Here is an 85,682-nt window from a genome sequence, read left to right on the forward strand (position 1 = left end):
TAAAGGACTTCAAAGATTAGAATATCGTGGCTACGATAGTGCTGGTATTGCATTATATGACGGCAATGCTATTAAGCTTTCTAAAACCAAAGGAAAAGTTTCTGACCTTAAAAATAAAATGGAAAGTGAAATTTCTACTGATGGAACTTTAGGTATTGGTCATACACGTTGGGCAACACATGGTGTGCCAAATGATGTAAATTCTCATCCACATTACTCTAATTCTGGAAATTTAGTTATAATCCATAACGGAATTATTGAAAATTACGATTCATTAAAAAAAGAATTAATAAAACGTGGTTATACGTTTCAATCAGATACAGATACAGAAGTATTAGTTAATCTTATTGAAGATGTACAAAAAAGCGAAAATCTTAAACTTGGTAAAGCGGTTCAAATAGCCTTAAACCAAGCCGTAGGAGCATATGCTATTGCTGTTTTTGACAAAAACAAGCCTAATGAAATTGTTGTAGCCAAACTTGGTAGCCCATTGGCTATAGGTATTGGTGATGATGAGTTTTTCATAGCAAGTGACGCCTCTCCATTTATAGAATATACCAAAAATGCTATTTATCTTGAAGATGAAGAAATGGCAATTATCAGAAGAGGTAAAAATATAAAAGTTAGAAAAATTAAAAATGATGCTCTCGTAGACCCTTACATACAAGAACTTCAGCTTAATCTAGAGCAAATAGAAAAAGGTGGTTATGACCACTTTATGCTTAAGGAAATTTATGAGCAACCAAGCGCTATTTTAGACACCTTTAGAGGTCGCCTATTAAGCAACGAGGCTATTATTAAAATGGCAGGTGTAGAAGATAATATGAAAAAGTTCTTAGCAGCTGACCGTATTATAATTGTTGCCTGTGGTACATCTTGGCACGCTGGTTTAGTTGCAGAATATATTTTTGAAGATTTAGCCAGAATACCTGTAGAAGTAGAATACGCTTCAGAGTTCAGATACAGAAACCCTGTAATAACTGAAAAAGATATTGTTATTGCTATTTCTCAATCTGGTGAAACAGCAGATACGCTAGCAGCCATAAAATTAGCAAAATCTAAAGGTGCATTTGTTTTTGGTGTTTGTAATGTTGTAGGCTCTACAATCGCAAGAGAAACAGACGCAGGAGCATATACACATGCTGGCCCAGAAATTGGAGTGGCATCTACAAAAGCATTTACAACTCAAATTACAGTATTAACTTTAATAGCATTGCGTTTAGCAAGAGCCAAAGGGACAATGTCTAGTTCAGAATTTAGACAACACCTTATTGAGCTAGAAACTATTCCAAGCAAAGTTGAAGAAGCTTTAAAATCTGACGCTTATGTACAAACTGTAGCTGAAATTTATAAAGACTCTAAAAACTGTTTGTATTTAGGTCGTGGATATAATTTCCCAGTGGCTTTAGAAGGCGCTTTAAAATTAAAAGAAATTTCCTATATACACGCAGAAGGCTATCCTGCGGCAGAAATGAAACATGGACCAATTGCTTTAATAGATGAACAAATGCCTGTATTTGTTATTGCAACCAAAATGGGACATTATGAAAAGGTAGTTAGCAACATCCAAGAAATTAAATCTAGAAAAGGTAAAATTATTGGTATCGTTACAAAAGGAGATAAAAGTGTCAAGGAATTAGCAGATCACGTTATCGAAGTTCCAGAAACATTAGAGTGTCTTACACCTTTATTAACAACCATACCATTACAATTATTATCTTATCATATTGCTGTAATGTTAGACAAAAACGTCGATCAGCCTAGAAACTTAGCGAAATCCGTTACTGTAGAGTAACCAAATCGATTATTAATATATAATTTATAAAGCCTAAAATTGAGAATTTTTCAATTTTTAGGCTTTATTTTTTTCAAAATATGCTATGCGCGCATAATTTTATGAGAATTTCTTATTGAATTTTCATATATTTAGTTAAATTGCTCATCTAACAAATTAACTAATTCTCTAAAATGAAGACAATCTTAAAGCTTTTCACGATGCTTTTTTGCGTAGTATCCTTTGCACAAACCACAGTTAAAGGTAAAATTATTGACAATACAGGACTTCCCTTACCTGGCGCAAATATTGTTATAGTAGGTACTAGTTCTGGTACAGTTTCCGATTTTGACGGTAACTATACTTTATCTGTAGATCAAGAACCTCCGTTTTCAATCCGTATAAGTTATACTGGCTTTGAAACAAAAACTATTGAAGTAACAACAAAAAACCAAACCGTAGATGTTACATTAAATGAAGGTAACTCACTTGATGAAGTAGTTATCTCTGCATCTCGTACTCCGGAAAGAATTTTTGAATCTCCTGTTACTGTAGAACGTTTTGGATTAAAAGAAATTAAAAACACGGCTTCTGCTGATTTTTATGGTGGTTTAGAAAACCTTAAAGGTGTAGACGTTAATACAAATAGTTTAACCTTTAAATCTGTTAACACCAGAGGTTTTGCAACATTTGCAAATACGAGATTTGTACAACTTGTTGATGGTATGGATAACTCTGCACCTGCTCTAAACTTTCCATTAGGAAACTTGTTAGGTATGACCGAAACAGATGTCTTAAGTGTGGAGCTTTTACCTGGTGCATCTTCTGCACTATATGGTGCCAATGCTTTTAACGGTATCTTATTTATGAGAAGTAAAAGCCCTTTTGATCACCAAGGAATTAGTGGCTATATAAAAAGAGGTATCACTTCTCAAGAAGCTGCTGGCGATAATGAATACACTGATTTAGGTATTAGAATGGCATACAAGTTTAGCGATAAATTTGCTGCTAAAGTAAACTTTGGGTATTTAAAAGGTACCGATTGGTATGCTACGAATTACGACGACAAAAACATGAATGGCGGAACACGAGAATCTAACGTAAATTATGATGGAGTTAATGTATATGGAGACAACGTAACAATTAACATAAAAGATGCAGCACCTGCAAGTATTCAAGGAATTATACCAGATGTTAACGTAAGTAGAACAGGATATAAAGAAGTCGATTTAACCGATTATAATGCAGAAAGCATAAAAGCAGATTGGGGATTATACTTCCGTCCGTGGGAAAATGATTTTGAAATTCAGTATGTAGGTAAAATAGGATCAGGATCTACAATCTACCAAGGTGCACAACGCTACAGAATAGACAACTTCTTTTTACAACAACACAAATTAGAAATTAAAAATGATGATTTCTTTGTAAGAGGTTATATAACGGCAGATAAAGCAGGTGACACTTATGTTATGGATGTTGCTGGTCCAAATTTATTACAAGCTTGGAAATCTCATCAAGATTGGTTTGGACAATATATTCAAACGTTTGCAGGCGCTACTCTTGGAGGTGCTACCGAAGCAGAAGCTCACGCTGCAGCAAGACAAGTGGCAGAAACAGGTCGATTAGTTCCTGGTACTCCAGAATTCCAAAACGCTTTTGATCAAGTAACAAGTGAAACCAATTTTTTAACTGGATCTGCATTTAAAGATGAATCTAAAATTTATCATGCTGATGCAAATTATAACTTCGGAGAAAAAATAAAGTTTGCTGAGATACAAATTGGTGGTTCGCATAGAACCTACCGATTAAATTCTTTTGGAACCATTTATGCAGATGCTAATGATCCTATTACATATTCTGAATTAGGTATTTATACACAATTACAAAAATCTGTAGCATTAAATGAAGATTTAGAATTAAAACTAACAGGTTCTGTTCGTTACGATAAATCTGAATTATTTGATGGGTTTTTATCACCAAGAATCTCTGCTGGTTTAACTGTTAACGAAAACCACAACTTTAGAGCTTCTTTTCAATCTGGATTTAGAAACCCAGACACACAATCATTATACATTGGTTTACAAACTGGATTAGGAACACTTGTTGGTGGTGCATCTGATATTGGAGATCGCTACCAAAGAGATCATGCTGTAAGTTCTTTTGCACAAAACAACTTAGGGCAACCTTCAACAATAACTCAAACTGCCGATGCTGCATATAGCAATTCTTTATTTGCTTCTATTGCTGGAGATTTATCTAATCACGATTCAAGTTCTAATGGAAGTAACTATGTCGCTAATTCTAATTATGTAAAACCAGAACAAGTAAGCTCATTTGAAGTAGGCTATAGAGGTAAGTTTAATCATTTTATTATTGATGCTTCAGCTTACTACAGTTCTTATAAAGATTTCTTAGCAAATGAAAACGTGGCAGCACCTCTATACGGAGATATATCAAACTTTGATTTAACAGGTTATGACCCAAGCAACCCAGCATCTGTTGCTGGATTAAACTCAGATACACAGCAAATTCTTGCCGCTTTAAACAATGGTGATTATGTTGGATACCAGACATACACCAACTCAGAAGAAAAAGTAAACTCTTATGGTGCAGCTGTTCAAGTTTCAACCAAAGTGTTTAACGGTTTTGATCTAAGCGCAAATTACACCTATGCTAAAATGGATTTTGATGTTAAAGGAAACCCTGATTTCAGAACTAACTTTAATACACCTGAACACAAGGTAAAAGCAACTTTTGGTAAAACAGAATTGTTTAAAAACTTTGGCTTTAACGTTTCTTGGAGATGGAGCGACAACTATTTCTGGGAAGCCTCTTTTGGAGATGGAGAAGTACCTGCATTTCATGTACTTGATGCACAAATTAATTATAGAGTTACAAGCTTAAAATCTACGTTTAAATTAGGTGCTACTAACCTATTACAAGACGAGTACTTCACAGCATTTGGTACTGGATTTATAGGATCTCAGTATTATGTGTCTTGGACCATTAACAATTTATAATAACGGAAAAAGAAAATAAAAATGAGAAAAATTAAATATATAGCGCTTTCATTACTAACATTAGGTATGCTAGCCTGCGAGAATGATCTCGTTCAAGACTTAAGAGATACAAAAAACAACAATGAAGAACCATTACCTGAATTAGTAGCAGGCACTGCAGACTTTTCAAAATATGTAGCTGTTGGCGCATCGTTTACTGCTGGATTTTCAGATAATGCTTTATTTATAGCAACACAAGAAAATTCCTTTCCTAACCTATTATCAATGAAATTTGCAATGTTAGGAAGCGGAAACTTTACACAACCTTTAATGGAAGATAATATAGGTGGCCTTCTGTTTAACGGTGCCCCAGATCCTTCTGGAGCATTTGGACCAAGATTGTTTTTTGATGGTTCAGGACCTGCAGGTTTACCAGCAACACAAACAACTGAAGCGACAACAGTTTTAAGTGGTCCTTTTAATAATATAGGTGTTCCTGGCGCAAAAAGCATACATTTAGGTGTTAATGGTTACGGATTCGGAAATCCTTATTTTGGAAGGATGGCTTCTAATCCAATGGCTTCTATGCTAGAAGATGCCGTTGCACAAAACCCAACGTTTTTTACGCTTTCAGAAATAGGAGGAAATGATGTATTATCTTATGCAACTTCAGGAGGAAGTGGTGTAGATCAAACTGGAAACTATGATCCTACAACTTATGGGAATAATGATATTACTGACCCAGTAGTGTTTGCTAGTGCTTTTGGCGCCTCTGTTGATGCCTTGGTCGCAAATGGTGCAAAAGGTGTGGTAACTAACGTACCATATATTACAAGCTTAGCACACTTTACGACAGTGCCTCATAACCCACTAGATCCAACTAATCCCGATTTTGGACCTCAAATTCCTTTATTAAATTCAATTTTTGGAGCCTTAAACCCAATTTTTGAAGCTGTAGATCCTAATAGAACTATTGTTTTTTCTGAAACTGAAGCTAGTGCTGTTGTTATAAGAGATGAAACTTTAGCAAATATTTCAACAACAATTATAGACGCTTTAAATGCTAGTCCTACATTCCCTGCTTTTATTGCTCAATTTGGATTACCTGAAACAGCAGCGCCTTTAGTCGCTAATTTATTAGGAAATACTTATGGACAAACAAGACAAGCAAACGCGAACGATTTATTTGTATTACCTAGTAGCTCAATTATTGGAACTGTAAATGAAGCTTATGCTAACGCTTTAGAAGCACAACAATTACCTGCTGCACTTGCTGCTCAATTTGCAACAGAAGGTATTACACTACCATTAGAAGACAAATGGGTATTACTTCCTAGCGAACAAACGGCAATAAGAAATGCTACAGACGCATACAACCTTACAATAGAATCTATTGCTACTGAAAATGGTTTAGCATTGGTTAATTTTAAAGATATTCTTATAGAAGCAGCTACAACTGGACTTACTTCAGGAAACTTTACTCTAAATACAAATTTAGTAACAGGAGGATTAATAAGTTTGGATGGAGTACATCTTACCTCTAGAGGATATGCAGTTATGGCTAACGAAATGATGAGAGCTATAGATGAAACCTACGGTTCAAACTTTGAAGCTTCAGGTAATTTTTACGATTGTGGAAACTATCCAACAAATTATCCTGTTACACTTCAATAAAATAGATTAAAACACACTTAAAAAACACCTTCATAATGAAGGTGTTTTTTTATGCTCAAAAACCTTAAAAAATAGATTCCGTATTTAAAATAAAACTATATCTTTGCAGCGCGAAAAACGCAGGTACTCAACTTGTTTGAAAAAACTGTTTTTTTTAGATTTAAATTATTGCAAAACAAAAATATATAAGTAATGTCAAAAGTTACAGGTAAAGTTGCACAGATTGTAGGCCCAGTTATCGATGTTGAATTCGCTGCTGGTTCAGAGCTTCCAAAGATTTATGATTCATTAGAAATCAACAAAAAAGATGGTTCAAAATTAGTATTAGAGGTACAATCTCACATTGGTGAAGATACCGTACGTACTATTGCTATGGACTCATCAGATGGTTTAAGTAGAGGAACAGAAGTTCACGCAACTGGTGCTCCAATCCAAATGCCAATAGGCGAAGATGTTTACGGACGTCTTTTTAACGTTATTGGTGATGCTATTGATGGATTAGGAAATTTACCTAAAGCTGGTGATGCTGGTTTACCTATTCACAGACAAGCTCCAAAATTCGAAGATTTATCAACATCTACGGAAGTTTTATTTACTGGTATTAAAGTAATCGATTTAATTGAGCCTTACGCAAAGGGTGGTAAAATTGGTTTATTTGGTGGTGCTGGTGTTGGTAAAACAGTATTAATCCAAGAGTTGATTAACAATATTGCAAAAGGTCACGGTGGACTTTCTGTATTCGCAGGTGTTGGTGAAAGAACACGTGAAGGAAACGATTTACTTCGTGAGATGTTAGAGTCAGGTATTATCAAATATGGTGATGACTTTATGCATTCTATGGAAGAAGGAGGATGGGATTTATCTAAAGTTGATAAATCTGGAATGAAAGAATCTAAAGCGACTTTCGTATTCGGACAAATGAATGAGCCTCCTGGAGCTCGTGCTCGTGTAGCACTTTCAGGATTAACTATAGCAGAATATTTCCGTGATGGTGCTGGTGAAGGACAAGGAAAAGATGTATTATTTTTCGTAGATAACATCTTCCGTTTTACACAAGCGGGTTCTGAGGTATCTGCATTATTAGGTCGTATGCCTTCTGCGGTAGGTTACCAACCAACATTAGCAACCGAAATGGGTGCGATGCAAGAACGTATTACATCAACAAAAAGAGGATCTATTACATCTGTACAAGCGGTTTACGTACCTGCAGATGATTTAACGGATCCAGCTCCAGCAACAACCTTTGCACACTTAGATGCAACAACAGTATTATCTCGTAAAATTGCAGAGTTAGGTATTTATCCTGCAGTAGATCCATTAGATTCTACGTCAAGAATTTTAACGGCTGATATTTTAGGTGATGAACACTATGCTTGTGCTCAACGTGTAAAAGAGTTATTACAACGTTATAAAGAATTACAAGATATTATTGCCATCTTAGGTATGGAAGAATTATCTGAAGAAGATAAAATGGCTGTAGGTAGAGCTAGACGTGTACAACGTTTCTTATCACAACCGTTCCACGTAGCTGAGCAATTTACAGGTATTCCTGGTGTATTAGTAGACATTAAAGAAACTATTAAAGGGTTTAACCTAATTATGGATGGTGAATTAGATCACTTACCTGAAGCGGCATTTAACCTTAAAGGTTCTATTGAAGAAGCTATTGAAGCAGGAGAGAAAATGTTAGCTGAAGCATAAATTAGTAAGCAGTACTCAGTGCGCAGTCCTAAATATGACTGCAAACTGCCAACTGCCTATTGCAAACTAAAAGAATATGTACTTAGAAATTGTATCACCAGAAGCCACATTATTTAGCGGAGAAGTTACTTCAGTAACAGTTCCCGGAGTAAATGGTGAGTTTGAAATGTTAACCAATCACGCACCTATTGTTTCTATTCTTAAAGAAGGACATGTAAAAGTTGCTGGTAACGTTCAATTAGAAGAAGAAGTTGAAGCAAAATTCACTAAATCTGATAAAGGCGTTTGGTTAGCAATCAATTCTGGAACACTTGAAATGAAAGATAATAAGCTAATTATTTTAGCAGATTAATCCAATCATTATATAAATAAAAAGCGCGAAATGAAACATTTCGCGCTTTTTTTTATGTCTAATCCGTAAAATATCACATACGTTTTACAGCTTCCAACTCTACTTTCAATTCTTGAAAGAGCATCATAATACTGCTTAATTTCAATTCTTTTTCATCGTATTCTTGAGTATTAATGCAACAGGTAAATTCCCAAATCTCTAAAATATTTTCACGTGCAATCAAATAAGGTTGATACGTTTTATTATCTGAGCTTAATAATAAATTTGAAGCATCACCTTCTGGAATATAAACTCGCTTATACACCAAACCATCATCCTTAGTTAATATAATATACGTGCGTCCGCTTTTAACATCCATAATATCGTCCACAAACTTTGCCACTATAAACGCACCATCTTTTACAGGTAACATAGAATCTCCTTTAATAGGAAATGCACGATGTGTCCCTGTTGGCAAAAATGGTAACTTAATTTTTTGAAGCTGCTCTATATATTCTGGATCATCATAACCAGACAAATAACCTGCAGATGCTTTTGCTGGTATAATCTCAATTAAATCCTCATTATCTTCGTTTACAGTTACAGGAAATAATACACGCTTGTTCCCAACTTCAATAAACGATGTGTCTTTTGCTTTACGCAAATCGTTTTTAACCAAAATATCAATAGGAATATCAAAGAAGTTAGACAGGTCTATTAAACGGTCTATTGGCGGCTCAGAGCGCCCTTCTTCATAAGACCCCACAACAGAGCGTGTCCAGTTAAGTTCGTCCGCAAAACGTTCCTGAGACAGCTTCTTTAGCGTGCGCAAATGTTTTATATTGGCCTGAATGGGCTTCATTAATTTTTAGTTTTAATATTAATTACTACAAAAATAAGCAATAAAAACTACATATAATAGCCAATTTTAAAAACCAATACAACATCTTAGCAATACAGTTAAAACCGCAATGCTTTACATATAAAACTAAAGTTAAAGGATTGAGGGATTATTAATAAACCTTTTTTATTACGTTGGTTACTATTCCCCAAATCACAAAATTATTATCTTCTGTGATTTTTATAATAGGATAGTTTGGATTTTCGGGCTGCAACCACACCTCTCCGTTAGAAACTCTAAGGCGTTTTACAGTAAATTCACCATCTAGAAAACATACTGCTATTTTATTATTTGCAGGTTCTAGGCTCCTGTCTATAACTAATAAATCATTATCATCTAAACCTGCACCAATCATAGATTGCCCACTTACTTTAGCGTAAAATGTAGCTTCCTTATTTTTAACTAACTCATCATCTAAAGACAAACGTTGCTCTTTAAAATCTTCTGCTGGAGATGGAAAACCTGCAGAAATTCCTGTATCAAAAAAATTAGTACCAGCTCCTTCAATGGCTTCTGGCATAAAAAACGTTAGATGTTGTGACTTATACGTTATCATATTTTAATTTTATTTGTCTTTATAAGAAACTTTTAAATGTGGTCTTAACCTTTTAGATTTTACTTCGCTAATAGCTATACATAAGACTACTTAACAACAATTATATCATTAATATTAGTAGTATATCTTGGAGATAATCGTTCTTGACGCATTTTCCAAGTACGTTCTAAATCTTGATTTCCTAATTTTATTTTATTGCCTTTATACTTCCTATTTATAACATCTATTGCAGACATTAAAGGTTTATGCTTAGGATCTTCTTTATGAAACAAATCTAACTGAAAATTATCTGTAGGCACCAAACCGGTAACAATAACTCCTGCTCTTTTGTATTTTATCCCCTTTTTATAAATCGATTTTACTGCATTTACAGCTTGTGTGCTAATTAACAAGGAAGAATCTGTAGGAAACGGAAAACTAACCATTGTACTAACCTTATGCTGTTCTAAATCTTTTTTATGCCTATCACTACTTAGCATAACAATAATCATGTGGCAACTAGAGTTTTGCTTACGTAATTTCTCTGCGCAACTTGTTGCAAAGGTAGAAATTCGTTCTTTTATATTATCGATATCAGAATAGGTATATTCAAAACTTCGTGTGGTAGCAATAGCGCGTTTTGTGGTTGGCTCATCTAAAGTAATTTTAGAAACCCCTTCTAAGTCCTTTTTAAGTTTCCACTCGGTAATAGAAAATGTTTGTCGGACCCAATCATCAGATAACTGTGTAAAATCATAAGCTGTATGGCATCCTTTTGCTTTTAAGCGTTTTTGCAAACCACGACCTATTCCCCAAACGTCTTCAATCTTAATCCATTTTAAGGCTTTAATTCGAGATGCTTCGGATGCTATAACATAAACGCCTTTAGTTTCTTTAGGAAACTTACGTGCAATTTTATTGGCAACTTTACTTAATGCTTTTGTAGGAGCAACACCTACACAAGTAGGAATACCGGTCCACTTTAAAATCCGTGTTCTTATTTGACCGCCGTAAGCTTCTAAATTATAATTTTCAAAACCTTTAAACTGAAGAAAAGCCTCGTCTATACTATAGATTTCAACATCTGGAGTAAACTGCTCTAGTATGCGCATTACACGACTACTCATATCGCCATATAACGGATAATTAGATGAAAACACTTTAATATTATGAGCTTTACAAAAGCTTTCCCATTTAAAAATTGGAGCTCCCATAGGCAAACCAACAGCCTTAGCTTCATCACTGCGCGCAATAACACAACCATCATTATTACTTAAAATAGCAATAGGTTGATGACGCAAATTAGGGTTAAAAACCCGCTCACAAGAGGCATAAAAATTATTACAATCTACTAAGGCATACATAATGTAAAAATACAAAAAGACCTTACAGGTTTTTAAAATCTGTAAGGTCTAGTTTAAAATTTATTATAAAATATTATTTAAACGCCTTTAAATACTTGTCATTTTCCTTTGATCTTCTTTCTTCTGCTTAACCAAATAAGACGTCGCTAGAATTACTTAGCACCCAACCAAGCGTCACGATTTGCTTTAGCCGCTTCAGATAAATCATCTAAACTTGAAATAGCATAAGACGTATCGGCATCTAAAGTTAGTTTTACAGTGCGTTGTTTTCCGAAACGCTCATAAACCACATCAACAGTTTGATTCGGTTTTACTGTACCTAAAATTTTATTTAAGTCTGATGTTTCATTGATATCAACACCATCTATTTTAAGCAATTTATCTCCTTTTTCAAGTCCTGCGTTATAAGCTCCAGAACCGACCATTGTATTACTCGTTATCACTTGGTTTTTTAAACGCAATCCAAAAGCAGGCTGCTCCGTGTTTTGTTTTAATTGCACACCAACCGTTTTAAACAAGCTTTCAAAATCGGGCATGTCGCTTTTGTAGATATAATTGTTGAAAAAAGCATCACCAAAGTCAGCACCTGCATAAGCCTTTAACGTTTGCTGTAAATCAGCAATGGTATAATAGGTTTCCGTTTTTCCGTAGGTGTTCCAAACCAATGCCATATAATCGTCTAGATTCAGGTTTTCTGCCCTAAGCGATAAATCTAAAGCCAAACCTAGCATACTGCCATACGAATAATAGGAAATAAAAGTATTGCCACGATTGATATCATCTACAGAACGTGCCGCATCTACAAACGGAGCTTGATAGCTCATCTCAATAGGATTAAAAAACTGTCGTCCTGGTGAATTCCAAACGTAATTAAACGTTCCTGTCAGCCCTTTTATATAATCTTCCTGTGCTATAAGTCCGGCTCTAGTTAAAGTTAAATCGTCATAATAACTGGTAAACCCTTCAGCAAACCAAAGCTCGCCACTCATGTTAGCGGCTTCAAAATTAAAAGGCTCTAAACTTTGTGGTCGTATACGTTCTACATTCCAGCAATGAAAAAATTCATGACTAACAGTACCAATATTACGATCTGCTCCATCGGCTAGACTTCGTGTACTGGTGACAATGGTAGAGTTTCGATGTTCCATACCATCACCTGTGGCATTAGGAATATAACAGCCTAAAAACGTATATTCTCCGTAATCAAAAGTTGGTAATTCGCCAAAAACAGCTTTCTGTTGTAAGATTGTTTTTTTGACCTTTTCAAAATAATCATCAAATTCCGCTACGGTTCCATTATGGTGCAATGCAAAATTGATCTTCTGACCATCTACCTCAAACGAACGTAACATATGATCACTAATTTCCGTTGGACTATCCATAAAATACTGTAAGTTTTCAGCGGAATACCTGTTGCCTTCTACGAGCTTTAACTGCGTTGCAATTTTCCAGTTTAAGTCTTTGCGAGGTTTAAATTCAATGTTGAAGGTGTCGTTTTCCAAACTCGGAGCATACATAAAGGTCGCTGGCATATTAAGATGGGCATGCGTTTCATCAACTTGTGCGTAGGTGCCATCTCCATGATTGGCGTATAAAGTATAATTGACTATGATAGTGCCATCATGATTATTCACAGTCCAAGAATACGGATCGGGACGTGTTGTTTCTAAAACATTACCCTTCCCATCTGTAACCTTTACGTTATAAACATTCTTAGCAAATTCGTGAATAGCATAACGTCCTGGTGAGCTTCTAGACATTCTAAATTCAGCTTCACCTGATTTTAAACCTTTAAAAGTGGCCGTGATTTCAGCTTCATGATGTGCTGCATTTTCAAACGAAATGGTATAGCTTGAACTTCCTGTAGTTGTTAATTCTGTTACCGGATTTTTGTCTTCCTTGCAATTCACTAAACATAAAAAAGACAGTAATAAAATTAGGCTTCGCATCTATTCAATTTTTTAGACACCCAAGATACTAATTTTTAAAACCTTTTAATCTTCTACGTATTCTAGAATGTCACTAGGCTGACAATCCAAAGCTTTACAAATCGCTTCTAAAGTTGAAAATCGAATAGCCTTTGCTTTTCCTGTTTTTAAAATGGATAGGTTTGCGGTTGTAATCCCAACAAGTTCAGCAAGTTCATTACTCTTCATGCCGCGTTTGGCTAATATGAGGTCTAGGTTGACTATTATAGGCATGATTATATGGTTAGATCGTTTTCTGCTCTCAAATTCTCACCTTCTTTAAAAATCTCTGCCATTACAAAGGCCAAAAGCATATAAATTACTGGAGTTAATGATAGATGTGCAATAGTTTGACTTCCACTTTCAAATCGAAGTACCGTATAACTTATCAGAATTGTAACCACAATAATATAGATTCCAATCTTCCTAAACAGTTTTGCATTACGACTACTAAAGGTATGTAATGTTTTTACAGACAACATAATTTTTTCGAATGTTCTAAGTATTAGAAATAGTAACACGGCAACAATAATGACTTTAAAATAATTGATATATAAGGATACTGTTTTTAGTTTTCCAAAAGTATAAGGTTTTGAATCATATTTGGCATCCTCAGTATCATCCTTCCAAACATCAGAAACTATCGTATAAACACCAAGATAACCTGGATTAGCCTTTAACATAATCTCTTCTTCTGCAAACCTGTCTTTATCAATTTGAGCATATACAAATAAGCTCGTAATACCTATTGCAGCAATTACTAATATGATTTTTAATAGCCTCGTTACCCAAACAGCGGTATTTAAAAGTGTGTTTTTAGTCATAATTATATCGTTAAATCGTTTTCTTGTTGAATTTGGTTTCCTTTCTTAAGAACAGCAGAAAAAAGTCTAAAGAATAATCCTAAAATCATAAGCAGAATATACAAGCCTTTTGAGTCTATATTAAGATAAATCTGATTATGAATATCACCATAGTTCATCATAAAAAATATGGAAATAAGCGAAATCACAATGCCAATTATTCCGGAGAATAAAAATAGAGATCCTGCTTTATGATAAGTAGTTACTAATTTCGAATTAAAAAAATCACCTGTTGCAAATATTTTTAAGTTTGAAATTAGCGTGAATACACCATACACAAAAATTAGCAAAGCCAAGGCTTTAGCTACAAATACACCTTGTGTTGCTAGAGAAGGTTTACCTTGTTGCAAATGCAAAATATAAGTATCAAAAAATAACGCCAATGTTGAAATCGTCAAATTACCAACAATTGAAACAACAAGCGCTAAAAACAATAATATTATAGAGTACCTTATTTTTTTCATAATCAAACCGTTAAATCGTTTTCTTCCTTAGCGTATTTCGCTACCTTAAATACTTCACTCAATACCATAAAAAACAGCCCTAAACAAATGAGCATGATATAAGGACTTAAACCTAAATTAATTTTAAATACTCCTTTAAAAACCAATTGACCTATAAAAATTAATACTGAAGCAATAATACCAACACCAGTAAGCAAATAACCAATCTTATAAAAATGGGCTATAACATCAGCATGAAAAGGTTTTACCTTCTGAAAATAGCGCAAAGTTTTTCTAAACAAGTACACACAATAGATTGTTACTAGAGCTAAAGCAATAAATACCAAACCAAACAGCTGAACAGATAATACTGAAGTTTCAATGATAGAATCGTCTGCATCAAGAAACAGGTTTAGAGACTCAGGCGCTACAAACATATAAACCGCTAAAAATAAGCATATCAAAATTCCGGGAATACAAGTTAGTATCCACACAAAATCGATTAAACTTTTTAAGATGATTAATTTTCGCATTTTAAATAATTATCGTTTTACGATAACAAATATATAAAAATTATTGATAAACGATAATTATTTATTAAAAATGATAATTTTCCCAAGACCTAGCAGGTTTTAAAAACCTAGCAGGTCTTTTTCCTATATTTGAAACATGATATCCAACACCATCATTTCAGAAAGTGCGAGACCTATTTGGCAAATACCCATTGCTGCTTTGTTTTTTACTATGGCTTTCGGGATTATGGGCTACAAAATATTTCTTTGGGCTACTACAAATCGTCCACTCGGTATACGAATCATAGATTTTGAAGGTGTTATTTATTTCACGGGTATTGGAGCCAGTTTTTGTTCTAGAAAACGAATTCATATCGATATTTCAAATTCTAGATTTAGACCAACCATAGAGGTTGGACCTTTAAAAATAGGATCATGGCAAACCATTAAAAACTACCAATATGTTTCTGTATTTCATCAACCCACAGTAGATGGTGATTATATATTTGAAGTAAATCTATGGTACGACAATAACAAACATTTTGAGCTGTACGAAGAAGATAATTACAAAGAAGCCTTTCTCATCGGTTTTGAACTTTCGGAACAATTAAATATCGATTTATTAGACGCCACAGTACCTAACGACTTTAAATGGATTGATAAAGACGAATGGAAAGCCAAAATAGCCTCTGGAAAAATTGATTAACTTTCCTCTAGACCTGACAGGTTTTAAAAACCTGACAGGTCTACACAAGAATAATTATCTTTACCACATGCAAGACACCTTCGTTACCATAGCCCGATTCCCCTATTCTACAGAAGCACAAATAGCCAAAGGACGATTAGAAGCCGATGGTATCGAAGTCTTTTTAAGAGATAATCTTACCATAGACACAGATCCTTTAGTGAGCCAAGCCATTGGAGGTGTAAAATTAAAGGTACTTGCCAAGGACGAAGAACGAGCTCGAGAAATTTTAAAATCAATTAAAGCCTATTCTGTAGACAACGAAGGGCATCCTATTGTTTGTCCCAATTGTAAAGGCGAACATATTGAAATGTACACCTCCATTAATAATTTTAAATCCTTAATGTCTTTTCTAATTGGCCTCCTGTTCTTTACACTACCTTTTAGTGCACGTTACCAATATAAATGTGAAGATTGCAAAACTGAATTTCCCATTAAAAATTAAGCACCTTATCATAAGCACGTTTCAGCTTTTTAATCACAATTTCGAGTTCGTCTTCATTTAAATGTCCAAATCCAAAACGAATTGCACAAGTCGTTTTATCTTGATATAAAATCGTTTTTGGAAGAAACAAATCTATACGCGCTGCTTCTTCGGCAAGCTTCACTAACGACAAAGGATGCTTAAATTGTAACCAAATAGCCAAACCTCCAGAGGGTTGTTCATAGCTTATAATGCCATTAAAGTATTGCTGCAAGTATCTACACAAGCAATCACGGCGTTGTTTATAGGTCACAATATTCTTTTTCACTAGCCTATAAATTTCACCTTCAGATATAAGCTCAGACAACATTTGCTCTTGTATTAAATCACCTTGCTCATCAAGTAAACTTAAATAGTTGTGAGCTTCGGCAATTAAATTATCTGGCGCAACCACAAAACCCGTTTGAAAACTAGGAAACAATGATTGGCCCATTTTACCCAAATAAATTACCATACCGTTGGCATCTGCGCTTGCCATAGGTAACATAGCAGATCCTTCAAACTGAAAATCGTAATCATAATCATCCTCAATAATAGCAAATCCATAAGTTTTTGCTAATTGCAAAAGTTGTAATCGCCTTTGAGCACTTAATGTTTTGGTCGTTGGATACTGTCTATGTGCACAGACATAAACACACCTAATGCTGTGTTTTATAAAATGCTTTTTTATATAATCTACATCTAAGCCTTCGTCATCTACAGGAATAGCTTTTAACGCTGCTCCAGCTTCTTGAAAAATTGTATTTGAGGCATAATGACTTAATTGCCCAACCAACACCACATCATCTTTCTTAATTAATAGTTGCGATACAATGTACAAACTCATCTCTGTGCTGCGCGTACTTATGACATTGTTCGGATTAATACGAAAGCCACGTGTCGCATTTAAATAATTACACAATTGTGTTTTAAACACCGAAGGCGTTGCTACCGATGCTCTATTCCATTTATTAATTAAGGGTTTGCGTTTCATAGCAGCACTATACCATCTCGAAAACTGATGTACTGGATGCAAACGTAAATCGGGCTGACCATCATTAATTATATATTTAGCCGACGTTTCTTGAAGTGTAGATGCCAAATGAAACGATTTTTGAAATGGAAAACCAGCGACTTTAGGATAATTATAAGCACGATCTATACGCTCTGCTGTAGCTTTTATTTTTGCAGTAGCCTGCTCTGGCACCAAAACAAAAGTCCCTCTATTTGGTATAATATCTACCCAACCTTGAGAAGCTAATTCTTCATAAATAGCCACAGCGGTATTACGATGTATATTTAACAACTCACTAAAGACACGAGTACCTGGCAATTTGCTCCCTTTAGATAAATAACCACGTTGTATACCATTAATTATTTGCTGTGCTACTTGTATATATACAGGTTGCACCGAAGCTTTGTCAAAACTAACAAGCTGTTTTATAAGATCACTAACCGGACTATTCATTGTTTTAAAACTGGACTATCTTAATCGTCCGGAAAGTTACGACTTTTGCCTCGTTAAAACTTAGAACACAATGACAAATAAATACATACACCTTGCTTTTATAATGCTTTTCATATCTCAAATAAACGCACAAGAGCAAACCATAAAAACCGATTCTTTAAACGAAGTAATCATCACTTCAACACGTATTGATTTACCCTTCAAGGACAATTCCAGAACCATAAATATTATGACCTCAGCAGATATTAAAAGTAGTGCTGCTCTAACCATTTCAGATGTATTACAGCAAATCGCAGGTGTCGATATTAGACGTCGTGGCACCGGAGGAAGTCAGGCCGATTTATTTATTAGAGGTGGTGGTTTCGATCAAACATTGTTATTAATAGATGGCATTAAAATGGACGATGCACAAACAGGACATCACACCTTAAATGCGGCGCTTCCGCTTGAAGTCATTGAACGTATCGAAGTGATAAAAGGACCTGCGGCACGTGTTTTTGGACAAAATGCCTTTACGGGAGCTATTAATATTGTCACAAAATCGAGTTTAGATAATACCGTGTCTGCAAATCTTGAAACGGGGTCTTTTGGTCAACTTAACGCTTCGGTAACCGTAGGTTCTGAATTAGAAAACTCATCACACATTCTTCATATAGGAAAAATGACCTCTGAAGGCTACCGGAACAATTCAGATTATGACAATTCTAACTATGTCTTAAAAAGTGTCTTCAACAAAAAAGATCAACCTATTGAAATGATTGCCACATTTTCCGAACGTAAGTTTGGTGCCGAAAATTTTTACACCACCAATCCTGCTTATAATGAATATGAAGAAACACAAAACAGCTTAATCGCCTTCACCACGAAATTTCAATCTGAAAAACTAAAAATTCAACCGCGTATCTATTGGAAACGCAACCAAGATATGTTCCTTCTAAAACGTTTTGAACCTGCATTCTTCAGAAATTTCCACCTGTCTAACAAAATTGGTACCGAAGCCAACGCGGCATACACCTCTAAATTAGGAGTTACAGGCTTTGGGATAAACCTCTCTAAAACCTATTTACGTAGTAATAACTTAGGTAATCGCAACCGTTTTATGGCAACGGCTTTTTTAGAACACCGTTTTCAATTTATCAATAACCGTTTAGATATTACACCTGGTGTTGCTGTAACCTATTTTTCGGATTTTAAATTTAACGGATTCCCTGGATTAGATATCGGATTTGATATCACCAACAACCTTAAAGCCTACGGAAACATTGGATTTACCTATAGAATCCCTACCTACACCGATCTATATTACAGCGATCCAAGAACCAACGGCAACCAAAATTTAGAACCCGAAGAAGCCTTTGCGCAAGAAATTGGTATTAAATACAATTCCCAAAGGATTAGAGCGAGTCTATCCGTTTTTAATCGCGATGCCAAAAACCTGATCGATTTTATAAGACCAAACACCATTGAAGAAATTTTTACTGCAACCAACATTGCAGAAGTCAATACCAAAGGGCTCGAAATTGATGTGGCTTATAATTTTGAAATAAATAGCTTCAACCAAACCCTAGCTTTTGGCTATGCCTATTTAGAAGATGATATTTTAGAGCAAAACGAAGAACTATCGCGTTATGCCTTAAACACCTTAAAACACCATTACACCACTAGACTAAGCACGCAATTGTTTAAAAACATTAGTCAAAGTATCGTTTACAAATATGCCGAACGCACCACAGGACAAACCTATAATGTTTGGGACGCTTCAATAATTATGAAATTGAACCAGATGGAATTATCCGTAACAGCAAGCAACATTTTTGATGCCGATTATATTGAATCTGGCTTTACACCAATGCCACCAAGTAATGTCTTATTTGGTCTGCGTTATACGTTTAAATAATAAAAAAGATTTTTTTTGAATATAAAAAACACCCCTAAAGTCCCCTCAAGGGGACAGTCTCACTGTTGCGAATAAAAAAATCTAAAAGATTTATTAATTTTCTCCTTAAGGATTATTGAAATAAAAGTGGACTTTCATTGAAAATACCCTACATAGCTCATTTAAAGTCTGTCCAAAAACCTACCAACAAAAACAGCTTTTCTATTCCAAAATGTTTTATCTGTAGATTGTCCCCTTGAGGGGACTTTAGGGGTGTAAATAAGCTATAAAATATAGAATACCTACAAAGGTTTTGAAACCTTGCAGGATGCAAATCAATTATAGACTCCTACTTCCAAAGAAAATATTTTTCAAAAAAATTGTAACAAAACACCGTCAATCACTACCTATATATCGAAAGTGGTCTAAATCTCAAAACTATATTGAGACCCCAAAGTATAAAAACGACCGTACTTGCAATAACCATCAAAATTACAATTGACATTCCAAATTTGAATCCATTAGTATTCAAACTAAATTTCATTAAGAACTAAAAGATTTCAAAATCTTTAATGGTGGTTATAGTGAGACCGATTTACTTTCAAAATAAGATTGTATAATCTCACAATGGTCGTATATTTATTAACTCATTTCTAAACTAAATCTTATGGCTGAATGGTTTTCAAATTTAGAATTTCTATCCAAAATGTATTGGTTAGTGGCTATCATTGGCTCACTCATTTTCTCTATAGTTATGATTATGGCTTTTACAGGAGGAGATGCCGATGATATTGGCGACCTAGACTCCGATATTGATGCTGATGGAGCTGGTTTTCAATTTATATCTTTTAAAAACCTTGTGGGCTTTTTTACCATATTTGGCTGGAGTGGCATTGCATGTATAGATGCCGGACTTTCTACACCACTAACTATAATTGTTTCGGTGATTTGTGGACTGTTAATGATGGTAATTATGGCTTCACTATTTTATTTTATTAGCAAACTTTCAGATAGTGGTACTTTAAATTATAAAAATGCACTCGATGCCGTTGGCGAAGTCTATCTAACTATTGGAGCAGAGCGCTCTAAAATGGGAAAAGTTACCGTAAGTGTACAAGGCACCATGCGCGAATTAGATGCGCTTACCGATGCATTAACCGAACTAAAATCTGGGACCATCATAAAGGTGGTCGATGTTACTTCTAACGGAATTCTCATTGTTGACCAAACACGGAAACCTATTGAACCCTCAAAACACATAAAAGACCCCTTATTGAGTAATGCTACTCAAAAGAAAATTTCAAAATAAAACTAATTCTTCAAATTTATAAACTATGTATTTACTAACCATTCAAGAAAATTTTAACCCCGAAAGTCTTGGCGGACCAATGCTTCTCATTTTTGTAGCACTATTTATAGTGGTAACCTTAATTATTTTAATAAAACGCTACAAACGCTGTCCTTCAGATAGAATTTTAGTGGTTTACGGAAAAGTTGGAGGTGGCCAATCGGCAAAATGTATTCATGGTGGAGCGGCTTTTATCATTCCTGTCATTCAAGATTATGAATTTTTAGAATTAACACCTATTTCTATCGAAGTAAATTTAGTAAACGCCTTATCTAAACAAAACATTAGAGTTAATGTACCATCGCGTTTTACTATTGGTGTATCTACCGAACCAGGTATTATGCAAAACGCAGCAGAGCGTTTATTAGGCTTAGGACAAAATGAAATTCAAGAATTGGCTCAAGAGATTATTTTTGGCCAGTTACGTTTAGTGGTTGCTTCAATGGATATTGAGGAAATTAATAATGACAGAGACAAATTCTTAACTAACATTTCTCAGTCAGTAGAATCAGAATTAAAGAAGGTTGGTTTAAAACTCATCAACGTAAACATTACAGATATCGTTGACGAATCGGGTTATATTGAAGCCCTTGGTAAAGAAGCTGCTGCTCACGCTATTAACGCCGCTCGTAAATCGGTTGCAGAGAAAACCAGAGATGGATCTATTGGTGAAGCTAATGCAGTACAAGACGAAAGAACTCAAGTTGCTGCGGCTAACGCACAAGCCGTAGAAGGTGAAAACACCGCAAAAATTGCCGTTGCTAATTCAGATTCGTTACGTCGTCAACGTGAAGCAGAAGCAGAACGTGTAGCAATCGCCTCAGAAAAAGTACAAAGTGCAAAGGCCTTACAAGAGTCTTATGCCGCTGAGCAAGAAGCAGAAACAGCGAGAGCAGAGCGTGAGCGTTCTTCTCAAATGGCAGATGTTATTGTACCTGCTGAAATTGATAAACGCAAAGTTGAAATTGATGCTGAAGCCGAAGCAGAACGCATTAGAAGACGCGCAAAAGGTGAAGCCGATGCTATACTCTTTAAAGCACAAGCCGAAGCACAAGGTCAGTTTGAAATCTTAACTAAACAAGCTGCTGGTATGGAGCAAATTGTAAAAGCTGCTGGCAATAATAGTAGAGATGCTGTATTATTATTAATTGCAGATAAATTGCCAGAACTTGTAAAAACACAAGCCGATGCGATCAAAAATATTAAAATAGACAAAGTAACTGTTTGGGACAATGGCAGCAGTGGTGAAGACGGAAAATCATCAACCGCAAACTTCCTGTCTGGCATGTACAAATCAGTACCGCCATTACAAGAAATGTTTAATATGGCTGGTATGGATTTACCTGAATATCTAAAAGGAAAAGACAAAAAGGAGATTGAAGCAGATGATGCTAAAATTGAACCTTCTAGCAAAAAATAAACACTCATTATTTTGAATAATATGGTTCATAAAAGACCAGTACCTACTGCAAAGTTAATTTATGGTACTGGTCTTATTTTAATTGGAGGCTTTACTGCTATAACCGGAAATATTATAGGTATTATAGGCATTGCATTAGGGATCTACTTCCTTAAATCTGATGGTATCGAAATTGATTTAAAAAATAAGAAATACCGCAACATAATCAGTCTCTTTGGTGTATCATACGGACAATGGAAAGCATTCCCTGAAATAGAATATGTGTCGGTTTTTAAAACAACTCAAACCACAAGAGTTTGGGTGTCTACCGCAAGTACAAATGTTACAAATACTGTTGTAAAAGTCAATTTGTTTTACAATACCAACAAGAAGATCGAAGTGTATGTTTGCGATAATACAGATGACGCGTTTATAATTGCTAAACAAATGGCAAATGCCTTAAATATTGATGTTTTAGATGCCACCTCACGCGAAACAAAATGGTTGTAAATTACATTGTTAAAGATTCACTTGCACTCTAAAAAACCATTAAAAACACCAATCGTTTCATATAATTTTCTGACATAAATAGAATTCTATTTGTATCTTTGCCCAGATTTTTAAAATTTATAAAATGAAAAATATTTTATTAGTAGTCGCTTTATTAGCTATAAGCTTTGGTAATGCACAAGCTTTTGAAGGTAAAGGAGATACTAAATTTCAAGTTGGTGCTAACTTTCAAGAATATGCTACAGGCATTAATGTAAGTTACGATTATGGTTTAGGTGAAAATATGTCTGTTGGACTTTCCTCTACTTATGCCTTAGGAATATCTGATGGTTTAGATGCCGATTTTGGAGATCGCTTTGATTTAAAAGCAAGATTTAATGCTAACTTAGGTAATGTAATTAATATAGATGAAAATTTTGATTTTTACCCTGGATTAAGCTTAAGCCTTAAAAACTTTGGTGGTCATGTTGGAGCACGTTATTTCTTTTCTCAAGGTTTTGGAGTCTATTCAGAAGCTTCATTTCCTTTAGCAAAATACAGCAACGATAAATCTAAAGTTGGCTACTACATTCACAACCAATTTGCTTTTAATATTGGAGCTGTTTTTAACCTGTAGGTAAAACAAAACATAAACCGCAGCGCAGTTAGCCCTAAGCACATCGCTTAAATTTTAACCACGCTACATAAAATACAAGGCCTTTTCACTCGATACCCATTCGGATGTTAAGGCTTTTTTTATGACACTAAATGATATGGGCTGTCGGTAAAAACCTAATACCACACACCTAATACCTAATCCCTAATAACACCTAATCCCTAAAACCTAACACCTAACCCCTAACCCCTAATACCTAATACCTAATACCTAAAACCTAATCCCTAACACCTAATACCTAGCATTCCATCACCCATTCAAAGCCTCATTCAAGCGTTCATAAATCAAATGCGATTCCCAACCACGATACAATAAATAATCTGCCACTTTTTTCTTTTTCTTATAGTCATTAGGTGCTTTAACCTGTGCGATACGTTTTTGCACCAATGCATCTAATGTTGCATAATAATCCTCTAAATCAATCTCATTTAAAGCAGCATCAATAGTGTATTTAGAAATTTCCCTAAATTTTAATTCCCTACGCAATCGGTTTTTTCCCCATTTTTTAATTCTAAATTTTCCACGGACAAAAGCTTTAGCAAAACGCTCTTCATTTAAAAAATTATGCCGAATTAAATGTACGATAATAAGATCTATAGCTTCAGGAATCATATTCATATCACGCAGCTTCTGCCGCACTTCTTTATGGCAACGTTCTTGGTAAGCACAATAGTGTTCTAGCTTAGCTTGCGCTTCGTCTACAGTATAAGTTTTGTGTGAATTCATTGCCTCAAAAATACAATAGATTACGCACAATTACAGCGATATTAAAACTCAAAAACTAGCACTTATACCCTAGAAACAACACTGTAAAGATTGCATTTCATCGAAAAATGGCTTTATTTTATAGTAAAATACGTATAAAACTTAACAATTTGTTAATAAATACGTACCTTACAAGACACTGAAATACAGTGATTTTGATATATCTTTGTACAGTTAATCCCTTATTTATCCCTATGACTAAGAACTACCTTTTATCGTTTTTATTATTTTGTTGTGCCTTTGTTTCTTTTGGGCAAACAACTATTGCTATACAAGATTTTGAGTCTACACCTGCGACTCCAACAATGACTTATACTGGTGGTAATGTTGCCACTGGGACAGGCCCTTTTCCAAGTGGAGAAAACAACTTTGTAAGTGGCTCTCAAGGTCGAAAAGTTACAAATGGCACTGAGACCATTGAATTTAGCAATGTGAATACATCATTATATACAAATGTTGAATTTTCTGTTAAACTAGCCTCTTTTGGAGGTTCAAGCGGAAATGGCGCAGATAGCAGTGACTATGTTATAGTAGACGTTAGTGATGATGGAGGAGGCACTTGGATGCAACAAGCAGAGGTAAATGGTTGGAGTATGGATAATGCCTTATGGCATTTTGGTCAAGGCTCTACAGAAACTAATACCTACAACCCAAGCGGTTACACTACCGCTGTTGCAGGAGGCGATGGTACTTCAGGAATAAACGAAATTATTATTACAGATTTACCAAGTGTTGCTAACCTTAGAATAAGAATACGCTTTGAAAATAACGCAGCTAATGAAACTTGGATCATAGATGATGCTAAAATTGAAGGGATTTTAGCCTCTACAGATACCACACTAAACTTTACATCAGCCACATATTCTGAAACCGAAAATGGTACGTCTGTAAATCTATGTGTAGATATAATAAATGAAAGTGCATCCTCAGCTACTACGGCACAAGTAGTACTAACATCTGGTACTGCTCCACACTTATCTTACACAACCCAAAATATTACGTTTCCCGCCAATAGTAGTATACAACAATGTGTTACGGTTAACATTGCAGACAACACCAATTGTGCTGATAGTACAAATTACACGTTTCAGATACAAAATGTTGCAGGTGGTGATTCAGCAACTGCTGGATCTCAAAGTGATACTACTTTAGAGATAACAGATGATGATGGGTTTGTTGGTGCTTTTAAAACCTTATCTTTTGAAGGATCTGATAACTTTACATATACAGGTGGAGGCACTGTAACCTCTACACCTAATAAATATTTTGGTACGTCTTCATATAGAATTACAGGAAGCAACAACCTAACAACTGAAAATATTGATATAAGTGCCATTTCTAACGTAACTTTAAGTGTAGCATTCGCAGCATACGGCCCCGACAGTGGAGAAGACTTGTTTTTAGATATTTCTTATGACAATGGAACAACTTGGACTGGTACAGGCTCTATAAAATTAGTAGATGGGTATAGTAACACCCCCATTAATATGGGTGATACAAATGCTTCTAATCCTACAACAGTAGCATCTAATCCATGGTTAGTTAATATAGCTGATACCGAAACACAAATAAGGGTTAGACTTAGAACCGTTGGAGTAGATGGTGGTGAATATTATTATGTAGATGATATTATACTAAGCGGTGATTCTTGCTCATCTGTTGTTTCAGATACCATTGTTGCATTTACATCTACAACTTCAACTATAACAGAAGATGGAGCATTTATTGATGTCTGTGCTTCTATAGCAAATGAGTCGGCAATCATTGCCACAACCGTAGAAGTCTCATTAGATGGAGTTAGTACAGCTACAAATGGCACTGATTATGATGATGGAGCGGGAACTCCTGCTGCCATTAGTTTCCCACAAACACTTACATTTCCTGCAGGTAGTACTGCAGATCAATGTATAACTATATTTATCAGTAATGATGATAGCGTTATAGAGTCTGATGAAACAGTCGTTCTAAACCTTATCAACCCATCCGGAGGTAATGCTGCAATTTTAGGTACAAATACCACACACACGCTAACCATAACCGATAACGATTTTTACGATGATTGTTCAACCTCTATAACTATACCTGTAAATAGTTCATGTATTAACCAATCCTTTACCAACGTTGGAGCAACCGATAGCGGTATTGCAGACCCAAATTGTGGCGCCTATTCAGGTGGAGATGTTTGGTTTAACTTAGTAGTACCTGCAAGTGGATCTGTAACAGTTGAAACCTCAGAAAATGGTGGTATTACAGATTCTGGTATGGCATTATACACAGGTACTTGTGGCGCATTAACACTAGTAACATGTGATGATGATTCTGGCACAGGAAATATGTCTATGATTAGCGCTAGTGGCTTAACACCTGGTTCAACGCTTTACGTAAGAGTTTGGGAGTATAACAATAATGATTTTAGCACATTTAATCTGTGTGCCTACTCGGCTAACGAAATAGATGTAGAGCGTAATACGTTTGCTTCTATAGCCAATGGAAATGCTGCGAATACAGGTAATAATACCGTTTTTGGAGCTACTGAAGTTGGAGCTACAGCCACAGCAAAAAACTATTATATTAGAAATGAGGGTTCTGCCGATTTAAGTATTACGAGTATAGTATCTTCTAATCCTACTGAATTTGTAATTTCAACTAATCCTGCACCTATTGTAATAGCGGCAGGTGGTATTGTTGGTTTTGATATTGAATTTTCACCTTCAGCTCTTGGCACAAGAACAGGTACTATTACTATTGTTAATGATGATAGCGACGAAAACCCATATACGTTTGGAGTGAGTGGAACAGGTACATGTGCAGCTGGAAGTATAACTATTAGTCCTGAATCAGGACCTGTAGACACTGTAGTAACAGTAATTGGCACTAATTTACTCACTGCAACAGCGGCTTTTAACGGTTTAGCTGCAACAGTGACTAATATATCTGCAACAGAAATGGAAGTTGTGGTACCTGCTGGTGCTACAAGTGGTAGTTTAGAAATTACAGACAGCCTTGGTTGCCCTACCTCTACACCATTTACGGTCATAGACTCACAAATTACGAGCTGCGAAGGAAATTCAGGTGTGGTTCCAACCGATTTATTTATTAGCGAAATTACCGATGCCACCTATGGCGGACTTAGCTATGTAGAAATATTCAATGGTACTGGTACTGCAATCAATATAGATAACTACTCTCTTGAAGTCATTGCGAATGGAGATGCAACAGCAGCAGCAATTAATATTTTTGATTTAGAAAATTATATAATGCCAAATGGCACTACTTATGTCATTGCTATAGGGAGACAAAGCCCTGTAACCCCAACCAATGCATGTACAGGAGTCACAGGAGGTTCTGGTGAATTAGCATCTAGTGCAAATGCTCAATTTTCTAGTGGTGGAATTAATAAAAAAACAAATAAACATGATGTAATAAGACTAGTAAACACTGGCACTACAGTTGATGAATTTGGTGTTTATCTAGATAATGACTGGATGGATTCTACAATAATCACTGGAGATAGAGGCTTTAACTTTAGACGTTTAAATACAGCTACTCAACTTCCTGACCCAACATTTACCTTGGGAGAGCTTAGTAATTGGACAGTTATTGATTGGGTTGGTGAAGGCACTGCATCTTGTAGCGGAAATGATTATTCAGATATTGGACTTTTCGATTTTTCTACCGGAGTACCTCCAACAGTAACATTACAACCTGTTGCTCCTGCATTTGCTTGTACATTTTCTGCAAGTTTAACTATTGCTGGAACAGAAGGCTATACTGGACCAACTCCTGCTGATACGCAAGACTTAGCATACCAATGGTACTATAACGCACCTGGCGATACAGCTTGGACTGAAATTTTACCTGCTGACACGAATTACAGTGGCCAACAAACAGCAACATTAAATATAATAGATACAGCCAGTTTAGATGGTTATCAATACTACTGTCAATTAAGAGAAGATACGGCAACGTGTTTTGAAGCCTCTAATGCTGTAAAACTAGATGTACGCGTATCTATTTGGGATGGTACAGATTGGTCTTACCCACCGGATTTAGATAGATATGCAATCCTTAACTCCAACTACAACACCAGCAATGGCACAAATGGACAGGTTAGTTTTGGTGCCTGCGGATTGGTTGTAAATTCTGGAACCCTAACTGTAGACAACAGCAACTATGTTGAAATAATTAATGATGTTGTTGTACAAACTGGAGCGGCAATATTGATAGAAACACAAGCCGCATTCATTCAAAGAGGTGTTGGAGCTGCTGCTGGTAGTTTTACATTAAACGGAACGGCTACTTCACAAGTCAACAAACTAACAGCTCCTTTATCTAATTGGTATGATTACACCTACTGGAGTTCTCCCGTAGCCACAGCAGATGTAGATGCCTCATTATTTCCAGCAAGCCCATCTAGACGCTTTTGGTACAATGCCAATCTCTATTTAGATAACGACAATGACGATATAGACGATGATGCTAATGACTGGACCTTAGCAACAGGAACAGGACAAATGATTGTAGGTCGTGGTTATGCTGCCACTCATAATAATGTTGGATTTATCTCAGGTAACCAATACCAATATAATTTTGAAGGCGCTTTAAACACTGGAGATTATACATATCCCTTAGCTTACAATGCTATTAACACAGATCACTGGAATTTAGTAGGAAACCCATACCCTTCTGCTATTAAGGTTAGAGGAGTAGATGGTTTATTTGCTGCTAATGCAGGAGCTATTAAAACTTCCGTTTATTTATGGTCTCATAACTCACCTCCATTAGATTCAAATCCTGGTAATGAAAATTTAAATTTCAATTCTAATGATTATGCTATAATTAACCAAACTATGTCAACCGCAGGAGCAAGCGGTATCCTTCCGGGTAATTATATTCCTTCAGGACAAAGCTTTTTTGTAAGCAGTCTAGCAAACACAGACTTAATCTTTAATAATGCCATGCGTATTAGCGGAGACAATAGTAACAATTTGTTTTTTAGAAATTCAGCAAATAGTGATACCGAACCACTAGAAGAGGCTAGGCTTTGGTTAAATTTAACAGCAGATGGAGGTATTTTTAATCAGCTTGGAGTTGGCTACGTAAACTCAGCAACAGATGGATTTGATGGTCTCGGTTATGATGCCAAAAGAAATTTATCTAGCGGAAGTGATGTCATTATTTATTCTAAAATTGAAGGAGAAGAACATAAGCTCGCAATTCAAGGGAAAGCCATTTCAAGTTTAAATCTTGAGGAAATCATCAAAATAGGATTTGCTACTTCTATCGAAGAAAATCTAATTTATAAATTTTCTCTGTATGATTTTGAAGGACAGTTCTTAAACGAACACCCTGTATACTTAAAAGACAACCTATTAAACACCTACCACAATCTTAAAGATTCAGATTACACCTTTACGTCTGAACCAGGAGAATACAACAATCGTTTTGAAATCGTATTTAGAACAGCTAACCTTTCTATTGAAGACCATTTAATCCATGCTAACGGTATTAGCATTACCGAATTAACAAATGGCGACGTAGAATTTAAACTCAATTCTAATCAAAACACAATTACTAATGTTGAAATTTTAGATATGTTAGGCAGACGCGTTTACAACTTAAGAGGTAACACTACTACTGAAGTATACAACCTATCACAACTAAGTCAATCTGCTTATATCGCAAAAATAACACTGTCTAACGGACAGGTCATTAGTAAAAAAGCGATTAAACAACAGTAAGATTATAATAATCTATAAATTAAAAGCCTCATGTAAAATGAGGCTTTTTTTATTGCCTAAAGCTTACATCAAAACAAGCATCTAAAGCCATTTTAGAGTATTTTACATAATAGGTTCACCCGTAGTTGCGTCGGGTTAACCTCGGGTTTGCGTCGGGTAAGACTCTGATAAACCACGGGCTTAACTTAGCTTAGCTACAAAACAAATAACACACTAAATCGTAAGATGTAAACCACTCACATTAAACATAGTTAGCACCAACTTTAAGCCAACACTTGTTAGAGTGTATATTTTAAAGCTAGTATAAGATTTCTACCTGCAGCTGCAATACCAGAAGAATACGGTTGGTAACGTTGATCTGTAATATTTTCTAAACTAGCCGTTAAACTAAGATTAGCGTTATATTGGTATTGCGTTCTTAAATTAAGCGTATACCAAGATGGTGCATACGGATTGCCATCAGAATCTAAGGCATAAATATAGTCTTTAGCACTTTCTGAAGGAGCAAGCTGATTAAAAGAAAGTTCGTTATTATAAACAACAAAAGCATTTAATTGTAATTTATTATTTTTCCAGATAAGATGTGTTCGTCCAAAATTTGGAGCTACGTGCCTTACAGGCTCTTCTAACCCATTATTATCTTCTGTACCACCAATTACATTATATTGAGAGCTTAATTTTAATTGTTTTGTAAAATTAACTTCCAATCCTGCTTCAAACCCATAAATCCATGCTTTAGAGGCATTTTGTATCGCCTGAACATCACTTAACTCACCATCATACATAATTTCTGTTGCACCATTTATGGTATAAGCTCTTCTAATTAAAGCATTATCTAAAAAGGTATAATAAGAGGCCAAGTCTAAAACCACTTTGTCATCAAAATTTAGTTTTAACCCCAATTCACCACCATAAGCATACTCTGCTTTTAAGTCTTTATTTGGCACTACTACAGCACCAGGCTCACTATCAAAGACCTTTCCAATATCATCTATGTTTGGAGCTCTAAACGCTGTAGAGGCATTTAATTTCCATTGAATCATATCGCTTGGCGACCACGTAATGCCTGCTGTACCAGTTAATGCACCTGTATTAATTTCAACATCATTAAAAGGCAAGTTTAAAAACTCATTATTGGCTGTAAAGTCGGCTTTAGCAATCACTTGATTAAACCGAAGCCCAGTTTGAAATACAAATTTAGAATTAGGCTTATGTTTTAAACTCGCATAGGCAGCCACAGATTGCCATGTAGCACCATCGGGATAACGTGTAACGTTAGGAGCATTAACTTGGGTTTCAATATGTTCTTCATGCCCCTCAGAACCTACAATATTATGCAAATACTCTAATCCATAGAAAATACTTGTGGTCTCACTAAAATCCTTTTCTAAATCTAAATTAAACGACATAGCAGCTACAGACTCTGATCTTACTTCGCGTATGGCAGATTGATAATCTCTATCTTCTCTACTTTCTTTAAAATTTTGATAGGCTAAAGTGGTCTGAATTTTATCATACAAATTAGAATTACTACTCAATTTGGTCAATTGAAAATTCCCCATAAACCACTGTTGCGGACCATAATTCCACTCGGCAGAACGTAAATAATCTCCTCTATATCTTATTAATCTATCGTACCTAGAATAATCAGATGTTGTAGAATAGTACAATCCAAAATCAAAATTAAGATTATCAGACGGCTCGTATCTAGCTTTTTGCATCAGGTTAATTTGGTCGTAACCTGTTGGTATTTGTACCAACGGATTAGAATTAGCAACAATAATATCTTCGCCATTTGCACTTGCCACATATTCTGGTCTTATATAATCTGTTGGCCCATGACTTCCCATTCTTAAATCATCAAAATTGGTATAACTTACACTAGTTAAAAACGCCCACTTTTTATAACCTAAGTTCACATCAAAATGTCCTGTCTTCTCTTTGTTAGCAGTAGAATATCTTGCTAAAGCATTTCCTGCAAGAAACAATTCATCCTTATAAGATAACTGCGGTTTTTTTGTATAAAAACTCATCACACCACCAATAGCATCACTACCATACACCACAGAACCAGCCCCTAAAGTTACCTCTGTATTTCTAATTGCAAAAGGATCTATAGAAATCACATTTTGAAGATTACCTCCTCTAAAAATAGCATTATTCATACGCACACCATCAACGGTAATTAAAAGACGGTTAGTAGAAAACCCTCTAATCATTGGGCTCCCTCCTCCCATTTGACTTTTCTGAATGTAAATATTACCGGTGTTCTCTAATAAATCTGCACTTGTTTGCGGATTTGCAAGCACAATATCTTTAGCATTAAGACTCACAATAGTTTGAGGAATATCGCGCTTGTTTTGCTCAAACTTAGATGCAGATATAACAATTTGCTTTAAGTCTTCAACTTTTAAAGTAAGGTGTACCGTATTATTGTTTTTTGCAATTTCAGCTTTTGTGAGTTGTTGCTTTTCGTATAAAAAATCTTGAAAAAAGATGATTTCATCATCATTAAAAATAGCTAAAGAGGCTTCACCTTTTAAATCGGTAACTAGCGTTTTAGTCTTCTTAAGATTATACAGTGCAACTCCAGGAATTGGAGCAAGACTACCTTCTTCTAAAACAGTAACAGTTTGTCCAAAAACCGATTGTAAGAAAAGAACTAAAAAAATACTATACGCGAAGTTTCGCTTTAACTGCAAACTCATTTTCAATAAAATATTTTGGTAAATACGCCTAATGAAATACCTCGTTAAGCACCTGTAATGATTTAGGATTTTTAAAATTGCCCAAATGTAATTCAAAATAATGCAACAACATATTTAAAAACTCTTGTCTTTGTTTGCCGTTGATTTTTACAGTATTTAAAGTATCAAAATTTGTGCCTAACAGACGTTTTAACAGTGTTAAATTTTCGCCTGAAACGGAATAAATTCCGTGATTGATGCCTTCAAAAATTCCAGACTCTAAATTAAAATACGGATCGTTTGTATTCACGTTTTCAGGTTGAAAACCTAAATAGCGTGTTAATTTTAAAAGAAACAATAAATGAAAGTTAGAAAACTGGTCTTCATTGTCTAAATACTGAAGTGCTGCCGATATAAAATGAAATAAATCTTCATTCTTTTCTTCTTCTTTAAGCACATTTGAAAGTATTTCAGATAAAAACAATACAATTGAACTTTTATAGATGTTAGTGTGAAGGCTTTTATAAATATAACTAAATTTTACTTCTTTTATAAAGTGAAGCGATTGATTAGGCTTGTAGTTTTCTTCAATTTGAAGCTGAGATAAAGCTTGATAATAAACCGTTTTAGACAATCCTTTTTTAGACTTTAAAACACCTCTTAACATATAACTTACCAATCCTCGTTGCTCAGTATAACACTTTACAATAAGATCATGATCTCTGTATTTTAATTTTGAAAGAACAATGCTATTGTTTTTTGTAAGCATGTTTATCTTATTATAAGGACTTTTAATACTTTGGTTTCAAAAGAATCTAAGTCTGATATCAGTATTAAATACACGCCAGATCTCACTATAGAATTGCCCATGTTTTTACCATTCCAAACGGCAGTACCTCCGTCTATAGCAAAGTTATAGTTGTTATTTGAAGACCTTAAATTAACATTAGACTGTGCTTCGGCAACCAAATTACCTTCAATATCTGTGATTTTAATATTTACACTATCTGTAAGTCCACTTATTTTTACGCCTTTATTAATGTCGTTAAGGTCATTAAAACCAAGTATATTATACTCTGGTCGTACAGGGTTTGGATAAGCAAAAGCATTTTCTAAAGTATCTTCTGGCTTAGAACCTCCGGCTTTAAACGCCATTAATCCTCTTGAGCTAGCAATATATACTATACCATTATCTAAATCTAAAGCGATATCATTAATGCGATTTGAAGGTAGTGGCGAGTTATCTGTTGTAAAGTGATAAATTGTTTTTTGACCATCTGACGAAAAATAAAATACACCTGAATCTGCAGTTGCAATCCATTTGTTATTAGAACCATCAACTTCAATATCTGAAATAGATTGATTTTCTAAAAGCTCTTTAGGAATACCATCTTCCAAAATAATAATTTGACTTAGAGTTGGATTTGGATCTTCATAAAAGCCTATTGTATTATACAAAACTCTTAGCCCTTTTGTTGTCCCAACCCATAGCTGACTGCTATTATCTACCGCAACAGCAGTAAACCTAGAAAATGGGAGTACATTTTGAGCTTCTGAATTAATATTACGTAGCGGATTATTTCCTATACTTTCATTGTATGCTAGCAAACCGTTAGAATATGAGCCTATCCATTTGGTTCCATTATTGTCTATGTCTATATCAAAAAATCCAAATTCGTCACCTGAAGGATTTTCTATTAAGCTCGTAAAATTATGACCTTGCCAATTTCCAGTACTAGGATCGTAAGATTTTAAAGGGTTTGGTGCTCGTGAGGTCAATGACCATAGTATACCATTTCTATCAAAGGTAGCAGCTGACACTCTTATACTCGTATTACTAGCCATAGATTCTAAACCACTATTATCTTCGTTATATAATACGGTAGGCTCAAAATTATTTAACTCTAAAATCCCATTAAGGAATGAACTGATAAACACTTGATTGGTTCTAAAAGGATTTACAGCAATTGTATTGAGATTCCTAGCTCCCAAAACACTGTCGTAAGGAATGTTTTGCCAAGTCTCATTTCTATAATAACTCAACCCTCGGCTTCGTTCCGGAGCGGGATCAAATGCAGATGTATAATCCCCAAAACTTGCCCAAACAAAATTTTCGGCATTTATCTTAAACGTTTCATTATATAAAGGCCCATTAGGCATAATATTTACGTAAGTACTGTTATCTGAAATCTGACCTTTTAGTACTCCAAAATTCTCTGTACCTATATATATAAAGTCATCTAATAGTGTTGCTGATGTAAAATTGGTGTCAAAATCTACAGTTGGCTGAAAACTGTTAACTAATTGCATATTTTCATCGTACACATAAACTGTATTTGTTGTTGAAAAAATAAAATTAGAACCTACTTCTTCTACATCTAAAGGTAATAAGGGTAAGGTTAATACGCTATTAACTGAAGCACCATTTATTTTATAAACTACAGCATTAGCTCTTACAGAATACAAAGAATTACCTACAGTACTCGCAGAATGATAGTTCCCTACAATAACGGTTTGCCACTGCTGAAAATCGATAAGATTAGGATTGGTTAAATCTGCTTTTTTTAAGCCATTATTATTTAAACAAGCTGCATAGATTTCATTATTTAAAATAGAAACTTGTTTCACTGTAATTTGAGAGCCACCATTACCAAGAAAATAGGTGTCACCAAACTCTAATCCCTCTAAACTATAAATTGAAATACCATAATCCGTAGAAATATAAATTAAGCCTTCATTCTCGTAGAAATGATTAATACGTTTATTTAATGGAGTAATGTTTTGTTTTTCAAGAATATCAACAACTCTTAATACCGATTTATCAGTTTCAGAATATATCTCAATTAAGCCTGTTTCATAACCAATGAGTAAATATTGATATAACTCACTATAATAAATAGTTGTAATTTGTTCACCAGACAACCCTTCTACAGTCGTGATTTTAGTTATTTCATTAGTTAAAGTATCGTATTCAAAAACGGCATTTTGGGCAGCCGCAAATATTTTATTCTCACCATTTACAACATCTATAATATTATTATAGGAATAATGCCCTTGCCATAACTCTGAGAAATCTTGACTATAACACGAGGTTGTTAAGCCAAATACTAGAATAAAGATTTTAAAAATAGTAATACGCATTCGTAAATTAGGTTTGGTCAAAGATATTTAATAGTAACGATATTATAATGCATATCATATATTATGTCAATAAAAAAAGCTTCCATGAAAAACACAGAAGCTCATCTTTTAATCGTATTAATTATTTAAACTACTCCTTGAGCTAACATAGCATCTGCAACTTTTACAAAGCCTGCAATATTTGCTCCTCGTACATAATCTACATAACCATTTTCATCAGTTCCATATTCAACACATGATGCATGAATATCATCCATAATTTGATTTAATTTAGCATCTACCTCTTCACGAGTCCAGTTGTATCGTAATGAGTTTTGGCTCATCTCTAAACCAGATGTTGCTACTCCACCAGCATTAGATGCTTTTCCTGGAGCAAACAATATTTTTGCTTTATGAAAGGCCTCAATTGCTTCTGGTGTAGAAGGCATATTAGCTCCTTCACTGACACAAATACAACCATTACTTAATAATTTTTCTGCGTCATCTGCATTAAGTTCGTTTTGTGTTGCACACGGCAACGCAATATCACATTTAACTCCCCAAGGAGTTTCACCTTTATGGTATGTTCCTGAAGAAAATTCATTAGCATATTCTGAAATCCTTCCTCTTTTTACATTTTTAAGATCCATAATAAAGGCTAATTTTTCGGCATCAATCCCATCTTTATCGTAAATATATCCCGAAGAATCAGACATTGTAAGTACTTTTGCACCAAATTCTATGGCCTTTTCTGCAGCATACTGTGCTACGTTTCCAGAACCCGAAATTACAACATGTTTACCTTCAAAACTGTCATTTTTAGTTGCTAACATATTTTTAGCAAAATATACATTACCATAACCCGTAGCTTCTGGTCTTATTAAAGAGCCTCCAAAAGAAATTCCTTTACCTGTTAGCACACCTGTAAACTCGTTACGCAATCTTTTATATTGGCCAAACATATAACCAACTTCTCTTCCTCCTACTCCAATATCTCCTGCAGGAACATCTGTATTTGGGCCAATATGACGAAATAATTCGCTCATAAAACTTTGACAAAAACGCATGACTTCATTGTCTGACTTTCCTTTTGGATTAAAGTCCGAACCACCCTTACCACCTCCCATAGGAAGTGTTGTTAAAGAATTTTTAAATACTTGCTCAAAACCTAAAAATTTTAAAATACTTAGATTTACTGAAGGGTGAAAACGCAAACCTCCTTTATAAGGTCCAATAGCAGAATTAAATTCAACTCTAAACGCTCTATTAACTTGCGTATTACCGTTATCATCAATCCACGGTACTCTAAATATTATAGTACGTTCTGGCTCTACCATACGCTCCAATAACATTTTACCTTTGTATTTTGGATTGCTTTCAATAAATGGAATTACAGTTTCCGCAACTTCCTCTACAGCCTGCATAAACTCAGGTTCGTTACCATTTCTTTCATTTACGAGATTTAAAAAAGCTTCTATTTTATCTTTCATAAATTTATTTTTTTTGTTTTTGTTAAAGTCTTATACAAACAACTTATTATTACACAAATATCATTTTAATTAACCTTAATTTAGAAATTTATAATATATTGTGTGTAAATTATAATTTATCTGCAAAAATAAGTGTTTAATTTATATTTTTATCTGTTTAATTTTTCAAAATCAACATTAATTCTTTTCTTTAAAGCATATTAAAGCATGCATTTTATCCGTTTTATTTGGTATTTCGTCGAGTTTTTATATATTTGCTCGGCTAAGAGTCTCAATTTTGAAATTACATGACACTATATATAAAAAAACTATTCATTCCACTTGCATTTTTTTTATCAATGCAACTAAGTTACTCGCAATTAGGCTTTTCTCACGAATTAGGTGTTATTGCAGGCCCTGTAGCTTATCAATCTGATTTCGGTGTACGTTCGGATTTTGAAACTAATGCTGGCAATTCAGGGATAGGTTTAGGTATTGTACACTACATCAACTTTTCTTATCGTGCTGATTGTAATTGTTATACTACAGACAAATACTTTAATGACCACTTTAAATTAAGAAGTGAAATCTCTTGGAATAAAACAAAACTTGAACACTTCGGGGAATGGGTTGAGTCTAATAAAACATCTGAAAATGCCAATCGATTAAGAGGGCATTCTGGAGAGGCACAAAATTGGGATATAGGAATGCAATTAGAGTTTTTCCCAAGAAGTATCAGAGAATTTTCTGCTGGTGTTTTTTCATTCGCTCCTTTTGTTAGTTTAGGTGCGCACTATGTATCATACAATCCTAGTGTTTATACCAATTATGTAAGCTCAGATTTTTCTAACCTTAATAACTTTGGAGATATAGATGACCCATCTAACTTTTATTCATTTTGGGAACCTGGTTCTGTAAGTGACAAAAGTGGTTCTGCGTGGTCTATAGTAAGTAGTGTTGGAACAAGATATAAACTTACCGTACTTTCGGATTTAATGGTTGATTTAAGATTCCAGTACTTTTTTAGTGACAAAACGGATGGTTTAGACCACCAACTTTCTTCTAATAAAGCCAACGATTGGATGGTGTGGCTAAACTTTGGTTACATTTACTACTTAGATTAAACAACTTATAAATTATATAACACAAAAGACCAAATCATTAGATTTGGTCTTTTGTATATTGTAGAACTAATGATAAAACTATCCTATGGCTTGTTTTAAATCTCCTATTAAATCTGTTTCATCTTCAATACCCACACTCAATCTAATTAGAGAATCTACAACTCCTGCTTTTTCACGATCTTCTTTAGGGATACTAGCGTGTGTCATACTTGCTGGATGACCAGCTAACGATTCTACACCACCAAGCGATTCGGCAAGTGTAAAAACATTTAGCTTCTCTACTATATTCATAGCGTCTTGGTAATTATTTCCTTTTGTAGTAAAAGACACCATACCACCAAAATTGGTCATTTGTGATTTGGCGATAAGATGATTAGGATGATGCTTAAAACCTGGCCAATATACGTTTTCAATTTTTGGATGTTTTTCTAAATATTCGGCAACTGCTTTTCCATTTTCGCAATGACGCTGCATACGTACATGTAAAGTTTTTATACCTCTTAATGCTAAAAACGCATCTTGAGGACCACAAACCGCTCCACTTGCATTCTGAATAAAATACAAACGATCTGCCAAATCTTTATCTTTAACAATTAAAGCTCCCATAACCAAATCACTATGACCTCCAAGATATTTCGTCGCTGAATGCATAACAATATCGGCACCTAAATCTAATGGTTGCTGTAAATATGGAGTGGCAAATGTATTATCAACAGCTAACAGTACATCATGTCTTTTAGCAATTTTTGCCGTTGTAATAATATCTATAATATTTAACATTGGGTTTGTTGGAGTTTCTACCCAAATCAACTTTGTGTTGACGTTAATGTAGTCTTCAACACAATTGGCATTTTCCATACCAATAAAATGGAATTTTATACCAAAGTCCTCATATATTTTAGTAAATAAACGATATGTCCCACCATATAAATCGTTCGTAGAAATGACTTCATCACCAGGCTTTAATAATTTTAGAACAGCATCAATCGCTGCTAGACCAGAGCTAAAAGCCAAACCATGACTTCCATTTTCTATACTCGCAAAAGCATTCTCTAACGCCGTTCTGGTTGGGTTGTGTGTTCTAGAATACTCATAACCCTTATGACCGCCTGGAGTTGATTGTGCAAACGTAGATGTTTGATAAATTGGAGGCATTACAGAACCGTATGCAAGATCAGGTTTTTGACCTCCGTGTATTGCTTTTGTATTGAATTTCATAGTTTATAACATTTACGGCCTAAGCCATCTGAATTATCACCTTTAAATCACAACAAATTTAATGGATAATTCGTTCTATTCGAATCTATATAATACCTTTAGTCTTTGTTTAACAAAACCTCTACCAGTTTGAAACGTATAAGTCTTTTTTTAGTGTTTTTAATTCTTTTAAATTCATGTACTTCTGAATTTAAACCTGTAACCTTTGAAACCATTTCAATTGAAGAATCTTTTGATGCCGAAATTTCGGCAACCTACAGTAAGGCCAAAGGCAATAGCGACCTCAGCAAAACTATTAACACCAATGTTGAAAATGCAATTATTAAAACCTTAAGTACACCTGAAAATAAAAACAACTTAACCGATGTTCTAAAAGCTTTTAATACAGAATACCTTAGTTATAGAAACGAATTTTCAGAAGGATCAGAACCTGTATGGGAACTTCATATTGAAACCGAATTAACCTATCAATCTGAAGAAGTGATTACAATAGCAATTAGTAATTACGAATTTAAAGGAGGAGCACATGGTAACGACCAAATACAATTTCTCAACTTAGACGCTAAAACAGGTAAAATTTTGAGCTTAAATGATATTATCACAGACAAAGAAAGCTTTACAACATTAGCCGAAAAATATTTTATAAAATCATTAGACAACAAAAAAGAAAACTTAAAAATGGAAGATTTCTTTTTTGGAGAATCGTTTCACTTACCAGAAAACATAGGTTTTAGTGAAGACGGACTAATACTGCTTTATAATGTTTACGAAGTTGCTTCGTATGATAGTGGTTATACCGAGTTTGTAATTCCGTTTACAGAGACAGAATTATATTTAAAAGTTCATTAATCCTTTACTCCTCTTGTTAATCGTTTAATAAAAGGTTCAACGGTTAAACCTTGACCAACAATAGAAACCACCACGACAATATAAGTAATTACTAAAAATAATTCTCTATGCATCGCTGTGGTAAGACTTAGAGCTAATGCTATTGAAATTCCACCTCGCAAGCCTCCCCAAGTCATTATCAAATTTGTTTTTGGCACAAAATCTAAACGTTTTGAAAAAAACTTTATGGGCAACCATAGAGATATATAACGACACATTAATATAATAGGAATAGCTAATAATCCGGCATAAATGTATTTGCCTTCTAAAGTTAAAATTAACATTTCCATACCAATCATTACAAACAAAATAGTATTTAATAAGACATCTATTAGTTCCCAAAATTTATCCACATAAAGTTCTGTAGTTTCAGACATGGCAGAATTTCTTACGGTATCATTTCCAACAATAAGTCCAGCTGTAACCATCGCTAATGGTGCAGATAAATGAAATTTATGCGCTAACATGGTACCTCCCATAACCGTTGCAAGGGTTAGAATGACTTCAATTTCATAATTATCAATAGAACGCATTAAACGATACGTAACCCAACCTAGAAAAAGCCCCAAAACAATACCACCAATAACTTCTTGTCCGAATAAGGTTGCAATTTCAGATAATTTAATCGCTGCATCTGGTTTGGCTGCAATCGCAAAAATGGTCAAAAACACCACGACTCCAACTCCATCATTAAATAATGATTCTCCTACAATTTTGGTTTCCAATTTTTTTGGTGCTCCTGCCTTTTTTAAAATTCCTAAAACAGCAATGGGATCTGTTGGTGATATTAACGCTCCAAATAATAAACAATAGATAAAATCGACATTTAATCCCATTAATTTTAACACATAGAACATCGCAACACCAACCAAAACTGTAGATACCAAAACACCTAAAGTTGCAAAAGCTAAAATTGGGCCGCGTTGCACTTTTAGTTGATTAAAATTAGTATGTAGTGCCCCTGCAAATAATAAAAAACTCAACATAATATCTAACAAGACGGTTTCAAAGTCTATCATAGCTATAAATTCCCGCTCTTGAACCAATAAAGTATCATCAAACTGAGCAATACCAACTAAAACTACAGTAAAAACAATAGTAATAACCATTAAACCAATGGTAATTGGTAGTTTTAAAAACTTCACGTTTATATAGCCAAAAAGGGCAGATAATACAACTAAAATAGTTGCAATTGAGTAGTAATCCATAAATTGATATTTTTCTTAAAAGTAATAAAATTCGTTAGAAATACGGTTTCTTTGCATTTTGAAATTAAACCGTTTAGATTATGAACAAAATATACTATTTAAGTAGCTGTAATACTTGTACGCGTATCATTAATGAACTTAATCTTCCTGAAGGCTTTCAACTTCAAGATATAAAGACAGAACCAATTACTACGCAACAAATTGAACAAATGCGAGAACTAACTAACAGTTACGAGAGCTTGTTTAGTAAACGCGCTAGACTTTATAAAGAACTAGGTTTAAAAGACAAATCGTTAACTGAGGACGATTATAAAAACTATATTTTAGAGCACTACACCTTTTTAAAACGGCCAGTGATTTTATATAAGAATCAAATTTTTATTGGCAATTCTAAGACAACAGTAGAAGCAGCAAAACTTGCTTTGCATGAATAGTAGAGGGTTTGCCATTTTTGCACTTGTAATGGTACAAGTATTATATGGACTCAATTTCACCATTGCAAAAACGGTAATGAATGAAAGTTTCATCAAACCTTTTGGGTTTGTACTTATAAGAGTAGCTGGAGCTACAGTATTGTTTTGGGCAATGAGTCTCTTTTTACCAAAACAAAAAATTGAAAAAAAAGACTATCTAAAACTCTTTGTCGCTGCTATTTTTGGAGTGATGATTAATATGCTGTTCTTTTTTAAAGGCTTAGAATACACTTCGCCTATCCACGCCTCTGCTATCACCATTACAGTGCCTATTATAATTTTAGTTTTGTCGGCTATAATTCTAAAAGAAAACGTATCTAAGCTCAAAATCGTTGGAGTTACCTTAGGCTTAATAGGCGCACTCGTTTTAACTATTTATGGTAAATCTAATAGAGCTGGCGACAATGTGCCTTTAGGTAATTTACTCGTGTTTTTAAATGCTATTTCGTACAGTATTTATATTATAATGATAAAAAAACTCACATTAAAATACCATCCATTTACATTTATTAAATGGTTATTTTTATTTGGCCTTATTATGTTAATTCCGTTTGGATATAACGACTTAAAAGCTGTGGAGTGGCACACGTTTACACCTAATGCCATTTGGTCTGTTCTATTTGTTATTATTGGAGCAACTTTTGGAACCTATTTGTTTAACCCACTCGCATTAAACAAACTAAAAGCATCTACTGTAGGTATATTTATTTATCTTCAACCTGTAATTGCTGGACTCTTTGCTATTTCAATAGGCGCAGATTTTATAGACTCAGTAAAAATTGGAGCCATGTTACTCATATTTTTAGGAGTATTTCTAGTATCTAAAAAACCTAAAAACACCACTTAATTTGCCTCTAAAATCTAAAATATTTAAAAGCATTGATGCTATTCCACAATCCTATTGGCATAGCGTAAACTGCTGTACAAATATTTATTATTCGCCCGAATTTCTAAAAGCATTTGAGCGTGCCAATACAGATATTGAGTTTAATTATATCTTTATATTAAAAGACAAAGAAGCGATTGCTTTTGCTAATACCCAAATTGTAACTATTGGAATTGAAACCATTACTAAAAACATTAGCATGACTGATAAAATTAGACGCGTGGTAAACAATATGTTTTGCAATAATGAAATTCGTGTGTTGTTCTGTGGAAATGTGTTTTTAAGTGGTGAATATGGTACATTTTTAAAAGATGGTGAAGATAAAATTACCACATTCAAGGCCATTGCAGAAGGTGTAAAACAATTATCAAAATCTACAAAAAAACTAAAAGCCATATTCATAAAAGATTTTGAAAACGATTCTCTTCCTATTACAAAGCATTTAGAAGCCTATGATTACGCGGCTATGAACGTTGAGCCAAACATGATTATTACACTAAAACCTGAATGGCAATCTTTTAACGATTACACCAATGCTTTAAAATCTAAATACCGTGTAAAAGCCAATAGAGCTGACACAAAAAGTAAGACTTTAAAAGCGAAATTATTCACACAACAAGACATAGAAACACATAAAAATCAGCTTCAAGAATTATATCAAAACACTATTGATAATGCCGATTTTAACGCTCAAATTTTAAATCTTGACACTTATATTTATCTAAAAAAAGCCTTCAAAAATAAATTTATAGTAAAAGGCTATTTTCTTGAAGATAAATTAGTTGGTTTTTTATCTGCCATGCAAAACAACACGCATCTCGATGCGCATTTTATAGGCATTGACTATTCAAAAAATAAAGAATTTGCTATCTATCCAAGAATACTAAATGATTATGTAAGACTCGGAATTGAAACACAATCAACACAGATTAACTTAGGCAGAACTGCTTCAGAAATTAAAAGTACACTTGGTGCAAAACCAAAACCGTTAACTTGTTATTGCAAACACAAGCAGTATTTACCTAATCAGGTTTTAAAACCGTTTATTAAAAATGTGCAGATAAAATCCTTTAAGCAACATTCGGTTTTTAAGTAAAACTTACATTGGCATAGGCTTTGGTCTTACGCCATGCTTACGTGTATCTTCTTTTGTTAAAACCTTAAAACTTTCAGACTTTGGAAATTTATGAGCCAATTCTAATAAAGGTTCTGGTAAAGCTGTTAATTTTCTCGCTTTTAAATCAATCCAAGCACCTTGCATTTCGCAATAGGCTAAATTTTCGCCTTTATGGTTGTAAAAATTATGTTCAAACATAAATAACATACCATCTTCACTCAAACCAGAAACTTCAATAGTTACCGTAATTGGAGTACCCAAAAAAGATTCTTTAAAATAATACATGTGCTCATAAAACACTACTGGTCCAACATTGAATTTCATTATTTCTGGCATTGTAAACCCTTTTTCTGTAAAGAAAGCCATCCTAGCATGACTCATAAAGTTGGTATAAGCAGAATTAGCTAAATGACCGTTAGCATCAACATCGCTCCAGCGAATTTCAAATTGTTTTTTGTACATAGTTTTCTTTTCAATTTTGGCTTACAAAGTTATAAAAGTCTATTGTGAGAATCGGTTCATTTCTAAACTATTTAAAACCATTCAATTTTGTACCTTTGCACAACTTTAATTAAAGCATCTTTAATGATACAATCCATGACAGGTTACGGGAAATCTGTACTACAGCTCCCAACTAAAAAAATATCTATAGAATTAAAATCTCTAAACAGTAAGAGTCTAGATCTCAATGCTCGTATGCCTTCTATGTATCGTGCAAAAGAATTAGCCATTAGAAAATTAATTGCTAAAAACTTAGTAAGAGGAAAAGTAGATTTTTCATTATTTGTAGAAATCACAGGCGAAGACACCAGTTCTAAAATCAATAAAACAGTTGTTAAAGAATACATTAAGCAACTTAAAGAAGTGGTTGACGGAGATGCTACAGAACTTTTAAAAATGGCCATTCGTTTACCAGATGCTGTAACAACAGAACGTGATGATATTGATGAAGAAGAGTGGTCTTTAATTAGTAAAGAAATTAATGAAGCCATTGCTAATATTGTTATTTACAGAAAAGACGAAGGAGCAATGCTAAAACAAGACTTTGAAGATAGAATTGCCACCCTTAGACGTTTATTACAAGAGGTAATTACTATGGATCCTGATCGTATTGATGGTGTAAGAGCTCGATTAGAAAAAGGTATTGCAGATATTAAAGAAAAGGTAGATGAAAACCGTTTTGAACAAGAACTGGTCTATTACATTGAAAAATTTGATATTACTGAAGAAAAAGTAAGATTAGAAAACCACTTAGATTATTTTATAAAGTCGTTAAATTCTGACGATTCAAACGGAAAAAAATTAGGTTTTATCTCTCAAGAAATTGGAAGAGAAATTAACACTATCGGTTCAAAATCTAACTATGCACCAATGCAAAAATTAGTAGTTCAAATGAAAGATGAACTCGAAAAGATTAAGGAACAATTATTAAACGTACTCTAAATTAGTTGACCATCACAGTCGCGGTATACAGTAAAAAGTAAAACAATTTATTTTGTCAGAAATCAAAAACGAAATACAAGGCAAGCTTATTGTCTTTTCAGCACCTTCTGGTTCAGGAAAAACAACTATTGTTCGTCATTTATTAAAACAGCCAGAACTCAACTTAGAGTTTTCTATCTCTGCAACTTCACGTGATAAACGCGGTAACGAAGTTAATGGAAAAGATTATTATTACCTATCGCTTAAAGAATTTAAAAACCGAATTAAAAACGATGAGTTTTTAGAATGGGAAGAAGTGTATAGAGATAATTTTTATGGCACTTTAAAAACCGAAATTGAACGCATTTGGGCAAAAGGAAAACACGTTATTTTTGATATTGACGTTTCTGGAGGATTGCGTATTAAACGAAAGTTCCCAGAGCAAACTATTGCTATTTTTGTAAAACCGCCAGATTTAAACGAATTGGTAAGACGATTAAAAGAAAGAGGAGAAGAAAGTGAAGACAAAATTAGTATGCGCGTTGCTAAAGCTCCTGCAGAACTAGCTACCGCTCCACTTTTTGATGAAATTGTGGTTAACTCTGACCTAAATAAGGCTTTGGATGATGCTTACAAATTGGTTTCAGATTTTATAGCGAAGTAACATGAAGATTGGTTTATATTTTGGCACGTTTAATCCCATTCATGTTGGCCATTTAACTATAGCCAATCATCTGGCTGAGCATAGTGACTTGGATCAGGTTTGGTTTGTAGTAACACCTTTAAGCCCTTTTAAAAAGAAAAGCAGTTTACTAGACAACTACCAACGTTTAGAGATGGTACACCTAGCCACAAAAGACTATGACAAACTGAGACCAAGCGATATCGAATTTGGATTAAAACAACCCAATTACACTATTGATACACTAGCTTACCTTTTTGAAAAATATCCTAACTATGAGTTTGCCTTAATTATGGGCGAAGACAATTTAAAAAGTTTTCATAAGTGGAAAAACTATGAACTTATTTTAGAGAACCACAATATTTACGTCTACCCTAGATTATCTAAAGGAAAAGTAGATACTCAATTTAATGATCATCCTAAAATTACAAAGGTTAATGCTCCAATTATGGAACTCTCTTCAACCTTTATAAGAAATGAAATTAAAAACAAAAAAAATGTACGCCCTATATTGCCAGAACATGTATGGCAATTTATTGACGAGATGAATTTTTATAGGTAACATTCCTGCGAACGCAGGAATCTCATGAAGAAAAATCTAGATCTTCAAAATTTAGACATAATTTGTCACAAACGTTTTGAAAGCTGTAGTATAAACATTTAAAATTCTGGAATAATTCATGAGATTCCCGTTTTCACGGGAAATTAAAAATGATAAAAAGCATCTTCATAATGCGTCAATTGTTCCGTGGTTTTATTCTTTAAAACTGCAACAATATCAAAACGTGTTTCTAATTCTATATCATGTTCAAGAATAAAAGCATCCATCGCTTTTACCAATAATTTTATTTTGCTTGGAGTTACAAACTCTTGTGGATCACCAAAAAAATCAGAATTTCGAGTTTTCACTTCAACACAAATCATCACATTATTGTATTTAGCAATAATATCAATTTCTGCTTTTTGAAACACATAATTACGAACTACAATTTCGTAACCCTTTTTTATAAGATAATCTGTAGCGAGTTGCTCTCCTAGTTGACCAAGTTCATTGTGTTGTGCCATTTTCTTTAGTCTTTTTCTCTGTACGATACAAAAATTAATTCCACCTAAAAGTTAACAATCAATATACAAAATTGTGTCATCTTGAAGTAATTTCATCTCGTTTTCATCGCAGCATCTTTATTCAAAACCTTTATAAATCCTACAATTAGCCATATCTTTACAATCACTTTAAAGTTAGCCAAATGGTTCGTCATATTAAATGCCCTAATTGTGGCATCTATAACACAAATGCAGATTACTGTACCAATTGCAATACACTTTTATCTTATAAAAAAAGACGTGAATTAGCCTTTGCACAAGAAGAAAAAGAACGTCGAGAACGCGAGCGTATTCAAAAAGAAGCCTCTCCTTCATTTTTTGAAAAACACAAAGACCATCGTTTTTTAATCGTACGTATTTTTGTAAAAATCACCCATTCTATTTGGATGGCATTTATGGCTATAGGCATGTTTATTGCTTGGTTAATTACAGCAATTGCAGCATGAAAATTTTAAAACATCCTATTTTCTACATAAGTATGTTAGTAGCTCTTGCAATTTACATAGCGCAGAAGTTTGTTTTACCACTACCAAATTGGGTGTACTTTTATGTCAATGACTTTTTATGTATGCCTATTGTTCTAAGTACGTGTTTAGCTGTTTTAAGAATCATCAAGAAAACCGAAGCGCTTTACGTACCAATAGGTATCGTTTTAGCCTTAACTATGTATTTTTTAATCTATTTTGAATGGTTAATGCCTCAAATAAACACACGTTATACTAGTGATCTAATTGACGCTGGACTCTACATTTTAGGAGGCCTTTTATTTTTTAGGTTTCAAAAACAATTATTCTGAAAATTTCAACGTCGTTTGCGCTTTACCGACTTTCAAGTCTAGAGTTCTCCCTAAAACCAAAGCACGATTATCTTTTTCGTGTCCCGCAGGCATATTAAACGTAATTGGAAAATCGTAGTCTTCTAAAGCATCTAAAATTAATTGCTCAACCGAAGCTCCCCAAAGTGTGGTATTCTTTCGCATTTTAGACATATCACCAACCACAAGTCCATTTAAATGATCAAAATAACCAGCACGCTTCATACTCTGTAGCATACGATCTATATGGTATTTGTATTCACCAATTTCTTCAATAAACAAAATCTTTCCAGAGGTATCGATACTCTCTTTAGATCCTAACATGGTATGTAACATCGTGAGATTACCACCAACCAATTCTCCTGAAGTTTCGCCTACTCTATTATACTTAGAGCCTTTTAACGTGTAGTCTGTTGGTTCTCCAAATAAAGCAGATTTAAAGGTAGCAACCGTTTCTTTAATGTCATTTAAATCCTTTGTTAAACTCACGCACATTAAAGCATGTAATGATTGAAACCCTTCATTATGCACCTGGTTGTGTAATGCTGTAATATCGCTATAACCAATAACCCATTTCGGATTTTTCTTAAATTCTGTATAGTCTAACTTATCTAAAATCCTTACCGTTCCGTAACCACCTCGCGCACACCAAATCGCACTCACAGTAGGATTATCCATAACGCTTTGCAGATCTACACAACGCTCATAATCATCTCCTGCAAAATGGTTAGACTGGCTAAACACATGGTCTCCAACAATAGCATTCAAACCCCAACTTTGTAAAAGTTTAACCGCTTGTTGTACTTCTCCTTCTCGACTTTTTAAAATTCCAGAAGGCGCTACAATAGCAACCGTATCGCCTGCTTTTAAATATGGTGGTTGTATTAATTTTGAAGTCATATCCATAGGTTTATTGGTTTCTATTTGTGCTCTAACATTGGTATTCACAACCATAATAATAAGTAAAATGAGATATGAAACGTACTTTTTCAAAATCATAAAATAGTTTTTGTAAATATAAAAAGTAAAAATTGAAGCCAATAAAATAATATAACGAATAACACTTTAAAAAAGTACTTCTGCATTTTCAACTTCAATTTAAATCAGTCAGAAGTTTTAACGCATAAAAAAAAAGATGATCCTATATTAAGACCATCTCTTTTTATAAAAAATTAGTACAACTATTAATTGAATAATGCTTTAGTTTTTGTTGTATTAGAAGCTGCTGATCGACTTAATTCAGATGAGTAATCAACAGACACTAAAGATCCTGTATAGTATCCCGAAAAAGAAGTTCCATTATAAGTCGTTCCTTCAAATTCAAACTCGTAAGAAGAACCATCATCTAAAACTGTAAACGTACCTGAGTTTATTTCGAATGCATCGTAATCCTCATCAACAGTAGTTTCGATGATTACCTCAGCAGAGCTATATGTACCCGCTTCTATGCCATTCCCAATGGTATATACACCCTCTTCCAAATCTTGTGAATTTGATGTAAATAATTCAAAATATACTCCAGAAAACGTATCATTAGTAGGTATAGCTTCACCATCTACAATTCTAAGTCCTGAGTCTACTAAAGAAATATCAAAGTTATATACACCATCAAAATATTCGCCATAATCCGCAATAACTCCAGATTTTAATTGATATTCCGTATCACCATAAACTAATACACCTGAACCGCCAGCCGTTCCTCCGTCTCCATCATCATCACTTCCACAAGAAAAAGACACTAAGCTAATTGACACTAATAGAAAAAGTAATTTTAAATTCTTCATTTTATAAATTTGTTTGATTAAGTCGCCAAAAGTAAATTATTTTGTAAAAAATCAAAATAATCTGCTTTTTTTTCGACGAATCGTTTCTTTATTTCATTACAATTCACACTACAAAATGCTTACTTTTGTAGCTTCAAAAAAAAATAAAAACCATGTCGAAGAGATATACCATAACAGCAGCATTACCATACACTAACGGCCCAATTCATATTGGACATTTAGCTGGTGTTTATGTACCTGCAGATATTTATTCTAGATATTTAAGATTAACTGGCAATGACGTTGCTTTTATTTGCGGAAGTGATGAGCACGGTGTACCCATTACCATAAAGGCGAAAAAAGAAGGAGTTACTCCACAAGATATCGTTGATAAATACCATGCCATTATCAAGCAGTCTTTTATTGATTTTGGTATTACATTCGATAACTACTCACGTACTTCAGCAAAAATTCATCATGATACGGCTCAAGAGTTTTTTAAAACCCTTTACGACAAAAATGAATTTGTAGAAGAAGTGACTGAACAATTATACGATGCTGAAGCAAATCAGTTTTTAGCAGATCGTTTTGTCACAGGAACCTGTCCTAAATGTGGTAATGAAGAAGCTTATGGTGATCAGTGTGAAAGCTGTGGATCCAGCTTAAATGCTACAGATTTAATAAACCCAAAATCGGCAATCACAGGTAATGTACCAACATTAAAAGAAACCAAACACTGGTTTTTACCTTTAAATAAACACGAAGATTTTTTACGTGAATGGATTTTAAAAGGTCATAAAAAGGACTGGAAACCTAATGTTTACGGTCAAGTAAAATCTTGGATTGACGATGGCTTACGTCCACGTGCCGTAACCAGAGATTTAGATTGGGGAATTCCGGTACCTGTTGAAGGTGGCGAAGGCAAAGTACTTTACGTTTGGTTTGATGCTCCTATTGGTTACATTTCTGCAACCAAAGAATGGGCAGCACGCGAAGGTAAAAACTGGGAAGATTATTGGAAAGACGAAGACACCAAATTGGTACACTTTATAGGAAAAGATAATATTGTGTTTCACTGTATTATTTTCCCATCCATGCTAAAAGCTGAAGGCTCTTATATTTTACCAGACAACGTACCAGCTAACGAATTTTTAAACTTAGAAGGTCAGAAATTATCAACCTCTAAAAACTGGGCCGTTTGGTTACCAGATTATTTAATCGATTTCCCTAATCAACAAGATGTGTTGCGTTATGCCTTAACGGCAAATGCACCAGAATCTAAGGATAACGATTTTACGTGGAAAGATTTTCAAGCTAGAAACAATAATGAATTGGTAGCTATCTTCGGAAACTTTATCAATCGTGTGGTGGTTTTAACCAACAAATATTACGATGGAATAATTCCTGAACCTTCAGACTATTCTACGATTGATGAAGAAACTTTAGCGGCTGTAAAAGCTTATCCTGCTGTGATTTCGAGCTCTATTGAACGTTACCGTTTTAGAGAAGCAAGTCAAGAATTGATGAACTTAGCACGATTAGGAAATAAGTATTTAGCAGACGAAGAACCATGGAAAACGTTTAAAACAGATGAAGCACGTACTAAAACTGTAATGTTTGTGGCCTTACAGATTGCTTCTGCTTTAGCGGTTTTATCAGAACCATTTTTACCGTTCACTTCCGAAAAACTAAAAAACATTTTAAATGTGAACGATAACAATTGGGAAGATATTTCTTCAAAAGACATTCTTATTCCAGCAAACCACCAAATAGGAAAAGGGGAATTGTTATTCTCTAAAATTGAAGATGCACAAATTGAAGCACAATTAGAAAAGCTAATTGCTAGCAAAAAAGCTAATGAAGCGGCAAACAAGGCTGTAGAACCTCAAAAAGATGAAATTACATTTGATGATTTCACCAAACTAGATTTACGTGTTGGTACAATCTTAGAAGCTGAAAAAATGCCAAAAACTAAAAAGCTTCTAGTCTTAAAAGTAGATACTGGTATTGATACAAGAACCATTGTTTCTGGTATTGCCGAAAGCTTTTCACCAGAAGACGTCATAGGTAAGCGTGTTACTGTTTTAGTGAATTTAGCACCAAGAGCTTTACGAGGTGTTGAAAGTCAAGGGATGATTTTAATGACTGAGGATGAAGGTGGTAATTTGGTGTTTGTAAATCCAGATATTGACGCAGTTAAAAATGGATTGCAAATTAGTTAAGCCCTCAATCTTTTTATTTTAGATCATAAGAGATGGAGCCTCATACAGGTTCCTTCTTTTTTTTGCTAATGCATCAATAATTTTTTCTTTACAAGTAAGCTATGCCTTACCCTTTAAGTAATTTTGAATTCAAACATTACTTAAAGACAATGAAAAAAATAGCAATATTATGTTTAACCCTTTGCTTTTTAGCATGTGGAACGTCAAAGACCGTTCGTCAATCTAAAAAAACGATTAAAGGGGATTGGACACTAACGTCTATAAAATCTTCAGCCATTGGAGATTTAAAAATCACACTTCTTAATGATACCGAAAAAGCTTGCTTCGAGAATAGTACATGGCAATTTATACCTAATAACAACACAGGAACTTATACCCTGTCTGGATTAAATTGTTCCTCAGACAAACGATTTTTTGTATTCACCATAGATGAAGTTAATGAGGACACGGGATTATATAATTTCCTATTAAAACCGACCAATGAAAAGGGTAAATCGGAAACTAATGCAGGATTTCGGTTAGAATTAACAGCACTTTCTGAAACCGCTATGCAGTGGCAACAAATAGTGACCTTAGATGGAAAGCCCATCACCATTACAATGAACTTTACAAAATTATAAATATTATGAAATTATTGAATTATAAATTAACATTAGCCATAACCTTATCATTACTTTTAGTACTAATGACCAGTTGTAAGGCTGTAGACAATGCAAATAACAAACAAAAAGGTGGTGTCATTGGAGCAGCTGGAGGAGCATTATTAGGTGCCATTATTGGAAATAATGTTGGTGATGGTAATAATAGTGAATTAGGCGCTGTTATCGGAGGAGTTGTTGGCGGTGGAGCTGGTGTACTTATTGGAAACAAAATGGACAAACAAGCACAAGACATTGAAACTGAAATTCCTGGAGCAACCGTAGAACGTGTAGATGATGGTATTGTACTCACTTTTGATGAACAAAGTGGTGTTTATTTTGATACTGAAAAGTATAACATCAATGCTAAATCGCAAGAAACACTTAACAAATTAGCAAGTGTATTTACAGAATATCCAGACACAAACATTCTAGTCGTTGGCCATACAGATAGTTCTGGTAATGACGCTTACAATATGACTTTATCTAAAAATAGAGCTGAAGCTGTAACCAATTACCTAACCAGAAAAGGTTTAAGTAGCGGACGATTTACAACCCATTGGTTTGGCGAAGAACAACCGATGTACGATAATACAACAGCAGAAGGCCGTTCTAAAAACAGACGTGTCAATATTGCTATCGTTCCTAACGAAACAATGGTTAATGAAGCGAAAAAAGAAGCCGGATCTAATGAATAACTTTTGCTAAAACTATTCGGCAATTACAGCAGAGTTAAATATATTACAGACCTTATAATTTTAAATGTATAAGGTCTTTTTTATGATGATTAAATATATAGTTAAACACACGCAATTAGCAGAAAAAAACATAAAAAGCACCATTCAGTTACTGAATGAAGATTGTACCATTCCTTTCATTTCGCGATACAGAAAAGAAGCTACAGGAAATTTAGATGAAGTTCAAATTGCTGATATCGTCAAATACAAAGAGTTATTTGAAGCTTTAGAAAAACGAAAAATTGCCATTTTAAAAGCTTTAGAAGAACAAGACGTTTTAACCGAGGACTTAAAACAAAAGATTGAAAATACTCAAGACCTCACCACGCTTGAGGATCTGTATTTACCCTTCAAGAAAAAACGAAAAACCAAAGCCGAAACGGCTCGTAAAAATGGCTTAGAACCTTTGGCTAAAATCATCATGAGTCAAAAGGCAAATGACATTGAATCTATTGCATTTAAATATGTAAAAGGCGACCTTTCATCTGTTGATGAGTCTTTAGAAGGAGCCAGACATATTATTGCCGAATGGATCAATGAACGTGTGGATATTAGAAACAATCTACGAAACCAATTAGAGCGTCATGCTCAAATTTCTACTAAGGTTATTAAAACTAAAAAAGACGATGAAAAAGCGCAAAAATTTAGAGATTACTTTGATTGGTCCGAAAGTTTAAGCCGTATTCCTTCTCACCGACTATTAGCTATTTTAAGAGCAGAAAGCGAAGGCTTTATTCGTGTGAAGATTGAAATTGACGACGTACGTGCTTTAGAACATATAGACCATAGAATTATACGCAGCAAAAACGCCTGTGCAGACCAAATTGAACTCGCTATTTCAGATGCTTACAAACGTTTATTATTTCCATCGTTAAGCAATGAAGCCCTTCAAAAAGCAAAAGAAAAAGCCGATGAGTCTGCGATTACTGTTTTTGCCAAAAATTTAAAGCAACTCTTATTAGGCTCACCTATTGGCGAAAAACGCGTTTTAGCCATCGACCCTGGTTTTAGAACAGGTTGTAAAGTCGTTTGTTTAGATGCACAAGGAGCTTTAAAACATAATGAAACGATTTATCCACATGCTCCAAAAAACGATAGTATTGGTGCTATAAAAAAGATTTCCTCTTTAGCTGAAGCTTATAAAACTGAAGCCATTGCCATTGGAAACGGAACCGCATCTCGCGAAACTGAAGCTTTAATTCGAAAAATTCAATTTAAAAACGACATCCAGGTGTTTGTGGTTAGTGAAGCTGGAGCAAGTATTTATTCGGCATCAAAAATTGCTAGAGACGAATTTCCAAATTACGATGTTACCGTTCGTGGTTCAGTTTCCATTGGAAGACGTTTACAAGATCCCCTAGCCGAATTGGTAAAAATTGACGCTAAATCTATTGGAGTTGGGCAATACCAGCACGATGTGGATCAAACAAAGCTTCAAAAACAGCTCGATGTTGTGGTTGAAAATTGTGTGAATGCCGTTGGTGTTAACATTAACACCGCAAGCATACCACTACTCAGTTCGGTCTCTGGAATTGGACTAAAATTAGCAGAAAACATTTTTAATTACCGAAACGAAAACGGAGCCTTTACATCGAGAAACGCTATTAAAAAAGTGCCACGTTTAGGAGGAAAAGCTTACCAACAAGCAGCCGGTTTCTTAAGAATTCGCGATGCTAAAAATCCTTTAGATAATTCATCTGTACATCCTGAAACTTATAAAATCGTTGAAAAAATGGCTAAAGACGAAGGGGTTTCGCTTCAAGACTTAATTGGAAACAAAACCATTCTTCAAAAAATAGACTTAAAAAAATATTATACAGAAACGGTTGGTTTGCCTACGCTTCAGGATATTATAAAAGAACTAGAAAAACCTGGATTAGACATCAGAGAAACAGCCAAAGTGTTTACATTCAACCAAAATATAAAAACCATTACCGATTTACACGAAGGACAATTATTACCAGGCATCGTTAATAATATCACCAATTTTGGTTGTTTTGTAGATGTTGGGATTAAAGAAAGTGGACTGATTCATGTGTCAAATTTATCGGATAGTTTTGTAAAGGACGTTAACGAACATGTGCATTTACATCAGCAAATTATCGTCAAGGTTTTAGAGGTTGATGTGGCTCGAAAACGGATTCAATTAAAGCTTCATAACTAGATGCTCAAAATAGCTTTTCATCCTATATATAAACATCCACTTCCAGAAGGACATCGGTTTCCTATGGAAAAATATGAATTATTACCACAGCAACTTTTACACGAAGGCACCTGTACTCAGGCTAATTTCTTTCAACCAGAAAAGCCTAATGACAAACATATTCTTGCTGTACATGACCCTGAATATTATTATGATTTAGTGAATTTAACTCTAGATCAACGCGCTGCTCGTAAAATAGGATTTCCGTTAAGTAGAGCTTTAGTGCAGCGGGAAATATTGATTGCAGACGGCACAATTAAAGCTAGTGAATTTGCTTTAAAACATGGTATCTCCATGAATATTGCAGGTGGTACACATCATGCCTTTTCAAATCGTGGAGAGGGATTTTGTATGCTAAATGACCAAGCAATTGGAGCAAGGTACCTTCAACAAAATAGCTTAGCACAAAACATTTTAATTGTAGACTTAGACGTACATCAAGGCAATGGAACAGCAGAGATTTTTCAGAACGACGCTTCTGTTTTTACATTTTCTATGCATGGAAAAAGCAATTATCCATTTAAAAAAGAGCAAAGTGATTTAGATATCGCTTTAGAGAATGATACTGATGATTCTGCTTATTTAAAATTATTAGAAAAGACGTTACCAAACCTCATCGCAGAACAACAACCAAATTTTATATATTATTTATGTGGTGTTGATGTAATTGAAACCGACAAATTAGGAAAACTGAGCCTGACCGTTGATGGCTGTAAAGCTAGAGACCGTTTTGTTTTAGAACAGTGCAAAGCCAATCAAATTCCTGTTATGTGTAGTATGGGCGGCGGTTATTCCCAAAAAATCAAAACGATTGTAGACGCGCACGCAAACACATTTCGATTAGCGCAAGAGATTTACTTTTAATCTAAAAAGCAATTTTTCACAAATATTTTACCAACGGATTAACTATTCCTATCTTTGTGAGAAACACTACAAATATGTTATCAAAATCTATTGAAACCGCACTAAATAAGCAAATTAGAATCGAAGCTGAATCCTCTCAAGCCTATTTAGCTATGGCTATTTGGGCAGAAGTAAAAGGCCTAGAAGGTATTTCTAGTTTTATGTACAGCCAATCTGATGAAGAACGCGAACACATGCTAAAGCTTGTTAAATTTGTAAACGAACGCGGAGGACATGCACATATTTCAGAACTAAATGCCCCAAACGTAACGTTTACATCGTATAAAGCTATGTTTGAAAAACTTTTAGAGCACGAAATTTTTGTGTCTGAAAGTATTAATGAGTTAGTTCACATCTCTTTACAAGAAAAAGATTATGCCACGCACAACTTTTTACAATGGTATGTTTCTGAACAAATTGAAGAAGAAGCCATGGCCAGAACAATCCTAGATAAAGTAAAAATGATTGGTGATGACAAAGGCGGATTGTATTTATTTGATAGAGACATACAACAACTTACCGTTAACTCAGCAGCAGACACACCTGGAGCATAAATGTTAAAATTTATTTAGATTAATTATAAATAGTTATTTTTGTCCTGAAAACTTAAAGATTTCCTTTTGCAGGAAAACTAAAGATGGGCAAAAAGAAGAAAAATAAAAAGTTAAAAAAGGAACGTATTAAGGTTCTTGAAGCTTCTGGTATTGAAACACTTGGCAAAGTAAAAACCAAATGTTGTAAAAAATATAAAAAAGCAGAAAACAAGCGTTGTAAAAAATGTCCTTGTTTTGATTTACTCAAAAAAGTGGCTTAAACCTAAAACAACTCTTTTTTAAATACGTAATAAACTTCAAATCTACAATAGATTTACAAACGACAACAGCAACCCTATTGGTTGCTGTTTTTGTTTTTTATAGACTTTCCTAAATCATAAAAACACGTTATAACTACAATCTATAACAACGAGTTGCTTATCATCAATCACTATACTTGTATGTTATGTTGCGAGCATTAATAACGCAAAAAAAAGATTAACTATTAAACTCACTCAAAAAATAGAAATAACGTATTAAAATCATCTTTAATTCTCTTAAAAAAAATTAAAAGTCACACCTAAATATTTTAAATGTATATTTATCATAATTCTATTTTTGTATAAAAACACATAAAAGTCACACCTTTATAAACAAAAATAATAAAGTCTAAAATTATTTAAAGTTTGTTACTTGTTTCTAAAGAAATGTATTGAAATGATAGCATCAGACCAATTAGTCACCTACATGTGGATTTTATTAGCAGTTTATGCTGCTGTAATCTTATTTTTTGTCATAAGAGGAGCACGAAAAAACACGAGCATTAACGATTATGCCGTTGGCAATATTGGCTTCCCATCGTGGGTTGTTGGTTTGTCTTTAGCCGCTTCAATGACAAGTGCCGCAACATTTATTATTAATCCTGGATTTATTGCACTCTACGGAATTTCTGGCGTCATCTCGTTTGCTATTGTATTACCAATTGCTGCATTTATATCACTAATTGTTTTTACAAAAGGCTTTGTAAAACAAGGTAATGCTGTAAAAGCAACAACCATGGCGCAGTGGATTGGCAAACGCTATAACAGCAAGAATTATGCTTTTTTCTTTGGTATTATTGCCTTATTACTCATCACATTTATTGTACTCATCAATGTTGGGTTAACTCAAGTCATCTCAAAATCACTTAACATGGATCCCTTTTATGTGCTTATGGGAATTACCGTTTTTGTCTTTGGTTATATGATGTTTGGCGGCGCAAATTCTATGGTTTACACCAATACCATTCAAGCCATCATTATGTGTATTGTGGCGCTTATTTTAATTGGTTCGGGCTACGAATATTTTGCAGATGGTATCACTGGTTTTTTTGAGAAACTAAATGCAATCGATCCCAATTTAACAAAACCAACAAATACAGAAAGTTTCCTATTTCGAGATTATTTTGAAATCATCGTTACTCAAATTGTTATTGGAGTCGCTATTGTTTGCCAGCCTCATATAATCACAAAATCATTATTATTAAAAGATTCAAGTAAAATAAATACCTATCTATTTAGCGGCATAGCTTTTATGATAGTGTTCTTTTTAGTGGTTATTGTAGGCTTATATGCACGAATCAGTTTTCCTGATTTTATGGTCAATGGAGAAAAATTACGAATGGATGAAATTATCCCAACCTACGTCGTTACAAAATTTTCTGTAGGTGTAGGTCTAGTCATTGTTGTTGGATTAATTTCCGCAGGATTATCAACTCTAGAAAGCTTAATTCAGTCTTTATCTATTACCATTACCTCAGATATCATTACCCCTTTATTTAAAGATAAATTCACCGAAAAAACCATAACCATTAATAAAGTGGTGATTATCATCTTAGGCATTGTGAGCTTTTTACTAAGTTGGGAACAGATTAAAAACCCAAATGTAAGTGTGGCTATTTTTGCCCAAAATGGGGTTTATGCCTATTTTGCTGCTGCTTTTGTACCTGTTTTGTTTGGTACATTTTTAAATCATGTATCTACACGTTCGGTTTTTATAGCTAGTATTACAGCTATTGTTGTTCATTTTGGAATTTACTACGGAAGAATTACACCTTATATGCAAGAGCCCGTAAATAACCCAGGTGTTTCGGCAGCTATCGGAATTATAACATCACTTATTGTAGGTTATATCATTTATAAAATAGATTCAAAAAAAGTAGAACTTGGACAGACTAGATTGGACAGCTAAATGGGCCGATTACACGCCTAATAAAATTGCTATAACATCGTATGATGCTAACAAAACTTATACGTATAGCGACTTGCATGTCTACGCCAATAGGTTAATTGAAAAATTTACAGCACTTAATCTCGAAGAAGGAGACCGAGTTGCCGTTTTAGCAGATCATGGCTTAGAATATATAGTGCTTTTTGTGGCTTGTCAACGTATGGGACTCGTTATTGTGCCTCTAAATTACCGTCAATCTGTTAACGAAATTTCTAAACTCGTCACCGATTGTACACCATGTTTATTTATTTATAATAACAATCACAAAATCAAAGCCGAACAATTACCTATTCAAAATTTAAAAGTTACAACTTTTGAGAAGTTGGCTGATTATTATTTAAACTCAGAAAATTCTACAACCAAAACCTTCCAAATTAAAGAAAACAACCCGCTATTTATTTTCTATACATCTGGAACAACAGGCACACCAAAAGGCGTTATTTACACGAATAAAATGCTTTTTTGGAATAGCTTAAACACCTCCATGCAACTCGGAATTACATTTAGAGATTCCACTATAAACACATTACCGCCTTACCATACTTCTGGATGGAATGTTTTTGTCACTCCATTATTACACAAAGGCGCACATATTGGCATGTTAGAAAAGTTTGATGCCCAAAAAATATTATGTCTTTTAGAACTCAACCAAACCACATTATTTATGGCATTACCAACCATGTTATTAATGATGCAAAAAACACCTGTTTTTAAGGACGTTAGCCTAAAAAAATTACGCTATATCATATCTGGTGGTGAAAAAGTACCCTCTGAGCTTGTGAGCTTCTGGAAAACCGAAAAAAACATTTATATAAGACCAGGCTATGGGCTAACCGAAGCCGGCCCAAGCATTACATCATTGCATCATGAAATGGCAGAACTAAAACCTAACTCCATTGGAAAACCCAACTTTTATTTAGACATTAAAATCGTAAATAAAGATGGAGCAATCGTTAAGCCAAATGAAGTTGGTGAACTCTGTATAAAAGGTGATATTGTGACACCTGGCTATTGGAACAACTCGGTAAAAACAAGTAATAAAATAAAAAAAGGCTGGTTATTTACTGGTGATTTTGCCTATAGTGATAACGAAGGATTTTTATATATAAAAGGGCGAAAAAACGACATGTATATTTCTGGTGGCGAAAACATCTATCCACAAGAAATTGAAGTCCACCTTGAAAATATCAAAGGCATAAAAAAAGCCGTTGTTCTAAGCATGAAAGATGAAAAATGGGGAGAATGCGGCATAGCATTTGTAACCTCAGCAAACAAAGACCTTTCGGTAACAAAAATTAGAGACGTATTAACAACTAACCTCGTAGCTTTTAAACACCCAAAGCACATATTTATTTTGGATGAAATTCCATTAACTAGCTTAGGAAAAGTATCGAGAAAAAAACTAACAAAATATTTTAACGCTATAAAATCCCAACAATGAAACAATTCGGAATAGTATTAATAATTGCTCTTTTTAACACTACATTATTCTCGCAAAACACTAAAAAACCAATGAAAGATATACTTTCAGACTATAATTTTAAAAGCCACATTACAACTTTAGATAGTTTAGAAATTAGCTACATTAAAGAGGGAAATGGAAAAAAAACATTACTCTTTGTACATGGTTTAAGCAGTAATTCTGATGCTTGGTCTAAAAATATTGTAACGTTAAAAAACGACTATACTTGTGTCGCCATAGATTTACCTGGTTACGGAAAATCTTCTAAGCCAAAAGCAGATTACACTCCTTCTTTTTTTGCGGAATTTATGCATCAATTCATTGAAAAATTAGAGTTAAAAAACATCATCCTAGTTGGTCACTCTATGGGTGGACAAGCAGGTATAAAATTTGCAACAACTTATCCTGATACTATTGAAAAACTGATTTTAGTTGCACCAGCCGGTTTAGAGCAGTTTACAGAAACCAATGCCACATTTATGAAGGCTTATTTCACTCCTGAAATGGTTAAAAACACAACTGATGCACAAATTGAGAAAAATTATGCTCTTAATTTTCACTCCATACCAGATGCGGTTTCAAATATGATAGATGACCGAATGAAAATTAAAGACGCATCCGATTTTGAAGCGCATTGTAATGCTATTGTTAGTAGTGTTTCTGGCATGTTAGACGAACCTGTTTTTAAAGATTTAGAAAACATTTCACAACCAACTTTGGTCCTTTTTGGAGATAAGGATGCACTGATTCCTAACCGCTATTTTAATCCAAAGCTAACTATTGAAGACATTGGCAAAATAGCACACGATCATATTAAATCTGTCGAAGTTGAATTTATAAAAGACGCAGGTCACTTTGTGCAATACGAAAAACCAACAGAAGTGAATGCACTCATTCAGCAATTCACCAATAAAAAATGAAAACTAAGCTTAAAAAATTTACGGAATTTAGCAAAACCATTTTACCTAATGAAGCTAAATACCTTAAAGACAAATATCAATTTACAGATTCAGAAAAACGCCGCATTATTTCATTAGTAATTGCCAATGCCTTATCTCAAAATAAACCTATAGATTTTGATGATAAAATTGATAAACGAAAATACTCTTATATAAAAGTCTGGATTGAAAAGAAATTAGCAAGTATAGATGTTGATGCTACTATAGCTTGGATTATGTCTTTAAATAAAAAAATCCTCACAGATGCAATAGCTTCAAATGAAGAAAAAGAATTTTTACACTACATTTCTGCCTACAAAAACATTGAATATAATTTTCAAAATTTATACGAGCTTGCCAAAGAATACAAGTCTTACCTCTTGGTAAGAATGCGTTATAAAGACCATAAAACAGTTGCTGATTTTATAGAATCCTACAGAACACACTACAAAGAAGCTATAATTATTAAAGACAAATTATATGCAGCAACAACAGAAATCACCAACCAATACACTCTTAATAATAACGAAACAAAACACTTAGAATCTTGGCTTTTAAAAACTTTTAACGATAAAAATATTGATGGTAAAAACAGATATCAAGCCTTTGTTTTGCTCGCTTTTATGTACACTAATTATAATGAAAATGATAAATTAAAAATTATTTTCGATCAAATAGACTATTACTTCAATGAAGGCGAAATGTACTCTAGACGCATCTTATCTAATTATTATGCCAGCAGAGTTTTACTACATTCTAAACAAGATGAATTTGAAAAAGCAGAGTTTTATGGCTACTTATCCATTAGGCAAAATAATAATGACGCCTTAATGTACTTAAATAATTTAGTCGCTATTTTATTACGAAATCACAAACCTGAAAATGCATTTTCGCTTTTAGAAAATCATCATGATTTATATAAAGAAACCCACAATTATCATCAAAAAATAGGGTATTGTTCATATCAAATCCGTGTGCTATCTGAACTTAAAAAACATAAATTAGCTGAAGCTACCGCCAAAACCTTTCTAAAGAAATATAAGAATGAAGTCTTAAATCATCGTTGGCATCATTTTTTTACATCTTATATTAATGTGCTCATCATACTAGAAAAATACGAAGATGTTCTAAAATTAGCTTCAAAATTTAACCTTATAGAAAAGGAAAGTGAACGTCAGAAACAAAATAATTATGTACCAAATATATCATGGAGTATTTCACTTTCAAGATATATGGAAGGGCACATAAATTCTAAGCGTCTTTTAGATGAAATAAAAGCACCTCTTAAAGCTATTTGTCCTACAAAAAATCAAAAACAATTGATGATTAAGGTCATTGATACACTTTCTAACAACTTACCTGAAGCCTTTTTAGAATTAAAGTCACACATTTAAACATTTCCACTAAAAACAATGCTTTTATTATGTAATTCCTAAAAAATTAGTATTTAAAATCAAAAAGTCACACTAATAAGCTCATTAATTTATTGCTTTTTATTCTCTATTTCATAATAGATTGCCTACAAACTAATAAATAAACTAACTTAATCAATTGTCTTATATTATGAAAAAACTATTTTTATTACTAACCCTCATTAGTACGTTTGCTATGGCTGCTCAAAATAGCGGTAGTATAACTGGGATAATTACAGAAGCAAGTGGCACTCCTTTATCCGGAGCAACCGTTTACATTAAATCTTTAGACAAAGGAACAGTAACTGATTACGACGGAAAATTTATTCTAGAGAATATAGCTGCAGGCACTTACGACATAGCAATCTCATACGTTGGTTTTGCCACCACAACTCAAAGCATTACAATAATTGCAGGTAAAGCCACATCACTAAACACATCATTAAAAGAATCGGATAGTATTTTAAATGAAGTGATAATTACAGCAAACAAGAAACCACAAAAAATCACAGATGTACCAGCAACAGTTAATGTTATTACATCAAAAGACATTGAAGAATTTCCAAGTTTCAATATTGGAGAATTAGCCGCACGACAAAAAGGAGTTGATTTTGTAAGAAGTGGCGTATTAGGTACAGGAATTAACATTAGAGGATTTAACTCGGCTTTTAACTCTAAGAATTTACAAGTTACTGACGATAGATTATCAACATTAATAGCAACAGGTCTACCTTTAGGCTCATTCTCTACAGTAACTAAAGACGATATTGCACGTGTAGAAATATTATTAGGCCCTAACGGAACACTTTACGGTCCTAACGCCCATAACGGTTTAGTAAGTACAATTACCAAAAATCCAAGACAGTCTGAAGGAACTACTGTTGCCTTAGGTTTTGGTAATCAAAGTGTATTTACAACACGTTTTAGACATGCCGAAGCAATTAACGACAAATTCGCTTACAAGTTTCATTTTGAACATTCTCAAGGTAAAGAATTCAACTATGCAGATAGTGTTTATGTAGGCACTAAAGCATATAAAGAATTGGATTTAGACCGTGATTTTGAATCTTCAAAATATGGAGCTTCTTTATATTACAAACCATCAAAAAGTTCAGAACTTATAGGATATTACGGCCACAGTAACAATAATAATATTGGAATAACAAGTGCTGGTCGTAACCAAATCAAAGATTGGAGTATTGATGTTGCGCAATTAAAGTTTGTCTCTAAACACTTTTTCGCTAATACCTATTACACATGGAGTAATACTGAAGACACCTATGCTATGAACCAAAGAACACAAAACTACGTGTCGTTTATAGAAAATGGATTTTCAGAAGAAGAAGCTCGCGAACGCTCCTTTACAGAACAATGGTTTCCATTAGGCCCTGGTGTTGGTGTTCCACTTCAAAGAGGTGCACTTTTCAAAGATGATTCACAACGTTTTAATGCCGAAGCGCAATACAATAATAACTGGAATGATTTCTATGTAACCTTAGGAGCACAATACCAATTAGACATGGCAGATTCTAAAGGCACATACCTTTTAGATAAAGATGGTATAGATTTAGATCAAACCGGAATTTACACACAATTAGAATACAAACTAGACGATTCTGGATGGGGATTTTTATTTGGAGGACGACTTGACAATCACGAGTTATACGGTTCTAACTTTATTCCAAAAGTTGCCGTGACTAAAAAAGTAAATAACGGCACGTTTAGGTTAACTTACGGAAAAGGTATAGCTGTACCTTCTATTTTAAATCTTAAAGGGAATTTATTTGGTGGTTTAGTAATAGGTAACGGAGAAGGCTTTACATTAACAGATGGTACTAAAGTTCCAAAACTAGATGTTGAAACCATTAACTCTTACGAAATAGGATATAAAGGCCAATTATCAGACAAATTATTTATTGATGTTAATGCATATTACAACCAATCTGACAATTTTATTAGCCCATTAGTTACGGTTTCCGATGCTGCTAATGGCAATAATGTAACACATGTTGGCAACACACCTATTGGAGAAGTTGTTGAAGGCTCTGATGGGTCGTTTATTCTATCGTATTTAAACTTTGGACATGTAGACACATACGGATTTGATATTGGGCTAAACTATTATTTCTCTGATAGCTTTAGAGCTTCAGTTAACTATTCCTATTTTGGTCGTGAGTTAGATACCGATGATCTTGCTAATGACGGAAATTTAGACGGTCAGGTACTAGAGAGCGAACTACCAATTAATACACCAAATAACAAATTTAGTGTTGGACTTCACTATAACAAAGGAAAATTTTACGGAGCTATTTACGGGAGATTTGTTGAAAAATACGATTTCTTCTCAGGCATAAACGTTGCTGCAGAAACACAAGATCAGGATGGCGATGGAGTTAACGAAATTGTTGAAAATGCTCAAGTAGGAAGAACATGGAATTATGGCCAACTAGGAGGCTTTACAGTAGATGCAAATGCAGGTTATAACATTACAGACCAACTATCAATGGGACTTAGTATTACCAACCTATTTAACGCAGAAGTTAGAGAATTTGTAGCCTCTCCAATTATAGAAACACTAGCGTCTTTTGAGTTAAAGTACCAATTTAACTTAAAGCAAAAGAAAGCAACTGTTAACTAAGTTTCTAATCCATGTTAAAAATACAAGTTAATAATATAGCACTAGATTATGAAGATCATGGCAAGGGAAACGTCCTCTTATTACTTCATGGTTTAGGATCCACAAAAAAAGATTGGGACGCACAAGTCCCTTTCTTTTCCAAAACACATCGGGTAATTACTGTAGATTTAAGAGGTCATGGAGCATCTACTAAACCTCAAGACGCCTACGGAGTAGAATTAATGACCGAAGATGTTAAGCAACTTTTAGACCAATTAAATATTAAAAAAGCAACACTAGTTGGGTTTTCGATGGGAGGAGCAATTGCTTTCGAAATGGCAGCAACTCACCCTGAATATTTAGAAAATTTAGTCATCGTAAATAGCGGTCCAGATTTTAACAATATGGGTAAAATTGGAGAGGACCTTTTAGACAAGCGAACCACGTTCTTAGAAACAAAAGGATTAGAGGCTTTAGCAAAAGAAATTTCATTTAATATGTTTCCCGAAGACCATCAAATAGATCTAAGAAACGAATTTGAAACCCGTTGTAAAAACAACGATTACAATGCGTACTACAAATCATTTGTTACCTTAATGGATTGGGGTTTAGGCGATAAAATCAAAGACATCTCAGCAAGAACCTTAGTTGTAGCATCAGACATGGATTACACACCTATAGTTTTTAAAGAAGCCTATGTTAATCGCATGCAAAATGCCACACTAGCTGTAATTAAAAATTCTAGACATGGAGTGGTTTTAGACCAACCCGATGCTTTTAATTTAGAACTTCAAAATTTTTTAAAACAATAGATATAAACACATGAATAAAACCGTTCTCATTACAGGAAGCACAAGCGGAATTGGTTTAGGCATTGCACAGCAATTTGCTAAAGAAGGCTACAATATTATGTTTCATGGTTTAGAAGCCAACGGACAAGCTATAGCAAACGACATTGCTAAAACACACCATATAAAAGTCGGATTTTCTAATGCAAACTTATTGCAACCTGAAGCCATAGAACATTTAGTGACTAAAACCATAGACACCTTTGGAAGCTTACATGTACTTGTTAATAATGCTGGAATTCAATTTGTGTCACCTATTGAAGACTTCCCTAATCATAAATATGAAAATATCATAGCCATAAATATGAACGCTGCTTTCTACGCCTCAAAAGCGGCGTGGAAACAAATGAAAACACAAAACTTTGGAAGAATAATCAATGTCTCTTCTGTACATGGCTTAAGAGCATCAGAGTTTAAATCTGCTTATGTCACTGCAAAACACGGTGTTATTGGCATGACTAAAGTACTCGCCTTAGAAGGAGCCGAATTTAATATTACCTGTAATGCTATTTGTCCTGGCTATGTAAAAACTCCTTTAGTTGAAGGCCAGATAAAAGATCAAGCTAAAGCACACAGTATGACAGAAGACGAGGTTGTAGAAAAAGTGATGCTTAAAAAACAAGCCGTAAAACAATTTGTCCCAATTGAAGCCATTGCAGATATGGCCATTTTATTAGCAAAAGATAACTCAACAACCATAACCGGAACATCATTTGCTTTAGATGGAGGTTGGAGTGCTCAATAGTTTTTAGAAACTGTAATTTATATGTCTGTATCTTATAAACTTCTGCTATTTATAAAATCATACATTTAATAAAAAATAGGCATCAGAACCTTTAAGTGTTAGTCTAAAACTCTGGTGCCTTTTTTTTCTTTATTTAGAGCGCTTCACAAATAATGCTCATGTTTTGTAATTTTATAGCTACTTATTAGACTTAGTAGCTATGACTCATACTTTTAAAGAATTTTCTACTAATGCCATATTCAATATTGGAAATGAAAACGACTTACTTCCATTTCAAAAAGCGAAGCAGTGTGAGTTTTACACTTTTATTTGGGCAAAATCAGAAGCCATTAATCTTATTATAGATAGTGTCCCATTAACTATTCAGCCGCATAGTATTTTAGCCTTAACTCCCATTCAATATCTGCAATATATAGACGGTAGCGATGCTATAGTTTATCAATTTAACAGGGAATTTTATTGTATTAAAGATCACGACCAAGAAGTGAGTTGTGCAGGAATTTTATTTTTTGGAAACACAAATATTCCAATAATTCATTTAGATGCTGTTGAACAACAAAAATTTATAACATTACACGATGTTTTTATAGATGAATTAGAAACGGAAGATAATATACAAGCCGAAATGCTTAGGATGTTAATGGCTCGATTTATTATTAAAAGCACACGATTACTAAAGGCTAAAGAAGGCATTAGTGAAACTCCCAAAAGCTCTAAAGTAGATTTACTACGTGAATTCAACTTTTTAGTAGAACAACATTTTAAAACCGAACATAGTGTCGCATTCTATGCCGATAAATTGTTTAAGTCTCCAAAAACCTTATCTAATAATTTCGCTAAACTAAACAGAAGCCCTTTACAAATTATTCACCAACGTATTGTATTAGAAACGCAACGCCAATTAAGTTACACCGATAAAACAGCAAAAGAAATTGCTTATGATATTGGTTATGAAGATGCCTCTCACCTAAGTCGTTTATTCAAAAAATACACCTCATTATCGCCTTCAGACTACAAAAAGAGACTAAACTCTCTTAGTTAGGAAAAATTGACAAGCCACAGGGCAAATTCTTCATTTCACAACACATACTTCTATCGCATCTTTGCATTGTAATATTAAAACAATAACAAGATGACACTAAAAAACAAATCCATATTCAATCTCATAGAGATATTTACAAACAGCAGAAAAAAGATAGTAAACACTATTAATGCAGAAACGCATTGTGAGCAAAAACATATTCACGATTTCTATTGTGATGCCGAAAAGCCATTTATTGGCTAATTAATTAAAAAGGGAAATAATGACATGCTTTAAGGAATTACAACCATTCTTTAGCATTACAATTTCTAAGAACTTTGTACCGACAAAAAAAATTGAAATAAATAATAAAAAACCTGAGTAAAATCAGAACAAAAATTAAAATTATGAACACATTTAATATTTTAACCAGAGAAGACGTTAGCGCTAATAATCAAGCTATTTTTGATAACTTAAAAAAAGCTGTAGGGTTTGTACCCAACTTATATGCAACCTACGCCCATAGTGATACTGCTTTAGAAAATTATTTAACATTTGCCAACGCAAAAACATCTTTATCTGCAAAAGAAAAAGAAGTTGTAAACCTTGCTGTAAGTCAAGTAAACGATTGTATTTACTGTCTTTCTGCACATACTGCTATTGGAAAAATGAACGGTTTTACTGACGAACAAATACTAGAACTAAGAGCCGGATTTTCTACTGTAAATGACAAATTAGATGCTTTAGCAAAATTGGCTAAAAACATTACAGAAAACAGAGGAAAAACAGACGAAACAGTTTTAGAAAACTTTTTTAATGCGGGTTACACCAAAGGAAATTTAATAGACACTATTGCCTTAGTTGGAGACAAAACCATTTCTAACTATATACACAGTACAACTCAAGTTCCTGTAGATTTTCCAGTAGCGCAACCCTTAGAATTAGAAACTATTTAATTAATAATAATCCATAATATTTTAAAAAAATGAAAAAAATTATTGCAATAATCGTCGTAGCATTAACCTTTACATTAACAGGAAAGGCACAAAACAACATGAAAACTGAAGCTGCCGTTGTATCTTTAGAACAGACCAAAGGAGAGTTTACTCAAAAAACATTAACCTTAAAAGAAGGAGATTATATTTTTGAAATCGCTAATAAAAATGTTGGTCATCAAGTAGGATTTGTATTAGTTCCTAAAGGAGCAGATGCTTCTAAACCTGAAAACCATATTAAAACCGCTTATGTTACTAAAGCTGTAGAAAATAACACCAAAGAAACATCAAAAGTAACGACATTAACAAAAGGAGAGTATGTCTATTTTTGCCCTCTCAACCCTACACCTCAATACACTTTAACTGTAAAGTAAATTGTTAAATAGTATTTAGTGTTAAACAAAAAGAGCAATCCGGTGGATTGCTCTTTTGTATTTATAAATTGAATTTATAATTATTTCCCTAGCATTAAAAGCTCATTACAAAGTACCTCTGTAGTGTAACGCTTTATACCATCTTTATCTTCCCAAGAACGCGAGGTTAACCTCCCTTCTATAGCGACTTCTTTGCCTTTAGTGACATACTTCTCTACAATCTGAGCCGTTTTTCCCCATGCAATCACATTGTGCCATTGTGTATCTGTGACTTTTTCGCCTTGTGCATTTTTATAACTTTCATTTGTAGCGATAGAAAATTTAGCTAAAATTTTTCCGGATTCAAAATTGGTGATTTCTGGGTCTTGTCCTAAGTTACCAATCAACTGTACTTTGTTTTTAAGTGTGTTCATAATTTCTAAAATTTAATGGTTAAACAGTTAATACTATCGAGTTCTAATGTTTCGACAATGCAAAGATGAAGTAGCTTGCAAATAATAATCGGTAGTTAACCGTTTACATCCGTTTGTAATCGTTTGTAAATAATTAAAACCGCCTAATCTATATTAAATCTGAAGAAATAATCTGTAACAACAAAAAAAGCACCCGAAATCAGGATGCTAAATTTCTAACATTTTGGAAGGAGACTGCTTCTTACCAAGTCAATGTGAAGATGTGCCTTGCAAATGTTTACACCTCAAAATTAAATAATACATATTCGTTTAATGTTACGTACTGATTTTATCTGTGTTAAGCTTGTGTTGCTAACATCTTTAATATTTTAAATTAATAGTAAGAGGTTTGCCTTTTATTGTACTTTTATAATTCAATTGACTAAGACAAAATTGATCGGTTATAATAGGCTTATTACCAATAAAAAGATATTTATCAATTATATATTAATACAAAAAAACACATTGTCAATCAATTCCTTTTTCGGTTATGCATTCTAATTGGGAAGCAAAACAAACGAATTGATTTAATACTACGCTAAACCAAACTATGAAACGACTGTTCAGTTACATTTATCCCGTTACAAAAACCATCACCTCTATGTACAGCGGAGAATTAGAAATAACTTGGTACAACGGTAAAAAACATCTTAATTCAGCTAACGCCAATTATAGTTACGGTTCCTTACAGCGTATTTTAAAATATGGCTTAGAACAGATTAAAATCAGCGACGTCAATTCTATATTAGTTTTAGGTATGGGAGGCGGAAGCGTCATAAAAACGCTTCGAAAAGATTTTAACTACACGCATAATATTGAAGCCGTAGAATTAGATCCTGTAATTATTGATATTGCTAATACCGAATTTGGGATTACAGAAAACCAACATCTTAAAATTCATTGTGCTGATGCGTTTTCATTCTTAGAAAGCAACACTAAGAGTTTTGACTTAATTATCATAGATCTCTACATCGACCTTTCGGTTCCTGATAAATTTCTAAGCACTGAGTTTTGGGATCATGTCCTTAAATCAAAATCATCAAAGGGAGCATTACTATTTAATGCTTCAGTAAAAGAAACTGATAGCAATAACATTGAAGCTTTAGTGAGTTACCTCAAAACTAAGGTCTATAAAGTTGATGTTTACAAAAAAGTAAACAACACCAATACCATCATCATTACCAGTTCTTTATAATGTTATAAATTAGTATATTGTAAGGACTTAATTTAAAGCTATGCGAAAAAAATGTCCAGAATGCGGAGATGTAATCATTGGCAGAATTGACAAAAAATACTGTAGTGATGGCTGCAGAAATGCACAAAATAATCGTCTTAATAAAGATTCTAAAAACTTAATAAGGAATACCAATAACCGATTGAGAAAAAATTACAGAATTTTAGAAGCGCTTAATCCTAACAAAAAAATGAAGTGCTCTAGAGCCAAACTCATAGAAAAAGGGTTTGATTTTAATTATTTCACAAGCATATACACCACAAAAGCAGGTACTGTTTACTACTTTGTGTACGACCAAGGGTATTTACCTTTGGAAGGTGAGTATTATGCTTTGGTAAAACGCGACGACTAAGAACTTCCTTTAGTTGTGCTATTCCAATTCTCACCCTTAAGTTGTAAAGCCGCTTTTAAAATATCTTTTTGACTAATTTGACCAACCAATTTTCCATTTTCCACAATTGGGAAGCGTCGCCTTTTAGATTGCAAGAACTTGTTTGCAGCATCAAAAACATCCATATCACCATCAATAGTCTCTACATTTGTAGCCATTCGTTTTTCAACATTATCATGCTCTAAAGGCATATTATAATACCTACTTTCACTTAATTGTTTTAAACAATCTCCCTCTGAAATAATACCAACCAATTCATTTCTACTGTTAACTACAGGTCCTCCAGAAATTTTATTATTGATTAAAGACTCTACCACTTCCTGCACAGATTGATCAGGTCTATACGTGATGAGATTTGTTGTCATATAGTCCCTAACCTTTAATTGTACGGGTTCAGATGTGTTTTGCTGCTTTCGAGCTCCTTGAAAACTTTTTATTGCCATAACGATTAATTTTAGAGTGAATACTAAAGTTACTGAAAATTAATTGGTTAACCAAGTAGAAGTTAAAACGAGTTAGTATTTTGTACATTTACAGTTAATTTAAGACTCTTTATCTTGAAAACACAAATTAGCGTTATAGGTTGCGGTTGGCTAGGCTTACCTTTAGCTAAAACCTTGGTTAAAGAAGGCTTTAATGTAAACGGTTCTACAACGTCTAAAGATAAAATAGATATCTTAAAACACTTTCAAATTAAACCGTTTACCATAACCTTAAGCACATCTGGAATTTCAGGTAATTACTCCCAATTTTTAACAGGAAGCAAGACCGTAATCATTAATATTCCGCCAGGTTTAAGAAAAAATCCTACTAAAAATCATGTTGCCGAGCTAACACATTTAATAGACGCGATTGAAAAACACGACATTACTAATGTACTCTATATCAGTTCTACTTCGGTATACAAGGATGAAGCTCATTTTCCTGTAAAAACAGCTAAATCTATTCCAAATGCAACATCCAATACTGCTAAACAAATCATAGCTATTGAAAATCTGCTTCGAGAAAACGCTAATTTTAATACTACTATTTTACGTTTTGGTGGCTTAATAGGCGAAGATCGGCATCCTTCAAAATTTTTATCAGGAAGAGATCATATACCAAACCCTGAAGCTCCAATAAATTTAATTCATAAAACAGACTGTATGGCTATTTGCATTGCAATCCTAAAGAAAGAACTTTGGAATGTTAGTCTAAATGCTGTTTACCCAAAACACCCTAGTAAAAAAGTCTATTATTCTAAGTACTGTAAAAAAGAAAACTTAGAGCTTCCAAAGTATGATTACTCTAAAGAAAGTAAGGGAAAAATTATTGACAATACAACATTGGTACAACTTTTGAATTATACCTTTAAAGCAGAACACTAAAAGTGGTTTAAAATTATTAGTTTTATCCCATTAATTTTTGAATAAATAACAAACAATAAAGCCATTACAAATGAAGACTATTACAATCGCAATGCTTATGCTATTTTCAGTAAGTATGTTTGCACAAACTAATACAGAGTTAAAAAAACACTACGAAGCTTATTATAAGCAGATGAAAAAGCAAGGTGATGTACAAGGTATAATTAATGCCATGACGCATCTAGACGTTTTAGAACCTTCCGTAGCTCGTAAAGATACATTAGCATACATCTACCTTTCTGAAGGACAACACATGCAAGCCCTAAACACTATTGGAGTAGAAAAAAATGCAACAGATTCTGATTTGAATGTTGAAGTAAAAGCTTTAGCTCTAAAAAATCTTAACCAACCCAAGATGGCTTTAGAACATTTTGAAGTGCTTTACAAACGCAGCCCAAATGTATATTTGGCGTACGAAATGGCAGATATGAAAATTCAGACGAAAGATTTGGCTGGTGCTAAATTAAATATTGATTATGCTATGGCAAATGTAACTGACGACATGAAACGTGCCTTTTACGATCAACAACAACCTTATGAAACGTCTATGAAAGCCGCTTTAATGTATCTTAATGGACTATTAAAGTTTTCAGAAAACAAAACCGCTAATATTGATATTGCTTTAAAATTTATGAACGATGCTTTAGCCATTGATCCTAATTTTAATTTAGCAAAGATTAGTAGAGAAGCTTTAGAAGCCCAAAAAGCCTCTGCAGCAGCTAAAAATAAAGGCTAAGAAATTAACATTAGATAAAAAAAATGCAGCTCAATGGGCTGCATTTTTTTATCTATTTTTCTGGCTGAATTTTGCCATAAACATCACTTTCTAATTTTTCATTAATCATGTAATTAAGATTAGAAAACGCAATAAACACTTCTTTTATCCCTTTTAATTTATCTTTTCTAGAGATATTATCTAATGTTAAGCTTTCGTTTAATTTTAAAAGTGTAGTTTCAATAATTGCATTTCGAGAAGTAATATGGTTTGTAGCTAACTCTTTTGGCATTTGAGTCTTAAATTCTTCAATAAACTTCTTCAGCAATTCTTTTTCACCATTAAAAAACGAAAAATCGGCTTTCTTTAAATAGTTGATTTGCATGGCTAATTCGTGATACCTTTCCCATGTAACTATGGCTTTTTCACTTTCTGGGCTAAGCACATAATCCTTATAATCTATACCCTCAATAGTTTTTGCTGTTATAGGTGCATTTTGCTCCTTGTTTTCAGTTATCTTAACATCATTTGTATTATTATCATCACCGCAATTCGCTAATACAACACAGCTTAAAAATAAAAGGACAAATTTAATTTTCATAAGTATTTACTAATTTGAATGTAAATATACTAAACTATCCTTTTTCAGGCTTTAGTATATGCTTTTGAAGCTAAATTGAAATATTCGTAAAAAACAGTCTTTTTTCTGAAAATTTTAATATTACCAAGTATTAATTCTTATTACTTTTGACGATAATTTAAAAAGAACAGATGTCTTCAAAAATATTAATCATAGGTGCCTGTGGGCAAATAGGGACAGAACTAACAACCAAGTTAAGAGAAATCCATGGTACAGATAACGTTATTGCTAGCGATATTAATACACGTAAATTAGAGTTAGTAAACGCTGGACCCTTTGTAATTTTAGATGCTAAAAACTTTAATGCCATCAAAGATTGCTGCATTAACCATAATATAGACACTATTTACCTTATGGCAGCTTTACTAAGCGCTACTGGTGAAAAATACCCAATGGAAGCTTGGGATCTAAACATGAATTCATTATTTCATGTGCTTAACCTAGCCAAATCTGGACATATTAAAAAAGTATTTTGGCCAAGTAGTATTGCTGTTTTTGGACCAACTACTCCAAATCAAAACACACCTCAACACACCATTTGCGAACCAACAACCGTTTATGGTATAACCAAGCAAGTTGGAGAACGATGGTGTGAATATTACTATAACAAATATGATGTAGATGTAAGAAGCATTCGCTATCCAGGTATTATTAGCCATAAAGCGATGCCTGGAGGTGGTACTACAGATTATGCGGTAGAAATTTATCACGAAGCTATAAAAGAAGGCAAATACGAGAGCTTTTTATCAGAAGACACTAATTTACCTATGATGTTTATGGATGATGCCATAAAAGCGACCACAGAACTTATGGCAGCTCCTTCTGAGAACTTAACTATAAGATCATCCTACAATTTGTCAGCTATCAGTTTTACCCCAAAAGAAATAGCTGAAAGTATCAAAGCAGAAATGCCTGAGTTTAAAATTTCTTATAACCCAGACTTTAGACAGGCCATTGCAGATAGCTGGCCATCGTCTATAGATGATAGCGTAGCGCGAAAAGACTGGAACTGGTCCCACGATTTTGATCTTAAAAAAATGACTTCTGAAATGTTGACGCAGTTGAAGAAGAAATATCAGTCATAGTACCTATTTCGTATATAGATATAAAAAAAAGCAAGAGAAAACTAACTCTTGCTTTTTTGTTCTACATGATTTAATACTATGAAGTCTTAATCTGTAGTAGTTTTTAGCATACTCTTATAAACAATTCCTTTAGAAGATTCTAACTCCACGCCAAGCAAATAAGCCGATAACGTAGGTATATCCTCCATTTGTATTTCAGGAAAAACTATGCCTTTTTTAAAATCAGGACCAAAAGCTACAAAACCAGTTTGAATATTTTTAGTGTCTGGATATTGACCATGCTTTCCTCCATGTGCCGTTTTAATCAACTCTCCTTCTCTATCATTATTAAAGCTAAAACCATCATTTGCAGTCAAAGCCAATACAGCATTTGGATTAGCTCCTCTTGAAGTCATATCATCCCTTGAAATAATTCGAAACGCTTTTTTAACACTAAATGGTAAACCTTCGAGTTTCTCTACAATTTTTTCCATTGTTTTTGTATCGTTTTTATCCTTCATATGCAAGAATGCCGAACCGCCAGTACTTAGAAAGAATGTATCTTTATCAAGTAAACCTAATTCTTTTAACCACAGATTGGGAGCAATACTAGAATGTACCGTGTAGAAACCATGATCTCCAGTGATGATAATATTTGTTTGCTCTAAAATGTCCGCTTTTTTTAAGGCATCAATTATAGTACTAACAGCTTGGTCTGCACCAGCAATTGCCTTTTGGACACCAACTCCGTCACGTCCATTTCTATGCTGTGCACCATCGGTATTTGGTAAATGAATCGTTAACAAATTAGGCGTATAGGTTCTAATTATATAACTAGCTATACGACCCAAATTTTGATCCATACTTAAGGAACTTAAGTTATAGTCATCTACTTCTAAATTACCTGTAGCATTGCTTATTACCTCTTCAAACAAACCTTTAGGAGTTGCATATTTTTGAGTTGCACCACGACGATCTCTTGGGTTATCAAATGACCATATTTCTGGTATATTATAATCTATTACTGCTGCATTTACAGTAATAGGCCAAGAAACAGAAGCCGTTTTTAGTCCAGTATCTTTTGCCGCTTCCCATAAGGTTTTAGCTTTTACGGAACTAAAATCATAATACCAATTACCCGGAGTACCTTCTTCTGATACTTTAGTGTTGTAATATATACCATGTTCATCAGGACCGACACCTGTTATTAAAGTCGTATGTGACGGATATGTAACTGTTGGAAAAATACCATTTACACCTTGTGAAGCAATTCCATTGTTTGCTAAATCTTGAATATTGGGTGCTGGCCATTGCTCTTGCAAATAGAAGTCTGGTCTAAAACCATCGATACTTATAATAACTAAGTGTTTCGCTTCTTGCGCAACGATGAGGTTCAACCCAAAACACGATACTATTACGACAAAAATATTTTTAAATAACTGTTTCATTATATAGTATTAATTAAAAGGCAACACATGGTTTGACGTTTTATTTTGAACTAATACGCGATTCATATCGTAAAGCATAGTAACATTTCCTGTAGTTTCATCCACAATAAAATCATCTAAACCTAAATCTAAAGGAATAAAACTAGGTATCACAGGTAAGGTAAATTCAGCAGAAATATTAGAGTTGTTTAACTGCTCAGTTTGAGACACTGGAAACTTTATACCTAAATCGTTAGAACGTCTACCTTCACTAATAAAAACCTCTTGACGCATTAAATAAATAAGGTACAATACATCATCTACATTTTCTGAAGCATCAATATCAGTATGAGTAACACTTGTACCAGAAACAGTATAAACAGGAATTAAGCCTTCTTGTCTATCTAGGACATAACCTGATTGAAATTCTTGTCCACTTTCAAAACTAACCTCAACGGCTGTCGTTGGATAATCCTGTCTATTAGTACCATTTCTCAATTCCTCGCTATCATCTAAATACATTATTGGCCTAGAATTTATAACGTTATCTATAAGGTTATTTAATGTAGATTTAGCCATTTCTAAATTATTTTCTGCAGTATAAGCTTCCGCCAAAATTAAATAGGCCTCTTCCACTTTGGCTAGGGATAAAGATTTTTGATCTTCTGAAGCCGTTCCTAAATCAAAGAATTTAGGATCTAAAAAGTCTAACCTTGGAAGTGGCGCAAATCTGTTTTCGCTAGCCGTAAAGGTGGCATTCTGAATTTCGTTAGGGACACCATTTGTTCCATCGAATTCTACGATAAACAATAAGCTATTATTACTAATTACAGTTTGAGCTAAAGATTTTGCGTTAGCTCTATCTCCTAAACCACGGTATACTCTAGATTTTAATAACTGGTAGGCTAAAATGGTTTCAGCGTCACTTTCGTTTTCAATAGCAAGGTCTAAGTAACCTAAGCTAGCTTCTAATAATTCGCTTGAAGTAAAAGCTTCACTATTGCTATTCATAGGAAGACCTGTGAAATTCTCACCAGATAATATTAAAGCGTAAGCTTTAGCAAAATAAGCATAAGACCATTGTTGCGTAGTAGCATCTGGATCACTAGGCAATACCGTTTCTAAAGCATATTCTGCCATTTCTCTCAAGGCTCCAATTTCAACTTGCATACTATTCCCATCGATATCTGTATAATCAATTTGAGGAATATCATAGACTTTATTATAAAGCGTATAGTTGTTAAAATAATTATCTGATACCATTTCAGAATTGATAACGATATCATTCATGGTTAAGGCAAGTTGCCTTTTAATACCCATTATCCAACTCGTTGCTGAATTGTTGTTTTCTAGGAAATCCTCTTCTGTAACATTAGGGTTATCGACACAAGACGTAAATGTCAGAAGCAAAACCGCTAAATATATATAAGTTTTTTTCATGATTTTTTTGTTTTTAGAAATTTATATTTAATGAGGTTAAAAATTCTCTAGGCGCAGAGTACGTAGCATAAGAAATACCACCAGTAGAAGCCCCTCCTTGCCCCGTTGCTGAACCACTAATTGTGGCTTCAGGATCAAATGACGATGCCGTAAAATTGAGTGGATTATTCACACTAAAACCAATTAGTACAGATTTAATAGTTTTGGTGTTTTTAGGGATATAATTGTAATTTATTCCCATTGTTCTAATTTTTATAAAATCTGTCTTCTCTGTAAATAAATTTGTAAAATTCAACCAATTTGAAGTTCCGTTAGCTTCGACCTCAGCAGCTGGTACAATATCATCTGAAGCACCATATAGAAATCTAAACTGTTGATCAAAACTATTGGCATAAGCACCTTTTTGGTAATTACCATTTGCAAAGAAACTGAAGTTTTTATAAGAGAAGTTCACCCCTAGATTACCAAATAAATCTGGGATAGTAGTCCCTAAATAAGATTGTGCTGTAGTAGATTCCAAAACGCCATTTTCGTCAAAGGTTCCATAGTTTCCTCTGATATAGCCGATAGGGTAACCCTCCTCTACAACAGTTTGAATCGTTCTGGCACTAAATCCGTTAATATTAAAAGGCGCCACGCCACCAGAGTCCACCACTAAGTTATCTAAAGTGTTTATAGACACATTAAATGATAGTGTTACATTTTCGGTTTGAATAGGAATAAAGTTGGCGTTTATTTCCCAACCTTTATTTTCTATTTCTCCAATATTGTATAATTGACTACTTGCATAGCCACTAGATGGTGTTGGTGGTAAATAGAATAAAGCATCTTTAGTATTGGCGTTATAATAGCCTACTGATAAGTTGACTCTGTTATTAAATAATGCTGCATCCACACCTACTTCAAACGTTCTTGTTTTTTCAGGTTTTAAATCCGGATTTCCAGATTGTCCAAAAAATGCAGCTTGTTCCCCTAAAAAGCCATCAAAATCTATGGTTCTTTCGTTTACAAAAGCAGGAGGTAAATTACCTGCAACACCATAATTCCCTCTTAATCTTAAAGAATTAATAGCCGTTGCATTTTCTAACCAAGGCTCTGAACTCAACAAATAAGAAACACCTGCTTTAGGGTAGTATTGCGTCCCAATATTATCACCAAAAGACGGGTTACGATCCCCTCGAATACCTAAGTCAAAAAACAATTTATCTTTAAAGCCAATATTTTCTTGAAAATAAAACCCATAATTAAGAACTTCTACCAAATATTCTTCACTCGTTTTTATAGCGGCATCGCTAATAGTTTCAGCTCCGTCTCTAATATTTGTTCCTACGTATTGAATTTGATGATCCGAGTTTCTGAATAATTGACCACCCATGGTTGAGATAAATGAAAATTTACCTGTCTCAAATTTATGTTGCGCACTTAATTCTAGTGTAATACCAAAGTATTTACGTTCTATATTGGCAATACTCCCCTCGTCTGTAACATTAGTTTGAGTGGTATGTGATAAGTACTCGTTGGTTTGAATGGTTTGATCGTTTTGAACTCTATAATCAATACCTCCAACGAATTTAGTTTCAAAATTATTCGTCGGCTTAAAAGCGAAACTTTGAGACGTTGTAAATCTATTAATAGAGATTTCGTTGTTTTGTAATTCTTCCGCCGTTTTCACAAAATCATTTATGTCGTTAAACTCGGCATCACTAAGATCATCTAACCTATTATTAAAACCTTTTAAAACAGACGCTCCACTTTCTGCAAACCACAAACCTGTATAACCTCCTTGGTTACCATTTCGGTTTCTATTATATACGTTATTCACATAAATAAAGGAACTATTATACGTTACTTTCTCTCCTAATTTTGCTTTAAAACCAGTACTAAAATCTACTTTTCTATTCGCATTATTATCCGCTATCTGAGCACCAGTATTGTCTAAAAAATTTCCAGAAAAACTATAACCAAAACCTTCAGAGTTACCACCACTAATACTTAAGTTATATTTTTGGTAAGTTCCTGTGTGAAATAATAAGTCTTTAGTGCGATCAAAATAGAGAAAATCTGTAGTTGGTGCTACAATTCCCATTTGCGTTGAAGCTGTAATTTGTGTACCTCTAGAAGTACCTTTTTTTGTAAAAATTTGAATCACTCCATTTGCGGCATCTGAGCCGTATAATGTTGTTGCGGCTCCACCATTAATATATTCAATACGCTCTATATTATCCATAGGAATATCGGCTATAGAACTCATAGCAGCACCTTGTGCACTACCACCTCCTAAAGCACTAGTGGTGTTTAAGTTATCCATACGCACACCATCTATATAAAATACTGGTGTGGAACTCAAAAAAGCAGAATTAATACCTCTAGATCTAATAAGTGTTGTTGCTCCCGATTGACCGCCTGTAAAGTTGATCTGGGTATTAGGCAATTTGGTTGCAATCAATTGGTCTATACGTTGGGATGGTAAACCTGCTAAATCTTCGGCTTTAAGAACTTCAACGTTGTTAGATAATCGTTTTCGCTGTACACTTGCTCCTTGTCCTGTAATAACAACTTCGTTCAATGCTGCAAAGTGAGGTTTTAAATTCACTATAATTTCTAATTGACCATCTAAAGGAAAATCGACGTCTTCGTATCCGATATAAGTAATTTTTAACATTTTAGTATCCGCAGGAACGGTAATTGTAAACTGGCCGTCATAATCCGTTACAGCACCAATATTATACGCTGTAGCGTAGATATTAGCTCCTAACACAGGTGTATTAGTCTCGTCGTACACCACGCCTTTTATGGTGATATTCTCTTGATTAATCTTAGAAACTGTTTGGGTTATCGGCTTAACTAAAATGCCATTATCAGTAATTTTAAAATCGATTGGCGATTTTTGCTTTAACGTCCTTAACACTATTTCTAAAGGTTGATTATTGACGTTTAAATCAACTTTTGTGTTTTGATAAAGTGCGTTAGAAATATAAATAAATTTTAAATCCGTTTGTTTTTCAATTAAATTAAACACCTGAATTAAAGATGCTTTTTTTAACTGTAAATTAATAGTGTTAGTATTAATATAATATCGCTCAGTGTTGCGTGTTGGATGTGTACTTCCGTAAACATTTAATAAACATGCCAAGATGATGACAGTACTTAATATGAATTTTTGGTGTTTCATAAAGTTGTGATTTTTTTATTGTTTGGTTGTGTTTGATATAATCTTAAGGGATTAAAAGCATAAGCTAATATTGCTATATAGTGCATCGTTCTACTTTAGCTTGCTAACATTAGAGCTGATATGCCTGAGAGCTAAACCAATATGATTCTCTACTGTTTTAGGGCTTATGTCTAATAGTTCTGATATTTCTTTGTATTTAAAACCGTCAATTCTGCTCATTTCAAAAATTTGACGGGTACGTTTTGGTATGGATTCTAAAACATTTTTAATGACATTTTTATTAATTTCTTTTTGTTCGTTAGCAATGATTTCATCCTCTATACTCGGATATAGGCTACTGCTATTTAACTGGTCGTCGTTTTGTAGTGGTCTTGTTTGGTAATTGTTCTTAATTCTTAGGAGATCGTTTTTTAGTATCGCATAGATGTATGATTTTGGATTTTTAATTTTATTAAGCTGGTCTCTATTAGACCATAATTTGATGAAAACATCGTCTACTTTTTCCTCTATGATATGAATGTTAGACTCGAACAAAACACCAAATCTGCACAGTTTGTCATAATATTTTTTAAAAAACACATCGAGTGCCTTGGTATTACCCTCTTGAATTTGTTCAAATAGAAAAAGGTCTTCGCTTGGGGTTACTGAATGACGAATGCTTTTAATCTTCATGATTTTGAGTTATTAGATATTCGTTATGACTCACCTTCTTTATTTCAACATCTGCTATAAATTTTATTGAGTTTATAAACTCATCAATGTTTTGTTCTTTAAAAGCACCCGTAATCTTTTTTTGCTTAATTTTTTCATCAATAATCCTGAAGCTTACTCCGTAATAATTATTTATTTTATAGAGTGCGTCTTTGAATATTAAATTATCGAGAATTAACATATTATCTTTCCAGGCTAAAGCTTTGGTGATACTGAAGTTTCTTTTAGTAACCTCTGAAGTTTTGGTGTTATATATAAGCTCTTCTTTTGGTAATAAATTAAGACTGTTTTGAGAGGTCTTAATTAATACATTAACCTTACCTCTTTCTAATGATACAGACTTATTATCTAAGACGGTATTAACGTTAAAAGCGGTTCCTAAGACGGTAATGTTTAAATCCTCTGTCTGTACAACAAATGGAATTTTTTCATTATGAGTGACATCAAAATAAGCCTCTCCTTTAATGTAAACCCGACGCTTAGTATTAAAATCTGAATTGTATTGAATTTCGCTAGACGCATTTAAAATAACCAAACTGCTATCAGGAAGATATACGGTTTGTCGCTGACCCTTACTTGTAGTGACTTGGTTTCTATAGCTTAACTCATCTGAATGCGAAAAATAACCATAGGCTATAAATATTAAAGTAATTGCAGCCAAACTATATACAACACGATGAATTACTTTTCTATTTCGTTTTATAGGTCTTGGTACAGCCTTAGGCTTTAATTGTATTTCTTTTTGCTCTTGATACGCTTTTAAGCTAGCAGGATAGTTATCCCAAATTAATTTATAATTTTCGTAAGTTGCTTTTAATTCATGATCTAAAGTCAGCTCTATTTCAAATATAGCTCTAGCGGCAGTAGATAATTCTTGTGCCAAATAACGAACACATTTTCTCTCATTTTTAGTCATATTAATCATGGAGTAATCCCTTTTACTACTATGAGTAGAAAATTAGAAAATACCCTCAGTGATTAACATCAAGAGATTGACAAGGAATTATTAAGTAAATGTTAATAGTAAATAGAAGGTTATTGGAGCATTATATGGTAAAAAAACAGTGAAGAGCAAATGGTTTGCAGATGATATATTATTTAAGAATAAATAAGACAATTAGCTAAAGTAGCGAGAACAAAAAAAAGCAATCACTATTTTAGTGTTTTCACACTAAATAATGATTGCCTGATAAACCCCTATTTTCCCCCTAAAAAGTCCTTACCATTTAGCCTTTTAAAAATATAGAACTATTAAGCATTCTATCTTTTTTAAACTGAGTCAAAAGTCATTAATATTAATTAAATCACCTAAATTAAGACAGGTAGTCAGAGGGTAGTTTAAAGAAAAAAACACATTACAGTATTACCCTACAAGGTAGTCTTACCATTAAACACCTGTTTACATGACACTTAATATTGACTTTAAAATTTGAAGCAGATTTACCACTTTAAACACTAATATCTAGAATTAAAAAAAAGACCTCTAAAAACAAGAATACAGCTACCTTCCAATCTTTTTTATAGGTTTGAAATGACAGAATTTTCGTAAATAGACTATATATTTGCAGTCCATCTCCAAAAAATCATTCAAATTGTTACGTTATATTCCCCTAATATTATCGTTTATATTATTACCTATTAACAGTAAAAATGATCAAAATTATAGTCAAGATAATCAACAAGATGTCTCTAAAGAAGAGCTATCAGAAGTTGACCAACGCCTACTAAGGTGTGAACACATTATCTATAACCCCAAGTCATCCAATAAAGAAATTTATAAAGCTTATTTAGAAAAATGCCATATCTATAAAGGCTTATTTAACTATACTCAAGCTTTAGAAAACTTAGAACTAGCCAAAAAAGTAGGCCTATTAACAGACGAAAAAGAAAAAGTAGACATAGAATACAAAGTAGAACGCCTATTTATACATTTTGATTTACTTGAATTTGATAAGGTTATCGAAATGATGCCTTCAATTTCTGAAGAAGATATAACCTACCTTGATGTAGAAAAGCAAGGTTTTTATTATTCTGCTTTGGCCTATATGGATATTCGCCAAGAACGGTACATAGAGGGTGATCGGTATTTAAATAAAGCTTTAGTACTTTTAGAAGAAAGCGCACCAAAACATCTACCACTAGTTTATAGAAAAAAAATAAGCATGTACAAAAAACAAGGACTACATGATAAGGTTCTTGAAAGTTTTGAGAAAGGCTTGTATTATGCCGAAAAATATAAAGTAGACATCTATTTAATAGCAATGTATGACGACATTTCTTATTACTATTCTGAAATAGGAGACTTTGAAAACGCCCTTAAAGCAACACGTAAAGTTAGAACAATAGGTACCAAATTTAATGGAAATAATAAAAGTGGAAGACTTCAACTATTAGAAAGAAAACTACAAGAACAAAGAGCTCAACGTGAAATTGACAAACAAAATAAAATCCGAAAAATCTATATAGTACTTATCTCTACCCTTGTAGTTGGCTTATCGTTATTATTTTATTTTCTTAAAGTCGCAAAACGCCAACGTAAACTTGTTGAATTAGAAAATAATACGATTCGCAATCACTTAGAACGTGTTACCCAAGAGTTAAATGAATCTGGGCAAAATAAAATAGACCTAGACAACTACGACTTAACCGATAGGCAAAATGAAATTATAGCATTAGTAAAGCAAGGCAAAACAAATAAAGAGATTGGAGCCGAGTTATTCATTTCTGAAAATACCGTAAAGTATCACCTTAAAATTATTTACGAAACTCTAAAGATTGGTAAACGTACAGATCTTTAACAGTCCTAATATAACAAAATCAAAACCTTTGATTCAATAAATTAGATTATAAGAGGACATCTTTTCTTACTCCACTTATCATAAGGGCGTCAGTGTTAATATTAAAAACACGTACCTAAAAAGCCACCACCAAGGTTTAAATAAAAGTGGGTACCTTTTTAAAATTAATGGACACCTTTTTAGACACCTTTTTTTATGGTGACAGGTACCTGGATAAAAAAACTAAAGTCATTTAAAGAATATAAAAATGGGTCATTGCTAAAAGTTGTGTGTGATGATTAAAAAAAGATTCTGATTTTTGTAAAAA

Annotated in this window: 75 protein-coding genes (1 of these 75 only partly in view); 47 read left to right on the plus strand and 28 right to left on the minus strand. The window is 33.7% G+C overall.

The features are described from left to right. The 5 genes from glmS to ABD730_RS16725 form a co-directional block, all read left to right on the plus strand. On the plus strand, positions 1-1,795 hold the 3' portion of the coding sequence (gene glmS, locus ABD730_RS16705; protein ID WP_215926768.1) for a glutamine--fructose-6-phosphate transaminase (isomerizing). It extends 53 nt beyond the left edge of the window; 1,795 of the gene's 1,848 nt are visible here — the last part of the coding sequence; the start codon falls outside the window, past its left edge; its stop codon occupies positions 1,793-1,795. A gap of 173 nt (positions 1,796-1,968) precedes the next feature. Next, positions 1,969-4,794: a TonB-dependent receptor domain-containing protein gene (locus ABD730_RS16710; RefSeq protein WP_334465889.1), complete on the plus strand. Its 2,826-nt coding sequence runs from the start codon at positions 1,969-1,971 to the stop codon at positions 4,792-4,794. A gap of 21 nt (positions 4,795-4,815) precedes the next feature. Beyond that, complete coding sequence (locus ABD730_RS16715; RefSeq protein ID WP_344716053.1) at positions 4,816-6,447, plus strand: SGNH/GDSL hydrolase family protein; 1,632 nt, start codon at positions 4,816-4,818, stop codon at positions 6,445-6,447. Between the two features lie 192 nt (positions 6,448-6,639). Further along, positions 6,640-8,148: a F0F1 ATP synthase subunit beta gene (atpD, locus tag ABD730_RS16720; RefSeq protein ID WP_334465894.1), complete on the plus strand. Its 1,509-nt coding sequence runs from the start codon at positions 6,640-6,642 to the stop codon at positions 8,146-8,148. Between the two features lie 76 nt (positions 8,149-8,224). Beyond that, on the plus strand, positions 8,225-8,500 hold the full coding sequence (locus ABD730_RS16725) for a F0F1 ATP synthase subunit delta/epsilon (protein WP_115815700.1): 276 nt from the start codon (positions 8,225-8,227) through the stop codon (positions 8,498-8,500). Positions 8,501-8,573: 73 nt separating this feature from the next. Here the strand turns inward: ABD730_RS16725 and ABD730_RS16730 are convergent, their stop codons facing one another. From ABD730_RS16730 to ABD730_RS16765, 8 genes are all read right to left on the minus strand, one after another. Further along, positions 8,574-9,341, minus strand: coding sequence for an XRE family transcriptional regulator (locus tag ABD730_RS16730; RefSeq protein ID WP_334465903.1), 768 nt, complete (start codon positions 9,339-9,341; stop codon positions 8,574-8,576). 151 nt (positions 9,342-9,492) lie between these two features. Beyond that, entirely contained in the window at positions 9,493-9,936 is a 444-nt protein-coding gene (locus tag ABD730_RS16735) for a LexA family protein (protein ID WP_092446327.1), read from the minus strand. Positions 9,937-10,022: 86 nt separating this feature from the next. After that, positions 10,023-11,279, minus strand: coding sequence for a Y-family DNA polymerase (locus tag ABD730_RS16740; protein WP_344716054.1), 1,257 nt, complete (start codon positions 11,277-11,279; stop codon positions 10,023-10,025). Between the two features lie 152 nt (positions 11,280-11,431). After that, the gene (locus tag ABD730_RS16745; protein ID WP_344716055.1) at positions 11,432-13,228 is read right to left on the minus strand and encodes a M61 family metallopeptidase; all 1,797 of its coding nucleotides are present in this window, start codon (positions 13,226-13,228) and stop codon (positions 11,432-11,434) included. 45 nt (positions 13,229-13,273) lie between these two features. Continuing rightward, on the minus strand, positions 13,274-13,480 hold the full coding sequence (locus ABD730_RS16750; protein WP_115810778.1) for a helix-turn-helix domain-containing protein: 207 nt from the start codon (positions 13,478-13,480) through the stop codon (positions 13,274-13,276). A 2-nt stretch (positions 13,481-13,482) separates the two neighbouring features. Further along, positions 13,483-14,070 carry a DUF2975 domain-containing protein gene (locus ABD730_RS16755; protein ID WP_344716056.1) on the minus strand — a complete coding sequence of 196 codons (588 nt, stop codon included), beginning with the start codon at positions 14,068-14,070 and terminating at the stop codon, positions 13,483-13,485. 2 nt (positions 14,071-14,072) lie between these two features. Further along, a complete protein-coding gene (locus ABD730_RS16760) occupies positions 14,073-14,573 on the minus strand; it encodes a DUF2975 domain-containing protein (protein ID WP_344716057.1) in 501 nt (166 codons plus the stop codon). Between the two features lie 2 nt (positions 14,574-14,575). After that, positions 14,576-15,085 (minus strand): DUF2975 domain-containing protein, encoded by a 510-nt coding sequence (locus ABD730_RS16765; RefSeq protein WP_344716058.1) that lies wholly within the window; start codon positions 15,083-15,085, stop codon positions 14,576-14,578. A gap of 136 nt (positions 15,086-15,221) precedes the next feature. Between ABD730_RS16765 and ABD730_RS16770 the strand changes: the two genes are divergently transcribed. Together ABD730_RS16770 and ABD730_RS16775 are read left to right on the plus strand one after the other, a co-directional pair. Next, positions 15,222-15,770 (plus strand): hypothetical protein, encoded by a 549-nt coding sequence (locus ABD730_RS16770; protein WP_344716059.1) that lies wholly within the window; start codon positions 15,222-15,224, stop codon positions 15,768-15,770. Positions 15,771-15,837: 67 nt separating this feature from the next. Next, the gene (locus ABD730_RS16775; RefSeq protein ID WP_344716060.1) at positions 15,838-16,254 is read left to right on the plus strand and encodes a putative signal transducing protein; all 417 of its coding nucleotides are present in this window, start codon (positions 15,838-15,840) and stop codon (positions 16,252-16,254) included. Here ABD730_RS16775 and ABD730_RS16780 read toward each other — a convergent pair. Beyond that, on the minus strand, positions 16,244-17,740 hold the full coding sequence (locus ABD730_RS16780; RefSeq protein ID WP_344716061.1) for an aminotransferase-like domain-containing protein: 1,497 nt from the start codon (positions 17,738-17,740) through the stop codon (positions 16,244-16,246). The two genes, ABD730_RS16775 and ABD730_RS16780, sit on opposite strands and share 11 nt — an antisense overlap. Before the next feature lie 70 nt (positions 17,741-17,810). Between ABD730_RS16780 and ABD730_RS16785 the strand changes: the two genes are divergently transcribed. From ABD730_RS16785 to ABD730_RS16805, 5 genes are all read left to right on the plus strand, one after another. Further along, positions 17,811-19,637 carry a TonB-dependent receptor plug domain-containing protein gene (locus ABD730_RS16785; RefSeq protein ID WP_425583585.1) on the plus strand — a complete coding sequence of 609 codons (1,827 nt, stop codon included), beginning with the start codon at positions 17,811-17,813 and terminating at the stop codon, positions 19,635-19,637. Between the two features lie 646 nt (positions 19,638-20,283). Further along, a complete protein-coding gene (locus ABD730_RS16790; RefSeq protein ID WP_334465929.1) occupies positions 20,284-20,925 on the plus strand; it encodes a hypothetical protein in 642 nt (213 codons plus the stop codon). 25 nt (positions 20,926-20,950) lie between these two features. Then, positions 20,951-22,384 carry a flotillin family protein gene (locus ABD730_RS16795; protein WP_334465932.1) on the plus strand — a complete coding sequence of 478 codons (1,434 nt, stop codon included), beginning with the start codon at positions 20,951-20,953 and terminating at the stop codon, positions 22,382-22,384. 21 nt (positions 22,385-22,405) lie between these two features. Continuing rightward, the gene (locus ABD730_RS16800) at positions 22,406-22,873 is read left to right on the plus strand and encodes a hypothetical protein (RefSeq protein WP_344716063.1); all 468 of its coding nucleotides are present in this window, start codon (positions 22,406-22,408) and stop codon (positions 22,871-22,873) included. A 124-nt stretch (positions 22,874-22,997) separates the two neighbouring features. Beyond that, positions 22,998-23,489, plus strand: a complete 492-nt coding sequence (locus tag ABD730_RS16805; RefSeq protein WP_344716064.1) for a DUF6646 family protein — start codon at positions 22,998-23,000, stop codon at positions 23,487-23,489. 288 nt (positions 23,490-23,777) lie between these two features. Here ABD730_RS16805 and ABD730_RS16810 read toward each other — a convergent pair whose 3' ends face one another. After that, positions 23,778-24,254 (minus strand): regulatory protein RecX, encoded by a 477-nt coding sequence (locus tag ABD730_RS16810; RefSeq protein ID WP_334465940.1) that lies wholly within the window; start codon positions 24,252-24,254, stop codon positions 23,778-23,780. Positions 24,255-24,487: 233 nt separating this feature from the next. Here ABD730_RS16810 and ABD730_RS16815 point away from each other — a divergent pair, with 233 nt between their 5' ends. Next, positions 24,488-30,034 carry a choice-of-anchor D domain-containing protein gene (locus ABD730_RS16815; RefSeq protein ID WP_344716065.1) on the plus strand — a complete coding sequence of 1,849 codons (5,547 nt, stop codon included), beginning with the start codon at positions 24,488-24,490 and terminating at the stop codon, positions 30,032-30,034. A gap of 278 nt (positions 30,035-30,312) precedes the next feature. Here ABD730_RS16815 and ABD730_RS16820 read toward each other — a convergent pair whose 3' ends face one another. From ABD730_RS16820 to gdhA, 4 genes are all read right to left on the minus strand, one after another. Beyond that, positions 30,313-32,742 (minus strand): TonB-dependent receptor plug domain-containing protein, encoded by a 2,430-nt coding sequence (locus ABD730_RS16820; RefSeq protein ID WP_344716066.1) that lies wholly within the window; start codon positions 32,740-32,742, stop codon positions 30,313-30,315. Between the two features lie 28 nt (positions 32,743-32,770). Continuing rightward, positions 32,771-33,490: a DNA repair protein RecO gene (gene recO / locus ABD730_RS16825; protein WP_344716067.1), complete on the minus strand. Its 720-nt coding sequence runs from the start codon at positions 33,488-33,490 to the stop codon at positions 32,771-32,773. 2 nt (positions 33,491-33,492) lie between these two features. After that, positions 33,493-35,862, minus strand: coding sequence for a type IX secretion system anionic LPS delivery protein PorZ (gene porZ, locus ABD730_RS16830; protein WP_344716068.1), 2,370 nt, complete (start codon positions 35,860-35,862; stop codon positions 33,493-33,495). Between the two features lie 125 nt (positions 35,863-35,987). Then, positions 35,988-37,331 carry an NADP-specific glutamate dehydrogenase gene (gene gdhA / locus ABD730_RS16835; RefSeq protein ID WP_334465955.1) on the minus strand — a complete coding sequence of 448 codons (1,344 nt, stop codon included), beginning with the start codon at positions 37,329-37,331 and terminating at the stop codon, positions 35,988-35,990. 287 nt (positions 37,332-37,618) lie between these two features. Between gdhA and ABD730_RS16840 the strand changes: the two genes are divergently transcribed. Beyond that, positions 37,619-38,434, plus strand: a complete 816-nt coding sequence (locus ABD730_RS16840) for a THC0290_0291 family protein (RefSeq protein ID WP_418637186.1) — start codon at positions 37,619-37,621, stop codon at positions 38,432-38,434. Positions 38,435-38,512: 78 nt separating this feature from the next. Here the strand turns inward: ABD730_RS16840 and ABD730_RS16845 are convergent, their stop codons facing one another. After that, complete coding sequence (locus ABD730_RS16845; RefSeq protein ID WP_344716069.1) at positions 38,513-39,652, minus strand: cystathionine gamma-synthase; 1,140 nt, start codon at positions 39,650-39,652, stop codon at positions 38,513-38,515. A 129-nt stretch (positions 39,653-39,781) separates the two neighbouring features. Here ABD730_RS16845 and ABD730_RS16850 point away from each other — a divergent pair, with 129 nt between their 5' ends. Further along, entirely contained in the window at positions 39,782-40,501 is a 720-nt protein-coding gene (locus ABD730_RS16850; protein WP_344716070.1) for a DUF3298 and DUF4163 domain-containing protein, read from the plus strand. Here ABD730_RS16850 and ABD730_RS16855 read toward each other — a convergent pair. Next, complete coding sequence (locus ABD730_RS16855) at positions 40,498-41,748, minus strand: cation:proton antiporter (protein WP_344716071.1); 1,251 nt, start codon at positions 41,746-41,748, stop codon at positions 40,498-40,500. The two genes, ABD730_RS16850 and ABD730_RS16855, sit on opposite strands and share 4 nt — an antisense overlap. An 80-nt stretch (positions 41,749-41,828) precedes the next feature. On the opposite strand from ABD730_RS16855, the gene ABD730_RS16860 reads away from it, so the two are divergent. Genes ABD730_RS16860 through ABD730_RS16870 form a run of 3 tightly spaced genes read left to right on the plus strand, consistent with a single transcriptional unit; the run spans position 41,829 to position 44,203 of the window. Then, positions 41,829-42,182, plus strand: coding sequence for an arsenate reductase family protein (locus ABD730_RS16860; protein WP_334465967.1), 354 nt, complete (start codon positions 41,829-41,831; stop codon positions 42,180-42,182). Next, complete coding sequence (locus ABD730_RS16865) at positions 42,175-43,068, plus strand: DMT family transporter (RefSeq protein WP_344716072.1); 894 nt, start codon at positions 42,175-42,177, stop codon at positions 43,066-43,068. Before ABD730_RS16860 ends, ABD730_RS16865 begins: the two co-directional genes overlap by 8 nt. Position 43,069: 1 nt before the next feature. Then, on the plus strand, positions 43,070-44,203 hold the full coding sequence (locus ABD730_RS16870) for a hypothetical protein (protein WP_344716073.1): 1,134 nt from the start codon (positions 43,070-43,072) through the stop codon (positions 44,201-44,203). A gap of 3 nt (positions 44,204-44,206) precedes the next feature. Here the strand turns inward: ABD730_RS16870 and ABD730_RS16875 are convergent, their stop codons facing one another. Further along, positions 44,207-44,686 carry an acyl-CoA thioesterase gene (locus ABD730_RS16875; RefSeq protein ID WP_334465976.1) on the minus strand — a complete coding sequence of 160 codons (480 nt, stop codon included), beginning with the start codon at positions 44,684-44,686 and terminating at the stop codon, positions 44,207-44,209. Positions 44,687-44,809: 123 nt separating this feature from the next. Here ABD730_RS16875 and ABD730_RS16880 point away from each other — a divergent pair, with 123 nt between their 5' ends. The 3 genes from ABD730_RS16880 to nadD are packed head-to-tail and all read left to right on the plus strand — an operon-like array spanning position 44,810 to position 46,890. Continuing rightward, a complete protein-coding gene (locus ABD730_RS16880) occupies positions 44,810-45,667 on the plus strand; it encodes a YicC/YloC family endoribonuclease (protein ID WP_334465977.1) in 858 nt (285 codons plus the stop codon). A 52-nt stretch (positions 45,668-45,719) separates the two neighbouring features. Beyond that, the gene (gene gmk / locus ABD730_RS16885; RefSeq protein ID WP_334465979.1) at positions 45,720-46,310 is read left to right on the plus strand and encodes a guanylate kinase; all 591 of its coding nucleotides are present in this window, start codon (positions 45,720-45,722) and stop codon (positions 46,308-46,310) included. A gap of 1 nt (position 46,311) precedes the next feature. Continuing rightward, on the plus strand, positions 46,312-46,890 hold the full coding sequence (nadD, locus tag ABD730_RS16890; protein WP_334465982.1) for a nicotinate (nicotinamide) nucleotide adenylyltransferase: 579 nt from the start codon (positions 46,312-46,314) through the stop codon (positions 46,888-46,890). Positions 46,891-47,033: 143 nt separating this feature from the next. Here the strand turns inward: nadD and ABD730_RS16895 are convergent, their stop codons facing one another. Then, positions 47,034-47,393, minus strand: a complete 360-nt coding sequence (locus ABD730_RS16895) for a YraN family protein (RefSeq protein ID WP_344716074.1) — start codon at positions 47,391-47,393, stop codon at positions 47,034-47,036. 182 nt (positions 47,394-47,575) lie between these two features. On the opposite strand from ABD730_RS16895, the gene ABD730_RS16900 reads away from it, so the two are divergent. Further along, complete coding sequence (locus ABD730_RS16900; protein WP_344716075.1) at positions 47,576-47,878, plus strand: hypothetical protein; 303 nt, start codon at positions 47,576-47,578, stop codon at positions 47,876-47,878. Beyond that, positions 47,875-48,228, plus strand: coding sequence for a hypothetical protein (locus ABD730_RS16905; protein ID WP_344716076.1), 354 nt, complete (start codon positions 47,875-47,877; stop codon positions 48,226-48,228). Before ABD730_RS16900 ends, ABD730_RS16905 begins: the two co-directional genes overlap by 4 nt. Here ABD730_RS16905 and ABD730_RS16910 read toward each other — a convergent pair. Both ABD730_RS16910 and ABD730_RS16915 read right to left on the minus strand, forming a co-directional pair. Next, entirely contained in the window at positions 48,220-49,245 is a 1,026-nt protein-coding gene (locus ABD730_RS16910) for a S66 peptidase family protein (protein ID WP_344716077.1), read from the minus strand. The two genes, ABD730_RS16905 and ABD730_RS16910, sit on opposite strands and share 9 nt — an antisense overlap. Before the next feature lie 185 nt (positions 49,246-49,430). Next, positions 49,431-50,030: a hypothetical protein gene (locus ABD730_RS16915; RefSeq protein WP_344716078.1), complete on the minus strand. Its 600-nt coding sequence runs from the start codon at positions 50,028-50,030 to the stop codon at positions 49,431-49,433. Between the two features lie 152 nt (positions 50,031-50,182). Between ABD730_RS16915 and metG the strand changes: the two genes are divergently transcribed. The 18 genes from metG to ABD730_RS17005 all read left to right on the plus strand — a co-directional run bounded on the left by metG (position 50,183) and on the right by ABD730_RS17005 (position 69,925). Beyond that, positions 50,183-52,231 carry a methionine--tRNA ligase gene (gene metG, locus ABD730_RS16920; RefSeq protein ID WP_344716079.1) on the plus strand — a complete coding sequence of 683 codons (2,049 nt, stop codon included), beginning with the start codon at positions 50,183-50,185 and terminating at the stop codon, positions 52,229-52,231. Between the two features lie 149 nt (positions 52,232-52,380). Then, positions 52,381-52,851: a lipocalin gene (locus ABD730_RS16925; RefSeq protein ID WP_344716080.1), complete on the plus strand. Its 471-nt coding sequence runs from the start codon at positions 52,381-52,383 to the stop codon at positions 52,849-52,851. A 5-nt stretch (positions 52,852-52,856) separates the two neighbouring features. Beyond that, a complete protein-coding gene (locus tag ABD730_RS16930) occupies positions 52,857-53,567 on the plus strand; it encodes a YiaD family glycine zipper/OmpA-like lipoprotein (RefSeq protein WP_344716081.1) in 711 nt (236 codons plus the stop codon). An 85-nt stretch (positions 53,568-53,652) separates the two neighbouring features. Then, complete coding sequence (locus ABD730_RS16935; RefSeq protein WP_344716106.1) at positions 53,653-55,770, plus strand: Tex family protein; 2,118 nt, start codon at positions 53,653-53,655, stop codon at positions 55,768-55,770. Then, positions 55,771-56,673 (plus strand): histone deacetylase family protein, encoded by a 903-nt coding sequence (locus ABD730_RS16940; protein WP_344716082.1) that lies wholly within the window; start codon positions 55,771-55,773, stop codon positions 56,671-56,673. It begins immediately after the preceding gene. A 74-nt stretch (positions 56,674-56,747) separates the two neighbouring features. Next, positions 56,748-57,266: a ferritin gene (locus tag ABD730_RS16945; RefSeq protein WP_215926684.1), complete on the plus strand. Its 519-nt coding sequence runs from the start codon at positions 56,748-56,750 to the stop codon at positions 57,264-57,266. Between the two features lie 83 nt (positions 57,267-57,349). Next, positions 57,350-57,526: a hypothetical protein gene (locus ABD730_RS16950; protein WP_215926682.1), complete on the plus strand. Its 177-nt coding sequence runs from the start codon at positions 57,350-57,352 to the stop codon at positions 57,524-57,526. A 436-nt stretch (positions 57,527-57,962) separates the two neighbouring features. After that, positions 57,963-59,474: a sodium/pantothenate symporter gene (locus tag ABD730_RS16955; RefSeq protein ID WP_344716083.1), complete on the plus strand. Its 1,512-nt coding sequence runs from the start codon at positions 57,963-57,965 to the stop codon at positions 59,472-59,474. Continuing rightward, a complete protein-coding gene (locus ABD730_RS16960) occupies positions 59,449-60,954 on the plus strand; it encodes a class I adenylate-forming enzyme family protein (RefSeq protein ID WP_344716084.1) in 1,506 nt (501 codons plus the stop codon). The genes ABD730_RS16955 and ABD730_RS16960 overlap by 26 nt, the downstream gene beginning before the upstream one ends. Further along, positions 60,951-61,895, plus strand: a complete 945-nt coding sequence (locus tag ABD730_RS16965) for an alpha/beta fold hydrolase (RefSeq protein WP_344716085.1) — start codon at positions 60,951-60,953, stop codon at positions 61,893-61,895. Before ABD730_RS16960 ends, ABD730_RS16965 begins: the two co-directional genes overlap by 4 nt. Further along, on the plus strand, positions 61,892-63,307 hold the full coding sequence (locus ABD730_RS16970) for a hypothetical protein (RefSeq protein WP_344716086.1): 1,416 nt from the start codon (positions 61,892-61,894) through the stop codon (positions 63,305-63,307). The genes ABD730_RS16965 and ABD730_RS16970 overlap by 4 nt, the downstream gene beginning before the upstream one ends. A 169-nt stretch (positions 63,308-63,476) precedes the next feature. Continuing rightward, positions 63,477-65,963, plus strand: a complete 2,487-nt coding sequence (locus ABD730_RS16975) for a TonB-dependent receptor (RefSeq protein WP_344716087.1) — start codon at positions 63,477-63,479, stop codon at positions 65,961-65,963. A gap of 11 nt (positions 65,964-65,974) precedes the next feature. Continuing rightward, on the plus strand, positions 65,975-66,754 hold the full coding sequence (locus tag ABD730_RS16980; protein WP_344716088.1) for an alpha/beta fold hydrolase: 780 nt from the start codon (positions 65,975-65,977) through the stop codon (positions 66,752-66,754). 10 nt (positions 66,755-66,764) lie between these two features. After that, entirely contained in the window at positions 66,765-67,535 is a 771-nt protein-coding gene (locus ABD730_RS16985) for a 3-hydroxybutyrate dehydrogenase (protein ID WP_344716089.1), read from the plus strand. 199 nt (positions 67,536-67,734) lie between these two features. Then, positions 67,735-68,577 carry an AraC family transcriptional regulator gene (locus ABD730_RS16990; protein WP_344716090.1) on the plus strand — a complete coding sequence of 281 codons (843 nt, stop codon included), beginning with the start codon at positions 67,735-67,737 and terminating at the stop codon, positions 68,575-68,577. A gap of 90 nt (positions 68,578-68,667) precedes the next feature. Further along, the gene (locus ABD730_RS16995) at positions 68,668-68,820 is read left to right on the plus strand and encodes a hypothetical protein (protein ID WP_334466030.1); all 153 of its coding nucleotides are present in this window, start codon (positions 68,668-68,670) and stop codon (positions 68,818-68,820) included. 143 nt (positions 68,821-68,963) lie between these two features. Next, positions 68,964-69,512, plus strand: coding sequence for a carboxymuconolactone decarboxylase family protein (locus ABD730_RS17000; protein ID WP_344716091.1), 549 nt, complete (start codon positions 68,964-68,966; stop codon positions 69,510-69,512). Positions 69,513-69,541: 29 nt separating this feature from the next. Then, on the plus strand, positions 69,542-69,925 hold the full coding sequence (locus ABD730_RS17005) for a cupredoxin domain-containing protein (RefSeq protein WP_334466036.1): 384 nt from the start codon (positions 69,542-69,544) through the stop codon (positions 69,923-69,925). A gap of 80 nt (positions 69,926-70,005) precedes the next feature. Here ABD730_RS17005 and ABD730_RS17010 read toward each other — a convergent pair whose 3' ends face one another. Beyond that, positions 70,006-70,338 (minus strand): single-stranded DNA-binding protein, encoded by a 333-nt coding sequence (locus tag ABD730_RS17010; RefSeq protein WP_215926658.1) that lies wholly within the window; start codon positions 70,336-70,338, stop codon positions 70,006-70,008. 589 nt (positions 70,339-70,927) lie between these two features. Between ABD730_RS17010 and ABD730_RS17015 the strand changes: the two genes are divergently transcribed. Together ABD730_RS17015 and ABD730_RS17020 are read left to right on the plus strand one after the other, a co-directional pair. Further along, on the plus strand, positions 70,928-71,572 hold the full coding sequence (locus ABD730_RS17015) for a spermidine synthase (protein WP_344716092.1): 645 nt from the start codon (positions 70,928-70,930) through the stop codon (positions 71,570-71,572). Positions 71,573-71,612: 40 nt separating this feature from the next. After that, positions 71,613-71,963, plus strand: coding sequence for a hypothetical protein (locus ABD730_RS17020; RefSeq protein ID WP_215926654.1), 351 nt, complete (start codon positions 71,613-71,615; stop codon positions 71,961-71,963). On the opposite strand, the gene ABD730_RS17025 is transcribed toward ABD730_RS17020, so the two are convergent. Next, entirely contained in the window at positions 71,960-72,445 is a 486-nt protein-coding gene (locus ABD730_RS17025) for a CBS domain-containing protein (RefSeq protein WP_215926652.1), read from the minus strand. The genes ABD730_RS17020 and ABD730_RS17025 overlap by 4 nt on opposite strands. A gap of 114 nt (positions 72,446-72,559) precedes the next feature. On the opposite strand from ABD730_RS17025, the gene ABD730_RS17030 reads away from it, so the two are divergent. Both ABD730_RS17030 and ABD730_RS17035 read left to right on the plus strand, forming a co-directional pair. Next, entirely contained in the window at positions 72,560-73,369 is an 810-nt protein-coding gene (locus tag ABD730_RS17030; protein WP_344716093.1) for an NAD(P)H-binding protein, read from the plus strand. Positions 73,370-73,439: 70 nt separating this feature from the next. After that, the gene (locus ABD730_RS17035; RefSeq protein ID WP_334466049.1) at positions 73,440-74,144 is read left to right on the plus strand and encodes a hypothetical protein; all 705 of its coding nucleotides are present in this window, start codon (positions 73,440-73,442) and stop codon (positions 74,142-74,144) included. Between the two features lie 52 nt (positions 74,145-74,196). Here ABD730_RS17035 and ABD730_RS17040 read toward each other — a convergent pair whose 3' ends face one another. Then, a complete protein-coding gene (locus ABD730_RS17040) occupies positions 74,197-74,724 on the minus strand; it encodes a hypothetical protein (protein ID WP_334466050.1) in 528 nt (175 codons plus the stop codon). Between the two features lie 170 nt (positions 74,725-74,894). Between ABD730_RS17040 and ABD730_RS17045 the strand changes: the two genes are divergently transcribed. Next, positions 74,895-75,848, plus strand: a complete 954-nt coding sequence (locus ABD730_RS17045) for an NAD-dependent epimerase/dehydratase family protein (RefSeq protein WP_334466052.1) — start codon at positions 74,895-74,897, stop codon at positions 75,846-75,848. An 86-nt stretch (positions 75,849-75,934) separates the two neighbouring features. On the opposite strand, the gene ABD730_RS17050 is transcribed toward ABD730_RS17045, so the two are convergent. The 5 genes from ABD730_RS17050 to ABD730_RS17070 form a co-directional block, all read right to left on the minus strand. Beyond that, positions 75,935-77,275, minus strand: coding sequence for an alkaline phosphatase family protein (locus ABD730_RS17050; RefSeq protein WP_344716094.1), 1,341 nt, complete (start codon positions 77,273-77,275; stop codon positions 75,935-75,937). 9 nt (positions 77,276-77,284) lie between these two features. Continuing rightward, positions 77,285-78,694: a RagB/SusD family nutrient uptake outer membrane protein gene (locus tag ABD730_RS17055; RefSeq protein WP_344716095.1), complete on the minus strand. Its 1,410-nt coding sequence runs from the start codon at positions 78,692-78,694 to the stop codon at positions 77,285-77,287. 13 nt (positions 78,695-78,707) lie between these two features. Further along, complete coding sequence (locus ABD730_RS17060; protein ID WP_344716096.1) at positions 78,708-81,866, minus strand: SusC/RagA family TonB-linked outer membrane protein; 3,159 nt, start codon at positions 81,864-81,866, stop codon at positions 78,708-78,710. A gap of 90 nt (positions 81,867-81,956) precedes the next feature. Then, complete coding sequence (locus tag ABD730_RS17065) at positions 81,957-82,538, minus strand: RNA polymerase sigma factor (RefSeq protein WP_344716098.1); 582 nt, start codon at positions 82,536-82,538, stop codon at positions 81,957-81,959. Next, entirely contained in the window at positions 82,528-83,502 is a 975-nt protein-coding gene (locus ABD730_RS17070; protein ID WP_344716099.1) for a FecR family protein, read from the minus strand. Before ABD730_RS17070 ends, ABD730_RS17065 begins: the two co-directional genes overlap by 11 nt. A 667-nt stretch (positions 83,503-84,169) precedes the next feature. Between ABD730_RS17070 and ABD730_RS17075 the strand changes: the two genes are divergently transcribed. After that, positions 84,170-85,375, plus strand: coding sequence for a helix-turn-helix transcriptional regulator (locus ABD730_RS17075; RefSeq protein ID WP_334466068.1), 1,206 nt, complete (start codon positions 84,170-84,172; stop codon positions 85,373-85,375). Positions 85,376-85,682 lie beyond the last annotated feature (307 nt).

Source organism: Winogradskyella damuponensis (assembly GCF_039538385.1).
GTDB lineage: Bacteria > Bacteroidota > Bacteroidia > Flavobacteriales > Flavobacteriaceae > Winogradskyella > Winogradskyella damuponensis.

Bases quoted from the DNA above. Each gene is read 5' to 3' on its own strand.
- ABD730_RS16710 (WP_334465889.1), top strand. From the start codon at position 1,969: ATGAAGACAATCTTAAAGCTTTTCACGATGCTTTTTTGCGTAGTATCC.
- ABD730_RS16715 (WP_344716053.1), top strand. From the start codon at position 4,816: ATGAGAAAAATTAAATATATAGCGCTTTCATTACTAACATTAGGTATG.
- atpD (WP_334465894.1), top strand. From the start codon at position 6,640: ATGTCAAAAGTTACAGGTAAAGTTGCACAGATTGTAGGCCCAGTTATC.
- ABD730_RS16725 (WP_115815700.1), top strand. From the start codon at position 8,225: ATGTACTTAGAAATTGTATCACCAGAAGCCACATTATTTAGCGGAGAA.
- ABD730_RS16730 (WP_334465903.1), bottom strand. From the start codon at position 9,341: ATGAAGCCCATTCAGGCCAATATAAAACATTTGCGCACGCTAAAGAAG.
- ABD730_RS16735 (WP_092446327.1), bottom strand. From the start codon at position 9,936: ATGATAACGTATAAGTCACAACATCTAACGTTTTTTATGCCAGAAGCC.
- ABD730_RS16740 (WP_344716054.1), bottom strand. From the start codon at position 11,279: ATGTATGCCTTAGTAGATTGTAATAATTTTTATGCCTCTTGTGAGCGG.
- ABD730_RS16745 (WP_344716055.1), bottom strand. From the start codon at position 13,228: ATGCGAAGCCTAATTTTATTACTGTCTTTTTTATGTTTAGTGAATTGC.
- ABD730_RS16750 (WP_115810778.1), bottom strand. From the start codon at position 13,480: ATGCCTATAATAGTCAACCTAGACCTCATATTAGCCAAACGCGGCATG.
- ABD730_RS16755 (WP_344716056.1), bottom strand. From the start codon at position 14,070: ATGACTAAAAACACACTTTTAAATACCGCTGTTTGGGTAACGAGGCTA.
- ABD730_RS16760 (WP_344716057.1), bottom strand. From the start codon at position 14,573: ATGAAAAAAATAAGGTACTCTATAATATTATTGTTTTTAGCGCTTGTT.
- ABD730_RS16765 (WP_344716058.1), bottom strand. From the start codon at position 15,085: ATGCGAAAATTAATCATCTTAAAAAGTTTAATCGATTTTGTGTGGATA.
- ABD730_RS16770 (WP_344716059.1), top strand. From the start codon at position 15,222: ATGATATCCAACACCATCATTTCAGAAAGTGCGAGACCTATTTGGCAA.
- ABD730_RS16775 (WP_344716060.1), top strand. From the start codon at position 15,838: ATGCAAGACACCTTCGTTACCATAGCCCGATTCCCCTATTCTACAGAA.
- ABD730_RS16780 (WP_344716061.1), bottom strand. From the start codon at position 17,740: ATGAATAGTCCGGTTAGTGATCTTATAAAACAGCTTGTTAGTTTTGAC.
- ABD730_RS16785 (WP_425583585.1), top strand. From the start codon at position 17,811: ATGACAAATAAATACATACACCTTGCTTTTATAATGCTTTTCATATCT.
- ABD730_RS16790 (WP_334465929.1), top strand. From the start codon at position 20,284: ATGGCTGAATGGTTTTCAAATTTAGAATTTCTATCCAAAATGTATTGG.
- ABD730_RS16795 (WP_334465932.1), top strand. From the start codon at position 20,951: ATGTATTTACTAACCATTCAAGAAAATTTTAACCCCGAAAGTCTTGGC.
- ABD730_RS16800 (WP_344716063.1), top strand. From the start codon at position 22,406: ATGGTTCATAAAAGACCAGTACCTACTGCAAAGTTAATTTATGGTACT.
- ABD730_RS16805 (WP_344716064.1), top strand. From the start codon at position 22,998: ATGAAAAATATTTTATTAGTAGTCGCTTTATTAGCTATAAGCTTTGGT.
- ABD730_RS16810 (WP_334465940.1), bottom strand. From the start codon at position 24,254: ATGAATTCACACAAAACTTATACTGTAGACGAAGCGCAAGCTAAGCTA.
- ABD730_RS16815 (WP_344716065.1), top strand. From the start codon at position 24,488: ATGACTAAGAACTACCTTTTATCGTTTTTATTATTTTGTTGTGCCTTT.
- ABD730_RS16820 (WP_344716066.1), bottom strand. From the start codon at position 32,742: ATGAGTTTGCAGTTAAAGCGAAACTTCGCGTATAGTATTTTTTTAGTT.
- recO (WP_344716067.1), bottom strand. From the start codon at position 33,490: ATGCTTACAAAAAACAATAGCATTGTTCTTTCAAAATTAAAATACAGA.
- porZ (WP_344716068.1), bottom strand. From the start codon at position 35,862: ATGCGTATTACTATTTTTAAAATCTTTATTCTAGTATTTGGCTTAACA.
- gdhA (WP_334465955.1), bottom strand. From the start codon at position 37,331: ATGAAAGATAAAATAGAAGCTTTTTTAAATCTCGTAAATGAAAGAAAT.
- ABD730_RS16840 (WP_418637186.1), top strand. From the start codon at position 37,619: ATGACACTATATATAAAAAAACTATTCATTCCACTTGCATTTTTTTTA.
- ABD730_RS16845 (WP_344716069.1), bottom strand. From the start codon at position 39,652: ATGAAATTCAATACAAAAGCAATACACGGAGGTCAAAAACCTGATCTT.
- ABD730_RS16855 (WP_344716071.1), bottom strand. From the start codon at position 41,748: ATGGATTACTACTCAATTGCAACTATTTTAGTTGTATTATCTGCCCTT.
- ABD730_RS16860 (WP_334465967.1), top strand. From the start codon at position 41,829: ATGAACAAAATATACTATTTAAGTAGCTGTAATACTTGTACGCGTATC.
- ABD730_RS16865 (WP_344716072.1), top strand. From the start codon at position 42,175: ATGAATAGTAGAGGGTTTGCCATTTTTGCACTTGTAATGGTACAAGTA.
- ABD730_RS16875 (WP_334465976.1), bottom strand. From the start codon at position 44,686: ATGTACAAAAAACAATTTGAAATTCGCTGGAGCGATGTTGATGCTAAC.
- ABD730_RS16880 (WP_334465977.1), top strand. From the start codon at position 44,810: ATGATACAATCCATGACAGGTTACGGGAAATCTGTACTACAGCTCCCA.
- nadD (WP_334465982.1), top strand. From the start codon at position 46,312: ATGAAGATTGGTTTATATTTTGGCACGTTTAATCCCATTCATGTTGGC.
- ABD730_RS16895 (WP_344716074.1), bottom strand. From the start codon at position 47,393: ATGGCACAACACAATGAACTTGGTCAACTAGGAGAGCAACTCGCTACA.
- ABD730_RS16900 (WP_344716075.1), top strand. From the start codon at position 47,576: ATGGTTCGTCATATTAAATGCCCTAATTGTGGCATCTATAACACAAAT.
- ABD730_RS16905 (WP_344716076.1), top strand. From the start codon at position 47,875: ATGAAAATTTTAAAACATCCTATTTTCTACATAAGTATGTTAGTAGCT.
- ABD730_RS16910 (WP_344716077.1), bottom strand. From the start codon at position 49,245: ATGATTTTGAAAAAGTACGTTTCATATCTCATTTTACTTATTATTATG.
- ABD730_RS16915 (WP_344716078.1), bottom strand. From the start codon at position 50,030: ATGAAGAATTTAAAATTACTTTTTCTATTAGTGTCAATTAGCTTAGTG.
- metG (WP_344716079.1), top strand. From the start codon at position 50,183: ATGTCGAAGAGATATACCATAACAGCAGCATTACCATACACTAACGGC.
- ABD730_RS16925 (WP_344716080.1), top strand. From the start codon at position 52,381: ATGAAAAAAATAGCAATATTATGTTTAACCCTTTGCTTTTTAGCATGT.
- ABD730_RS16930 (WP_344716081.1), top strand. From the start codon at position 52,857: ATGAAATTATTGAATTATAAATTAACATTAGCCATAACCTTATCATTA.
- ABD730_RS16935 (WP_344716106.1), top strand. From the start codon at position 53,653: ATGATTAAATATATAGTTAAACACACGCAATTAGCAGAAAAAAACATA.
- ABD730_RS16940 (WP_344716082.1), top strand. From the start codon at position 55,771: ATGCTCAAAATAGCTTTTCATCCTATATATAAACATCCACTTCCAGAA.
- ABD730_RS16945 (WP_215926684.1), top strand. From the start codon at position 56,748: ATGTTATCAAAATCTATTGAAACCGCACTAAATAAGCAAATTAGAATC.
- ABD730_RS16950 (WP_215926682.1), top strand. From the start codon at position 57,350: ATGGGCAAAAAGAAGAAAAATAAAAAGTTAAAAAAGGAACGTATTAAG.
- ABD730_RS16955 (WP_344716083.1), top strand. From the start codon at position 57,963: ATGATAGCATCAGACCAATTAGTCACCTACATGTGGATTTTATTAGCA.
- ABD730_RS16965 (WP_344716085.1), top strand. From the start codon at position 60,951: ATGAAACAATTCGGAATAGTATTAATAATTGCTCTTTTTAACACTACA.
- ABD730_RS16970 (WP_344716086.1), top strand. From the start codon at position 61,892: ATGAAAACTAAGCTTAAAAAATTTACGGAATTTAGCAAAACCATTTTA.
- ABD730_RS16975 (WP_344716087.1), top strand. From the start codon at position 63,477: ATGAAAAAACTATTTTTATTACTAACCCTCATTAGTACGTTTGCTATG.
- ABD730_RS16980 (WP_344716088.1), top strand. From the start codon at position 65,975: ATGTTAAAAATACAAGTTAATAATATAGCACTAGATTATGAAGATCAT.
- ABD730_RS16985 (WP_344716089.1), top strand. From the start codon at position 66,765: ATGAATAAAACCGTTCTCATTACAGGAAGCACAAGCGGAATTGGTTTA.
- ABD730_RS16990 (WP_344716090.1), top strand. From the start codon at position 67,735: ATGACTCATACTTTTAAAGAATTTTCTACTAATGCCATATTCAATATT.
- ABD730_RS16995 (WP_334466030.1), top strand. From the start codon at position 68,668: ATGACACTAAAAAACAAATCCATATTCAATCTCATAGAGATATTTACA.
- ABD730_RS17000 (WP_344716091.1), top strand. From the start codon at position 68,964: ATGAACACATTTAATATTTTAACCAGAGAAGACGTTAGCGCTAATAAT.
- ABD730_RS17005 (WP_334466036.1), top strand. From the start codon at position 69,542: ATGAAAAAAATTATTGCAATAATCGTCGTAGCATTAACCTTTACATTA.
- ABD730_RS17010 (WP_215926658.1), bottom strand. From the start codon at position 70,338: ATGAACACACTTAAAAACAAAGTACAGTTGATTGGTAACTTAGGACAA.
- ABD730_RS17015 (WP_344716092.1), top strand. From the start codon at position 70,928: ATGAAACGACTGTTCAGTTACATTTATCCCGTTACAAAAACCATCACC.
- ABD730_RS17020 (WP_215926654.1), top strand. From the start codon at position 71,613: ATGCGAAAAAAATGTCCAGAATGCGGAGATGTAATCATTGGCAGAATT.
- ABD730_RS17025 (WP_215926652.1), bottom strand. From the start codon at position 72,445: ATGGCAATAAAAAGTTTTCAAGGAGCTCGAAAGCAGCAAAACACATCT.
- ABD730_RS17035 (WP_334466049.1), top strand. From the start codon at position 73,440: ATGAAGACTATTACAATCGCAATGCTTATGCTATTTTCAGTAAGTATG.
- ABD730_RS17040 (WP_334466050.1), bottom strand. From the start codon at position 74,724: ATGAAAATTAAATTTGTCCTTTTATTTTTAAGCTGTGTTGTATTAGCG.
- ABD730_RS17045 (WP_334466052.1), top strand. From the start codon at position 74,895: ATGTCTTCAAAAATATTAATCATAGGTGCCTGTGGGCAAATAGGGACA.
- ABD730_RS17050 (WP_344716094.1), bottom strand. From the start codon at position 77,275: ATGAAACAGTTATTTAAAAATATTTTTGTCGTAATAGTATCGTGTTTT.
- ABD730_RS17055 (WP_344716095.1), bottom strand. From the start codon at position 78,694: ATGAAAAAAACTTATATATATTTAGCGGTTTTGCTTCTGACATTTACG.
- ABD730_RS17060 (WP_344716096.1), bottom strand. From the start codon at position 81,866: ATGAAACACCAAAAATTCATATTAAGTACTGTCATCATCTTGGCATGT.
- ABD730_RS17065 (WP_344716098.1), bottom strand. From the start codon at position 82,538: ATGAAGATTAAAAGCATTCGTCATTCAGTAACCCCAAGCGAAGACCTT.
- ABD730_RS17070 (WP_344716099.1), bottom strand. From the start codon at position 83,502: ATGATTAATATGACTAAAAATGAGAGAAAATGTGTTCGTTATTTGGCA.